The sequence below is a fragment of the Streptomyces sp. NPDC002742 genome (assembly GCF_042888885.1).
Classification (GTDB): Bacteria; Actinomycetota; Actinomycetes; order Streptomycetales; family Streptomycetaceae; genus Streptomyces.
Genome location: NZ_JBIAQF010000013.1, coordinates 196,012 through 278,461, shown reverse-complemented (window position 1 = coordinate 278,461; position 82,450 = coordinate 196,012). Strand labels below are relative to the sequence as shown.

Annotated in this window: 72 protein-coding genes, 1 pseudogene and 1 CRISPR repeat array; of the genes and pseudogenes, 37 read left to right on the top strand and 36 right to left on the bottom strand. The window is 71.1% G+C overall.

Translation table 11 applies throughout. The annotated features are described in order from the left end of the window. Both ACFYW8_RS24895 and ACFYW8_RS24890 read right to left on the bottom strand, forming a co-directional pair. On the bottom strand, positions 1-745 hold a 745-nt coding region (locus tag ACFYW8_RS24895), incomplete at its 3' end, for a maltotransferase domain-containing protein (protein WP_389080064.1). Between the two features lie 100 nt (positions 746-845). Further along, positions 846-1,037: pseudogene (locus ACFYW8_RS24890) on the bottom strand (DUF5133 domain-containing protein); the annotation flags it as partial. Positions 1,038-1,341: 304 nt separating this feature from the next. On the opposite strand from ACFYW8_RS24890, the gene ACFYW8_RS24885 reads away from it, so the two are divergent. Then, entirely contained in the window at positions 1,342-1,857 is a 516-nt protein-coding gene (locus ACFYW8_RS24885; protein WP_389080061.1) for a pep a2, read from the top strand. Between the two features lie 279 nt (positions 1,858-2,136). Here the strand turns inward: ACFYW8_RS24885 and ACFYW8_RS24880 are convergent, their stop codons facing one another. After that, positions 2,137-2,781, bottom strand: a complete 645-nt coding sequence (locus tag ACFYW8_RS24880; RefSeq protein WP_389080058.1) for a VOC family protein — start codon at positions 2,779-2,781, stop codon at positions 2,137-2,139. 284 nt (positions 2,782-3,065) lie between these two features. On the opposite strand from ACFYW8_RS24880, the gene ACFYW8_RS24875 reads away from it, so the two are divergent. Then, positions 3,066-4,463 (top strand): FAD-binding oxidoreductase, encoded by a 1,398-nt coding sequence (locus ACFYW8_RS24875; RefSeq protein ID WP_365882515.1) that lies wholly within the window; start codon positions 3,066-3,068, stop codon positions 4,461-4,463. 18 nt (positions 4,464-4,481) lie between these two features. Here the strand turns inward: ACFYW8_RS24875 and ACFYW8_RS24870 are convergent, their stop codons facing one another. The 3 genes from ACFYW8_RS24870 to ACFYW8_RS24860 all read right to left on the bottom strand — a co-directional run bounded on the left by ACFYW8_RS24870 (position 4,482) and on the right by ACFYW8_RS24860 (position 7,065). Further along, positions 4,482-5,288, bottom strand: coding sequence for an SAM-dependent methyltransferase (locus ACFYW8_RS24870; RefSeq protein ID WP_389080090.1), 807 nt, complete (start codon positions 5,286-5,288; stop codon positions 4,482-4,484). Between the two features lie 670 nt (positions 5,289-5,958). Then, on the bottom strand, positions 5,959-6,195 hold the full coding sequence (locus ACFYW8_RS24865; protein ID WP_389080053.1) for a DUF397 domain-containing protein: 237 nt from the start codon (positions 6,193-6,195) through the stop codon (positions 5,959-5,961). Positions 6,196-6,198: 3 nt separating this feature from the next. Continuing rightward, positions 6,199-7,065, bottom strand: coding sequence for a helix-turn-helix domain-containing protein (locus ACFYW8_RS24860; protein WP_389080050.1), 867 nt, complete (start codon positions 7,063-7,065; stop codon positions 6,199-6,201). Positions 7,066-7,319: 254 nt separating this feature from the next. Here ACFYW8_RS24860 and ACFYW8_RS24855 point away from each other — a divergent pair, with 254 nt between their 5' ends. Beyond that, positions 7,320-8,729, top strand: a complete 1,410-nt coding sequence (locus ACFYW8_RS24855) for a hypothetical protein (protein WP_389080046.1) — start codon at positions 7,320-7,322, stop codon at positions 8,727-8,729. Between the two features lie 73 nt (positions 8,730-8,802). Here the strand turns inward: ACFYW8_RS24855 and ACFYW8_RS24850 are convergent, their stop codons facing one another. Further along, positions 8,803-9,624, bottom strand: coding sequence for an SDR family NAD(P)-dependent oxidoreductase (locus ACFYW8_RS24850; protein WP_389080043.1), 822 nt, complete (start codon positions 9,622-9,624; stop codon positions 8,803-8,805). A 144-nt stretch (positions 9,625-9,768) separates the two neighbouring features. Between ACFYW8_RS24850 and ACFYW8_RS24845 the strand changes: the two genes are divergently transcribed. The 9 genes from ACFYW8_RS24845 to ACFYW8_RS24805 all read left to right on the top strand — a co-directional run bounded on the left by ACFYW8_RS24845 (position 9,769) and on the right by ACFYW8_RS24805 (position 23,503). Continuing rightward, entirely contained in the window at positions 9,769-10,443 is a 675-nt protein-coding gene (locus ACFYW8_RS24845; protein WP_389080040.1) for an ATP-binding protein, read from the top strand. Positions 10,444-11,863: 1,420 nt separating this feature from the next. Next, positions 11,864-13,522 carry a hypothetical protein gene (locus ACFYW8_RS24840; protein ID WP_389080038.1) on the top strand — a complete coding sequence of 553 codons (1,659 nt, stop codon included), beginning with the start codon at positions 11,864-11,866 and terminating at the stop codon, positions 13,520-13,522. Continuing rightward, positions 13,522-15,927 carry an RAMP superfamily CRISPR-associated protein gene (locus tag ACFYW8_RS24835; protein WP_389080035.1) on the top strand — a complete coding sequence of 802 codons (2,406 nt, stop codon included), beginning with the start codon at positions 13,522-13,524 and terminating at the stop codon, positions 15,925-15,927. The genes ACFYW8_RS24840 and ACFYW8_RS24835 overlap by 1 nt, the downstream gene beginning before the upstream one ends. Beyond that, positions 15,924-17,549, top strand: a complete 1,626-nt coding sequence (locus tag ACFYW8_RS24830; RefSeq protein ID WP_389080032.1) for an RAMP superfamily CRISPR-associated protein — start codon at positions 15,924-15,926, stop codon at positions 17,547-17,549. The genes ACFYW8_RS24835 and ACFYW8_RS24830 overlap by 4 nt, the downstream gene beginning before the upstream one ends. Then, positions 17,546-18,163, top strand: a complete 618-nt coding sequence (gene csx19, locus ACFYW8_RS24825; protein ID WP_389080029.1) for a CRISPR-associated protein Csx19 — start codon at positions 17,546-17,548, stop codon at positions 18,161-18,163. Before ACFYW8_RS24830 ends, csx19 begins: the two co-directional genes overlap by 4 nt. Continuing rightward, on the top strand, positions 18,156-20,573 hold the full coding sequence (locus ACFYW8_RS24820) for a TIGR03986 family CRISPR-associated RAMP protein (RefSeq protein ID WP_389080025.1): 2,418 nt from the start codon (positions 18,156-18,158) through the stop codon (positions 20,571-20,573). Before csx19 ends, ACFYW8_RS24820 begins: the two co-directional genes overlap by 8 nt. Beyond that, complete coding sequence (locus ACFYW8_RS24815; RefSeq protein ID WP_389080022.1) at positions 20,570-21,493, top strand: S-4TM family putative pore-forming effector; 924 nt, start codon at positions 20,570-20,572, stop codon at positions 21,491-21,493. Before ACFYW8_RS24820 ends, ACFYW8_RS24815 begins: the two co-directional genes overlap by 4 nt. A gap of 32 nt (positions 21,494-21,525) precedes the next feature. After that, entirely contained in the window at positions 21,526-22,344 is an 819-nt protein-coding gene (gene cas6, locus ACFYW8_RS24810) for a CRISPR system precrRNA processing endoribonuclease RAMP protein Cas6 (protein ID WP_389080019.1), read from the top strand. Between the two features lie 394 nt (positions 22,345-22,738). After that, a complete protein-coding gene (locus tag ACFYW8_RS24805) occupies positions 22,739-23,503 on the top strand; it encodes a reverse transcriptase domain-containing protein (protein WP_389080016.1) in 765 nt (254 codons plus the stop codon). Between the two features lie 11 nt (positions 23,504-23,514). On the opposite strand, the gene ACFYW8_RS24800 is transcribed toward ACFYW8_RS24805, so the two are convergent. The 3 genes from ACFYW8_RS24800 to ACFYW8_RS24790 all read right to left on the bottom strand — a co-directional run bounded on the left by ACFYW8_RS24800 (position 23,515) and on the right by ACFYW8_RS24790 (position 25,577). Beyond that, positions 23,515-23,880, bottom strand: a complete 366-nt coding sequence (locus tag ACFYW8_RS24800; RefSeq protein WP_389080013.1) for a hypothetical protein — start codon at positions 23,878-23,880, stop codon at positions 23,515-23,517. A 253-nt stretch (positions 23,881-24,133) separates the two neighbouring features. Further along, a CRISPR array of direct repeats spans positions 24,134-24,325; the repeat unit is 36 nt; unit sequence ATTTCAGAACAACGCCCGCCCGAAGGGCATAGAAAC. Positions 24,326-24,681: 356 nt separating this feature from the next. Further along, complete coding sequence (locus tag ACFYW8_RS24795) at positions 24,682-25,056, bottom strand: helix-turn-helix domain-containing protein (RefSeq protein ID WP_389080010.1); 375 nt, start codon at positions 25,054-25,056, stop codon at positions 24,682-24,684. Further along, complete coding sequence (locus ACFYW8_RS24790) at positions 25,053-25,577, bottom strand: tyrosine-type recombinase/integrase (protein ID WP_389080007.1); 525 nt, start codon at positions 25,575-25,577, stop codon at positions 25,053-25,055. Before ACFYW8_RS24790 ends, ACFYW8_RS24795 begins: the two co-directional genes overlap by 4 nt. Positions 25,578-25,730: 153 nt before the next feature. On the opposite strand from ACFYW8_RS24790, the gene ACFYW8_RS24785 reads away from it, so the two are divergent. From ACFYW8_RS24785 to ACFYW8_RS24775, 3 genes are all read left to right on the top strand, one after another. Beyond that, the gene (locus ACFYW8_RS24785; protein WP_389080004.1) at positions 25,731-25,856 is read left to right on the top strand and encodes a hypothetical protein; all 126 of its coding nucleotides are present in this window, start codon (positions 25,731-25,733) and stop codon (positions 25,854-25,856) included. A 173-nt stretch (positions 25,857-26,029) separates the two neighbouring features. Continuing rightward, complete coding sequence (locus tag ACFYW8_RS24780; RefSeq protein WP_365882528.1) at positions 26,030-26,551, top strand: hypothetical protein; 522 nt, start codon at positions 26,030-26,032, stop codon at positions 26,549-26,551. Between the two features lie 218 nt (positions 26,552-26,769). Then, complete coding sequence (locus tag ACFYW8_RS24775; RefSeq protein WP_389079999.1) at positions 26,770-27,606, top strand: hypothetical protein; 837 nt, start codon at positions 26,770-26,772, stop codon at positions 27,604-27,606. Between the two features lie 40 nt (positions 27,607-27,646). On the opposite strand, the gene ACFYW8_RS24770 is transcribed toward ACFYW8_RS24775, so the two are convergent. Further along, positions 27,647-28,189, bottom strand: a complete 543-nt coding sequence (locus ACFYW8_RS24770) for a hypothetical protein (protein ID WP_389079996.1) — start codon at positions 28,187-28,189, stop codon at positions 27,647-27,649. A gap of 687 nt (positions 28,190-28,876) precedes the next feature. Here ACFYW8_RS24770 and ACFYW8_RS24765 point away from each other — a divergent pair. Next, entirely contained in the window at positions 28,877-29,527 is a 651-nt protein-coding gene (locus ACFYW8_RS24765) for a DUF4360 domain-containing protein (protein ID WP_389079993.1), read from the top strand. Positions 29,528-29,615: 88 nt separating this feature from the next. Here the strand turns inward: ACFYW8_RS24765 and ACFYW8_RS24760 are convergent, their stop codons facing one another. Continuing rightward, the gene (locus tag ACFYW8_RS24760; RefSeq protein WP_389079990.1) at positions 29,616-29,822 is read right to left on the bottom strand and encodes a hypothetical protein; all 207 of its coding nucleotides are present in this window, start codon (positions 29,820-29,822) and stop codon (positions 29,616-29,618) included. Between the two features lie 198 nt (positions 29,823-30,020). On the opposite strand from ACFYW8_RS24760, the gene ACFYW8_RS24755 reads away from it, so the two are divergent. The 5 genes from ACFYW8_RS24755 to ACFYW8_RS24735 all read left to right on the top strand — a co-directional run bounded on the left by ACFYW8_RS24755 (position 30,021) and on the right by ACFYW8_RS24735 (position 34,594). Next, positions 30,021-30,257 carry a chaplin gene (locus tag ACFYW8_RS24755; protein ID WP_389079987.1) on the top strand — a complete coding sequence of 79 codons (237 nt, stop codon included), beginning with the start codon at positions 30,021-30,023 and terminating at the stop codon, positions 30,255-30,257. Between the two features lie 225 nt (positions 30,258-30,482). Beyond that, positions 30,483-31,364 carry a hypothetical protein gene (locus tag ACFYW8_RS24750; protein WP_389079984.1) on the top strand — a complete coding sequence of 294 codons (882 nt, stop codon included), beginning with the start codon at positions 30,483-30,485 and terminating at the stop codon, positions 31,362-31,364. Positions 31,365-31,491: 127 nt separating this feature from the next. Continuing rightward, entirely contained in the window at positions 31,492-31,743 is a 252-nt protein-coding gene (locus ACFYW8_RS24745; RefSeq protein ID WP_365881623.1) for a hypothetical protein, read from the top strand. Between the two features lie 11 nt (positions 31,744-31,754). Next, a complete protein-coding gene (locus tag ACFYW8_RS24740) occupies positions 31,755-32,951 on the top strand; it encodes an SPFH domain-containing protein (RefSeq protein WP_365881621.1) in 1,197 nt (398 codons plus the stop codon). 176 nt (positions 32,952-33,127) lie between these two features. After that, entirely contained in the window at positions 33,128-34,594 is a 1,467-nt protein-coding gene (locus ACFYW8_RS24735) for an FAD-binding protein (protein WP_389079977.1), read from the top strand. A 43-nt stretch (positions 34,595-34,637) separates the two neighbouring features. Here ACFYW8_RS24735 and ACFYW8_RS24730 read toward each other — a convergent pair whose 3' ends face one another. From ACFYW8_RS24730 to ACFYW8_RS24720, 3 genes are all read right to left on the bottom strand, one after another. Continuing rightward, on the bottom strand, positions 34,638-35,585 hold the full coding sequence (locus ACFYW8_RS24730; RefSeq protein ID WP_389079973.1) for a TauD/TfdA dioxygenase family protein: 948 nt from the start codon (positions 35,583-35,585) through the stop codon (positions 34,638-34,640). Between the two features lie 326 nt (positions 35,586-35,911). After that, on the bottom strand, positions 35,912-36,379 hold the full coding sequence (locus ACFYW8_RS24725) for a peroxiredoxin (protein ID WP_365881615.1): 468 nt from the start codon (positions 36,377-36,379) through the stop codon (positions 35,912-35,914). Next, positions 36,376-36,756, bottom strand: a complete 381-nt coding sequence (locus ACFYW8_RS24720; protein ID WP_365881613.1) for a DoxX family protein — start codon at positions 36,754-36,756, stop codon at positions 36,376-36,378. The genes ACFYW8_RS24725 and ACFYW8_RS24720 overlap by 4 nt, the downstream gene beginning before the upstream one ends. 332 nt (positions 36,757-37,088) lie before the next feature. Between ACFYW8_RS24720 and ACFYW8_RS24715 the strand changes: the two genes are divergently transcribed. After that, on the top strand, positions 37,089-37,262 hold the full coding sequence (locus tag ACFYW8_RS24715; protein ID WP_389079968.1) for a CsbD family protein: 174 nt from the start codon (positions 37,089-37,091) through the stop codon (positions 37,260-37,262). An 81-nt stretch (positions 37,263-37,343) separates the two neighbouring features. After that, positions 37,344-37,799 carry an ATP-binding protein gene (locus ACFYW8_RS24710; RefSeq protein WP_389079965.1) on the top strand — a complete coding sequence of 152 codons (456 nt, stop codon included), beginning with the start codon at positions 37,344-37,346 and terminating at the stop codon, positions 37,797-37,799. Positions 37,800-37,839: 40 nt separating this feature from the next. Here ACFYW8_RS24710 and ACFYW8_RS24705 read toward each other — a convergent pair whose 3' ends face one another. From ACFYW8_RS24705 to ACFYW8_RS24690, 4 genes are all read right to left on the bottom strand, one after another. After that, positions 37,840-38,184: a hypothetical protein gene (locus ACFYW8_RS24705; protein ID WP_365881607.1), complete on the bottom strand. Its 345-nt coding sequence runs from the start codon at positions 38,182-38,184 to the stop codon at positions 37,840-37,842. Between the two features lie 158 nt (positions 38,185-38,342). Continuing rightward, on the bottom strand, positions 38,343-38,648 hold the full coding sequence (locus tag ACFYW8_RS24700) for a hypothetical protein (RefSeq protein ID WP_365881605.1): 306 nt from the start codon (positions 38,646-38,648) through the stop codon (positions 38,343-38,345). 168 nt (positions 38,649-38,816) lie between these two features. Then, positions 38,817-39,251 (bottom strand): ATP-binding protein, encoded by a 435-nt coding sequence (locus ACFYW8_RS24695; RefSeq protein ID WP_365881603.1) that lies wholly within the window; start codon positions 39,249-39,251, stop codon positions 38,817-38,819. 113 nt (positions 39,252-39,364) lie between these two features. Then, positions 39,365-39,631 (bottom strand): WhiB family transcriptional regulator, encoded by a 267-nt coding sequence (locus ACFYW8_RS24690; RefSeq protein WP_365881601.1) that lies wholly within the window; start codon positions 39,629-39,631, stop codon positions 39,365-39,367. 262 nt (positions 39,632-39,893) lie between these two features. Here ACFYW8_RS24690 and ACFYW8_RS24685 point away from each other — a divergent pair, with 262 nt between their 5' ends. Together ACFYW8_RS24685 and ACFYW8_RS24680 are read left to right on the top strand one after the other, a co-directional pair. After that, positions 39,894-40,598, top strand: a complete 705-nt coding sequence (locus ACFYW8_RS24685) for a GAF and ANTAR domain-containing protein (RefSeq protein ID WP_365881599.1) — start codon at positions 39,894-39,896, stop codon at positions 40,596-40,598. 553 nt (positions 40,599-41,151) lie between these two features. Beyond that, on the top strand, positions 41,152-41,562 hold the full coding sequence (locus tag ACFYW8_RS24680; RefSeq protein WP_365881597.1) for an ATP-binding protein: 411 nt from the start codon (positions 41,152-41,154) through the stop codon (positions 41,560-41,562). A gap of 118 nt (positions 41,563-41,680) precedes the next feature. On the opposite strand, the gene ACFYW8_RS24675 is transcribed toward ACFYW8_RS24680, so the two are convergent. The 6 genes from ACFYW8_RS24675 to ACFYW8_RS24650 all read right to left on the bottom strand — a co-directional run bounded on the left by ACFYW8_RS24675 (position 41,681) and on the right by ACFYW8_RS24650 (position 47,637). Beyond that, the gene (locus tag ACFYW8_RS24675) at positions 41,681-43,453 is read right to left on the bottom strand and encodes a PP2C family protein-serine/threonine phosphatase (protein WP_389079956.1); all 1,773 of its coding nucleotides are present in this window, start codon (positions 43,451-43,453) and stop codon (positions 41,681-41,683) included. Beyond that, the gene (locus ACFYW8_RS24670) at positions 43,450-44,523 is read right to left on the bottom strand and encodes a SpoIIE family protein phosphatase (RefSeq protein WP_389079952.1); all 1,074 of its coding nucleotides are present in this window, start codon (positions 44,521-44,523) and stop codon (positions 43,450-43,452) included. The genes ACFYW8_RS24675 and ACFYW8_RS24670 overlap by 4 nt, the downstream gene beginning before the upstream one ends. Beyond that, positions 44,520-44,915, bottom strand: coding sequence for an anti-sigma regulatory factor (locus tag ACFYW8_RS24665; protein WP_365881633.1), 396 nt, complete (start codon positions 44,913-44,915; stop codon positions 44,520-44,522). Before ACFYW8_RS24665 ends, ACFYW8_RS24670 begins: the two co-directional genes overlap by 4 nt. 47 nt (positions 44,916-44,962) lie before the next feature. Next, positions 44,963-45,382, bottom strand: coding sequence for an STAS domain-containing protein (locus tag ACFYW8_RS24660; RefSeq protein ID WP_389079948.1), 420 nt, complete (start codon positions 45,380-45,382; stop codon positions 44,963-44,965). Next, positions 45,379-46,278, bottom strand: coding sequence for an STAS domain-containing protein (locus ACFYW8_RS24655; RefSeq protein ID WP_389079946.1), 900 nt, complete (start codon positions 46,276-46,278; stop codon positions 45,379-45,381). The genes ACFYW8_RS24660 and ACFYW8_RS24655 overlap by 4 nt, the downstream gene beginning before the upstream one ends. A 186-nt stretch (positions 46,279-46,464) precedes the next feature. Continuing rightward, positions 46,465-47,637, bottom strand: coding sequence for a PP2C family protein-serine/threonine phosphatase (locus tag ACFYW8_RS24650; RefSeq protein WP_389079943.1), 1,173 nt, complete (start codon positions 47,635-47,637; stop codon positions 46,465-46,467). Between the two features lie 211 nt (positions 47,638-47,848). Between ACFYW8_RS24650 and ACFYW8_RS24645 the strand changes: the two genes are divergently transcribed. Then, entirely contained in the window at positions 47,849-48,280 is a 432-nt protein-coding gene (locus tag ACFYW8_RS24645) for a MarR family winged helix-turn-helix transcriptional regulator (protein ID WP_389079940.1), read from the top strand. Between the two features lie 93 nt (positions 48,281-48,373). On the opposite strand, the gene ACFYW8_RS24640 is transcribed toward ACFYW8_RS24645, so the two are convergent. Then, a complete protein-coding gene (locus tag ACFYW8_RS24640; protein WP_365881583.1) occupies positions 48,374-48,721 on the bottom strand; it encodes an STAS domain-containing protein in 348 nt (115 codons plus the stop codon). 520 nt (positions 48,722-49,241) lie between these two features. Here ACFYW8_RS24640 and ACFYW8_RS24635 point away from each other — a divergent pair. Then, on the top strand, positions 49,242-49,964 hold the full coding sequence (locus ACFYW8_RS24635; protein WP_389079935.1) for a GNAT family N-acetyltransferase: 723 nt from the start codon (positions 49,242-49,244) through the stop codon (positions 49,962-49,964). Positions 49,965-50,257: 293 nt separating this feature from the next. Continuing rightward, complete coding sequence (locus tag ACFYW8_RS24630) at positions 50,258-51,871, top strand: MFS transporter (RefSeq protein WP_389079932.1); 1,614 nt, start codon at positions 50,258-50,260, stop codon at positions 51,869-51,871. Between the two features lie 201 nt (positions 51,872-52,072). Here the strand turns inward: ACFYW8_RS24630 and ACFYW8_RS24625 are convergent, their stop codons facing one another. Further along, positions 52,073-54,805 (bottom strand): SpoIIE family protein phosphatase, encoded by a 2,733-nt coding sequence (locus ACFYW8_RS24625; RefSeq protein ID WP_389079929.1) that lies wholly within the window; start codon positions 54,803-54,805, stop codon positions 52,073-52,075. A gap of 221 nt (positions 54,806-55,026) precedes the next feature. On the opposite strand from ACFYW8_RS24625, the gene ACFYW8_RS24620 reads away from it, so the two are divergent. Continuing rightward, positions 55,027-55,263: a DUF6296 family protein gene (locus ACFYW8_RS24620; RefSeq protein WP_365881576.1), complete on the top strand. Its 237-nt coding sequence runs from the start codon at positions 55,027-55,029 to the stop codon at positions 55,261-55,263. Here ACFYW8_RS24620 and ACFYW8_RS24615 read toward each other — a convergent pair. Both ACFYW8_RS24615 and ACFYW8_RS24610 read right to left on the bottom strand, forming a co-directional pair. Next, on the bottom strand, positions 55,235-55,783 hold the full coding sequence (locus tag ACFYW8_RS24615; RefSeq protein ID WP_389079924.1) for a GNAT family N-acetyltransferase: 549 nt from the start codon (positions 55,781-55,783) through the stop codon (positions 55,235-55,237). The two genes, ACFYW8_RS24620 and ACFYW8_RS24615, sit on opposite strands and share 29 nt — an antisense overlap. A 62-nt stretch (positions 55,784-55,845) precedes the next feature. Beyond that, positions 55,846-58,128 carry an MMPL family transporter gene (locus ACFYW8_RS24610; RefSeq protein WP_389079921.1) on the bottom strand — a complete coding sequence of 761 codons (2,283 nt, stop codon included), beginning with the start codon at positions 58,126-58,128 and terminating at the stop codon, positions 55,846-55,848. A gap of 225 nt (positions 58,129-58,353) precedes the next feature. Between ACFYW8_RS24610 and ACFYW8_RS24605 the strand changes: the two genes are divergently transcribed. Together ACFYW8_RS24605 and ACFYW8_RS24600 are read left to right on the top strand one after the other, a co-directional pair. After that, entirely contained in the window at positions 58,354-59,205 is an 852-nt protein-coding gene (locus tag ACFYW8_RS24605) for an SMP-30/gluconolactonase/LRE family protein (protein ID WP_389079918.1), read from the top strand. Between the two features lie 436 nt (positions 59,206-59,641). Then, on the top strand, positions 59,642-62,035 hold the full coding sequence (locus tag ACFYW8_RS24600; RefSeq protein WP_389079915.1) for a M4 family metallopeptidase: 2,394 nt from the start codon (positions 59,642-59,644) through the stop codon (positions 62,033-62,035). Between the two features lie 86 nt (positions 62,036-62,121). On the opposite strand, the gene ACFYW8_RS24595 is transcribed toward ACFYW8_RS24600, so the two are convergent. Continuing rightward, positions 62,122-62,742, bottom strand: coding sequence for an L-threonylcarbamoyladenylate synthase (locus tag ACFYW8_RS24595; protein WP_389079912.1), 621 nt, complete (start codon positions 62,740-62,742; stop codon positions 62,122-62,124). A 205-nt stretch (positions 62,743-62,947) separates the two neighbouring features. On the opposite strand from ACFYW8_RS24595, the gene ACFYW8_RS24590 reads away from it, so the two are divergent. Beyond that, complete coding sequence (locus ACFYW8_RS24590; RefSeq protein ID WP_389079909.1) at positions 62,948-64,021, top strand: dihydrodipicolinate reductase; 1,074 nt, start codon at positions 62,948-62,950, stop codon at positions 64,019-64,021. Between the two features lie 9 nt (positions 64,022-64,030). After that, positions 64,031-64,510, top strand: a complete 480-nt coding sequence (locus tag ACFYW8_RS24585) for a carboxymuconolactone decarboxylase family protein (RefSeq protein ID WP_365881629.1) — start codon at positions 64,031-64,033, stop codon at positions 64,508-64,510. Positions 64,511-64,597: 87 nt separating this feature from the next. On the opposite strand, the gene ACFYW8_RS24580 is transcribed toward ACFYW8_RS24585, so the two are convergent. Further along, positions 64,598-66,241: a GMC oxidoreductase gene (locus tag ACFYW8_RS24580; protein ID WP_389079906.1), complete on the bottom strand. Its 1,644-nt coding sequence runs from the start codon at positions 66,239-66,241 to the stop codon at positions 64,598-64,600. A 249-nt stretch (positions 66,242-66,490) separates the two neighbouring features. On the opposite strand from ACFYW8_RS24580, the gene kstD reads away from it, so the two are divergent. After that, positions 66,491-68,302 (top strand): 3-oxosteroid 1-dehydrogenase, encoded by a 1,812-nt coding sequence (gene kstD / locus ACFYW8_RS24575; protein WP_389079903.1) that lies wholly within the window; start codon positions 66,491-66,493, stop codon positions 68,300-68,302. Positions 68,303-68,353: 51 nt separating this feature from the next. On the opposite strand, the gene ACFYW8_RS24570 is transcribed toward kstD, so the two are convergent. Together ACFYW8_RS24570 and ACFYW8_RS24565 are read right to left on the bottom strand one after the other, a co-directional pair. Further along, positions 68,354-69,514, bottom strand: a complete 1,161-nt coding sequence (locus ACFYW8_RS24570) for a PP2C family protein-serine/threonine phosphatase (RefSeq protein WP_389079899.1) — start codon at positions 69,512-69,514, stop codon at positions 68,354-68,356. A 310-nt stretch (positions 69,515-69,824) separates the two neighbouring features. Continuing rightward, positions 69,825-70,694 (bottom strand): ANTAR domain-containing protein, encoded by an 870-nt coding sequence (locus ACFYW8_RS24565; RefSeq protein WP_389079895.1) that lies wholly within the window; start codon positions 70,692-70,694, stop codon positions 69,825-69,827. A gap of 295 nt (positions 70,695-70,989) precedes the next feature. Here ACFYW8_RS24565 and ACFYW8_RS24560 point away from each other — a divergent pair, with 295 nt between their 5' ends. Next, positions 70,990-71,847 carry a DMT family transporter gene (locus ACFYW8_RS24560; RefSeq protein ID WP_389079892.1) on the top strand — a complete coding sequence of 286 codons (858 nt, stop codon included), beginning with the start codon at positions 70,990-70,992 and terminating at the stop codon, positions 71,845-71,847. A 388-nt stretch (positions 71,848-72,235) separates the two neighbouring features. Here ACFYW8_RS24560 and ACFYW8_RS24555 read toward each other — a convergent pair whose 3' ends face one another. From ACFYW8_RS24555 to ACFYW8_RS24545, 3 genes are all read right to left on the bottom strand, one after another. Then, on the bottom strand, positions 72,236-74,563 hold the full coding sequence (locus ACFYW8_RS24555) for a SpoIIE family protein phosphatase (protein ID WP_389080085.1): 2,328 nt from the start codon (positions 74,561-74,563) through the stop codon (positions 72,236-72,238). A gap of 207 nt (positions 74,564-74,770) precedes the next feature. After that, positions 74,771-79,048, bottom strand: coding sequence for a HAMP domain-containing protein (locus ACFYW8_RS24550; RefSeq protein WP_389079889.1), 4,278 nt, complete (start codon positions 79,046-79,048; stop codon positions 74,771-74,773). A gap of 354 nt (positions 79,049-79,402) precedes the next feature. Beyond that, the gene (locus tag ACFYW8_RS24545; protein WP_365881550.1) at positions 79,403-80,284 is read right to left on the bottom strand and encodes an RNA polymerase sigma factor SigF; all 882 of its coding nucleotides are present in this window, start codon (positions 80,282-80,284) and stop codon (positions 79,403-79,405) included. 429 nt (positions 80,285-80,713) lie between these two features. Here ACFYW8_RS24545 and ACFYW8_RS24540 point away from each other — a divergent pair, with 429 nt between their 5' ends. Further along, positions 80,714-81,649, top strand: a complete 936-nt coding sequence (locus ACFYW8_RS24540) for an anti-sigma factor RsbA family regulatory protein (RefSeq protein ID WP_389079885.1) — start codon at positions 80,714-80,716, stop codon at positions 81,647-81,649. Between the two features lie 290 nt (positions 81,650-81,939). Then, positions 81,940-82,299: a DUF5133 domain-containing protein gene (locus ACFYW8_RS24535; protein WP_389079882.1), complete on the top strand. Its 360-nt coding sequence runs from the start codon at positions 81,940-81,942 to the stop codon at positions 82,297-82,299. Positions 82,300-82,450 lie beyond the last annotated feature (151 nt).

Here is an 82,450-nt window from a genome sequence, read left to right as displayed (position 1 = left end):
TCGGGGGGAGGTAGACGACGTCGAAGCCCATCTCCGCGATCGCGGGCAGACGTTCGGCGGCCGTCCGGAACGTCCCGTGCACCGCGGGACCGCTCTGACCGCTGCGACCGCTCTCCGAGCGCGGGAAGAACTCGTACCAGGAACCGAACAGCGCCCGCTCCCGCTCCACCAGCAGCGGCAACGGGAGGGAGCGGGTGAGCCGTTCACGCAGCGGATGCTCCGCCAGAGCGGCTTTCACCGCCGGCGCCAGGGCCGCCGCGAGCCGGTCGGCCGGGGGACGGGCGTCGTCGCGCAGGGCGTCCGAGGCGGCCAGCACGGTGTCCCGGCCGGTTCCCTCGGGAACCCCGGCGGCGGCCCGCTGGTGGAGTGCGGCGCCCTCCTCCAGGACGAGACCGATGTCGGTCCCGGCCGGGATCTTGACCTCGGCGGCGCGCCGCCACCCCGTCACCGGGTCGCTCCACGCCTCCACCAGGTAGGTCCAGTGGCCCATTTCCGACGGCGTGACAAAGGCGCCCCAGCGGTCGCTTCCAGGGGCCAGTTCGCGCATCGGCGTCCACGGGCCGGGGCGGCCGCCCGGATCGCGCAGGACGACATTCGCGCCGACCGCGTCATGGCCCTCGCCGAACACGGTGGCGGTGACCTGGAAGGTCTCGCCGACCACCGCTTTGGCGGGCCGTCTGCCGCATTCGACGACCGGGCGCACATCCGTGATGGGTATGCGGCCGATGTCCCTGTTCGCGTCCATGCGCCTCGCCTCCGCGGTTCTGGGCCCGAATCGTCGTTGCCGCGAAAGGCCCTTTCGGTGCGGTCCTCGGGACCGTCGTTCAGATCCGTGCCGGAACGTCCTGCAGATAGACCTCGGCGGCGTTCGCCGCCTCCCGCGCGCAGCGCTTCCCCATGAGGACGCACAGGGTGTAACCGGTGTTCTCGAAGTTCCCCCGCACCACACGGTCGGCGGGAGTCGCGAGAAGCAGACGTTCCCACGCCCGGTAGCGCTCCAGGTGCCTGGCGACCTCGGCTTTGGCAGGCAGCAGCATCACGCTGGTCACCTTCCCGATCTCTCGACCGCGCACGGCTCGCCTGGCCGGCGAGTGAGGGCCGTACGCGAAGCGGAGCCGCCCTGTCACGGAGCGACACCCTCACTCATGGTGCCCGTACTGCGACCGAGCGTCTTGTTGGTTCTTCAACAATGTTGGGAGTGCTCTCGTGTTGCACGAATGGAGTAGCCCTCTCATCCTGAAGGTCACTCAGGAGCGACAACTGCTCACGCTTCGTACTCGGGGCTCGGTCCCGCAGGGGGCGAGGAAGAGCGAGAGCTTCGCCGGTGAGGAGCCAACGACGATGAAAGCCGCAGTCCCCTGCTACTACCACCTCGACGTGGAGCTCAGCCAGGAAAGGGTCGGACAGGTCAAGCGGATCCTGGCCGCGCACCTCAGGTACTGGAACCTGGAGAATCTCGTCGAGTCGGTCTGCCACTGCGCGGAAGCGCTGCTGCGCACGATCGAGCAGCATGCCGCCGACAAGAACACGACCATCGAGATGTGGTGGAACGGGCAGCACCTCATCGCCGCCGTCTCGGACAGCAGCCAGGACATCCGCCCGCACAAGGCGCCGCAGGGATGTCTCGCCCAGATCGCCGCCCTGAGCGACGGCTGGGGCTGCTGCGCCACGGACGTCGGGGGCAAGATCATCTGGTTCTCGTGGCGGGCGCGCGCCGCCGAACACGCTCCGCTGGACCCGCCCGTGCCGGCGCCCAGTTTGCGCGAGGCGCGCCCGACGCCGCGGTACGCGGTGCTGCCGGACGCCGGGCTCGCCGCCGCCCGCGACGAGTTCGAGTCGGTCGCCGCCCGCGGGTGACCCGTCGGCGGACCCTGCCGAGGTCCTCGTGCGGTGATCACGAACGCACGCCTGGAACGCGCGCCTCTCCCCTCGGGGCGTCACCTGCGACGGCGAAGGAACCGACTTCGCCCGCTTCGCCCAAGTCGCCGAGCGCGTCGATCTCGCACTGATCGACGCGCTCGGCGACGTCCGGACGGTTACGCGCGACCCGGCTCCGAGGACCGGCCGGCGACACGCGGGACGTGCAACCGGCGCGACCGGCCGTCGTGGAACACCCGTCGGCCGAACGGCTGTTGCTCAACTCGTCGTTTCCGAAAGAGGTTCGCGGGTGACGGAAGGCCGCGAGGGCCGGCACGTTACGTGGAACTCGTTTCCGCCGGGGTCGAGGAACTCACCGGATTCCCCGGCGCGATGGGTGACTTCGAGCCGCAGTCGGTTCCGCGCCGTCTTCGGTGCGGCAGGCGGCCCCATCACCAGCGAGACCCTGCCGGTGGGCCTCGGACGCAGCCGGACGCCCCAGTCGGGGGACTCGACCACGTGCCAGTCGGCCTGGGACCGCCAGAAGGCCCCCTGCTCGTGGCGGTCCTCCTCGGCGACGTCCAGGCAGATCGCGACGAGACCGGAATCGGCGAGTACACCGGGGTGTCCGGGACGCAGCACGCAGAACTCGTTGCCCTCCGGATCGGCCAGCACGTCCCACGGGACATCCCCCTGGCCGATGTCGACCCGCGTCGCACCGAGTGAGAGCAGGCGTGCCACCTCGGCCTCCCGGTCCGGCCCTCCGGCCAGGTCGAGGTGGAGCCGGTTCTTGAGTGCTCTCTTCGGCTTCGCGGCCGGCTCGAACCGCAGCCGCAGGCCGCCCGTCAGGCCCCGCGTCGCCTCCAGCCAGAAGCGGTCCATGCGCGTGACATCCAGCGCGTCGATCACGATCCCGGTCAGCATCCCGTTCCCCAATCCCTCGAACCCGTCCGCCCATTGTCGACGCCGCTGTCGGCATCGGTGAGGAACTCGGTGTAAGCACCAGGCGGCCTGTCGCCGTGTGTCATCGGCCGGTCTGGCTCCCGGCCTGGGTGACGTGGGCGTCCCGGACCGCCGCGCTGGGAGGGTGCCACGGATGTAGGCTGGTCATGAATCGGGCCAGAACGGGCACATCGGACCCATCGGCGGGGACCGGCCCAGGGCCCGTGCGCCGGGACCTGGGGCGGTCCCCAGATACGGGGAAGCACATGTCCATCACACCGGTACAAGCGGCGCGCCAGGAACTGTCCGGATTCAAAGGGCAGCTGATCGGCCCGGAGGACCCCGGATACGACGAGGCCCGCGCCGTCTACAACGCGATGATCGACCGGCGGCCCGCCCTGGTGGCGCGCTGCACCGACCCGGACGACGTCGCCCTCGTCATCGGCTTCGCCCGCGAACACGCTCTCCCGCTCGCGGTGCGCGGCGGCGGTCATCACGGGGCCGGCCTGAGCACCTGTGACGACGGCGTGGTCCTCGACCTCTCCCCGCTCAAGGACATCGAGGTCGATCCGGCCGCCCGCACGGTACGCGTCGGCGGCGGCTGTGTCTGGGGTGAGGTCGACCGCGCCACCAACGCGCACGGCCTGGCCACACCGAGCGGCATCATCTCCACCACGGGCGTCGGCGGCATCACCCTCGGCGGCGGCATCGGGCACCTCACCCGCAAGTGCGGGCTGACCATCGACAACCTGCTGGAGGCCGACCTGGTCCTGGCGAACGGTGAGCGTGTACGGGCCAGTGCCGACGAGAACCCCGGTCTCTACTGGGCGATCCGCGGAGGCGGCGGCAACTTCGGCGTCGTCACCTCGTTCCTTTTCCGGCTGCACGAGGTGAGCACGGTCGTCGCCGGGCCCACCTTCTGGCCCGTCGAGCTCGGCGCCGAAGTCCTCGCCGCCTACCGCGACTTCATCCCGAACGCACCCCGTGAACTGGGCGGCTTCTTCCTCTACGGCTCGGTCCCGCCCGGACCGCCGTTCCCGGAGGAGATGCACCTGAAGAAGGTCTGCGGTGTGGTGTGGTGCCGCGTCGGGGACGACGCCGACGCGGCCGCCCGGGACATGGCACCGCTGCTCGACGCCTTGCCCGCACCCCTGCTGCACGGCCCGGCGCCGATGCCGCACCCCGCGATCCAGTCCGCGTTCGACGGTGTCTACCCGCCCGGCGACCAGTGGTACTGGCGAGCGGACTTCGTCGACGAGATCCCCGCCGAGGCCGTCGCCCTGCACGCCAAGTACGGTGCCGAAGCGCCGACATGGAAGTCGACGATGCACCTGTACCCCATCGACGGCGCGGTGCACGACCACGCCCCGGCGGACACCGCCTGGAGCTACCGGAACTCCGGCTGGGCCTCCGTCTTCGTCGGCGTGGACCCCGACCCGGCCAAGGCCGATGCCGTCAAGCAGTGGAGCGTCGACTACTCCGAGGCCCTCCACCCGTTCTCGGCGGGCGGCGCGTACGTCAACATGATGATGGACGAGGGCCAGGAGCGCGTACGGGCCAGCTACCGCGACAACTACGGGCGGCTGGCCGGCGTGAAGGCCGAATTCGACCCGGGCAACCTGTTCCGCCTCAACCAGAACATCGAGCCGGCGACGTCCGACTGACAACCAGGGCGGGTTCGCTCACGGCTTGCGGGCCACGCCGCCGTGGACTTCTGTGGGCTCGGGCGACGTACCGGGCTCCGGACGCCACAGGGTGCAGGACACGATGCCGGGCTCGACCGGTTCGAGGCCCTCGTAGTACGCGCCGATCTGTTCGGGGCTGCGCAGCACGTACGGAACAGCGCCCGTGTCGTCGTACCCCTGCTGGGCCTCCTTGAGCGCCGCGTCGGTGTCCGTGCCGTCGTAGTGCACGAAGCAACTGCCGGAGGGCAGCGCCGCCTGGAGCCGCCGGACGATCGACCTGGCCTCCTCGTAGTCCTGGATGTGTCCGAGGATGCCCATCAGCATCAGGGCCACGGGCCGCGAGAAGTCGAGGATCCGGGACGCCGCCTCGATGATCTTCTCGGGCTCGCGCAGATCCGCGTCGATGTAGTCGGTGACGCCCTCGGGCGTGCTCGTCAGCAGCGCCTGGGCGTGACGCAGCACCAGCGGGTCGTTGTCCACGTAGACGATGCGGGACTCGGGCGCCACCCGCTGGGCGACCTGGTGGGTGTTGTCGTACGTCGGCAACCCGGTGCCGATGTCGAGGAACTGGCGGATGCCGAGCTCCCCGGCCACGAAGGTGACGGTACGGATGAGGTAGTCGCGCGAGACGCGGGCCATGGTCTCGATGTTCGGGGCCACTTCGCGGTACGCGTCGCCGGCCGCCCGGTCCACCTCGTAGTTGTCCTTCCCGCCCATCCAGTAGTTCCAGATGCGAGCTGAGTGCGGCACCGTGGTGTCGATCTTGGAGAGCGCGTCCTGGTCGGAGGCGGGTAAGTCCGTCATGAGAGTTCTCCTGCCGTGCGTCACGCGGTCGGTTCTCCAACCTATCGTCAACATGCTTACGCAAAAGCCGAGTTGATGGATCGAGCGAGTGGGGGCTCGGGCGGGGCGGGCCGGTCCTCCGGTGTCGAGGGTGATAACGGGGACATGCTGGGCCAGGGTGCGCAGCACCCGCTCGTAGGCGCGGGCCGCCTCGGTGTCGTCCGTCTCGCCCGTCATGTGGACGAGCGCGCCGTCGCGTTCGGCCACCGCCTCCGCGAAGTCGAGCGCCTGGATCCAGGTCACCCGGGAGCGCCCGCGGCGCAGCGGTCCGTAGACCAGCTCGTGGACCAGGCCACCGTCGACGGCCAACCGGCCGGGGGTGGACAGGAGTTCGCGGTAGGGCTGGGTGGGGTCCACATGCTGGAGGTGCCCGCGCAAGGGGCGGATCATGAACTGATGGAGGGTCAGCTCGGCGAACAGCGGTTCCCTGTCGAGACCGTCGGGACCCTCGACGACAAGGGTCCGGCACCGCGTGAGGGCCTGGTGGAGGATCATGCCCGTACCCACTCCCTCCGGGACGACCGGCCCGCCCAGTGTGGGGGGACAACCCGCACGGCGGGAGGGCGCGTGCGGGTTGTCCGGTTGTGGGGGCGTGGTTGCGGACTCGCCGGAGGTGCGGCGCGGGTTCCGGTCAGGCGATCAGGAAGTCGGCCTGTCCGGACTTGGCGCCTTCGACGAACGCGGCCATCTCGTCGCGGGAGCAGATCAGCGCGGGTCCCTCGGGGTCCCGTGACTGGCGCAGGGCGACGCTCCCGTCGGGAAGCCGTTTGGCCTCGACGCAGCTTCCGCCGTTGGTGCCGCTCCAGGGCTTGTGCCAGCCCTCGGTTCCCAGCTCGACCGCGGACATGCCGTTGTGCACGGATCCCATGGATCACAACTCCTTACGCAGTTCACCCAGGATGGCCCTGGTCCGGGCGACCGGCTCCGCCTGTACGGACATCCGGTCCAGTACTTCGAGATAGCTGACGACGTCTTCGCGCCGGTCGACGTAGACCGCGCCGACCAGGTTCTCCGTGTAGACGATGTCGGGGAGTTCGGAGAAGCCGAAGCGGAAGTGGTGGAACGGGCCGAACGCGCCGGGATGGGCGCCCACGCCGAAGGGCATGATCTGGATCCGGACCTTCGGCATGTCCAGGACCTCGGTGAGCCGGTCGAACTGGGCCCGCATCACCTCGGGGCCGCCCACCGGCCTGCGCAGCACCGTCTCGTCGAGGATCGCCCAGACGGCCGGGGCCTCCGGCTTGGCGAGCAGGTCCTGACGCTTCATCCGCAGGGCGACGCGACGGGCGATGTCCTCCTCCGGCGCGTTGGGGAAACCGGCGCGCATCAGCGCGGTGGCGTAGCCGCGGGTCTGCAACAGGCCCGGAACGTAGTGGGGTTCGTAGAGACGGATGACGCTGGCTTCGCTCTCCAGGCTCACATACGCCTTGAACCACTCCGGCAGTACGTCGCGGTACTTGTACCACCAGCCCGGCTGGTTGGCCTCTCTGGCCAGGGCGAGGAAGCCGTCGACCTCCGCCGCCGGAACCCCGTAGACGCGGAGCAACTCCCTTACGTACGGGATGCGGAGCCCGACCTCGGCCTTCTCCATCCTGCGGACCGTCAGGGGCGTGACCTCGATGGTACGGGCGGCCTCCTCGAAGGAGACGCCCGCCTGTTCCCGCAGATGCCGCAGCCGCTTCCCGAGAACCATGCGCAGGACGGTCGGCGCGCTGCCGCCGGAGCGGTTCTCGCTCACGTCCTACCTCCCGGAAACGGCCGTCTCGGCGTGCAGTGTGCCACGCGGTCGAAGAGAGTGACAGAGCGATGCGGATCGTTCTGAAATTATCAGAACGCCGGTTGCACAGGCAGTGGGCGGCCCACCATAGTGATCGAGTGACCTGTCGCACATTCGGCGACGATCACGCTCAACTGCGCCCAGCCGTACAGGAATTGAAGTCTCGGCAGGTATCGGCCGGAGCGCAGCCGCACGCGGATGTGAGGCGATACGGGATGGCCACCGTGACCGAGGGACAGGCGAGGAGCGCCGGCAGGGCCGCCGGGGGCAATCGGGTGCTGGGGACCGCGCTCAAGGAAGCCGGCTGCTCCTACGCCTCCCTCGCCCTGCGGGTCAATGAACTGGGACGCCGTCAGGGCACGGACTCCCACTACGACAAGGCGTCGGTCACCCGGTGGCTCCAGGGCCAGCAACCACGCGGCGGCACGCCGGAGTTGATCGCCACCGTGCTGTCCGAGCGACTCGGCCGCGCGGTCGGTCCCGCGGATCTCGGCTTCCACTCCGATCCCCAGCGCCCGGTCGCGAGCAGAGCGCTCGTCTACGGCGAGGACGTGGCGGAGACCCTGTACACACTGGCGGAACTGGGCTCCACCGACATCTCCCGCCGCAGCCTCCTCGGCGCGGTCCCCTTCGTCGCGGCGGCCCTGTCGAATCCCCAACGCGAGTGGCTGCTCTGGCTGTTGGAGCACCGGGACACGGTCTCCCCGACGCTGCCGGTGAGTGACGGACCGGTCGAGCAGGTGCACGCGATGATCGCCGTGTTCGACCAGATGGACAACCACTACGGCGGCGGCGGAGTCCGCACCAGCATCGTGCACTACCTGTCCACCGAGGTCGTCCCCATGCTCCAGCAGCGCGGCACACCGCCCCGGCAGCGCCACCGGCTGTACGCGGCCGCCGCGCGCCTCGCCGCGATGGCCGGCTGGAGCTCGTACGACGCGGGGGAGTACGGCCTCGCCCAGCGCTACATGACACAGGGCCTGCGCCTGTGCGCCGAGGGCCGCGACCGGGTGCTGGGCGGCCAGATACTCGCGGGACTCTCCCACCTCGCCACCAGCCTCGGCCGTCCCGACGAGGGGGTCGCGCTCGCCCGCGCCGGAATCGTCACGGCGCGGGGGGCGGGCAGCCCCCTCGGCCTGATGCGGCTGTACGCCATGTCGGCGCGCGGACATGCCGCGCAGGGGCGTCCGGACGACGCCTCCGAAGCGCTGCGGCTGGCCGAGCGGCAACTGGCGGCGAGCAAGGGGGCCGAGCACGAGTCGCCGTGGGTCCGCTATCTGGACCACCACTACCTCCAGGCCGAGTCCGCCCTGTGCTTCCGCGACCTGGGGCTCGCCCGCCAGGCCGAGCGCACGGCGAGCGAGTCGCTGGGCTCGGGAGCCGACCGGCGCAGGCGCCAGGCCATCAGCCGATCCGTCCTGGCGACCGCGCACCTCCAGCAGGACCGCCTGGACGAGGCGGTCGGCACCGCGACGCTGGCACTCGAAACCCTCAGCGCCGTGCACAGCGAGCGCTCCGTCCAGGCCCTGCGCGACTTCCGCAGGCGCCTCGAACCCCGCCGCGGCGAGCCCGTCGTGCAGGAGTTCGAACGCCGCTCCCGCGGTGTCCTCGGGGCGGCGGCATGAGCGGGGGGCCGCTCACCGAAGGGCCGGGCGCGATGCCATGACCGCGAGCGGCGCCACCGAATCCCCGAGGGGCTCAGTACCCCTCGGGGGAGGGGGCGTTCTGCGCGCGGTCCACCGGGAGGTGCGCGCCGGAGATCCCGCTCGCCCAGTCCGACAGCAGGAACGCCACGACCCGGGCGACCTCCTGCGGCGCCACCGGGGCACCGCCCGGCAGTTCCGCCGCCACGAAACGGGCGAACGCCTCGGGATCCTCCCGGCGCATCCGGTCCCAGCGCCTGCCGGGGATCAGCATCGAACCGGGGGAGACCGCGTTCACCCGGATCCCGTCGGGACCGAGCTCACGGGCCAGCGACGAGGCCAGCTGTATCTGCGCGGACTTCGCGACCGAGTACTGCGCGGGCGGTCCCGGCTTCCAGCCGGAGATCGAGGCAATCACCACGACGGAGCCGCCGCCCGCGGCCCGCAGATGCGGCACCGCGGCCCGTACCAGCCGGGTCGCGTGACCGACGTTCACCGCCCAGGTCGCCGCCCAGTCCTCCGCGTCCGCCTGCTCGAAGCCGCCGCCCCGAGATCCGCCCGTGCAGGCCACCACACCGTCCAGGCCGCCGAAGAGCTCCGCCGTGTCCTCGACGAACCCTTCCAGTTCCCCGGGCGTCGTGACATCGAGCGGCCGGGTGAACACTCCGGGGCCCATCGAAGCGGCGAGCGCCTCCAGACCCCGCGCGGTGCGCGCGCAGGTGGCCACCCGCACGCCCTCCGCGGACAGCAGCCGCACGATCTGCTCGCCCAGTCCTCGTGTACCGCCGGTGACCAGCACCCGTTTGTCACGCAGGCCGGCTCGGCCGGTGTCACCGTCAAGGGACACCGTCGCCCGGCCCCCGCTCCCGTTCCTCACAAGATCGAACATACATCCCACGCCACTACGTCCTTGCAACCGGACAACCCGAATACCCCCTGGTCGCCGAGGCAGCCCGACGTGTTGGCTGCACGGGCAGCCGCCGAGACGGCCTCCCCCCGCGCTGCACCCGAAGGAGGACCGATGACGGCATCCAGGGCGCCGCGCCGCGGGCCGTCGGCCTCACCGGCCCCCGACATCCGGGCTCTGGAGCACGAGACGCGGGTTCCGGAACAGGCTCCGCGCACGGCGGAGGACCACACGGCCCGCTCCCACCCCACCGAGGCGACCGTGGCCCCCGGACCGGCAGCGCCCCCGCCGTCCGGGGCCCAGCCCCTCTCGGAGGACCCCGTGCGCCCCCTGCCCGCCGAGCCCGCGCCGTCCAAGGACACCCCTTCGAGCCCGGTACGAGGCGCACACCTCCTGCGGACCACCGTCCCGGCGCACCCCTCGCGAGTGCCCGGGGTGCGGGCCATGGTCGCCGAGTACCTCACCCGTCTGCGGGTGCCGCCCGAGCGTGCCGAGGACGCGGTGCTCGCGGCCGGCGAACTCTTCACCAACGCCCTCAGACACGGCAGCCCGGACCGCGGCGACACCGTCACCGTCATCGTCGAGTGCGACCCGCGCGAACTGCGCGTGTCCGTCGCCGACCGCTCGTCCGCACTGCCCGCGGCGCGCACGGCGGGCGGAACCGAGGAGTCGGGACGCGGACTGGCGATCGTCGCCGCGCTGGCCGACGACTGGGGCATCGCGCCCGCCGACCCGGGCACCACGGGGAAGAAGGTGTGGTTCTCGATGGTGCTTCAGGGGGCGCCGTGAAGTCGTCCTGCTGGCGGCGAGCAATACTCGATCCCGCCGAATGCGTCGCCTTGGTCGTCGCTCCCCGTGGCTGAAGGCTTGCCGTGATGCTTCGGCCTCCAGCCCTCGTCGTTCTTGGCCGTGCCGGCGGTGTCTGGCAGGCGGCGGAGACTCCACGCTCTGCCCGCTGCCCAGCCTTGTCTGTTCAACGGCCTCGTCGCTGGGCAGCCGCCGCGTCGGAGAACGCGCTGACTTCTGGATCCTCGGGCCGCTACGGTGGAACCGCCTGCGGCACGCCTGCCGGCCGCCGCAAGGTCCTGACCAGCCCGTAACCGCACTTCGCCGAACCACCTCCGGGAGGCCACCTCCTGCGCGAGCCGTTTCCGCAGCTCACACCACCTGGCCCGCACCCATGTGACCCACACCACGACCCGAAACCGGCCCCGCACCGCGATCCTGCGCAACGGACAGAATCACCGCAGGTCAACCAGGGTGAAAACCGGGAAGGATTTCATGACAACGCCCACCCCAAGGGCATGGAAACGAGCTCGATGCGGTCGGTCTGGACGGTGAGATTTCATAACAACGCCCACCCAAGGGCATAGAAACCGCTTCACCAGGCTCCCGGACTCATCGAAGTTGCACCCCGATTTCATAACAACGCCCGCCCCAAGGGCATAGAAACGTAGGGGTCTCATTATAGCCCTTGTAAAATGTGCGAGCATTTCAGGACAATGCCTATCTGAAGGGCATGGAAGCTGACCGCTATCGATGGTATCCCGCTATCGGCGGCAGGGTTTTTATAAAGTCGGATTTCGGCGATGAATTTCTAGGTGCAGGGGGATGCTGAAGAGATCGAGTGGGGCGGTGTGCGGCGCGGCGAGCTGCCGACATGAGTCGGTGATCGAACCTCCCATCCTGCGAAGGAGCTTCATGGCGACCGATTTCAACGTGGGCATGTTCCGCGGTCCGTGGCTGGCACGGTTACGGGGAGCGTCTTCATGGAAGGTCATGTCCCGCGCATAGCAGAGGGAGGCCGGTAGCCCACATCCCCTGTGCTGCTCGCGCTGCTGCCCTCGGGGTTCCGTACAGGCCCATCCACGGCCGGGCGAACGCCAGTGCGGTTGTCTGGCTCGCGGCTGGTGGCCGAAGTGATGTGCCGAGGTGTTCGGGCCGTCTGTGTCGTTGTCCGGCGGTCTCTTCGTGTGTCGGTGAGCTTCTCGGTGTGCGTGGGCGTCTGCGCACGATGGGTCGGGCGGTGAGTTTGGGGTAGGGGTGGGCCGGTTTGGGGATTTTGGGGTGATGGGGAGGAAAGGGGTCGTAGGGTTTCAACCCCGGCGGCTGCCGTGACGGTGCGTGGTTGTTCGGGTGTGTCCGGTTAAGGGCGGCTGTGGGGGCGGCTTCTGCTGGAGGGGGCGGGGTGCCGGTGCGGGTTCGGCTGGTGTCGTTCGAGGCGTGGAACATCACGCGTTTCATGTTCGTGACGGGCAAGCGGCGTGAGATCGCCGGGGCGTCGGAGCTGATCACGTATCTGGACCGGGTGTGGGTGCGTGCGGCGCTGGAGGAGTTGTGCGGGGGGTTCGTCGAGGAGTGGCGGATCGAGGACCGTCCGGTTGAGCTGCTGTCCGCGGGGGCGGGTGCGGTGCGGGTGCTGGTGCGTGAGGGGGAGTTGGCGCGGCGTTTGGTGACGGCGGTGACGTTGTCGGCGTTGCGGCAGGCGCCGGGGCTGGATGTGTACGGGGTGGTGGGTGAGGCGTTCGACTGGGATGCCGATGGTGCGTTGCACGAGGCGTGCGTGCGCGGGGGCGCGGAGTTGGGGCGGGCGCGGATGGAGCGGCCGTCGGTGGATGCCCGGTTTCTGCGGTTGCCGGTGGTGGACGAGTGCGCGTCGACGGGGCTTCCGGCGCAGGCTCTGGTGGAGCAGCCGGGCGGTGGGGAGCGGGGGTTTGAGCCGCGGTCGGCGGAGAGCCGGGCGAAGTGGCTGGCGTACGGCAGGACGGGTGAGGGTGAGGGGCTGAACCGTCTGGCGTCGCTGGCGGGTACCACGCCGGCGCGGCTGGGCGGGGTGGTGGAGCGGCTGAGTGAGCGGGCCGAGTGGGTGGGTGTGGTGTATGTCGACGGCAACGGGCTGGGGCGGGTGTTCCAGGATTTCGCCGCTTGTCTGCCCGGGCCGGGAAACCGCCTGTACGCGGACGCGCTGCGGGCGTTCCAGGTGGGGTTGCAGGCGTGTGCGCAGGAGGCGTTCGCGCAGGCGGTCGGTGAGGTGACGGCCCTGGGGGCGAGCCGGAGCGGCGGGCGTGGCCGGGCGGGCGGGGCCGGAAAGGGGGAGCGGGAGGCGGCGCCGGTGCTGCCGCTGATCCTGGGGGGTGACGATGTGATCGCGGTGTGCGAGGGCGCGTGGGCGCTGCCGTTCGCACGGGCGTATCTGGCGGCGTACGAGCGGCTGACAGGGGCGTGCGAGGCCGTCACGGGGGCGCTGGGGAACCGGGGCGGGGCGGGGTGGGTGGCGGCGTCGGCGGGGGTGGTGATCGTGAAGGCGCACTTTCCGTTCGCCGCGGCGGGGGGCCTGGCCTACGGGCTGTTGCGGGAGGCGAAGCAGGTGAAGCGGGAGGTCCCGGGGATACCGTGCTCGGGGCTGGCGTTCCATGTGCTGTACGACAGTTCGGGGGCGGATCTGGGGAGGATCCGGGCCGGCACGCAGACGGGCGGGCCGGACGGGGAGGAGGGAGGGTGGGCGGCTTTGGTGGCCCAGCCCTATGTGGTGAGCGACGAGGTGCCGGACGATAACGGGTGGGTCAGGGGCCGCAGGTGGACGGACCTGCTGGCGCGGGTTGAGGCCCTGCGGGCCCAGGGTGAGGACGGGGAGCGCCGGCTGCCCATGTCGCAGCTGCACGATCTGCGGGAAGGTTTGTTCGCGGGGCCGGGGGTGGCGGATGCGCGGCTGGCCAATCTGCTGCCGCGGTTCGGGGAGCGGGGGCTGGGCGAGCTGACCGGTGAGGGGTGCAGCCTGTTCTGGGCGGAGCCGTCCGGGCGGCGGGTGACGGGGCTGCTGGACGCGATGGCCGCGGAACCCTTCCTGCCTTCGGGAGGCGGTCGGTGATGGAGCTGACGGTCCGTCTGGTGATGCTCAGCGACTGGCATGTGGGTACGGGTTCAGGCGTGCACGGCATGGTCGACCGTGCCGTGCAGCGGGACCGGTCCGGCCTGCCGTACGTGCCGGCCAAGTCGGTCACCGGGGTGTGGCGGGACGCCTGCGAGATCGCAGCTGCCGCCCTGGACGGCCCGGACCGGGGGGCACAGGACGGTGGGAGCGGGCACGCGGTGGGGTCGTGGCAGGCGTGGGTGGAGTACCTGTTCGGCAGCCAGCCCGCCCTGGAGGAGCGCGGTGTGCTCTCCGCCGGCGGCGGGCGGGGGCCGCGCCCGGCCGCGCTGTTGGTGGGGGCCGCCCACTATCCGCCCGCAGTCGTAGCGGCACTCGGCGAACGGCCGTTGCTGAAGGCGTCGGCGGTCTTCCTCAAGCCAGGAGTGAAGATCGACCCGGCTACCGGTGCGGCGGAGCGGGGGATGCTGCGGTTGGAAGAGATGGGCCGATTGGGCGCGGTGCTGTCCGCGCGGGTGTCGCTGCCGGGCTTCGCCGGGCTGGACGCCGGGCAGCAGACGGCGGTCCGGGCGCTGCTGGCGGCGGGCGCGGGCCTGGTGGAGGGGCTGGGCGGCAAGCGGCGCCGCGGCGCGGGCCGCTGCCGGCTGGAAGCGCCGCACCTGGAGCCCGACTGGGAGTGGCTGAAGAGCGGCCCGCCCGCACCGGCGGTCCCCGGCCGGGCGCAGGATCCTACCCCCGGCCCGCTCCCACCCGCCGAGCCGAGGGCCGCAGGTTCCGGCCACGAGCCCGGCGGTGAACGCGACCGGGAGTGGGAGATCGCCGATCTGCGGCTGGTGCTGGAGCAGCCGGTGGTGGCGCACGAGCGGACCGTGGGCAACGCGGTCCGCAGCCTGGACCACGTGCCCGGCTGGATGCTGCTGCCCGCGGTCCTGGAGCGGATCGGCTCACCCGCGGCCACCGCAGCGGCCCGCGAGGGGCGGCTGGTCGTGACCAACGCGCTGCCCGAGATCGACAGCCGGTGCGGCCGACCCGTCCCGATGGCGCTGCTGCACGCCAAGGACGACCCGTTCGACCAGCGGAACCTGATGGCGGAACAGCCCGGACCCGGCTTCGCCGGCGAGCCGTTCGACGGCGGTCACGTCGGCGCCCACGACCAGGGGGCGGCCACGGCCGTACGGGTGCGAGAGGCTGCGCGCAGCGAGCACACCCACAACACCGTCGACGACCCTGTGCAGCGGCCCACCGAACGGGTCGGCGGGCTGTACACCTACCAGGCCATCGCCGAGGGCACGGTGCTGCGCGCGCAGGTACGCGTCCCGGCCGGTGTCCTGCCGGACGGCTGGACGGGGCGGCTGGCGGGAGGATGGCGGCTTGGGCGGTCCCGCAAGGACGGCTACGGACGGGTGCGGGTGACAGCCACCGAGGCGGCAGCACCCCTGCGGGAGGCGGACCTGGACGGGCCGCTGAGGGTGTGGCTGCTGTCGGACGTACTGGTGTACGACGCCCGGCTGCGCCCGAGCACCGACCCCGCCGACCTGGCCGAGGTTTTGGGCCGGGCCCTGGGCGTGCGGCTCGCACCCTCGGCGCACCCATCTGACGGACGGGCGGCGCAGGCCGCCGGGGTGCGCCGGCACGATCCGTGGCACCGGCGCTGGGGCCTGCCCCGCCACAGTCTGCTGGGCCTGAAAGCGGGCAGCTGCCTGCAGTTCGACGTGACCGCGGGGGACCTCGATCCGCGGGCGGTGGCGCGTGTGGAGATCACCGGGATCGGCTTGCGCCGCGCCGAGGGCTTCGGCCAGGTCCTGATCGGCGACCCGCTGCTGTCCACAGCCCTGTCCGGCGCCGCCGCCGCGCACAACCCCGCCGACGTGCCGGCGCCGTTCGCCGCGCCGCCGTCCGAGGCGTCCGGCGCCGAGGACGGGGAGGACGACACGGACGCGGCAGCGGACCGCGCCGCCGCTGCCGCATCGCTGGAGACGATGGTGAGAGCGGCCTGGCGGCAGGAGATCCACCGCACCAGCGAGGCCCTGGCCGCCGGCCCGGACGGCCGTGACAGGGTCCTGGGCGCGGGACATGACCAGGTGCCGCTCTCGCAGCTCGGCGCCCTGCGCACCCTGCTGCACCAGCTGACCAGCCCGCAAGATCCGCGGGCACAGGCCTGGCTGGACCGGCTGACGACGACCGAGATCAGGCGGCAGGCCTGGCCCGAGGCCGTACGTGACCAGCTGCGACGGCTCCTCACCGGACAGGACACCGTCTGGGGCCTGCTGGATCTGCCGGAAGACACACTGACCACCGGCCCCCTGCCCGCCGCCGACATGCGCAACGAGATGTGGGCGCAGGCGGTGCGTGCCGTGGTTGAGGACTGCCTGACCGCTTACGCCCGCGACCGGGAGACACGATGACGAGCGCGGCACCGGAGCGCCGGGGGCGGGCAGTCGCGCGCAGGCTGCGGGTCCGCGGCTGGCTGCGAACCCTCAGCCCCCTGCACACCGGCGCAGCAGGCCAGGGCCCGGCTGGGCTGCTCACCGTCGCCGTCGATGGTCTGGGCCGCCCCTACGTTCCGGGCACCGGCCTGGCCGGGGCGCTGCGTGCGGTGGCCGCACGCCTGCCCGGCGTGGACGAGGAACACCTGCGGGACCTGTGGGGGTGGATGGAGCCGAAGGGGCAGGAAGGTTCGGTCAGCAGGCTTCTCGTACGCGATGCTCTTCTCGCCGAGGGCACCGGGCTGGACGAGGACGGGATACCTGACCGGACGCTGGAGGCGACCCGGCTGGACAGCCGTCTGTCCGTCGGCATCGACCGGGTCACCGGCGCCGCGGCCCACGGGTTCCTGCACGGCCGGGTCGTCGTGCCCCGCGGCACCTACCTGCGGCTGGAGATGGACCTGGAATCCGCCGCCGACGCCGCTGCAGGGGGGCAGGCCGCAGCGGACGCGGAGCATCTTCGGCTCCTGCTGCGCGCGCTGCGGCACGGGCAGGTCCGGCTGGGCGCCGCCAAGACCCGCGGCCTGGGCCGCGTCGAACTGCTCACCGGACAGACCGTCGTCGACGAGCACGATCTGACCACCCCGGCCGGGCTGGTCGCCGCCCTCGGCCACGGCGGCCCGGTCACCGGCTGGGACCTGGCCGGCGAGGACGGCGCGCTGAGCGGCGGGCCACCGCTGGAGCAGTTCACGGTGCGGGTCGACTGGCATCCCACAGCGCCGCTGATGGTGCGCTCCGCCGTTGACGGCGTCCTGGCCGACGCCATCCCCTACACCAGCGCGACCCGGCCCGGGAAGGTCGCGCTCTGCCTGCCCGGCAGCGCCCTGAAGGGCCGGCTGCGCGCGCAGGCCGAACGCATCGAGCGCACCGTCCGCCAGGTGGACGTCCCCTCGTCCGCCGACGGCGACCCGGTTGAGCGGAGCGCGGCCTTCCGCCGACAGCTCGACGAACTGGCCGCCGTGCGAGCCCTGTTCGGCGCCGCACCCGCCGCACGGAACGCCCAGCACGCCGACCGGCGGGGAGCCGGCGCACTGACCGTGGACGACTGCTTCTCCGACGCAGCCCTGCCCGAGACGCTCTGGCAGGTCCTGTTCGGCGGCCCCGGCGGCGAACAGGAAGCCGACGCTGACACGGCGCTGGAGTCCCTCAGCGACCACGGGTTCGCCAGAGCCGACCATGTGGCCATCGACCGGTGGACCGGCGGCGCCGCCGAAGGACGGCTCTTCAGCGTCCTGGAACCCCACGGCATCACCTGGGAACCCCTCACCCTCACCATCGACCAGGCCCGCCTGGACGCCCACGGCGAGACCGGCGCAGCGGCAACGGCCTTGCTGCTGCTGGTACTGCGCGACCTGACCGCCGGACGGATCCCGCTGGGCTGGGGCACCAACCGGGGCATGGGCAACATCACCGTGGACGCCGTCACCCTGACCCTGCCCGGCCACGACGACCCCGTCGCGCTTCAGGAGTATCTGGCCGGCCCCGAAGCGGCCGACCTGACCGAGCAGTGGTGCCGCTACCTCGACGGGAGCCCCGCATGATTACCGACACCCACGGGACACGGACCTCTGTACAGCTGTACTGCCGGGCTGCCGACGGCATCGGCCTCCACGACGCGCTCGCACGTGCCCCTCTCGCCGGGGCCGTCGCCCTGCTCTCCACACCGGACACGTTCGTCATCGCCACCGTGCGCGACGACGGCCGCTGCGCTACTGCCGACGCCGATGCGCACCTGGGCGAGGTGTTCGAGGCCCGCGTCTTCGTCCCGGACGCCGAACTGCGCTGGACCGCCACCGCTCCAGGATCCGGCCGGGCCGTCCTGCTGGCCGAGAACCCGGCCCTCCTGCCCGCCGATCCCTTCAGCGAGGACGTCGCCGCACTGGAGGCCGTCGACATCATCGAGGCCCGCTACCTGCTGTGGGGCCGCCCCGTGGACCACGATCCGGCCCCGGACGGCTGGACCGCTCTTCACACCCCGCGCATCGGCACGCTGCGCGTCCCGGCGCCGCGCCCCGCGCCGGACGAACGGATGCAGCTCGTCGCCCGCGAGTACGTGGCCACCGAACCCCGGCACGGCAACGCCTACATCTGCGAGGAACGTCTCCTGTACCTGGAAGCGGCCCGCCCCGAACGGAGGGGGAAGCCCCATGGCTGACCGCAGCGGACAACTGCGCTGGGACAGCGCCAAGGCCCAGCTCTTCGTCGACGGGGACGGAGCGAGCCGCCCGTACCGCGTCAAGGACGCGATGCTCGGCCCCGAGCTCGGCCCCCAGGCCAGTGCCCACCTGGACGGCCTGCGCGTCGACTACGACTGGCCCAACGGGCAGCCGAAGAACGTCCGCCCGCACGGTGCTGCCGGCCCCCAACGGCGGCCGAAGCCCGCCGCCCGGCCCCCGGCCGGCTCCGAGGAGTTCGTCAACCCCTACCTGTTCATCCCCGCCCGCCCCCGCACCGGCCGGAACAGTGATCTCGGCGACCGGCGGCCCGGCGGCCACCACCGCATCCGCCCGGACCGCTGGAGCGGCCGCATCGCCGTCACCCTGACCGTGAACACCCCGCTGCTCCTCCTCGACACCGCACGGGCCCAGCACGCCGCGAACGGCCACGCCACCTACCCGGTGCTGATGCGCGACGGTTCTCCGCACCTGCCCGCGACCTCGGTCAAGGGCATGCTCCGCGCCGCCTACGAGGCGGTCACCAATTCCCGTTTCGGGGTCTTTGCCGGGCACGGTGACCGCCTCGGCCATCGCAGGGACGTAGGCACCAGCAAAGGCATGGTGCCCGCCCGGATCAGCGACGACGAGACCGAGGTCGTCCTCCTTCCCGGCGACACCCCGGTCGGGGGACAGTCCGGCAGACAACCGGTGATGCATGCGGCCTGGCTGCCGCAGTACAGGAAGGGACAACCCACACCCCAGCCACGCATCCGCTACTCCGGCCCCGGCGCCCGCGCTGCGGTCCACGGCGATTTCGTGGAAGCCGAAGTCGAGCTGCGCCGGCACCGCAGCAACAACTTCCAGTACTGGCAGGTCCTGCCGGGAACACTCACACCGCTGCCCGCTTCGGCTCCCTGTCGGCCCTCGGCCGCCCCCACCGCCGGGGGCGAGCGCAAGACCATCCGCGGCTGGGTGTTCATCAGCAACCAGAACATGGGCAACAAGCACGACGAGCGGATCTTCTTCACCTGCACCCAGGACCCGGTACCCCACCCGCTGACCCCCGCCCTGGCCACCGAGTGGGAAAACCTCATCCGCGACTACCGGCAGGCCCACCGTCCCCAGGACATCAACGAGCGCCCCGCCGCCCACGGCAACGGCCGCGCCCGTCCGCAGGACTTCCTCGGCCACGAGCCGGGCAAGACAGCCTGGAGCCCGCACCAGTACGACGACGCCTACCTCCGCCTCAAGGCCGGCACACTGTGCTATGCCGCCGTCGAAGGCGGAAAGATCACCGGACTGTATCCGGTGGCGGTCTCCCGCGCCCTGTTCGACAAGCCGCCCAAAGACCTGCTGCACCCCACCCTGGCGCCCGCGTCCACACCGGACGAGCTGTCCCCGGCGGACCGGGTCTTCGGCTGGGTCAACCCAGCCGGTTCCGGCGCCTACCGGGGACAGCTCCGTATCGGCCCGGTCACCTGCGACACGGACCCCTCCGAGGCGATCGAGGAGTTCCCCGGCGACGGCGTCGCGCTGGCAGTCCTCAGCAACCCCAAACCCCAGCAGGGCCGCTTCTACCTCACCCCCGACCAGAACGCCCCCCAGCAGCCCCTGCCCGCCGGCACCCCCAAGGCCAAGTGGTTCACCGGCAAGCAGGGCCCGCGAGGCCGCAAGGCGTACTGGCACCACGCCGCCCTCCCCGACGGCTACTGGGACAACCCCGCCCCCGGCGGACACACCCCGGAATACCGCCGCCCGGACGGCGAAGACAAAAACCCCGTACGCGACGACCAGAACCGCTCCGTCCTCGGCTGGATCCGACCGGGCACCCGCTTCCGCCTCACCCTGGACGTGGACAACCTCACCGACACCGAACTGGGCGCCCTCACCTGGCTGCTGACCCTGCCCGAGCAGCACTTCCACCGCCTCGGCCACGGCAAGCCCCTCGGCTTCGGCAGCGTCCGCCTCGACATCGACCCTGAGCGCACCGACCTGGGCACCGGCGGCCACTGGCGCACGTACTACCGCACCCTCGCCCCGGCGCCGCAACGGGCGGCGGAGCCTCCCGACCCGCTGTGCCGACGCCTCGCTGCCGCCTTCGAGGAACTCGTGCGAGGCCGGCCAGGAGGCCCCTGCCCCGAACTCGACGCCTTCCGCGCAGCGGCCCGCGGCACCCCCGGCTCCGCCGTGCACTACCCGCGCACCACAGCTGACCCGGGCCCCGAGACAAAGTCGTACGAGTGGTTCGTCGAAAACGAACGCGAAAAGGGCGGCCCCCGTCTGAGCCTGCCGTCCTGGCACACCCCTCAACTGCCCATCGACCCCAGCAACCACCCCTCCGGCCGCCAGCCCCACCGCGGCACCGGCCACCGCCCGGCGGGCAAGGGCAAAGGAGGCACAGCGCGATGACCGAACAACCACCCACCCCCGCACCCCGAGCCCCCAACCGCATAGCCGAGCGACAGAACCAGACCCGCGCCCTCGACCTCCTCGACACCTATAGCCGCCGCTACCGCACCGCAGCACGATGGCGCCGTCTGCGGGGCATCGGCACCTACGCCCTCGCCCTGCTGACACCGCTCCTCGTCCTGGCCTGGCCCGGCCAGTCAGCCCTGATCGGATCCCTCGCAGCCGCCTGGCTGGTAATCGGCCGGACCGTGTTCACCTACATCGAACAGTCCTACAGCACCCGCGCCGCCGACATCCAAGAAGCCCTCGACACCGATCTGTTCGGCCTGCCCTGGAACGCAGCCGTCGCCGGCCGCCCGGACCGGGTCCGCGAGGACATCGCCGAAGCCGCCCCCTACCGCCACCGCCCCCAGTACCAGGACTGGTACAACACCGACGACACCACTCCCTGGCCCGCCGACGTCCTCCTGTGCCAACTGCAAAACGTCGCGTGGGGCCGGCGCAACCACCGTGCCTACCTGCCCTGCCTCATCGCCGGCGGCACCGTCCTCGTCCTCTTCGACCTCGCCTGGGCCATAGCACGGAACATGTCCGTCTACGACTTCCTCATCATGCTGTTCCTCCCCACCGCCCCCGCCCTGCTCGACCTCGGCGACCTCATCCTCAGCCACCTCAAGCACAGCGGGGCCAAGGGCCGCATCGAGGACAACATCCGCGAACTCCTCCAACGCCTCACCGACGGCGAAGACCTCGACCCCGACGAATGCCGACGCGTCCAGGACGCCATCTACCAACTGCGCTGCACCGGACCACGCATTCCCGGCTGGTTCTACCGCTACCACCGCACGACCGACCACACAGTCCACGGAGCGTCCATCGACGACCTCCGCCGCCAGACCACCGCCCCCGCTCCCAGCTGACGCCCCACCACCTCGCCCGCAAGGCAGGCCCTATGCCAACCACCTGGACCCTCCGCCTCCACCACCCCAGCCCTTCCCCCTACCCGGTCACTCCCGTCCAACTCAACGGCCTGGCCTGCACACTCACCGAGCACCCCGACTCCGACCACACTGCCCAGACCAAACCCTTCAGCGTCTCCCCCCTCTTCCAGGACAACTCCACAACCGACCACCGCATCCTGCGCATCGGCTGGCTCGACGACGGCAACCCCCTCGATCTCACTCACCTCCCCGGACAACGCATCCGCCTCGGCCACAACATCCTGACCACCACCGACATCCGCCGCGAGCACACCCCCTACGCCTCTCTGCTCAGCCACCCGCCCGCCGCCCGCGCCCGCTTCACTTTCCACTCCGCCACCTACTTCAAGAGCTCCGGCAAGTGGATTCCCGTGCCCGACCCCCAACTCCTCTTCCCCGGCCTGCTCCGCCGCTGGAACACCTACGCTCCCGTCCCCATCTCCCACGAGCAGACCGACGGTCTCCTGCCGTCCATCGCCATCGCCGAACACGACATCCGCACCGTGCCGGTCGCCTTCCCCCACTCCCACCGCACCGGCTTCATAGGCACCGCCACCTTCACCCTCACCGGCTCCGCCCCGATCACCGCAACCCGCGTCTTCCCCGCCCTCTGCCACCTCGCCGCCACCGCCGGCACCGGCGCCCAGACCACCCACGGCCTCGGCCACACCCAAGTCCACCTCCACCCCACCGCACACCCCGTAACCGCCCCCACCGCTGCACGCCCCGAAACTCCAATTCCCGCGCGGCACGTTCCCGCACGTCAACCCCGCCGAAGCAGCGGCATGTGACGCCCGTCACCATCCCGCAGAAGCCGGGCGCACGATCCTGCGCAACGGGCATCATCACCCCAGGTCGGGACCCTCAATTCCAGGGAAGCATTCCCGACCGACGCCCGCCCGAAGGGCATAGAAACGTCCCTGTGCTCACGCCTCAACGCTGAGGCGCACACGAATTCCCGATCGACGCCCGCCCGAAGGGCATAGAAACTTCTCCGTCCCACAGTTGGAAGCTGCTGGATCGTACCCGGATTCCCGACCGACGCCCGCCCGACGGGCATAGAAACTCTGATCCCAGACCTGAGCCCCGACCATTCCCAAACGGCGCCCGCTTATGGGGGCATAGAAATGGGGTAGCTGACGATCTCTATTTTCTGTGGAGTGGACCAGACGAAAGGGAGCGCTGATGGGTGACCTCCTGTACCGCGCTATTTCTGAGGCGTCCCTTCTTGCTGCCTGGCAGGAGGTGCAGGCGAACGATCTGGAGGACGGGAAGGTCAGCGACCAGGTGGCCGCGTACGCGCGAGGCGTCCTTGCACGGCTCACGGACCTCGGGAGGGAGCTGAAGGCCGGGACGTGGCGGCCGAGCCCGGTGTACGCGATGGAGATCGGTAAGCGTTCCGGCGGTACCCGACTGCTCGCGGTGCCCGCTGTGGAGGACCGCATCGTCGAGCGGGCCGTGATGGAGGTGGTCGACGAGTACGTCGACGCCGTGCTGCTGCCGTGGAGTTACGCCTACCGCAAGGGGCTCAGCGTCAAGGACGCTCTGCACGACCTCACGGCCGCCAGGGACGAGGGCGCCAGGTGGGTGGTGCGGGCGGACATCAAAGACTGCTTTGAGCAGATCCCGCGTTGGCCGGCCCTGACCCGGTTGCGGGAGGTCGTCCCCGATCCGGAGATCTGCCAGTTGATCCAGCACCTGGTCAATCGGCGCGGCGTGGGCCCGGCGGCGCGCCGTATCCGTTCCGGGAAGGGCCTGCACCAGGGCAGTTCGCTGTCACCGGTGCTCATCAATCCCTATCTTGATGCTTTCGACCGTGATCTGCTGCGCTCCGGCCACCGGGTCTGCGCTACAGCGACGACTTTGCCATCCCCGTCACCACCCACCACCAGGGCGAACAGGTTCTCGGACTCGTCACCGAAGCCCTGCGCTGCCTCGATCTGGAGCTGAACGAGGATAAGTCACGCATCGAGAGCTTCGACGAGGGCGTGGACTTCCTCGGCAAGACCACTACCGCCCGCTCCGGCCCACGTGCTGAGGAGCGTCCCTCCCCGCTGGAGTCGACCCTCTACGTCACCGAACCGGGTGCCAGCCTGCGCACCAAAGGCCAGCGCCTGCGCGTGGTCCACCGCCGCCCACGGAGCCCGCGTCCAGCTCAGCGTCTTCGAGGTCACCCTGCCCACCAAGAAGGACGTCAGCGCCTGCGCGGCACACTCCGCCGCCGCATGGACCGCGACGAGGATCAGATCCGCCTCTACCCCTGCCGAGCCCGGGTCCTCAACGAACTCGTCATCCTCGGCAACCGCCGCCTCGAAGAACGCGCCCACTACTGGATCCTGTGACCGTTACCGTAGAACCACCCGAAGTAACGCGCCGGACACCACAACGCCCTGACCAGCCCGTAACCACACTTCGCCGAACCGCCTCCGGGAGGCCACTTCCTGCGCGAGCCGTTTCCACAGCCCACAGCACACGACCCGCGCCAATGTGACCCATGCCCCGCCCCGAAACCAGCCCCGCACCGCGATCCTGCGCAACGGACAGCATCACCGCAGGTCAACCAGGGCGGAAACCGGGAAGGATTTCAGAACAACGCCCGCCCGAAGGGCATAGAAACGGTCAGACTGTGCCTCCTTCGAATGTTTCCTGACTACCATTTCAGAACAACGCCCGCCCGAAGGGCATAGAAACGCTTGTGCGGGTCCACCGCCAGCGGATACGCGGTGCTGACGGACGATTTCAGAACAACGCCCGCCCGAAGGGCATAGAAACTGGTCGGGCACGGGCTCTTCGGCCGGTGCGTCAGTAGCCAGCGATAGTCTTCCCGCCGATGAGGGCGAGGACGATTTCATCGTCTGTTGCTGGAGGTGTTATTCGGGGCTGTCGGTGGCGTCTGTTGTGTGGAGGCGGCTGGCGATGTAGCTGGCGCGGTCGCCTCCGTTCCATTGGTGCCAGGCGTGGGCGGTGGCGTCGGCGGTGCCGAGAAGGTCGGTTTTCCAGTGGACGGCTCCGACGAGGGCGAGCCAGGCTCCGTTACGGGCCTTGCTGGCGCTGGGTATGCCGAGCCGCCCAGTCGGTTGTCGACGCCGCAGCTGCCGCAGACACCCTGCTTCACGGCGCGGGGCCCGTCAGTCTTCGGCGTCGAAGAAGTCGGCCGACAGCAGCGGCATGTCCGGGACGACCGGCTGCGGCCCGGACGGCGCCGGCTCCTGCGCTGCGGGCTCGGGCTCGATCTCCACGACCAGGTCCTCGAACCGGCAGGAGAGGATCTTGCAGAGCGCCAGGATCAGCTCGACGGGCATCTTCGGCGGACGCTCGGCCTTCACCAGCCGGTAGATGTTGCTGCGGTCCAGGTCGAACCCGTACTTGCGCAGCTCGGGACCCAGCTTCGTGGTGGTGTACCAGTTCCGGCGCACCGCCATCAGCTCACGCAGCCGCCACTCGTACCGCGGCTGCAGCGCCTCCTTCGGCCCGGGCTGACCGTCGTCCGGGACCGCGTTCACCGCGCCCTCCCCAAGCCGCCGCGGCCGACACCGGTCGTCTGGTCGCTGAAGTCGTCGCCCATCTCCGCCTCCGCCTCGGCCAGCGCGCACGCCCCAGCCGGCGAGGCCTCCTCGGCCGCGTCAAGGTGCTCACGCACCTTGAGGTTCTTGAAGTCGCTGCTGAGCGCGGTATAAATGGCGGTCGTCGCCGCGTGGGAGTGCCCGACCTGGTCGGTGACGAACTGCCCGTCATGTCCCGATTCGATCAGCCTGGTCACGTATGCGTGCCTTAGGTAGTGGGGGCCCAGGCAGTCGGACAGGCCGCCGAGTTCGCGCCAGTGCTGGAAGCGCTGGTTGAACGCCCGCTCGGAGATCATCTCATTGCGCTCGGTGGGGAACATCACCCCGTCGTCCTCCCGCCCGGCGTAGAACAGCGGGCGGATGTTCTCCACGTAGAGCCGGACCGTGCGCACCGCCCACGGCCAGACCGAGATCACCATCCGACGCTTGGGCGGCTGCCCGCCGCTCGCCTTGCCCGCCACACCGCCAGCCCCGCGAAGTCCCCGAACTCCGGCAGCTTCGCCTGGCGCCGCCAGTCGTGCATCTCCAGCCGGGCGCTCTCCCGCCGCCGCAGACCCCAGCCCTATCGTCGTGAACAACGCCAGATCCCGCGCCGCGGCCAGCGCACCCTCGTGGTGCGCCCGTATCCCGTACGCCGGCCGGGGACCGTCGACGAGCGGCGCCGGGATGTCGGCCTCGGTCCGCTCGACGAACAGCTGCGGCGCCTGCGCGAGGGCGCGTGGGGCGCCCGGGAAACGTGATGTGTAGCACGCACGTAAATGCCCCTCACGGGCCTCGTGGAAAGGTTCTGGCTGGGCACGGCTTGATCACCGATCAAGAAAGGGGAAAACGCTGGCCACGGCACGTTCGACGCATTTGACACTTCGTCGAGGGCACAGATAGGAACAACTCTCTGATAGTGGAGAGGTGAACTGTGCGCGAGCCGAACGTGGTCGGGGACTGGCAGGAGTACGACGAGCAGGCCGGCCTGCGTGTTCGCGTCCATGGCGTGGAAAAGGCGGAGCCCCCGAAGGGGCGCGACGACGCCGCCGACGAGCTCACCTACTTCAGATTCCGGGTGACCGTCGAGAACCGTGCCACCGAGCATTTCGGTATCCTCCTCGAAGACGGCCAGATCGATATCCGCGTCGGCGCCGACGGCGAGAGCGCCTTCCTCGACTGGCGGAACTCGCAGTTCATCGAGGGCTTCGACATCTATCCCCTGCGCCGGGCCACCGCGGTCCTCTTCGCCGCCGGCCCCGATACCGTCCTGCACCGGATGGACATCCAGGTCCAGCTGAAGGTCGACGACGAGTGGACCGAGCGCTACCTCTGGGCGGGCGGCATCGAGAACGACACGGCCGTCGACGCGGGCGCGCGTCCTGACGCCGACCCCGCGCGGGACAGCCTCGCCGGTCAGGTGAGCAACTTCCTCAGGCGCGAGGCGGAGTCCTGAGCGCGCCGGCCTGAGCCGCCGGTCCGAGCGCGCCGAGCCGAGCGGGCCCGCGTGAGCGCGTCTTCCTGAGCCCGTGGTCCGAGCGGCGCCGAACAGACGGTCCGTCCCGCCCGCGCGCACCACGACGGCGTCGGAGCCGATCCCGAACCGCACAACCACCCAAAGCGTGCCGGGGCGGGCGAACGCCGGTTTTCGCCGCGGCGGGCTAAGGTCGCCGGGTGAGTCGAACCGAAGCGCGCTCCGAGGGGGCGGGTCCGTTCACGACCCGGCTGACCTGGCGTCTCATGGACGGGCGTACCGCGGTCTGGGAGTCGAGGCTGGCCCGCAAACGCGGCCTGCTCACCGTGCGCGCCCCGGGTGCGGCGGAGGCCCGCTTCAAACGGGCGGACACCGTGTCGATCGGCCGGCTGCGCCGGCTGAACGCCGTCGCCGCGGCCGCGTTCACGCTCGGTGGGTTCCTGTTCGCCCTCGGGGCCGGGGTCGCCCAGTTCGGTTCGAGCGGCGCGACGGGCGCCTGGATCTACTTCGCGGGCGGCCTGTTCTTCAACACCGGGGGCTATGCCTCACTGCTCCAGGCGGTGAACGCTCCCCGTCGGGACAGCGAGTCCGGTTCGCTGGCCGGTCGGCGCTGGAGATGGTGGAGCTACGAGCCCGGCCGGATCGACTGGCTCAGTACCTTCCTGCTGTTCGTGGGAACGCTCGTGTTCGGCGTCAACCTGCTGGACTCGCTGCTGCAGGGGCTCTCGGTCCAGCAGACGGACCGGCTGATCTGGGCCCCCGACATGATCGGGTGCGTCCTCTTCCTGGTCTCCGGCCATCTCGCGCTGGTGGAGGTCTGCCACGGGCGTCCGCGTGTCCTCCCCGGCGAGCTCGGCTGGTGGATCGTCGCGGTCAACCAGGTCGGATCCGTGCTCTTCCTCGTCTCGGCGCTGGCCGCCTTCACCCGCCCGGAGACCGGAAGCCTCGTGAACGTCGACATCGCCAACTGGGGCACCCTCGTGGGAGCGCTGTGCTTCTCGGCCGGAGGCGTGATCCAGTTCTTCGAGCGGCCCTGAGGCATGCCGGGGGACGCGCGGACCCTGGTGCGGCGCTCGCCTAGCGCTCGCCCGCCGGGTTGCCCTCGACCCACTGGATGAGCAGCTGTCGTACGTACGGATTTCCCTCCTGGGCGGCGTGTGCCAGCCGCTCGGCGCTCGCCCGTGCCGCCCGCCAGCCCGCGGGGGTGTCCTCGGCGTGGGCATGGTCCGCGGCGGCCAGCGCGTCGGCCGCGAGGAGGCGCAGTTCCTCGGAGAGGTCGTCGTCCGCGGCGGCCCGGTACGCCTCCAGGCGCAGGGCGGCCAGGTCCGCCGGGGAGGGGGCGGGCTGTGCCGGCGGCTGGGCGTAGCCGCTCACCGCTATGACCACGCAGAAGGTGGCGACGTCCCTTCGGCTCTCCGACTGGCCCTTGGCGATGGCGGGCGCGAGCCAGGCCGGGGCCCGCCAGTGCGAGACCGCCGTGGCGACGGTGAGGGCAACGAGCAGCAGCGCGAAGGGAATCCAGCCACCGAAGAACAAGCCGATCGGCCCGAGTACCAGGAAGCAGACGGCACTGCTCATCCATATCCGACGGCGGCCGAGTCTCAGGTGTCGTGGATCCATGTGCCTCAGTGTCGCAGGGGCGTCCGGGACGCGCTGAGGGGGCGGGCGATTCGCGCGGCCCCGTCGCCTTTCGGCCCGCGTCGGGACACCCGGACATCTGTCTCGGGACGTACGGAAAAGCGGCACGGGCCGCGAAACCGGGCGTCACCGGCCCAACCCCGCCCCACTGTGCCTCTTTTGGCCACACCGCGGGCACCGTGGGCCGGGGGATGCGTGCGCGTGCCATGGGACGGCCGGGCCGGGGGCGCCGCACGGCCCGTCACGCGGCGACGGGCCGGGGGGAAGCCCGGGCGCCCGCACCGCGCCATGGTGGCGGGCACACACGGTGACGGTCGTCGGGGGCCGGAGCGCCCGGGGCCATGGCCGGGGGGTGGCGGGAACCGCGGTGAACGGGCCTCGTGACCGTGGAGGCAGGTGTGAACGGCGCATATCGAATGGCCGGAGATGGCCCTGTCCACCCCGACCAGCCGTACGTACGATTTCGTCACTCCCGGTCTTCACAGCTCCTTCACAGCCGGGAAAGGGCTGCGCATGTGCATTTGTCATGCGCATGCTCAAATGGGTCACGCCTGATCCAACGCACTGGTCCGCGACGGTGCCCCGTTCCCTCGGGGCATCGCACCCCCCATTTCGCGGCGCGCAACTGTGTGCTGCCGCCGGAACACCGACGCAACGGATTGGAGCACCATGGCTGGTGGGCTGCTTCTGGGTGGCGCGATCGCCACCCTGTTCGCCACGGCACTTCCCCTCTCGAGCCCGTCCTCCGGGATCGCCGACCCGCCCCCGGACAAGATCGTCATCGCTGTCGCCACGGTCAACGGCTCCGGCTGTCCCCAGGGAACGGCCGCTGTCGCCGTCTCCCCGGACAACACCGCCTTCACGGTGACCTACAGCGACTACCTCGCCCAGGTCGGCGGCAACGCCGACCCCACCGCGTTCCGCAAGAACTGCCAGCTCAATCTGATCGTCCACGTCCCGCAGGGCTTCACCTACGCCATCGCCAGCGCGGACTACCGCGGCTTCGCCTCGCTCCAGGCGGGCGCCACCAGTACGGAGAAGGCCTCGTACTACTTCCAGGGGTCCTCGAACACGGCCTCCATCACCCACCCCTTCCGCGGCCCGTACGGCGACGACTGGCAGTCCACGGACACCACGGACTGGGCCCAACTGGTCTGGGCCCCCTGCGGTGTTCAGCGCAACTTCAACATCAACACCGAGCTTCGCGTCAACGCGGGCACCTCGGCGCCCGGCAGTTCCAGCTTCATGACCATGGACTCGACGGACGGTGACATCAGCACCGTCTACCACCTGGCCTGGAAGGAGTGCCCCGCCTCCTGATCCGCCGTTCCGCGCGTGGGTCCTCGGCCGGCTCCACCGCATCGGAGCCGGCCGAGCCGGCCCGGGGCGTCGTCCTTCGGGCAGGTCCCTATGGCAGCAACTTGTCGACCGCCGCGGAGCCTTCCTCCTGGAGCTTGCGCTCGGCCCAGGCGAGGTTCTGCGGTGTGACGTCGCGACCCGCGGCGAGTACCAGGTCCTCGGCCGTCACCGGGCCCTCGGTCCCGGTGTGCAGCAGCGAGTCGGGGGTCGCCCTGTCGTCGGAGGGCGTGGACGTGTCGGGCTGGCTGGTTGGCATGGTTTCTCCCTGTTCCACCGGATCTGTTCTCACGCTACGGGTATTCCGTACACCCCGCGCGACGCACCCGGTGTCGCGCCCCGGCCCGCGGCGGTCGCGGCGGGCGAACCCCCGTTCGGCCGCGCCGGAATGTCGGCGACGGTTCGCGGAGGTGATGGTGAAGGGGCTCGCACCTCTGCGAATGAACGGAGCCTTGGAATGCGTATTCGTCTGATGGCCGCTGCCGGACTCGCCGGTGTGGCCCTGCTGGCCACCGCCGGGACCGCCGCCGCCGATGGCCCCGGCCCGGTGGGCGTCGCGGCGAACAGTCCCGGACTCCTGTCCGGCAATGTCGTCCAGATCCCCATCGACGTCGACGCGAACGTCTGCGGCAACACGGTCAACGTCGTGGGCCTGCTGAACCCGGCGATCGGAAACGTCTGCGTGAACGGCTGACATCAGGTCGGCCGGGCGGGCGCTGCCCGGCCGGCGACGCCGGCCCGAGCCCGGCGGCTCACTCACCCTCCTGAGTGAGCCGCCGGGCTCGGGCGCGTTCGGGGCCGGCCGACGGCTCCTGGACGAGGAGTCGATGCCCGGCGTCCATTCATTGGTCTGTACATGACCATCGGGGCGGGCCAGACTGTGCGCCGACCAGTCACCCCCCATCTAGGAGCACCTTTCATGCGCATGCCCGCACGGCAACGTTGTCACGCGGTCCTGGCCGGTCTCGTCACCCTCACCACCGCCGCGGTCCTGTCCGTGGCCACCGGCGCGCCCGCCTCGGCCGCCGACACCTGGAACGAGGTGGGCTCGGACCGCGCCGACCCGCTGACCGAGAGCCAGGGTCTGACCTCCGTCGAGGTCCCGGCCGGCAGCCCCAACCACTACACGGGTATCGGCACGATCCCCACGGGTGTGAGCAGCCGCGGCTGGAACCATGTCGGCGACCCGGACGCCTCTTACAACGGTTACTACGTCGAGCCGTACCAGAGCGATTCCGGCAGCTCGAAGATGTTCCGGGTACAGGCGCCGGGCGGCGCCTGGTCGGAGTACGTCCACGCGCTGAGCGCCGGAGAGGCGCTGAACAACTCCTTCGTCACCATCGCGCCGAGCGGTTCGTGGATGGTGTCCGGCGAGTACGGCACGATGAACCGGCTCCTGGTGTTCCCGACCCCCGGCGTCAACCCGGCGACCTCGCCCTCCGTCAACCTTCCGCAGGCCTCCACCGTCAACCTCGACCACGCCGTACGGGACGTACAGGGCTGCGACTTCGTCACGGCGACCCAGCTGCTGTGCTCGTCCGACGACCCCGCCGGCACGCTCTTCGGCATGACCAAGCCGCTGCTGCAGATCGACCTGTCGGGCGAGCCGAACGGCACGGCCGACGTCTCCGGACACGTCACCGCGCTGCGCCAGCTCCCCCTGCGCAGCTCCTGCTCGGGCACCTTCGAGGTGGAGGGCATCGACTACGACCGCCGCTCCGCCACCCTGCGCGTGATCGTGGTGTCACCGGGCTTCTGCGTGTTGACCGACAGCAAGACCTATCGCTTCACCAGGAGTTGAGCCCACACTGCCTCCAGGGCCGGGCGCGTACCCCCCGAGCGGCTTTTGCCGACGGGGGGCGTACGCGCCCGAAAAGGCCTGGGTCTAAGGTCAGAGGCAGATTCGGAGTGATGGGGGGTGGCCGGCTGTGGTGCAGGACGAAGCCGTGATCGGCTGCACGGGGGAACTGCTCATCGGCACCCGGGGATCCGCCGGTCCCGGCGAGGTCCTGGTGCGAGTGAGAGGCGGATCCGAGACCTTCCATGCCTGGTCCCGGGAGCCCCTGCCGAAGGGGGCGACCGTGCTGGTCATCGAATCCAGGGGATGCCGTGAGGTCGACGTCATCGAATGGGTCGATCCGCTGGACGCGCTGGACGGCGACGCCGTCGGCGCCGATTGAGAAGGAGAAGCATGTTCGGTTATCGCGTACCCGCTCCCGATGAGGCGATGTTGATCTCGGGTGGCAGGCGGGGACTGGGGGGCGCGCCGTTCCGAGTGGTGACGGGGCACGGCAAGTTCGTGCTGCCCGTCTTCCGTAAGACCCGCTTTCTGACACTGTCCATGTGCGAGGCAGAGGTCACCGAGACCTGTGTCACCAAGCAGGGCATCTCGCTGCACGTCCGCGCCGTGATCGCTTTCAAGGTCGGCAACGACACCGAGAGCATCATCAACGCGGGGCAGCGGTTCCTGTCCGACCAGGGTCAGATGTCGATCCTGACGGGCCGGATCTTCGCGGGCCATCTGCGTTCCATCATCGGTTCGATGACGGTCGAGGAGATCGTCACCGAGCGGCAGAAGCTCGCCGCCGAGGTGCTCGACACCTCGAAGCTGGAGATGGCGAAGATCGGCCTGATCGTCGACTCGCTCCAGATCCAGTCGATCGACGACGGCGACACCGGCTACATCGACGCGATGTCCGCGCCGCACAAGGCCGCCATCCAGCGTCAGGCCCAGATCGCCCAGGCGCAGGCCACGCAGGCCTCCGTCGAGGCGCAGCAGGTGGCGGCGCGCAACCAGGCCGAGTACGCCCGGCAGACGGCCATCGTGCAGGCGGAGTACTCGGCCGAGGTGGACCGGGCGCAGGCGCAGGCCGCCCAGGCGGGCCCGCTCGCCCAGGCCCACGCCCAGCAGGAAGTTCTCGCCGCGCAGACCGAACTCGCCCAGCGCGCTGCCCAGTTGCGTCAGCAGCAGCTGGTCGCCGAGATCGTGAGGCCGGCCGAGGCCGAGGCCGAGCGGATCAAGGTGCTCGCCATCGCCGACGCCGAGCGCATGAAGATCCAGGCCGAGGCGGCGGCCTCGCACGACCGGGTCGCGCTCGACCGGATGCTGATCGACCAGCTCCCCCTCATCGTCAAGGAGGCGGCGGGCGGTCTCGCCGGCGCGAACGTCAACGTCCTCAACGGCGCCGACGGCCTCGGCGAGATAGCGGCCGGTCTGGTCGCGCAGGGCCTGACCATCCTCGACTCGGTCCGCCAGAACCTGGGCGGACAGAACTCCGAGAACCGTCCCGCCAAGGCGAACGCCCCGCTCGAACTCCAGGGGTACAGCCGTACGCAGGGCATCGGTGTCGAGGGCGACGAGCCGGAGGGCTCCTCGTCGGCGAGCTGACCCGAGTCCCTGGTTCCACCCGCGTCCGCCGTCCCTCCCGGGGCGGCGGACGCGGCCGTTTCCGACGGCACCGGCGCACCACCACCCGCGTTCGGATCAATGGGCCCGGATGCCCATCAAGTCCCTTACACTCAGCGCCAGTTGATCGTTTGACGCGGCCGCCCCAGGAGGAGCGCATGCCCCGGACACCCTCGCGACGTACCGCACTGCAGGGACTCGCCGCCGCCGGCGCCGCGGTCGTCGGGTTCGATCCCTTCACCCGGAGCTGGGCGGCCACCGCCACCGGCCGGCCGCTCGCCGGCCTCCCGAAGCTGGACGGGAGCGTCCACACCGACGACGCCTCGCTCGCGGCGGACGCCGACGACTTCGGCCACATCGTCCACCGGCGTCCGGTCGCCGTGCTGCGGCCGGGCTCGGTCCACGACATCGTCGCGATGGTCCGCTTCTGCAACGAGCACGGCCTGTCCGTCGCACCGCGCGGTCAGGGCCACGCCACGCAGGGGCAGGCCCAGGTCGACGGCGGTCTGGTCATCGAGACCACACCGCTCGCGACCATCGGACCGGTCGGGCCCGGCAGCGCGACGGTCACCGTCGGTGCGGGCGCCAAGTGGAGCGAGGTCGCCCGGGCCACCCTGGCGCACGGACTCACCCCGCCCACCTTCACCGACTATCTCGAACTCTCCGTCGGCGGCACCCTGTCGGTCGGCGGCATCGGCGGCCAGACCCACCAGCGGGGCGCCCAGGTCGACAACGTGACGGAGCTCCAGGTCGTCACCGGCGCGGGCCATCTGGTCCGCTGCTCCCCGACCCGCCACCGCGACCTGTTCCTCGCGGTGCTCGCCGGACTCGGCCAGTGCGCGGTCATCGTCGGCGCCACCCTGCGCCTGGTCCCCGCGCCCGAGACCGTACGCCACTACCTCCTTCCGTACGACGACCTGCGCACCTTCCTCGACGACCAGCGGCTGCTCGTCGAGGAGGGCCGTTTCGACTACGTCGAGGGCCAGGTGACCGCCGACGGCGCCGGAGCGTTCGACGGCTACGTCCTCGAAGCCGTCGCCTACGGCCCGCCCGCCGGCCCCGCCCCCGACGACACCACGCTGCTGCGCGGACTGCGCCACGACCCCGCGGGCGCGCAGACGAGCGACCTCGGGTACTACGACTTCCTCGACCGGCTCGCGGCCGGAGTCGCCGCGCTCAAGGAAGCGGGTCTGTGGGCCTTCGCCCACCCCTGGCTGAACCTGTTGCTGCCGGGCCGTGAGGCTGCGACGCTGGCCGCGTCCCTGCTGGAGGACCTCACCCCGGCCGACCTCGGTCCGGGCGTCGTCCTTCTGTACCCGGTGCTGCGCGAGAGCCTGCACGCCCCGCTGCTGCGCACCCCCGACGACCCGGTGTCCTATCTGCTGGCCGTCCTGCGCACGACCCCGCCCGACGACACCGCGACCGTCGACCGTCTCCTCGCCGCCAACCGCGCCGCCTACGACACCGTCCACGCGGCGGGCGGCACCCACTACCCGGTCGGCTCGGTCCCGTTCGACGCGGCGGACTGGCGCGAGCACTTCGGCCCCGCCTACCGACGCCTGGCCACCGCCCGGCACACCTATGACCCGCGCGGAATCCTGGTCCCGGGGCAGGGCATCTTCTGACGCCCCGGCTCGAAGAGCCCCGTTCCCGCCGCACGGCCCCCGCTCACCAGCGGCCCGGCTCGCTGCCCACGATCGGCACCGACGGCTGCCCGTCCACCCCCCGAGGGACATCGCCGGCCAGCATCACCCGGTGCATGACCCGGGGGTGGTCGACATGGGCGGTGTCGCTCGGTGCCAGATGGATGGTGGCCCGGTTGTCCCAGAAGGCCACGCTGCCCGGCTCCCAGCGGAAGCGGACCGTGTACTCGGGCCGGGTCGCCTGTTCCAGCAGCATGTCCAGGAGCGCCCGGCTCTCGGGCCGGGACAACTGGAGAATCTGCTCGACGTAGTAGCCGTTGACGAACAGCACCCGCTCGCCCGTCTCCGGGTGCACCCGCACCAGCGGGTGGTCGGTGGCGATCTGACGGTCCAGCAGATGACGGGCGTACGCGTCGTCGCCCGGCCGGGTCTGGTAACCGACCCCCAGCCGGTGCTCGGCGCGCAGACCGTCGGCGAAGGCGCGCACGGGAGCCGAGAGGCCCGCGTAGGCGACGGCCAGGTTCGACCAGGTCGTGTCACCCCCGTACGGTGGCGCGGACTCGGCGCGCAGGATCGTCGCGGCCGGCGGATCGACCCGGGCGCCGTGGTCGCAGTGCCAGCCGCGCAGCAGCGAGTGGCGGCGCCTGCGCAGCCACTCCTCGTGGTCCATGCCGTAACGCCCGCCCAGTTCGAGGCGGTCGGCCGTCGTCTCGACCTCGGGGAAGTCCTTGGGCGACGCGCTGCCCCGGGACGGCAGGAGAACCGGTGTCCCGAACCGGCGCGCGAAGGCGGCGTGCGAGGCGTGGTCGAGTCGCTGGCCGCGGAAGAACACCACCTTCCAGCGCAGCACCGCCGCCCGGATCGCGGCGACGGTCTCGTTCGTCAGCGGCTCCGCCAGGTCGACTCCCGTGATCTCGGCGCCGATGTGTCCGGTCGCCGGCCTCACTTCGAGACGTGTGACCTGGTCCGTCATGGGGCCTCCGAGGATCGTGTTGTCGGCTCGTCGGGTCCAGCATGACCGCCGGCCCACGCACGCGACAGGCCGCCTCGCGGGCAGGGAGCACCGGGCGGGCAGGCGGACGCCGCGCGGGAGGCGCGTGCCACGCACGGGAGGCGCGCCGCGCGCACGGGGTGTGTCCCGTTTCGCGTGTTTGCTGCGCCGCACTCCCTTTTGGCGGACGCGACCGGTGTCGAGAATGAGGCGAAGTGAACGGGGCCCGCCCTCCATCCGCATAGGGGCGGGCCCTGTTTACCTCGACGCGGCCGCCCGCGACCGCGCCCCGGACGCCTCGGTCCCCCTCAGCCCTGGTGCTCGCGCAGTGCGGCGAGAGCGCGGTCGGCGTGGACGCTCATGCGCAGTTCGCTGCGGACCACCTCAAGGACGGTCCGGTCCTGCGCGATGACGAACGTGACCCGCTTCGTGGGGGCCAGCGTGAAGCCGCGCTTCACCCCGAACCGCTCCCGCACGGTGCCGTCGACATCGGACAGCAGCGGGAAACCGAGCGTGTGACGGTCGGCGAACTCCTGCTGCCGGTCGACCGCGTCACCGCTGATCCCGACGGGCCGCGCGCCGGCGGCGGTGAACTCGGTGGCCAGATCGCGGAAGTGGCAGGCCTCGGCGGTGCAGCCGCTGGTGAGGGCGGCGGGATAGAAGAACAGCACCACGGGACCGTCGGCCAGCAGCTCGGACAGACTCCGGTCCGTACCGGTCTCGTCCGGCAGCGTGAAGTCCTCGACCTGGTCGCCCACGTTCAGCTGAGATGTCATGACTGTCCCTTTCCGGACCGAGCGACTCCGCGGGCCCACAGGACGAGCGGCACCTGGAGCGGGAGCCGCGCCAGAGCCGCCGCCTTGAGCGGCGCGGGACGATGACGCCAGTCCACGGCCATCTGGACATTGGCGGGGAAGACACCGACGAAGAAGGCGGCGGTGGCCAGCGCGGCCGCCCGGCGTGTCCGGGGGAGCGCCACTCCGGCCGCCAGAGCGAGCTCGGCGACACCGCTCGCGTACGTCCAGGTCCGCGGTGATCCCGGGAGGGCGCGCGGGATGGTGGCGTCGAACTGCCGTGGTACGGCGAAGTGGGCGACGCCCGCGGTGGCCAAAAGGCCTGCGAGCAGCAAGGGCGATCGTTCGGACCGTGGCACGGTTCCTCCTCCGGGGGCCTGCCGCGGATATTACTGGAGGGTAAGTGCCCGTGGTACGGGTGGGACGCGTCGATCGCGTGCCGTTCCGAGGCCAGGGCGGCGGTGGCCGCCGGGCCGAACGCCCGTACCGGGAGAAGGCCGACGTGTCGGCGCTGTCCGCGCTGTCCCTCGAAGGGCCTCCGGCCCGCGCCCACGAAGCCCGGAGGGCACGGGCGGATTTCGGGCCGCGGCGTGAAGTCCGGGAATGCGCGAACGTCCTGGTTTGGGGATTCGATTCACGGTCAGCCGTAGAACTGAAAAGCAATTGTCGAGCGGCGCGGACGTGACCTGCGATGGCGGGGAACGGGACGGCCCACGCCCGGAGGGAACAGGTGAAGGGCGAGGCCAGGCGGACCGTCCGGCGCGCCGTCGGCAAAGAGCGGACCACAGCCGAGGGCAGGACCGAGGACGACGCCCGGCAGACCGAGCGGGCCGAGGAAAAGGCCAAGGACGTTTGCCGGCACTGATGACGGCCGATTCCGCAGGGCCCGTCGCGAAATCCCGCGACGGGCCCTGCGGAATTCCGGGCCATGGAGGAGGAGAGAGGAATGTGCGGGCAGGACAAGAGGTCCGCCACCGGCACGGTGGCCGTTTCGCCGCAGGTGGTCTCGACGGGGCCCGGAAGTCCCGCCGACGTACGGCAGGCGGTCAGGCGCGCTCTCGCCCGACGGCCGGGCGGTCGCACCCGGGACGATGACGAGGCCGTCGGTGACGCCCTGCTCGTCGCCTCCGAACTGGTCACCAACGCGATGTTGCACGGCGGTGGTGTCACCGCGTTCGAGGTGACACCGACCGAGCGGGAGGTGCACCTGTCGGTGAGCGACAGAAGCGATCAACTGCCCGTGCCTGTGCGGGAGATCGACCGCGTGGGTCGGCTGCGGGCCGGCGGCCATGGGTGGATGATCGTCTGCACCCTGGCGAGCGATGTGGTCATCTCGAACCTGCGGACCGGAGGCAAGCGCATCACGGCCGTCGTGCCGCTCCCGCCCGGCGCGAGCAACTGAACCGCGCCGGGAGGACGACCCTGCTCGTCGGGGCCGGGGCTCACGCCGTCAGGACGTCCCGGGACGCGCCCGGGGCCGTCGTGGCGGCGGCTCGCGCCGCGGCCCGGACCGAATACGTGGTCTTCGCGGGGTCGACCAGCGGGTCACCGAGAACGATCCGGCCCGCCGCGTGCAGGGCGTCGCACTCGCCGGTGGGCAGGGCCACGTAACAACCGCCGCGCCCCGTGGCGGAGTCCAGGGGAAGCCAATAGCCGTACCGGCGGCGGCCGTTCGCGTGCACGGTGAGGCGGACGGGGAACCGCCGCTGTGTGATCAGACGCAGGACTTCGGCACCTTCGGCACCGAGCGGCGTGTGGGTGCGGGGAAGCGGCCGCAGCAGGGTCACCGGCCTCCCCGCGGGGCTCGTGGCACGGAGGTGCGAGGTCGACGTCATGTGCATGCGGCCTTTCGACGGACGGATCGGATCACGCATCGCCGGGGCGGTGACGTTCGGGCTGATGATCATTGTTGCGCAGGGCACTGACATTGGGGGCGGGTTTGTGTTCAGCGGCGTTGCGCGGTTGACCGATCGCGGTGGGTCCGGGCGGCGAGCCGGCCCTGGACGAAGGGATCCGTGGCAGGGTCGTACGCCCCGGCATGGTCGGCCAGGGTGTCCGTGATCCGCTCCCACTCCTCCACCTCCGTCCGCGCGTCGGGCGTCTGCCGGCCGGTGGGTGAAGGGTCCTCGGCGGCCTTCCGGGCGTCGTCGAGGGCCGCCTTCGCCTCGTGATGGTTCATCCCGGTGGCGGCGCGGCACACCCGCTCCCACGCGGCGTGCTCCCGCTCGGACGGTTCGGTCTCGGGACTCAATGCTCCACCTCGATCGTGTGACGGGACCGCTTGCCTCATCGGACCCGGGTGCCCACGGAGGGCTCGACGACACGTGTGCGCGCGGCGGCTGTGTGAGCGGCATCCGCGCGTCGGCGGGTGGGAGCGACGGAGGGCGCCGTCACCAGGGCAGGAACGCGTGGATGTCCTTCACCAGGGCAGGAACGCGTGGATGTCCTTGCCGTCCGGTCGCACGATCACGCTCACCTGGTCGCAGAGCGCGTGGATGAGGTGCCAGCCGATGCCGCCCCCGCCCTGGGAGGGGCGGAAGCGGCGTGGCGCGGGCCGGGTGGTGCTGGTGTCGCGAAGGGTCACGTGCACTCCGTCGAAGGTGGCACGCATCCGCAGCTCGAAGGGGCCGGGCGCGTACTGGACCGTGTTCGCGGCCAGTTCGGTGACCACCAGAAGGATGTCGTCCCAGTGCTCGGCCGCCGAGGGCGGCGACGTTCGCGCGAGGGCGTGCAGATAATCGTCCGCGGCCAGCCGTGCGTCGGTCACGTCGCGCAGCTGCCCGCCGAAAGCGCTGGTGAGGCCCCCGACGTCGTCGTACGACGACTTCTTGTTCCGGCTCGGATCGATTTCCATCGTGCCCTTCGTTCGGATCTCGTGGGCGGAATGTCGAACGCCGTGTCGTGACCCGGTCACCTCGGATCCGTGCCCGGGCCCATGGCGGGGGCCCGGTCCGCCCGCAGAGCCTCCTACGCCGGGGTGTCCTGGGAGCGGGAGCGGCTACGGGAGCGGCGACGCGCCAGAGCTCGTCGCTCCGCCTCACTGGTACCGCCCCAGACACCGACGCCCTGGCCCGTGTCCAGTGCCCAGCGCAGGCACTCGTCACGGACCGGACAGCCCGCGCAGACGGCCTTCGCCTCCTGGATCTGCAGCAAGGCGGGGCCCGTGTTGCCTATGGGGAAGAACAGATCGGGGTCGACGCTGCGGCACGTCGCGGAATCACGCCAGTTGTCCATACGAGCCTCCTGTGATCGAAGTCGACGTTCGTCGGGGTTCGGTTCCCCTCGGGTCACCCTTGATCGCCCGGATGAAACGGGCGAAGCATGCAAAGATCTCGTGGACGCCGGATCGGTCGCACGGGGCGAGCACGCCGTGTGGCGGGAAACGCCTCCGGCCGATGCGCCGGTGTCACCCGATCGGCTCGGTGCAGGCACCGGGGTGGCAAGATGGAATCCCAGGTGAAGGCCGGTTGGGTTTCGACGAATGAGCGGGTGGCCCATGGCGCAGGAGTCCGACGAGGTCTGGGAGAGGTTCGCCGTCGCCTTGGCGGACATGGCACGGGACCTGCTGGCCCAGGACTCGGTGCAGGCCACCTTGGACCGCATCGTGGAGCACGCGACGGTACTGATCAACGGGTGCGACGAGAGCGGCATTCTCACGGTCCGCCGGGGAGAGGTCAGCGCGCTGGCCGCCACCAGCGATGTCGTGCGCATGGCGGACCGGATCCAGCAGGACCTGCGGGAGGGGCCGTGCTTCGACGCGGTGACCGAGCGGCAGCAGCTCTACGCCATCGAGGACCTGCGCCGGCCGCACGAGAAGTGGTCCCGCTTCGCCCCCGAACTCAGGAAGCTGGGCATGGGCAGCATGATGGGCTTCCTGCTGTTCACCGACGACGACGAACTCGGCGCCCTCAACGTGTACTCGCACCGTCCGGGCATGTTCGACGAAACGGCTCAGCGGGCCGGCTGGATCCTGGCCTCGCACGCCGCCGTCGCGCTTTCCTCGGCCCGTACGCACCAGCAGCTCGGCCAGGCTCTGGAGACCCGTCACGAGATCGGTGAGGCGATGGGCATTCTCATGGAGCGCCACGGTCTCAGCGAGGAGGACGCCTTCGGCGTGCTGAAGAAGGCCTCCCAGGACCACAACATCAAACTGCGGGAGATCGCCCGCAAGGTCTGCGAGACCGGCGAGCGCCCCACCTGACCCGCCACGCCCACGAGTGACCCCGCCGCCCACGGGTGAGCCCGGCACGCTCACGAGGTCCGCGGGACCAAGGGGGTGTGCTCGGGGCGAGGCCGCGGCGCACGGGCGTACGGAGTGGGGGCGCGCGGCCGTACGAAGTGATGGGGTGGTGGCCTCATCCGGAACCCGCCCGATACCGGGGCCACCACCCCTCCCGCTCGACCGCGTCGGTCCCGGGGTCGCCCGGCCCCTTCGTCCGCCACGGGAGCGATGCCGCGAGGACGCCCGAGGGGCACTCACGACGCCGACTCTCGTGCCCCCGATCCGCCGCGACAGTCCCCCGGTCCCGGCGAAATTCGGCCCTGAGCCCTCGTCGGGCGGGAGGACCGGCGGCCGCCTGGCGGTGCGGCGGCCGACGGCCCCTGTGACCGGCGTGTGAAGGTCGGCGGACCCGTGACATGGGCTCCGGTGGTCCGGGAACAAGGGCGGACAGCCCGCCCGGTGCTCCCGACGGACACGGAGTGGCGCCGCCGTACGGCGTACGGGTGGGAAGCGCGGCAAGGGAGGTTAAGGGATGACCACCGTCGAACCGCCCTGCGACTTCGGTCCCGTCCCCGGTGCGAGGCTGGAGCGAGATCCGCAGGCGGCCGTGCACGCCCGGCGGATGGTCCGGGCGTTTCTGGGCGGCCTGCCCCGCCCCGTGCCGCGTGAGGCGGCCGAGGCCGTCACCCTCGTGGTCTCGGAGCTGGTGACGAACGTGGTGCGCCACGCCCGCGGTCGGCTGTGCAGCCTGGATCTGCGGGATGTGGGCCACGGGGTGGGCATCTCCGTATCGGACGACGATCCCGAGCCGCCACGCCCGCGGCGGCTCGACCTGACCGGGCAGGGTGGATTCGGCTGGCCGCTGGTGCGCCGGCTGAGCTCCGAACTGACCGTGCTGTCCCGCCCGGACGGCAAGACGGTCCGCGCCGTCGTGAGCTTCTGACGGTTCCTGGGGAACGAGCGGGATGCGCGATCCGGCCGCGACCGCCGGCCGTGACGGAGCGGGCCCGCCCGTGATGGAGTCGGCTCGCCCGTGATGGAGTCGGCCGCCCGCGAAGGGGTCAGCTGTCGGCGCGGTGCGGCCCGCCGATGTGGCAGAGCAGCAGACACACGTCGTCGTCCCGCTGCGAGTCGCGGAGCATCGGCTCCAGGATCCGGTCGGCCGCGCCCTCCAGATCGTGGTCCAGATCGGCCGCGCGCTCACCGGACAGTGCCGCGGCCAGCCGCCGGATGCCCGGGTCGATGCCCTCGGCCCGCCGCTCCACCAGACCGTCCGTGTAGAGGGCGAGCGTGGATCCCGGCGGAAGCGGCGTCGTGTGGTCCTGGATCTCCTGGTGCAGCGGGATGCCCAGCATGGCACCGGGTCTGGCGTCCAGGACGCGCACTTCACCGTCCGCGGTGCGCAGCACGGGTGGCGGATGGCCGGCGGCGGCCCAGGTCACGGTGGTCTCGTCCGGGTGGAAGCGGGCGATGACCGCGGTGGCGTACAGATCGGGCTGGAGATGGTGCAGGAACACGTGCAGGCGGGTGAGGAGCCGGCCCGGTGTGCCGCCGTCGACGGCGTACGCCCGCAGGGCGGTGCGCAGTTGGCTCATCATGACGGCCGCGTGCAGTCCGTGGCCGGTGACGTCCCCCATGACCGCGACCAGACCCCCGTCGGGCTGGCGGAACGCGTCGTACCAGTCCCCGCCGATGTTCAGACCGTGGGTGGCGGGGAGGTAGCGCGCCGCCAGGCTGAGCCCGGGTGTCGTGGGGAGATCCGTGAGCAGGGCGCGTTGCAGGGTCTCGGCGATGTCCCGGTTGTGCTCGAAGCGCTGGGCGTGGTCGATCGCGATGCCGGCCCTGCGGGCGAGCTCCACGAGCATCACGGCGTCGTCCGCGCTCCACGGTTCCCGCGGCGGCGTCAGCGTCACCACACCGAGGGGCGTGTGCCGGCTCGGCAGCGGGACGCACAGCAGCGGCTGCTCCGGGTTCAGCGCGGAGGGAGGCTGGTCGTCGACGCCGGGGAGACCGCTCGGGTGGTCGGCGGCGTACTGCGGGCGGCCGGTGCGGGCGGCGGTGACGGCGGCGGCCGGGTGGGCGGCGCGCCCGCGGGCCCTGGAGTCGTCGGCGAAGAGCCATACGTCGACGTTCCGGGCGTAGTCCGGCACGAGCAGCCGCGGCAGACGGCTGAGGATCTCCTCGTGGTTGAGCGAGGCGGTGAGGGCGGCGCTGGCGTCGGCGAGGAAGGTCAGTCTTCGCCGGGCGCTCTCGGCTTCGGTACGGGCCTTGCGTTCGGCGCCGAACAGTTCGCGCTGGACCCGGTCGGCCGCGTCGAGTTCCGCGTGCAGCGCGAGCACCCCCTGGTTGGTCTGGTGCAGCTCCTCCCGGTGGAAGGCGACCAGTCGCTCCTGTTCGGTGAGCCGGTCGAGCACCCGGGAGGTGTCCTCGTCGGCGCTGAGCAGGGCGTCGGCGAAGGCCGTACGGTCCCGCGGCACCCGGGCCGGACCCGCGCCGTTGCCGTGGCCCGGTTCCGGAACGCCGACGCTCGCCAGCCAACTCGGTCTGCTTCCCGCCTCGTTCGGACAGGCCCCGTTCGGTCCCGCCTCGTCGGCCCCCGCGTCGAGGGTGACCGTGAGCCGGCCGGCGTCCCCCGCTGCCGAGGGCACGGTCGTGCGCAGGGTCAGCCGCCAGTGGCCGCCCTTGACCAGGCACTGCCGCAGCTGTGCGCTCAGCGCGGTGACCAGACGGGTGCGCTCCAGGGTCGAGACGCCGTGCTCCGCGGCGAGCCGGGCGGCGGCGATGCGGGCGCGGGCGGCGTCGTCGACGCTGGTGATCTGCCAGGTATGGGTCATGATCGGTGATCCTGCGGGGTGGGGGTCAGCACGGCCACGGTGGTGTCGTCCCGCACCGGACGGGCGGCACTGCTGGAATCGCGCACGATCACGGCGGCGGTGACCGCGGGGTCCCAGGAGGTCGTCGGGGCGAGGGGCGGCGGAGCCCAGCGGCTGGGCAGTCCGTCGCTGTGGAGCACGAGCAGGCTGTCCGGGGTCCAGGGCAGCCTGCACTGCGGCAGCCGCGCCGGGCGGTGGGCGCCGACGATCCCGGGGTGGGACAGCAGCGGACGCCAGCTGTCGCCCGAACGCAGCCGGGCTCCGATGTTGCCGATTCCGGCGAAGTCGAGGTACCCGGTCGCGAGGTCGAGCCGGGCCACCGCGACAGCGGCTCCCCGGGTGTCGCGCAGTGCCGTGTGCAGCGTTCCGAGCAGTTCCGCCGGCGGCAGATGCGCGAAGTGGTGCAACTGCTCCACGGCCGTGCCGGAAGCCTTCGCGGCGGCCGGGCCGTGGCCGAGGCCGTCCGCCAGCAGCAGCGTGATCCGGTCGCCGGAACGGACACAGGCCCAGGCGTCGCCCGAGTACTCGGCGGCCGCGAGCGGGATGTTGATGCCTCCCGCACGCACCGGCGCTGCCGGCCCGGGGAAGCGGCGTCCGGCCCGGTCCCCGCGGGCCGCGTGGACCCGGGCCAGGGCGACGGTGCCCCGGCCCGGCTCGGTGTGCACCTCGAAATGGTCGGCGATACGGCGGCAGGTGCCGAGTCCCGCGCCGAGCGAGGCGGCCGTCGAGAACCCGTCGCGCAGCGCGGTCGCGAGGTCGGCTATTCCGGGCCCGTGGTCGATCGCCGCTATCTGGAGGGCGGGGCCGCGTCCGGTGCCGGGCTCCGCGAGGTCCGCGTCCACGGTGTCGATCAGTATCTGTCCGCCGCCCCCGTGCTTGAGCAGGTTCGTGGCCAGCTCGGTGGCGACGAGCGCGGCGACGGCCGTACGGTCGCGGTTCAGTCCGGTGTGGTCCGCGGCGGCCTCCGCCGCCACCCGGACGTCCCGGACGCGGGTGGAGTCGTGGACGGGAACGTCCCAGACGCGCGTCATCGGCTCTCCTCACGAGGGCGCGGGGCACCGGCGGTCCAGCAGATCACGGTCACGGCCGTGCCCTCGCCGGGACGGCTGTCGATGGAGAACTCGTGCACCAGGCGCCGGGCTCCGCCCAGCCCGAGGCCCAGACCGCCGCCCGAGGTGTAGCCGTCGCCGAGGGCCCGCTCGATGTCGGGGATGCCGGGGCCCCGGTCGGAGAAGGTCAGGCGCAGCCCCCGCGCGGCCCCCGTCTCCAGGACGGTGGACTCGACCTGGCCTCCTCCGCCGTGCACCAGGGTGTTGCGGGCGAGTTCACTGGCCGCGGTCACCAGCTTGGTCTGGTCCACGAGTCCGAAACCGAGTTCGGCGGCCGCCTGGCGCACATGCTGGCGCACCCACGCGAGATCCATGTCGCTGCGGATCGGCAGGCAGGCGGTGACACGGCCGGAGGTGTCCGTCACGGGCTCTCCTGCCGTGCTGGGCTGTGGTGAAGGGGGGTCGACGCCGGGGAGAGCAGGCGCATGGCCTCCTCGGCGTTGAGCGCGGTGCGCAACCCGGGCAGGGTGAGGCCCAGTTCGACCAGGGTGATGGCGACGGCGGGGCGCATGCCCGCGACCACGGTCTGCGCGGCGAGCAGCTTCGCGTGCGCCGCGACCTCGGCGAACACGCGCCCCAGGAACGAGTCGACGATCTCCACCCCGGAGATGTCGATGACCACACCGGTGACGGAACTGGCCGCGATGGCCTCGCCGATGTTCCGCTGCAGCTGTTCGGCCGCTTCGTCGTACAGGTCGCCGTGCAGCGTGACCAGGAGGACGGTGCCGAGCTTGAGCACGGGCACCTGGGTGCCCGAGGAGCCGGCGATCGGGGCGCTCACAGCGCGCTCGGACCGGAACGGTCCTGGTCGACGATCGTGATGCCCTGCCGGTGCAGGGCGTAGGCGAGGGCGTCGGCGAGGCTGGCACGTGTGACCACCGATCCGAGGTCGATGCCGAGGTGGACGATGGTCTGCGCGATGGCGGGCCGGATGCCCGAGACGACGCACTCCGCTCCCATCAGACGGGCGGCGGCAACGGTCTTCATCAGGTGCTGGGCCACCAGGGAGTCGACGGTCGGCACCCCGGTGATGTCCAGGATGGCGAACCGGGCCTGCTGGGCGACGACGGCGTCGAGCAGACTCTCCATCACCACCTGGCTGCGGGCACTGTCCAGCGTGCCGATCAGCGGGACGGCGACCACACCGGTCCACAGCTTGATCACCGGCGTGGCCACCTCCAGCAACTGCAGGCGCTGCCGGTCGATGAGTTCCTGCCCCGCGCTGAGCGCCGTCTCCAGCACGACCAGGCGCAGCGTTCCCAGCAGCGCGGTGAGCGTGACCGCGCACGCCTCGGCGAGCGCGCGGGGGCTGTCGGTGAGATCGGCGCTCAGCAGCTCGGAGGCCGCGGGCCGCAGCGCCGCCACCTCGTCGGCGATCCGGGCGGAGGTGGCACCCGTGCGCGCGCGGGAGGCCGCCATGCGCCCCAGCTGGTCGCGCACGGTGGCGAACCCGGCGGCCCCGAGATCCTCGACCCGGCCCGCGGCCGCGACCGCGGCCAGCGCCTCCACGACGGCCCGGCCCGCCTCCACCGCCTCGTCCCGGGAGACGGTGAAGACGGTGCGGAACAGCGCCTCGTCGGCCCAGCGCTGGGCGATCTGCTCGCGGCGCCGACGCAGGAAGTCACCGACCTCCTGGGCCGACGACTCCTGCTGTACCGCTGCCTGGTGGTCCGCCACGTGTTCTTCTCCTAGGTCCGTGCGCCGTGCCGACATCAGGGATCCGCCGTCCGGCGCGATCACTTGTCGTACGACAACTGTAGTCATGGTCCGAGCTGGTACGACGCCCGCTCGTGTCACGGGGGACGCGGCGCGGTACCGGCCCGGCCGCCGGGGTCCGCGCGCCACCCGGGGCCGTCGGGTGAACTAGCGCGCGGCCTGCGGCCCGTGCCAGTCGAGACACACCACGAGGGCGTCGTCCTCCGGCCCCGGCCCGCCCCGGTGACCGGTGAGCTCCCTGAGCACGGCGCGGGGTACCTCCGTCGCGGGCAGCAGCCGGGTGGAGGTGATCGCCCTGTTCAGGGCCCTCTCTCCGTACGCCTCCCCGCCGGGCCCGGCGACGGCGTGGACGCCGTCGCTGACGAAGAGAAGCCGGTCGCCGGGCTTCGCGTGGAACTCCTGCGCGAAGTAGTCCGTCTCCTCGAACATGCCGAGGGGCAACTGGGCCTCGAAGTCGACGCGTTCGACCGTCCGCCCGCGCAGCCGCAGCATCCGGGGCGACCCCGCGTCGATGACCCGCATCCGCCCCGTGGACAGTTCGAAGTCGAGCATGAGCACGGACAGGTGGGAGTCACCGCGGTAGTGGGCGTGGATCGCCTGGTCCGCGAGCGCCGCCTGGTCCTCGAGGGAGACGCCGGCACGGCGCGCGTTGCGCAGGGCGTTGATGCCCAGGCCGGTCAGCAGCGAGGCCTCGATACCCTCGCCCATCCCGTTGGTGACGTACAGCAGCAGCCGGTCGGCGTCGGCCGACCAGTCGAAATTGTCGCCGAAGATCGCGTAGGCGGGCTCCAGTTGGGCACCGAGTTCGTACTCGGGCCGGGCACAGGAGCGGCCGGGCAGCAGCTGCCACTGCATCTCCGCGGCCAGCGTCAGCCGGTCGCTGCGGCGCGCCCGGAGGTACAGATCGGTGTCGCGCTCGGCCACGAGCACCTCGTGGCCGAGGATCTCCGCGATGTCGGCGAGCTCGGTGAGCGTCTCGTGGTCGCACGCCGTGGAGGGCAGGGCGACGGACAGGACACCGAGCCGGTCGCCGCGCACCGTCACCGGGAGGTGTGCTCGTACGTCCGCGCCCCCGCGTTCCTCGACGAAGGGCTCCTGGGCCCCGAAAGCCCGGCCCGCGGGGCTGCTGTGGACCAGAAGGGGCTCCAGGGCGTGCGGAAGGTCCGACACGGGCTGGAGCACGGTCAGCCCGTAGTCGGCCATGAGGAGTTCGACGGACTCGGCCGCGTAGTGACCGCGCAGCGCGTCACGGACCGCGTCCGGCAACTGATGGGGGGCCGCGGTGCGCAAGGCCCGCTCCGCGGCCAGGAATCTGTTCACGATGTCGGATACGCCATTCTTCGACTAGTACGATGCCGGGTCCACGCCGGCCGGGTCCGTGCTCCGGGGAGCCGGTCCCTGACACGTGGGCGCCGGTATCGATCGTTCGTTCCTGCCGTCGCGCCGACAGGCTGACAGTGCCCCGGAAGACTGGGAGAGTTAGACGGTGACTTCCTCCGGCCCGCGTCCGCAGCCCGGTGAGGTGGCTCGCGTGACCGCCGAGGCGGCCGAGCTGCTGGAGATCCTCTGGGGGCGTGCCTCGACGGCTCCCGTCTCCCCGTCCCAGCTGCGGGTGCTGTTCGTCCTGGAACACGACGAGGGCATCAACCTGAGGACGCTGGCCGACGCGCTCGGCTCGACGCCTCCCTCGACCAGCAGGCTCTGCGACCGGCTGCAGGCCGTGGGGTTCATCGAGCGGACACCGAGTGCCATCAGCCGCCGCGAGCTGCGGCTGTTCCTGAGCGCCCGGGGCCGTACCTTCCTCACGGAACTGCGCGCACGTCGCGAGCACGCGGTGGAAACGGTCCTCGCGCAGATGCCGCCCGGCGACCGGACGGCACTCGTCGAGGGGCTGGCGGCCTTCTGCGCCGTCGCGGCGGCGCAGGTTCGCGAGGGCGCCACGACGGACGCCCGCTCGGCCTGACCCGGGCCTCGGCCCGGCTCGGGAACCGGCCGCCGACGGTCCGCGCGCCGCGGTCGCCGCGCGGGGGCGGCCCGCCTCACCCGCCGCGCCATCTCAGGCCCTCTCGCCGATGTGGGCGAGCGCGGCGTCGACGTCGTCGAGCGAGGTGATCGTGCGACTGACGCCGGTGAGATCCAGAATCCGCCGGACCACGGGCGCCGGCGACACCAGGCACACGCTTCCTCCGGCGCGTCCGGTCGCGTCCTGCGCCTTGAGGAGGGCGTTCAGGCCGGAGGAGTCCATGAAGGGGACCGCGGACAGGTCGAGCAGCAGATGCCGCCGGCCGCCGCGTATCTGGTCGGCGAGTCGGTCGCGCAGTTCGGGGGCCGTCTCGACGTCCAGTTCCCCCGCGACGGTGACCAGGGCGATGCCCTCACCGTACAAGGTCACGTCAATGGACACAGGAGCTGGTTCGGCCGGCACGGTTACCTCCAAGGGGGTCCTGACCCGTCGGGTTCGAATCCGGCGCTGGGCACGCCGGTGAGCAGCTCATCGGTTACCCACCGAATCGAGGCGCACACCTCGGGTTCCGTCCCCCGCCCGCGACGGCGGCCCGGCCGGTGCATCGGAGTGCCGGGGGCCGCCAACGAGCTCTGCCGGCCGGGAGCTCGATCTCGACGCCGGTCGACCAGCCTGTCCGGGGCGGCTGTCCGAACCGGGAGACGGATCCGGCCGGCCGGCGCGCCGCACGTCTGCTGTCCACACCCGAGGCCGACGCCCGGCCGCTCGACCGGCGGCAGCGGCGCACGGTGCTCGTACGGAGCCAGGTGTCCGTCTCGACGACGCCGACCGCGCTGCCCCGAAGGCCGTCCCGGCTGCTCGACCTGCGTCCCTGGGCGACGGATGCCCGCGTCGGGATGAGTAGACTCCGGCCGACGTCGAACCTGGCCGAATCGGCCGTGGGGTTCTCCAAGGGGGGCACATGGTCTGGTCACGACTGCGTCGCGGGCGGGCGACGCCCAGACTTCCGCTGCCCGGCGTATGCGGGCATCGGCGGCACACCCTGCGCACGGAGCGTCTCCTGCTCTACACGCCGGAGACCACGCAGGACCTGGTGGCCGCCATGGCCGCGGCCTCGGACCCTGAAGCCCAGCGATGGCTGGGGTGGGACGAAGGCGTCGTGGGCGAGCAGGTCCGCGAGGCCATGCTCCAGTTGCATCCCGGTGACCCCGACTCCCGTCTTGCGTCCCCGGTGGCCCGGCGTCTGCTGGCCGGTGCCTTCGAACCTCGTCCGGACCAGGGGGAGATGCTGGTCGCCGTGCGCGTGGACGACGGCAGATACGCCGGGGCCGTGGGTGTGGATGCCGGTACCTCGCAGATCGGCGGATGGCTGGCCCCCCACGCGCGTGGCCACGGGCTCGGAGCGGAGCTGTTCGGAGCCGCCGCGCTCCTCGGCCATGCCCACCTGGGGCTTCGGACGGTGCGGGCAGGACACGAGCCGATGAACATGGCGAGCGCGCGGGCGCTGACGAAGGCCGGCTTCGTCGCGGACGACGGGCCGCCGCGTCACACCCTGCCGAACGGCCGTGAGATCGAAGCCCGCCGGCTGCGGCATACGGCCACGGGGCCGGTCTCCCGCTGCCGCGGCGCCGGGCCGGCAGTACCGGGCGCGCATTCACAGGGTTCGCCCGCCGAGGGGCATTAGGAAGCGACGCGCTTCAGGCCGTCGGTCCGGTCAACCCGCCGAGCCACCAAGCCGACGTCCCGCGCGGCCTGCTGCTCGGCACACCCGCGCACCTGGTCCTCGATCCCGGCGTCCCGCTGGTGGCCGCGGCGCTCGGCAGCCTGTCCGCCGCCTCGCCGCCCGGCCGGCCGAGCAGGTGACCCGCGGGCCCGGCCGGGCCCGTTGATCGATTGGTGAGGCCGTGAAGTCGGGCTTAACGTCGATGGAGTGAACATCCACGTTCACCGCCGACCCGAGATGCAGGGCCATCCCCCATGACGGCCGATCACGTGACATCCTCCGAGTCTGCCGACTCCCCGCAGCGGGGACGGGGCAGCGGTATAGCGCTCCTCGTCATCGCCTCGTGTCAGCTGATGGTGGTCCTCGACATCACCATCGTGAACATCGCGCTGCCGCACATCCAGACCGCGCTCGGCTTCTCGACCGAGAACCTCTCCTGGGTGATCAACGCCTACACGCTGACCTTCGGTGGTCTGCTGCTGCTCGGCGGACGCTCCGGAGACATCCTCGGCAGACGCCGGGTCTTCATGTTCGGCGTGCTGCTCTTCGCCTTCGCGTCACTGCTCGGCGGACTCTCCCAGGAATCCTGGCAGTTGCTCGCCGCCCGCTCGCTGCAGGGCGTCGGCGGGGCCATCGCCTCGCCCACCGCGCTGGCGCTGATCACCACCACCTTCCGTGAAGGGCCCGAGCGCAACAGGGCGTTCGGCGTGTTCGCGGCCGTCTCGGCGGGCGGCAGCGCGATCGGGCTGCTCGCGGGCGGGATCCTCGTCGAGTGGCTCGACTGGCGCTGGGTCTTCTTCGTGAACATCCCCATCGGCCTGCTGATCGTGCTCGCGACCCCCCGCTACATCAAGGAGTCCGAGCGTCACCCGGGCCACTTCGACTTCCTGGGCGCGCTCACCTCCACGCTGGGCATGGTGCTGCTCGTCTACGGCTTCATCCGAGCCTCGGAGAAGGGCTGGAGCAACCCCGTCACCCTCGCGGCCTTCGGGGCGGCCGTGGTGTTCCTGATCGCCTTCATCGCCGTCGAACGCCGGTCGAGACAGCCCATCACACCGCTGTGGATGTTCCGCGACCGCAATCGCTCGGGCGTCTACGCGATGATGCTGAGCCTCTCCGCCGCGATCTTCGGGATGTTCTTCTTCCTGACCCTCTTCGTGCAGAACATCCTGGGCTTCAGCCCGCTCAAGGCCGGCTTCGCCTTCCTGCCGATCAGCGCGATCATCGCGGTCGGCGCGGGAGTCGCCTCGAATCTGCTGCCCAGGTGGGGGCCGAAACCCTTCATGGCCGTGGGCGCGGTCCTGTGCGCCCTCGGCCTCGGCTGGCTGACGCTGACGGACGTCGACAGCACGTATCTCGGCAGCATCCTGGGACCCACCCTGGTCTTCGGCTTCGGCATGGGCCTGCAGTTCGTGTCGCTGACGCTGATGGCCGTGTCCGGAGTCCAGCCCAAGGAGACGGGTGCCGCCTCCGGCATCCTCAACGCCACCCAGCAGGTCGGCGGTTCCCTCGGTCTCTCCGTGCTGGTGACGGTCTTCGGCACGGCGAGCCGCAACGAGGCCACGAGCCAGGTCGCGAACTTCCTGTCGACGGCGACCCCGGCGCAACGGCTGCAGTTCCGCAGGACGGGACAGCTGCCGGCGCCCTGGAGCGAACAGGTGCTGACGTCCGGTGTCTCGGGGGCGTTCGTCGCGGCCGCCGTCTTCGCCGTCTTCGCCGCGCTGGTCGCCCTGTTCGTCATCCAGGTGCGCCCCTCCGACCTGGAGCGGCTCCAGGGGGGCGCCGCCTCCCTCACACCCGCGGACGGGTCCGGCGACGCGGCGGGCGCGTCGGCGCGCGGGGCCGATGGGGGCCCCGGACGCTCGTGAGCGACCGGCCGTCCGCGGTCCGGGCCGGACCCGTCCGGTCCTGAACCCGGCGTCCCGGCCGCACCCGGGCCGCACCGTGCGGCTTGGCTGCTCCGGCGTCTGTCGCACGGAGTCGAGCCCGGTGGCCCGCCCGGCGTTCGCCCGACGCGCTGGTACCCGAGTTGATCCGCCGGTCTCCGGGGAGGGGCCCGAGCGGCCGACTCAGGGCAGCGGTTGTTCCGCCCAGATGACCTTGCCCTCGGCTGTGTAGCGGGTGCCCCAGCGGTCGGTGAGCTGCGCCACCAGGAACAGGCCGCGCCCGCCCTCGTCCGTCGTCGCCGCGTAGCGCAGATGCGGTGAGGTGCTGCTGGCGTCGAAGACCTCGCAGATCAGCGTGCGGTCCAGCAGCACGCGGACCCCGATCGGCCCGTTCCCGTAGCGGATCGCGTTGGTCACCAGCTCACTGAGGATCAGCTCCGTGGTGAACGCCAGCTCGTCGAGCCCCCACCGCGCCAGCTGCCGGCTGACCGAGGCCCGTACCTCACCGACGGCGGCCGGTTCGGACGGTACCTCCCACGAGGCGATCCGGTCGGCGGCGAGGGCGTGTGTGCGGGCCACGATCAGCGCGATGTCATCGCTCGGCCGGGCCGGCAGGAGGGCGTCCAGGACGGCCTGGCAGGTGGCCTCCGGTGAGCGGTCGGCTCCGGCCAGTGCCGTGCGCAGCAGTTCGAGCCCGACGTCGATATCGCGTCCCCGGTCCTCGACCAGGCCGTCCGTGTAAAGCACCAGCCGACTGCCCTCCGCGAGTTCCAGCTCGGCCGTCTCGAACGGCAGACCGCCCAGGCCGAGCGGCGGGCCGGCCGGGACATCGGGGAACTCGACGCCGCCGTCCGGACGGATCACGGCCGGCGGCGGGTGCCCGGCCCGGGCGACGGTGCAGCGCCGGGTCGTCGGGTCGTAGACGGCGTACACGCACGTGGCGCCCGTGACGGCGGCTCTGCCGTCCTCCGTCGTCTCGTCCTGGTCGATACGGCCGACCAGCTCGTCCAGGAGTCCGAGCAGCTCGTCGGGAGGCAGATCGAGCGCGGAGAAATTGTGGACCGCCGTACGCAGCCGCCCCATCGTCGCGGCGGCCAGCAGCCCGTGGCCGACGACATCGCCCACGACGACGGCCACCCGGGCGCCGGGCAACGGCAGTACGTCGAACCAGTCGCCGCCGACCCCCGCCTGTGCCGGCAGATAGCGGTAGGCGAGGTCGAGGGCGCTCTGGTCGGGCAGCGTGCGCGGCAGCAGGCTGCGCTGCAGCGTCACGGCCATCGTGTGCTCGCGGGTGTACCGGCGCGCGTTGTCGATGGAGACCGCCGCACGGGCGACCAGCTCCTCGGCGAGGGCCAGATCCTCCACGTCGAAGGGTTCGGGCTTCTCGGAGCGCCAGAAGTTGACCACGCCCATGACCAGGGGCCCGACGCGCAGCGGGACGGTGATCAGGGAGTGGATTCCGTAGTCGACGACCTGCGCGGTGCGCTGGAGGTCCTGGGCCAGCCAGCCGGGGGCGCCGCCGAGATCGGGTTCGACGACGGCCTCGCCGGTGCGGAGGCTGTGCGCCTGGGGAGTGGAGGGGACGAACCCGATGTGCTCGCCGACCGGATAGAGCGGGGCGTCCTTGCGGATGCCGCCGACGGCGGTGCGGCGCAGGCCCGCGCCCGCGTCCGGCTCCTGTCCGTTCAGCACGGCGTCGGCCAGGTCCACGGTCACGAAGTCGGCGAACCGGGGGACGGCGACCTCCGCCAGCTCTTCGGCCGTCCGGGTGACGTCCAGGCTCGTACCGATGCCCACGCCGGCGTCGTAGAGGAGTTTGAGCCGCTCGCGGGCGGTCTCGGCGCGGCCGGAGAGCGCGCGCAGCTCCGTCGAGTCACGGAGTGTCGCGACGCTGCCTGCCGGGCCGCCCTGCAGATCCGTGGGCCGCTGGTTGATGGCCAGGAGCTGGTCCCCGACCAGGTGCACCTCGTCGGTGGCGACGCGCCCGGAGGCCAGCAGCTCGGCGGTGCCGGCGTCGAGGCCGAGTTTCTGGACGTGCTGTCCCTCGGCGTCCGCGGGGAGGTCGAGCAGGCGGTTCGCCTCGTCGTTGGCCAGGAGAAGCTGCCCCTCACCGCCGACGATGATCACTCCCTCCCGGACGGAGTGCAGCACGGCGTCGTGGTGCTCGTACATCCTGGTCATCTCGTACGGGCCGAGGCCGTGCGTCTGGCGCAGCAGACGCCGGCTCACCAGCGCGGTGCTCGTGGTCGCCAGGGCGAGCGCGACGCCGGCGGCGCCCAGCAGCAGCGGCAGCTGGTGGTCGGCGGCGCCTCCCACGTTCGCCGTTGTGATGCCGGCCGACACCATGCCGACGACCTTGCCGTCGGGTGCCTTGATGGGGACGGTGGCCTGCACGAGCGGTCCGAGCGTCCCGTTGACCTGCTCGGTGATGGAGTGTCCGGCCAGCACGGGTGCGGTGGTTCCGACGAACTTCTTTCCGATCCGGTCGGGCTTCGGATGGGTGTAGCGGATCGCGTCGGTGTTCAGCACGACGATGAAGTCCACCTTCGACGCCTTGCGGGCGGCTTCGGCGCTGGGCTGCAGCAGGGCCGTGGGGTGGGGGGCGCTGAGCGCCGCGCGTGTGCCCGGCGTGTTGGCGAAGGTCTCCGCGACGGCGAGTGAGCGGTTGCGTGCCTCCTGAGTGCTGTCGTGCCGCACCTGGAGAACCAGTGCGACCGCCGCGGCGACCACCAGGAGCAGGACGATCACCACTTGCAGGACGAACACCTGTCCGGCGACACTGCGCCCGCTGAGCGCGGAACGAAGCCCGTTGGACGGGCCGCGCCTGTGCTTGCCTTCGTGTGACCCGTGCTGATGGTGCGCTGTGCTGGGGCGGCGGGTCGACTGAGCCCGGGTTCGACCCAATAGTCCGACCATGTGCTATGTCTACACTGCCGGGCGCCTGGTGGCGAGAGGCGTCACACACGGTGAGCGTTCGCCGCACCGCTCGTGGGGCCGGTCGCCGCGTCGGTCCGGAGCTGACGGCTCTGCCCTCCGCGCCGGTCCGGCGTTGACGGCTCTGCCCTGACGGGTGTTCGGCCGCATGATGGAGACGTATCCTTTCACCCGGATTTGTCGCTTCGGCGCGGGAGGCCCAGATGACGACCGTGGACCGCTACCGGCTGACCTTCACCCATCCCGGACCGGATTCGCGCATGGTGACCGATGAGGTGGTCGTCGAACGGACGACTACCCACGGACCGGGGGGCAACCCGGTGTACAGCGATCCCACCGGCATTCTCCGCGCCGAGATCAGCCCCGCGGGCGAGGTCCGCATGCTCGCCAGCGGCGCCTATCAGTCCCCGATCAACCCGGCCGCCGAACCGATCGCCTGACCCGTTGCGCGGCGCCCGGTCGGAGCTCCGCATCGGCGGTCGGGAGGTCCAGCGCGAAGCGAAGGCCCGGACGGCCGCGCACCTCGATGTCGCCGGTGACGAGGAATCCCGTCCGAGTCAGGACGGTCCGGGACGCGGTGTTGTCGGCGGTCGTCCTGGCCCGCAGGGTGCTCAGCCCGTACTCGGTCGCGGCCAGGGCGCAGAGTTCCCGCACGGCGGTCGTGGCGAGCCCCCGCCCCGCGGCCCGCTCGGCGACGCGGTACCCGAGTTCCGCCGAACCCTGCGCCACGTCGATCAGGTTGAAGCGCCCCAGCACCGCGCCGGCGCTGTCCACCACGAGATGGAAGAGGTCCAGCCCCGCCGCCTGGTCGGCCAGCAGCTCGCGATGGACGGCGTCGAACCGGGCGAAGTAGGCGTCGCCGCGGTCGGGGATCGACGCGGCGAAGTAGGCACGGTTCTCCCGCTCGAACGCGAGCAGCGCGGGCGCGTGGTCGAGACGAAGACGTTCGAGGCGGGGCATCCGGCCATGCCAGGTACTCGGATGGTCCCGGGCACCCGGGTTTCTCCGCCGTGGTGGAGGTGTCACCCGGTGGCCGGAGGGCCTGTGGGATCCGGGGCGGCGGAGGCGGGTTCGCCCTCCGGGTCGATGTGCGGGAGGATCCGGTCCAGCCAGCGCGGTGTCCACCAGGCGTGCGCCCCGAGCAGGGTCATCACGGCCGGCACGAGCAGGAGCCGTACGACGGTCGCGTCGATCAGGACGCTCACGGCGAGTCCGAGCCCCAGCATCTTGACCACGATGTTGTCGCTCACGATGAAGGCCGCGAAGACGCTCACCATGATCAGCGCCGCGCAGGTGATCACCCGGGCGGTGATCTCCAGGGCGTGCGCGACGCTCCCCTTCGCGTCCCCGGTGCGGAGCCAGAACTCGTGGACCCGCGACAGCAGGAAGATCTCGTAGTCCATGCTGAGCCCGAAGATGATCGCGAACATCATCATCGGCACATAGCTCTCGATGGGCACCTTGCCCGACACCCCCAGCGCCGGCCCGCCCCAGCCCCACTGGAAGACGGCGACGACGACACCGTACGAAGCGGCGATGGACAGCACGTTCAGGACCGCCGCCTTCAACGCGACGAGCAGTCCGCGGAAGACGATCAGGATGATGATGAAGGCGAGCGCGACCACCACGAGGATGATGAGGGGCAGCCGGCTCGCGACGATGTTGCGGAAGTCGACCTGGGCGGCCGTGGTCCCCGTGACGTAGCCCTTGGCCTTGGTGCCGGACACGGCCTGCGGCAGGGTGTCGTCGACCAAGCGGTTCGTCAGGTCGGTGGTGTCCTTGTTCTGCGGGGACACCTTGGAGTAGACGGTGCCCACCAGCACGTCTCCGTCCTGGGTGGCCGTCAGCGGGGTGACCGCGGCGGCCCCCGGCACACCGTTGAGCGTCTTCTGCGCCTGTGACGCCAGCGCGGAACGCTGGTCGGACGGAACGTCGGTCTGGTCGACGACCACGGTCAGCGGACCGTTGGAGCCGGGCCCGAAGGCGTCCGACATGATGTCGAAGGCCCGCCGGTCCGTGAACGAGGTGGGATCCGCGCCGTCGCCGATGTGCCCGAGCTGGATGGTGAACAGCGGGATGGCCAGCACCAGCACCGTGAAGAGGCCGCCGGACAGGAACCGCCAGGGATGCCGCTGCACACGCAGGGCGTAGCGGTGCCACGTGCCGTGCGCGGGAGTCCCGGGGTCGGCGTCCGTCTCCGCGACCGGCTTGCGCAGGTGATAGCGGTCGATGTGTGTGCCGACGAGCCCGAGCAGGGCGGGTACGAGGGTCAGCGCGCCGAGGACGGCCGAGACGACCGTCACGGCCGCCGCGAGGCCGAGTTTGCTGATGAAGGAGACACCGGAGACGGACAGCCCGGCCAGGGCGATGATCACCGTGCAGCCGGAGACGAGGACGGCCCGCCCGCTGGTGGTGGTGGCCCGGCCCGCCGCCCGCACCGGACCGGCGCCGTCGATGAGGTTCTGCCGGTGGCGGGTGATCAGGAACAGGGCGTAGTCGATGCCGACGCCGAGCCCGATCATGGTGGCGAGTGTCGGTGACACCGTCGCGAAGGTGAACGCCGCCGCCAGCAGACCGAGGCAGGCCAGGCCGCCCACCACGCTGATCAGCGCGGTCACCAGCGGCAGACCCGCCGCGATGACGCTGCCGAATCCGACGAGCAGGACGACGATCGCCACCGCGAAGCCGATGGCCTCGCTGATCCGGTCGTTCGCGGCGGGTCTGGCCAGTTCGCCCAGCGGGCCGCCGTACTCGACGTCGACGCCGGCCGAACGCAGCGGCTTCACCGCGCTGTCCACACCGTGGAGATAGTCGTCGCCGAGGGTCGAGGGCTGCACATCGAAGCGGACGGTGATGTAGCCCGTCTTCCCGTCGCTGGACAGCGGTCCGACGTTCGGCTGCTGGGACTGCCCCGAGGGCGGCTGCGAGCCCGGCGGCGGCAGCGGATTCTGCGCCGACAGGACGTGCGGCAGCTTCTGCAGATCGCCCACGGTCTGGTTCATCTGGGAACTCAGCGACGTCAGGGGCTTCTGTGTGTCGCGCAGCACGACCTGGCTGCTGTAGCCGCCGGCCGCCGGGTCGTGCTTCTTGAGGACGTCCAGGCCTTCGGTGGACTGCACTCCAGGGAGGGAGAAATTGTCGGAGTACTCTCCGCCGAACGAGCGGTTGAGCACCTGAAGCACGGCGAGCGCGACGAGCCAGGCCACGATGACGATCACGAAATGGCGGGCACACCACTCGCCCAGCCGCTGCAGTCTCCCGGGCTTGGCCGGTCCGCTCTGCGAAGTGGCTTGCGTCGCCGACATGCGCTGCTCCTGCTGGAAGACGACACCTACGACACGGTCATTAGACGACGGGACGATCACCGTGGCCCGGCGAGAACCGGGGCGAGGCCACCCGAACCCGGACGGGTGGGGAACGGCCGCCGGCCTCTTCGCCGTCAGCCGGTCGGGGAAGTGTCGATCCGGCCGGTGCGCGTTCGTTCAGTCAGTGGGACACCGGCGCCGAGCCGGTACGGAACGAAGGCTGTGATGAGGGTGCACGAGGTACGGACGCTTCTCGACGGGCATGGGCTGGTCGAGTCGCCGCGCTGGCACGGGGACCGGCTGTACTTCTCCGACTGGACCGCGGGCGAGGTCATCGCCCTGGATCCGGTGGCCGGTCGTGGTGAGGTGGTCGCACGGGTGGCTTCGCTGCCGCTGTGCACCGACCGCCTCCCCGACGGCCGCATGCTGATCGTCTCCTCCCCGGACGGCCTGCTGCTCCGCCGGGAACCCGACGGCTCCCTGGCCACGTACGCGGACCTGGGCCGGGCCGGCTGGAACGACATCGTGGTCGACGGCCGCGGAAACGCCTACGTCAACCGGGCGGACTTCGATCCGATGACGGGAGAGGCGGCGAAACCGGGCACGGTCTCGCTGGTCACCCCGGACGGCGTGGTCCGCGAGGTGGCCGACGACATCGCGTTCCCCAACGGGATGGCCGTGACGTCCGACGGCTCCACGCTGATCGTCGCCGACTCCTACCGGCATGGCCTCGTCGCCTTCGACATCGGCGCGGACGGCGCTCTGTCGGGCCGACGTGTCTGGGCCGACCTGGGGGAGGGCACCCCGGACGGCATCTGTGCCGACGCTCACGACGCCGTCTGGTACGCCGATGTGCCGGGCCGCTGCTGTGTTCGCGTCGCCGAGGGCGGTGCCGTGCTGGACCGGGTCGACCTCGACCGCGGCGGCTTCGCCTGCGTGCTGGGCGGCGACGACAGGCGGACCCTGTTCATCGTGGCCGCCGCCTGGCGCGGTATGACGGAGTCCGAGATGGTGACACCCGGCTCCGGCCGGGTACTCGCGACGCGGGTCGAGGTGCCGGGAGCGGGCCGGCCCTGACGCGGTTGCCGGGGGTGTCCCGACAGGGACGCCATTGCGGGCAGTTCGGGGAATTCGTGCGCCGGGAGGTGGCGTCGGGCAGCTCGGCCCGGCCCCGTGCCGGGGGAGGAGCGCGCGGCGGTTCGGCGGTCAACTCCCTTACAGCGATGGCGCGTTCGACGGAGGCCGCGAGTCGCTCGTCGGCCTTGTCGCCCGGTGGCGGGTCGCGAGTCGGGGGTTTCGGCGCGCGGGCGTAGGGATAACCCTCGATTGGCATCAAGGGCGTGTCATGCCTAGGTCAAGAGTGCAATCCTTCCCTCAACCTGTAGGGCAGGTGCCCCACGCCTGCCCTCGGTCGCGTTCCCGCACGCCCCTGCTCAGCTCTTCCCGGACAGCACATCCCGTCTGCCCGGTCTGTCACCGGCCGCCGACCGCGGCCGAAGCAGTAGGAGTACGAGTGAGACGTTTCCCCCGTCAGGCGACCGCGGCCGGAGCCCTGGTGGCCACCGCCGCATTCCTGGCCGTCGGTATACAGACGGTTCCGGCAGTCGCCAAGCCCGCCCCCCACACAACCCCCCTGCGCACCGGGGGACTCGAGGCAAAGCTCACCCCGGCCCAGCACGTGGCGCTGCTGACGAAGGCATCGAAGCAGACCACGGCGACCGCCGGCACCCTCGGCCTCGGCTCGAAGGAGAAGCTGGTCGTCAAGGACGTCGTCAAGGACAACGACGGCACCCTGCACACCCGTTACGAGCGCACCTACGCCGGCCTCCCGGTGCTCGGCGGCGACATCGTCGTCCACACCCCGCCCGCCTCGCAGGCCACCGGCACGGTGAGCACGACCTTCAACAACAAGCACGCCATCAAGGTCGCGAGCACCACCGCGACCTTCACCAAGGACGCCGCCGCCGCCAAGGCACTCACGGTGGCCAAGTCGCTCAAGGCGTCGAAGCCTTCGGCCGACAGCGCCCGCAAGGTCATCTGGGCGGGCACCGGAACCCCGAGGCTCGCCTGGGAGACCGTGATCACCGGCCTCCAGGACGACGGCACGCCGAGCAAGCTGCACGTCGTCACCGACGCCACCACCGGCAAGGAACTCACGCGCTACGAGGGCGTCCAGACCGGCACCGGAAACACCCAGTACAGCGGCACGGTCACGCTGAACACCACGCTGTCCGGCTCGACGTACCAGCTGACCGACTCCACCCGCGGCGGCCACAAGACGTACTCGCTGAACAACGCCACCTCCGGCACCGGCACCCTGATGACGGACGCCGACGACGTCTGGGGCACCGGCGCGGGTTCCAACACCCAGACCGCCGGCGCGGACGCGGCCTACGGCGCCCAGATGACCTGGGACTTCTACAAGAACACCTTCGGCCGCAGCGGCATCAAGAACAACGGCGTGGCCGCCTACTCCCGCGTCCACTACAGCACGGCGTACGTCAACGCCTTCTGGGACGACAGCTGCTTCTGCATGACGTACGGCGACGGCACCAGCAGCACTCACGCGCTGACCTCGCTGGACGTCGCGGGCCACGAGATGAGCCACGGTGTCACCTCCAACACCGCGGGCCTGAACTACACCGGTGAGTCCGGCGGCCTGAACGAGGCGACCTCCGACATCTTCGGCACCGGCGTGGAGTTCTACGCCAACAACTCGACCGACGTGGGCGACTACCTCATCGGCGAGAAGATCAACATCAACGGTGACGGCACCCCGTTGCGCTACATGGACAAGCCGAGCAAGGACGGCAGTTCCGCGGACAGCTGGTACTCCGGCGTCGGCAACCTCGACGTCCACTACTCCTCGGGCCCCGCGAACCACATGTTCTACCTGCTCTCCGAGGGCAGCGGCACCAAGACCATCAACGGTGTCACGTACACCAGCTCCACCTCCGACGGCGTGGCCGTCGCGGGCATCGGCCGGGCCGCGGCCCTGCAGATCTGGTACAAGGCGCTGACGACGTACATGACGTCCAGCACCAACTACGCAAGCGCCCGTACCGCCGCGCTGAACGCCGCGACCGCGCTGTACGGCGCGAGCTCCACCCAGTACGCGGGTGTGGCGAACGCCTTCGCCGGCATCGCCGTCGGCAGCCACGTCACCCCGCCGACGAGCGGTGTGACCGTCACCAACCCGGGCAGCCAGTCCTCCACCGTCGGCACGGCGGTGAGCCTGCAGGTCTCGGCCAGCAGCACCAACAGCGGCTCCCTGACCTACGCCGCGTCCGGTCTGCCGACCGGTCTGTCGATCAGCAGCTCGACAGGCGCCGTCACCGGCACGCCGACCACCGCGGGGACGTACAGCACCACGGTCACGGTGACGGACAGCACCGGCGCGACGGGCACCGCGTCCTTCACCTGGACGGTCAGCACCTCGGGCGGCGGCGGCACCTGCACCTCGACCCAGCTGCTCGGCAACCCCGGCTTCGAGTCGGGCAACACCACCTGGACCGCGTCCAGCGGGGTCATCACGACGGACACCGGAGAGGCGGCCCACGGCGGCTCCTACAAGGCGTGGCTGAACGGCTACGGCTCGACCCACACCGACACGCTGTCCCAGTCGGTGGCCGTTCCCAGCGGCTGCAAGGCCACGCTGACCTTCTACGTGCACATCGACACGGCCGAGACGACCACCAGCTCCGCGTACGACAAGCTGACGGTCACCGCAGGTTCGACCACGCTGGCGACGTACTCCAACCTCAACGCGGCCACAGGGTACGTCCAGAAGACCTTCGACCTGTCCTCCTTCGCCGGTTCGACCGTCGCGCTCAAGTTCAGCGGCGTCGAGGACTCCTCGCTCCAGACCAGCTTCGTCGTGGATGACACCGCCCTGACGACCAGCTGACCGGTACCACCCGACACACCTGCCCACAACGGCCGCGACGTGGGTCCCCCGAAAGGGCGACCCACGTCGCGGCGCCGTTTCGGGGCCTACGCGAACCGGGAGGGGTCACCCGCTCCGATGCGTACGAACTCGGGCTCGGCGCCGGAGAAGTCGATGACGGTCGTCGGCTCGGTGCCGCAGTCGCCGGAGTCGATGACGGCGTCCACCACGTGATCGAGCCGGTCCTTGATCTCCCACCCCTGGGTCAGCGGCTTGTCCTCCTCCGGCAGAAGCAGGGTGCTCGACAGGAGCGGCTCGCCGAGTTCGGCGAGGATCGCCTGGGCGACGACATGGTCCGGAATCCTCACCCCGACGGTCTTCTTCTTCGGGTGCAGCAGCCTGCGCGGAGCCTCCTTCGTCGCCGGGAGGATGAACGTGTAACTGCCGGGAGTAGCGGCTTTCACCGTGCGGAAGACCTTGTTGTCGATCCGTACGAAGTGCCCCAGCTGCGCGAAGTCCTCGCACATCAGCGTGAAGTGGTGCCGCTCGTCGAGCTGGCGGATCGAACGGATGCGTTCGATCCCGTCCCGGTTGCCGAGAGCGCAGCCGAGTGCGAAGCAGGAGTCCGTCGGGTAGACGATCAGCCCGCCGCTGCGGACGATCTCCGCCACCTGGCTGATGATGCGCCGCTGCGGGTTCTCCGGGTGAACGTCGAAGTACTTGGCCATGCTTCGAGCTTAGGGGGTGACCCGAGGTCACCCGCCGAACCGCACCCGGTCACCTCCGGACGGGCGGCGCCCCGGCACCCGCGCCTCGCCGTCAACGGCGTCCCGTCGTGCGCCCAGGGGCACCTCGACGGTCGTTTCGCGCCGGGAATCTTTTCCCCGGTCACGGCTCTAGGAACCTCAAGGCCGTCTCGCTACCCTCCGCCGCATGATTTCCACGGTGGTCTGGGGTACCGGCAACGTCGGCCGCGCGGCCATCCGCGCCGTCGAGGCCCATCCGAAGCTGAAACTCGCGGCCGTGCTCGTCCACGACCCCGGCAAGGTCGGCCGCGACGCGGGAGAACTCGCCGGGCTCGACCACGGCCTCGGCGTCGCGGCGAGCGACGACGTCGACGCAGCCCTGGCCGCGGGCCCGGGAGCCGTGGTCTACGCGGCCACCGGCGACATCCGCCCCGACGAGGCCCTCGCCGACATCGCCAGGGCGATCCGGGCCGGTGCGGTGGTCGTCAGCCCCGCCCTGTATCCGCTCTACGACCAGCGCAGCGCCCCGCCGGAGTTCCGGGACCCCGTGCTCGCCGCCATCGCGGACGGCGGTGGCTCGCTGTTCGTCTCCGGAGTCGATCCCGGCTGGGGCAATGACGTCCTGCCCCTGCTGATCAGCGGTCTCGGCACCACGATCGACGCCATCCGCTGCCAGGAGATCTTCGACTACTCGACGTACGAACAAGAAGAATCCGTAAGGTACCTGGTCGGGATGGGGCAGCCGATGGACTACGAGCCGCTGATGCTCGCCCCCTCGATCCCGACCATGGTGTGGGGCGGCCAGATACGGCTCATGGCACGCGCTCTCGGCGTCGAACTCGACGACATCCGCGAGACGATGGAGCGGCGCCCGCTCACGGACACGGTGAGCACCCGCACCATGGGCGAGTTCGCGGCCGGCACCCAGGGCGCCGTGCGCTTCGAGGTGCTGGGGATCGTCGGGGGAGAGCCCCGGATCGTCATCGAGCACGTCACCCGTATCCACGCGTCCTGCGCCCCGGACTGGCCGAAGCCGCCCGACGGGGACGGCGCCCACCGCGTGATCATCGAGGGCCGCCCGCGCATCGAGGTCACCGTCGCGGCCACCGACGAGGGCGAGAACCGGTCGGCCGGCGGGAACGCCACCGCGGTCGGCCGCCTGGTCGGCGCCATCGACTGGCTGGTCGACGCGGAACCAGGCCTCTACGACGCACTCGACGTCCCGCTGCGCCCCGCAGTCGGCCGACTCGGAAGGAAGTGACCCATGACCCTGCACATCGACATTCCCGAGGGACAGGAACCGATCGGATACGTGTGGGGCGAGATGGTGCCCGGCATCGGCATGGCCGCCGCGAACTTCTCCCTGTCCGTGTACGAGCACACGACGCTGGGCCTGCGCGAGTTCGAGGCCGCGCGCCTGCGCATCGCGCAGATCAACGGGTGCCTGTTCTGCCTCGACTGGCGTACGGAGCGGGACGGGCGGAAGGTCGAGGAGGAGTTCGCGGACGCGGTGACCCAGTGGCGTACCACTGACGCCTTCGACGACCGGACACGACTGGCCGCCGAGTACGCCGAGCGGTACGCCCTGGACCACCACGGTCTTGACGAGGAGTTCTGGGCACGGATGACCGCGCTGTACAGCCAGCGGGAGATCGTGGAGCTGACCATGAGCATCGGCTCGTGGCTGGCCTTCGGCAGGCTCAACCATGTGCTGGGCCTGGACGCCGTGTGTGTGCTGCCGACCCATTGAACGGTTCAGGGCCGTTCGGCGCATCCGGCCCACCGGGCGCATCCGGCCCACCGAGCGCATCCGGGCCGCCCGCGCGGCCCGGACACGCTAGAGGTCCACGGCGATGATGTTCTCGATGTTCCGTTCGGCGAGGGCCGTGATCGTGACGAACGGATTGACGCTCGTGTTGCCGGGAATCAGCGCGCCGTCGATGACGTACAGGCCCGAATAGCCTTGCAGGCGGCCGTAGTTGTCGGTGGCCTTGTTGAGCACCGCGCCGCCGAGCGGGTGGTACGTGAGGTGGTCGCCCCAGATCTTGTACACACCGAAGAGATCGGTGCGGTAGATCGTCCCCTCCTTCGAGTTGATCTTGTCGAAGATCGACTTGGCCATGTCGATGGCGGGCTGCTTCCAGGCGGTCTGCCAGTCGAGGTCGACGGTGCCGGTGGCGGCGTTCCAGGAGAACCGGGCGCGGTTCGGGTTCTTCGTGATGGACAGGTAGAACGACGCGTAGGTCTCGATGCCGGTGGGCAGCGGCGCCACCTCGGCGAACGCGCCGCCCGCGGTCCAGTTGTCGATACCGCCGCAGGGGATGCTGGCCTGGAGTGCGCCGGTGGGATCCCACAGGTGGTTGGCCCGGCCGCACATGACGTTGCCGTTGTCGCCCCAGCCCTGGCCGATCTCGCCGTTCAGGCCGGGCAGCGCGCCGGTCGCCTTCAGTTTGACCAGGAGCTTGCTGGTTCCGACACTCCCGGCCGCGAAGAACACCCGGTCCGCGGTCACCGTCTTGGAGGCCGTGGCGTCGCCGTTGGTGTTCAGCTGGTCGATCAGGACGGTGTAGCCGCCGCCGGCCGCGGGTGAGACCGAAGTGACCTTGTGCAGTGGCGAGATGGTGACCCTGCCGGTGGCGGCGGCCTGGGCGAGGTAGGTCTTCTGGAGGGACTTCTTGCCGTAGTTGTTGCCGTAGAGGATCTCCCCGGCGAGCGCCGACTTGGTGGCGGTGCCCGCGGCCTCCTGTTTCATGTAGTCCCAGTCGTACACGTCGGGCACGAAGACGAACGGGAAGCCGGAACGCTGGGCCTGCTTGCGGCCGACGCGTGCGTACTGGTAGCAGTCGGTGGTGTCGAACCACGCCGGGTCGATGAGACCGACGCCGAGCGCGGCGTTGGCGCGCGGATAGTAGGTCGCGTACATCTCGTCGGCGTTCACCGACGGGAGGATCGCACCGAAGTTCTCCCGCTTGGGGGTGACCGCCATGCCTCCGTTGACCAGCGATCCGCCGCCGACCCCGCGGCCCTGGTACACGATGATCTGGCCCATCTCCTCGGCGTCCAGGATCCCGGTGTAGCGGGGGATGTCCTTGTCGATGGGGAAGCCGAGGAAGTTGCTGAGGGGCTGCTTGGTCTTGGTGCGCAGCCAGTACGAACGCTGATCCGGGCTGGTCGTGTTGGCGAAGATCTTGCCGTCCGAGCCCGGCGTGTCCCAGGCCATGCCCATCTCGACCATCTGTACGTCGACACCCGCCTGGGCGAGGCGCAGGGCGGCGACGGAACCTCCGTATCCGGTGCCGATCACGAGGACGGGGACGTGTGCTCCGGAAGGGATCGACGAGGCCGCCGTGGCGATCGTGGCCGGAGCCGCGACCGCGCGGCCGGCGAGGGTCACTGCTCCAAGAATAGAACCTGTTCCAGCAATGAATCGTCGGCGCGAGACACCCCTGGAATCCTCGTTGTGCTGGTTGATGTCACCCATGTGACACTCCTCACTCTCGATGAGTGGGAACAGGTTCTACTGTTACTGGCTTGTTAAGTCACTACATACCGGTTGGTAACTTGTGTCCGATCTTGGGGTGATCGGCGAGGTCTGATCCGCTTGCTATTGACTTCACAAGACCCTCGCGCGACATTCCTGACGCTGCATCAGAACCGCTACGGCGGGGGCCCGTCGGCTCCCCGAGCACGGAACGCCTCACACCCCTTCGCCCTGCTGGAGCGCCCTGCCATGTCCCCGAGCGCGGACCCCGCCAGACGTACCGACTCCTTCTCGGCACCCGGCCCGTCACGGCGCCGGGTGCTCGGCGCGGCCACGGGCGCCTCACTCGCGCTCGCCGCCGGAGCCGCCGGTGGCACCGCGGCCGCCGGTCCCGCCGCGGCGGCCGACCTGCCCCTGCTCGGCACGTACGACGTCGTCGTGGTCGGCTCCGGAGCCGCGGGGATGACCGCGGCGCTGACCGCCGCGAAACACGGACTGAGCTGCGTCGTCCTGGAGAAGGCGCCCACCTTCGGCGGCTCGGCGGCACGCTCCGGCGCGGGCATCTGGATTCCCAACAACCCCGTGATCCTCGCCGCCGGCGTTCCCGACACCCCGGCGAAGGCCGCCGCCTACCTGGCGGCCGTGGTCGGCCCGGATGTCTCCGCCGCCCGTCAACAGGCCTTCCTCGGCAACGGACCGGCCATGATCTCCTTCGTCATGGCCAACAGCCCGCTGCGCTTCCGCTGGATGGAGGGGTACAGCGACTACTACCCGGAGCTCCCCGGGGGCCTCCCGGGCGGCCGCTCGATGGAGCCCGACCAGCTCGACGGCAACATCCTCGGAGCCGAACTCGCCCACCTGAACCCGGCGTACATGGCCGTTCCTCCCGGCATGGTCGTCTTCAGCGCCGACTACAAGTGGCTCACCCTCGCCGCGGTGAGCGCGAAGGGCGCGGCGGTCGCCACCGAATGCCTGGCCCGGGGCACCGACGCGGCGCTGCTCGGCCAGAAGCCGCTGACCATGGGCCAGTCGCTGGCCGCCGGGTTGCGCGCGGGCCTGCTCACCGCCCAGGTCCCGGTGTGGCTGAACACCCCGCTGACCGACCTCTTCGTGGAAAGTGGCGCCGTCACCGGCGCGGTGGTCACCCGGAGCGGCACGTCCGGCCTGGTCAGGGCCCGGCGAGGGGTCGTCGTCGGCTCCGGCGGCTTCGAGCACAACGCGGCCATGCGCGCCGAGTTCCAGCAGCAGCCCATCGGGACCGCCTGGACGGTGGGCGCCAAGGAGAACACCGGCGACGGAATCCAGGCGGGCCGCCGCGCGGGGGCAGCGCTCGACCTGATGGACGACGCGTGGTGGGGCCCGGCCATCCCGCTGCCCGACCAGCCGTACTTCTGCCTCGCCGAACGCACGCTGCCCGGCGGTCTGCTGGTCAACTCCGCCGGAGCGCGCTTCGTCAACGAGGCCGGGCCCTACAGCGACGTCGTGCACACCATGTACGACCGAGACCCGAGCGCTCCGGACATCCCGGCGTGGCTGGTCGTCGACCAGAACTACCGCAACCGCTACCTGTTCAAGGACGTAGCGCCGACCTTCGCGTTCCCCGACTCCTGGTACACCTCGGGCGCCGTCTACAAGGCGTGGACCCTGGACGACCTCGCCGGCCGGATCGGCGTCCCCGCGGCCGCCCTGCGTACCACCGTCAGCCGCTTCAACAGCCTGGCCCTGAGCGGCAGGGACACGGACTTCCACCGTGGCGACAGCGTCTACGACCACTACTACACGGACCCCGCGATCCTCCCCGACTCCTGTCTAGCCCCCCTGTGGCTCCCGCCGTTCCACGCCTTCAGGATCGTCCCGGGCGACCTCGGCACCAAGGGGGGTCTGCGCACCGACGCTCGCGCCCGCGTCCTGCGCCCGGACGGCACGGTGATCCCCGGCCTGTACGCGGCGGGCAACGCCAGCGCGGCCGTCATGGGCCACAGCTACGCGGGAGCGGGCTCGACGATCGGTCCCGCGATGACTTTCGGGTACATCGCGGCACTGGACCTCGCGGCGCCCTGACGCTGACGAGGGGCGGGGGCAGGAACCCGCCCCCGCCCCGGATTCGAGCCGTCAGCGACCGTTGCTGTTGCTGTTGCCGTTGCCGTTGCCGTCACGTTCGTGTTCGCCGTCCTCGTCGCTTCGGAGCCGTGGCGTCAGGACCAGGATGGAGACGTCGTCGCGGATCGAGGGGCAGAAATCGACGAGGTCCCGCCACACGTGGTCGACGAGCGCGTCCGAAGGCTCCTCGGCGAACGCGGCCAGCCGATCCGGCAACGGGTAGAAGGCCCCGGTCTGATCCCTGCTCTCACTCACGCCGTCCGACGCCACGAACAGTCGGTCGCCGGGCTCCAGCTCGACGGTGCGCGCTCGTGGCGGGGACAGCTCGAAGAACCCCAGCCCCAGCGGGGGCCCCGGCTCCGTGTCGAGTTCGAGGGCCTTCGTGCCGCGCAACAGCAGCGGGTAGGGGTGCCCGCAGGAGACCAGCCGCACCGTAGTGGCGTCGGGCGGGAACTCCAGGAGCAGCGCGGTGGCGAACAACTCGGCGTGATCGACTTCGGCGGAGTCCACCACCAGCCTGCGATCGAGCCGTGCGGCCGCCGCCTCCAGATCACGCTGGTCCAGCACCGTTTCCCGGAACGCCCCGAGCAGCGAGGCGACCGTCCCCACGGCCGACAGCCCGTGTCCCTGTACGTCGCCCATCAGGGCCCGGACCCCGAAAGGACCGTCGCGTACGTCGAAGAAGTCGCCACCGACCAGCGTCTCCCGTTGCGCGGCCCGGTACAGCCCCGCGCAGCGGATCGGCCCGACATGGTCCGGCAACGGCGGCAGGACCGCGAGCTGGGCGGCCTCCGCCACCGAACGCACGGTGACCAGATGTGCGTCCCTGCGGCTGCGGACGAGGGCCACGAACACGCTGAGCACGGCGATGAAGCTGATGGTGAGGAGGTCCGCGTTGCCCGGATGGTTGAGCTGCAGGGCGGGGATGGTCAGCAGGAACACGACGATCGCGCCGAAGGCTGCCGTCGCCAGGGGCCCGTAGGAGAGGACGGCCAGGGAGGGGATGGCGCCCAGCAGGAAGCCGATGTCCAGCGCGTGACTGGTGGCGAGCTCACTGACGCAGACTCCTACCAGAAGGACCGGCGGAAGCAGCCGTACCCAGCGCGGAGGGGGCGAGCCGCGCAGCCATCCCCGGCGGTCTTCCCGCTGACCGGGCGCGGCCCTCGTGGCCATGGCACTCCTCCTTCAGCCACCACGCTCCCCCATTCCGTGCCACGGCGCATTCCGATCGGCCGCGCGCGGGGCCCCGTCACCACGGGGATGAGGTGACGGGGCTCCACGGGGCGGATGTCCCGTCGGCGGCGATTCATCCCACCGTCGTCCCGGCCCTGCCGGCGGGCGGGCCGGCACCCGGACCATCCCCGACGGCCGGCACTCCGTTGTCGTCACCGTCGACTGAGACCGAGGTCGACCGACGCCGGTCCGAATCCCGATCGACGGGAGGGACGCGGCGGACGCGGCGGACACGGTGGACCTCGGGTGCTCAGAGCTCCTCGGTCGCCGCCGTGTGCAGATGGGCCAGTGCGTCGAGTACGACGGTGTGCCGGTGCCAGGAGAGCCAGCGGCCGACCATGAGGCCGGTGGCCTCCAGGGCGTGCAGCTGGGCGCGGGTGAACCCGGGCAGCGGACGCTCGTGGTGGGAGGAGGCCATACCGATCGGCACACCGGCCCGGTTGACCAGGGGCACGCTGTGGCAGGCCCGGCTGCCCGCCCGCAGGATGACGCGCCGGGAGCCCTCGTCGAAGACATCGGCGGTCGCCACGTCGCGGACGGTCACCTGGCGGCGGTCCTCGGCGGCCTGGGCGCACGAGGTCGTCGGCGAGTCCACGAACGCGAAGAAGCTCGTGAACTCGCGCTCGAGACCCGAATGCCGCACCATCCGCAGCCGCCCTCCCTCGGCGAGCTGGACGTTGCCCATACCGGTCTGGGTGATGTCCAGGACCCGGTGCAGGGCGGCGCTCAGCACCTCGCCCTGGTGGGTGCGATCGGCTCCGGCGGTCCGCAGGCCGGGCAGCGGGGGAGGGGGCGTCCGGGCGCGTTCCGCGGCGCCGGCCGGTCCCTCGGGACTGTGCGGGGTCCGTACGACCGCGTCCGCCAGCGTGTGCAGCCTGATGTTGAACCGCTGCGACGCCTCGCGCAGCAGGGAGAAGGACACGTCGGGCGCGGGCAGCCGGTAGCGCTCCATCAGCACGCCCTGGGCCAGCGATATCGCCGGATGCGCGTGCAGACGCTCCTGCAGGTCGGCGTTCTGCTCCCGCAGCCGGACGATCTCCTGGCGCAGGCCGGCGGAGTCCGTGCCCGGCTCGGGGACACGCCCGTCGGCGGCGGGCGGGAGCTGTGACTCCTGGGTCATGGTGTAAGGCATCCTCACTGACGGCGTCGGTTTCCACCAGCAGCCCGAATACCCATGGGAAGGCAGGACAGGCCGCCGCCGCACGGCCGGGGCGCGCCGCGGCGCCCCGGACATCACGCGGTGCGTGCCTGCTTCCCAAGCACTGGCGCCGACCATATCCCGGGGAGCCGTCCACTCCGCAAGAGATCCGGCCGAGACCCGGCCCAGCTCTCCACGACGGGCCCGCCCCGGTACCGCGTCGTCCGGTCGGCGAGCCCGGGAGGCCCGGACCGTCGTCCCGGGGCATGGTGGAGGGGTGACAGGGCTGGCGGTGCTGTTCGCGCTCCTCGGCGCCGCCAGCAACGCGATGGGCACGGCGTTCCAGCGCAAGGCGGCCTCCCGCGTCGCCGAAGGCGGCGGACTGCGGCTCATCCTCAGACTGGCCCGGCAGCCCCCGTGGCTCATCGGTATCGCCGGGGTGACCGGGGCCGCGCTCTTCCAGGCCGTGGCGCTGGCGAACGGGCCGCTGTCCCTGGTGCAGCCCCTGTTCATCCTGGAGCTGCCCTTCGCCCTGATGATCGCCGTCCCGTTGCTGCACCGCCGGCTGTCCCGCGCGGGATGGTGGGCCGTCGTCGGCGTGGTGGCCGGCCTCGGTCTCGTGCTCCTCTCGGCCGCTCCCTCCGGAGCACGGTCCGACGCCTCCATGGAACGCTGGATCCCGGCACTGATCCTGTGCCTGGGAAGCGTGGCCGTCGCGGTCGGCGTCGCCCGTCCGGGCCGCCCGCCGCTGTTCCGCGCCGCCGTGCTGGGATCGGCGTCGGCCATCAGCAACGCGCTGACCGCCGCGCTCCTGAAGTCGGCCGTGGGTACGCTCGACGAAGACGGGTTCGTCGCCTTCCTCGGGGTGTGGCAGACCTACGGGTTCGTCGTGACCGGAGTCGTCGCCGTGCTGCTGCTGGAGAACGCCCTGCAGGCGGGCCCCTTGGTCGCCTCGCAGCCCGCGCTGACCATCGGTGACGCGACGCTGAGCCTCCTGCTCGGCGTCACCCTCTTCGACGAGACGATCCGCACCGGCTGGTGGCTGCTGCCCGAGCTGATCGGGGCCGCGGTGGTCCTGTGGGGCGTCCTGCGGCTGACCCGGGTGGTGCCGCACCTCGCTGACATGGCCCATTGACGCATGGCCATTGACGCATGGCCCACGTGGTCTGTCCCGGCGCCGGCGCCGGACCCGCAGCGGGCGTGCCGCACCAGGCAGGGGTTCCCCCGCAACTCGTCCTTGCCTCCCGGCACGCAATTCGTCCTTGCCTCCCGGCAGTCGCTGCCGCATGCCCCGAGTGGGCGTTTCCGAGCCGATTGCTCGGCCATACGAGGGGAATCCCGGCCGGAAACCCGTGTGCATACCTCGCCGGGACCGGGGCAGCAGCATCCTGAGACAGCTCGAGGAAGCCAACCCCCCTGGCGAACCCGAGCTGCACGGCCCCGCAGGCAGTCACTCCCCCCGGCTGCCTGCGGGGCCGCATTAGCGCGTCCCGCGGCCCGGACCCTGTACGTTCCGCCCCGCGCTACTGGACCTGGATGCCCACGATGCAGGTGTCGTCGTCGGTGTCGGACCTGCTGTACGTCAGGAGCCGGTCGAGCTGGTGGTCCAGCGTTCTGGACGTCGTACGAGCCGCGTTGAGCAGTTGGCGCAGCGACACCTCCACCGAGCGGTCGCGCCGCTCGATCAGGCCGTCCGTGTACATCAACAGCGTGTCGTGGACGGCCAGTTGCACCTCGTCCTCCTCGAACGTCGCCTCGGGGACGGCGCCGAGCAGGATGCCCTTGAGGAGTGGAAGCGGGTTGGCGTCCGCGTCCCGGACCAGGACGGGCGGCAGATGACCGGCCCTGGCCCAGCGCAGAACGCGGCGGCGCGGATCGTAGATACCGCAGACCGCGGTGGCCGTGACGCCGCCGGTCAGATGGTGCGCCACGATGTTGAGCCACGACAGCAGCTGACCGGGGCCGGCGCCGGTCACGGCGAGTCCGCGCAGCGCGTTGCGCAGCACCACCATGCTGGTCGCCGCCTCGATCCCGTGACCGGCCACGTCCCCCACACACAGCAGGACGAGGCCGGAGGGCAGCACGACGGCGTCGTACCAGTCGCCTCCGACGAGCTGTTCGGTCTCGGCGGGCCGGTAGCGCACCGCCACGTCGAGACCGGGCGCCCGCAACGGCGCCTGGGCCGGCGGCATGATCGCGTGCTGCAGCTGAAGGGTCAGCCGGTTGCGTTCGTGGGCCTGCTGTTCGGTGTGCGCCAGCTGGTCACGCGTGACGGCCAGGGCGACCTCGGTCCAGTGCTGCGCCGAGATGTCCTGGTAGGCCCCGCGGACCACGAACAGCCGGTCGTCGGCGTCGAGCACCGGCTCGGCGACCATGCGGATGTGCCGGGTGACCCCGTCGGGACGCTGCAGCCGGAACGCGGCCGTGGCCGGCCGACGATGGTGCAGGACCGTGCGCAGGAAGCGGCCGATCGTGACGGCGTCGTCCGGATGGGCGTGCGCGGGCAGCTCCTCCAGCGGCACGGGAGCGCCCGAGGGCGAGCGGCCGTACAGGTCGAAGAGCGTCGCGTTCCAGATGATCTCGCCGGTCAGCAGGTTCTCCTCGAATCCGCCGATCCTGCCGAGCCGCTGGGCGTGCTGGAGCAGACTCGCCAGCCGCGCCGTCTCGTCCTCTATGCGCCAGATGAGCAGCACGGTTCCGCCGTGCCGGCTGACGTTGATGTCGGCCACGGCCGACAGCGGCACCTGGTCGACCAGTGCCGTGAGATCCATCCGCCGCGCCCGGAACGGTTCTCCGGTGGCATAGACGCGCTCGATGCACTGGTAGAGGTCGCTGTCCCCGGCGGCCATCGGATAGGCCTCCAGCAGCAGCGACCCGTGGACGGTGCCGCGCGGTCTGCCGGCCGGATCGAGGAAGCGTCCGTTCACATGACGGATGCGGAAGTCCGCGAGCCGTCCCTGGTCGTCGAGATGGGGCACCAGGACCAGGGCGGGATCGTGCAACCCGTCGACCAGGTCGATCAGTTCGCAGACATCGGTCGTCCCGCGTACGTCGTGGCCGTCGTGGCCGTCGTTCGGCAGTGTGTGGGTCTCCAGCGTGTGCGAGCACAGCTCCGCCAGCGCCTCGATCTGACGGACGACCTGCGGGGGCTGAGGTTCCAGGACGGACGGCCAGGCGATTTCCAGGACGCCGTGGATACGGCCCCCGGAGCCGGCCGGTACCGCGACCCGTCCGCCCTCGGGATGGTCCGTGTGCCCGATGGACGGCAGCCCGGTGTTCGCCAGCGAGTCCGCCCACTGCGCCGTGCGTTCGGACAGGGCGCGGCGGGCCATCGTCGCCACGCCCGGCGGTACGTAACGCCAGCGCCTGGCCTCGGCCGCCGGGAATCCGGCGCTGCCCGCCAGAGAGAGCGAACCGTCGGCGTCCGCCGCCCAGATGGCCACGGCAACGGCCCCGAGCGGGGTCAGCGCGTGCTGGAGCAGGGAATCGGCCACCGCCTGGCTGTCGTCGGCCGCCAGCGCGCCGCTCTCGGCCGCCCGCAGCCGCACCGCGGGGGCGCCTGCCTCCTCCTCGCGGATGCGCTCCGCCGTGACGGCGAGAAAGGTGCTGGTCACCTCCGAAAGCCGGTCGTGCGCCGCCTGGTTGATGATCTCCACCGCGAGCTGGAGCTGCGGCACCTTGGCCTGTTCGGCCAACTCGGCGAGCTGGCGGGCGGCCTGCGCCGGCCCGCAGCCCAGCCGCTCGACCAGGATGCCCTTGGCCAGCTCGATCAGGGCCCGTCCGTCGGCCTCCAGCTGGGCGGCCCGTACCTCGCTGCGCAGCCGTTCGACCGTGGCCGCCAGCCGGCCCACCGGGGACGTCCGCTCCGCGCCCTGGGGATCGTCGGGATGTTCGCCGTCCGCGACGGTGTCCCCGCGATCGGCGACGTTCGCGTCGGTGGTCTCAGGAGTGTTCACGGTGCGGCCGCTCCTCGGCGGGGACCCTGGGGAACGCGGGGGAGGGGCGGCAGCGGCGGGCGTCCAGCCGACCGGCCGTGGTGGCGGGTGCAGAGTGCCATGTCATTCCCCCAGCCAGCGTCGGACGCAGGCGATGAGGTCGTCGGTGTCGACCGGCTTGGTGACATGGTCGCTGGCACCCGAAAGCAGGCTCTTCTCCCGGTCGCCCGGCATGGCCTTCGCCGTCACCGCGATGATCGGCAGCTCGGCGTACCGGGGAATCTTGCGGATCTCGGCGGTCGCGGTGTACCCGTCCATCTCGGGCATCATGACGTCCATCAGGATCAGCGCGACCTCGGGCCGGCTCAGCAGCGTCTCGATGCCCTTCCTGCCGTTCTCCGCGTGCAGCACCTGGAATCCGTGCAGCTCCAGAATCCCGCTGAGCGCGAAGAGATTGCGGGCGTCGTCGTCCACGACGAGGACCGTACGGCCCCGGAACGCGTCGTCGATCGGCTGCGCGGGCCGGCTCCTCGCCTCCTCGGCGCGGACCAGCGGGACCACGTCGCCCGGCTGCTCCGCGGACAGGTGGAGCGCGATGCGCTCGCGCAACTCGTCCAGGCTGGACAGGAATTCCAGGGACCGGGCTCCGGAGCGGGACTGCAGCGCCCGTTCCTGCGCGAGGTCGACACGGCTGCCGTTGTGGACGAGGACGGGAACGGTCGCCAGGGCCGAGTCGCCCTCCACCGCTTCGAGGAACCGGGCCGTTTCCCCTTCCGGCATGCCGAGTTCGAGGACGACACAGTGCCACGGTTCCGCGGCCAGCGCGCTCGCCGCCTCCTGAGCTCCGACAACCGTGATGACGTCGACGCTCTCCCGCGCGTCGCCCTCGTCCCGGCTGCGGGCCACATCCCCGACCGCGCTCTCGGCAACGAGCGTCAGCAGGCCCCGGGGCCGCTCCTCGACGACCAGCAGCCGGCGTCGTCGCTGGCGGGGCAGACCGATCGAACCGGTGACGGTGTGCCGCGACCGGGTGAGCGCCGTGGCATCCTCGTCCGGTGCCGACTCGGACGTGCGGCCGCCCGCGAGCAGTGCCTCGAAGTCGGGCCGGGCGACCGGCAGGAAGAGCGTGAACGTACTGCCCTGTCCCGGGACGCTGTCGACGGTTACGGCTCCGCCGAGCAGGTGGGCGATCTCCCGGGTGATGGACAGCCCCAGGCCGGTGCCGCCGTACTTGCGGCTCGTCGTGCCGTCGGCCTGCTGGAACGCGCCGAAGATCGTCTCCAGCTGCTGCTCGGGGATGCCGATGCCGGTGTCCTTGACCCGGAAGGCCGCCACCGTGCCGCCACGCCGTACGCCCGCGGGGATCTCCTGGTCGGCCGCCGGTTCGATCCGCAGCTCGACGCTTCCCCGCTCGGTGAACTTCACCGCGTTCGACAGCAGGTTGCGCAGCACCTGGCGCAGCCGGGAGTCGTCGGTGAGGAGGTCGACCGGGGCTCCGGGGGCGGTGCTGACCGTGAACTCCAGGCTCTTCTGCGAGGTCATCGGGCGGAAGGTGGCCTCGACGTATTCGAGCAGCTGCCGCAGCGGGACCCGCTCGGGGGTCACGTCCATCTTGCCGGCCTCGACCTTCGACAGGTCGAGGATGTCATTGATCAGCTGGAGCAGGTCGGAGCCCGCGGAGTGGATGATGCCGGCGTACTCGACCTGCTTCGGCGTGAGATTGCGCGAGGGGTTCTGCGCCAGCAGCTGGGCGAGGATGAGCAGGCTGTTGAGCGGGGTCCGCAGTTCGTGGCTCATGTTGGCGAGGAACTCGGACTTGTACTTGGACGCCAGCGACAACTGCTGGGCCCGTGCCTCGAGTTCCTGCCGGGCCTGTTCGATCTGGAGGTTCTTCGCCTCGATGTCGCGGTTCTGGGTCACGAGCAGCGAGGCCTTGTCCTCCAGCTCGGCGTTGGAGCGCTGGAGTTCGTCCTGCTGGACCTGCAACTCCTCGGAGCGCGCCTGGAGTTCGGCGGTCAGTCGCTGCGACTCACCCAGCAGCTCATCGGTGCGGGCGTTCGCCACGATGGTGCTGACGTTGACGCCGATGGTCTCCATCAGCTGTTCCAGGAAGGTCCGGTGCCCCTGCTTGAAGCGGGTGACCGAGGCGAGCTCGATGACACCGAGGACCTGTTCCTCGACGACGATCGGGAGCACCACCAGAGCCGTCGGCGCCGTCTGTCCGAGCCCCGAGGAGATGGTGACGTAGCCCGGCGGCACCTCGTCCACCGTGATGGCGCGGCGGCTGCGCGCGGCCTGTCCGACGAGCGAGCGGCCGAGCTTGATGCGGGTGGGACGCCCGTCCTCGTCGGGATAGCCGTAGGACCCGACCAGCCGCAGCTCCGTACCCTTCGCGGTCTCCTCGGCGAGGTAGAAGGCGCCGTACTGCGCGGCGACCAGCGGGGTGAGCTCGTCCATGATGAGGTCGGCCACCACGTCCAGGTCGCGGTAGCCCTGCATCAGGCCGGAGATCCGGGCCAGGTTCGTCTTGAGCCAGTCCTGCTCCTGGTTGGCGCGCGTGGTCTCCCGCAGCGACTCCACCATGGAGTTGATGTTGTCCTTCAGGTCGGCGACCTCGCCCGAGGCCTCCACGGTGATGGACCGGGTCAGGTCGCCCTCGGCCACTGCACTGGTGACCTCGGCGATGGCGCGGACCTGGCGCGTGAGGTTGCCGGCGAGCTCGTTCACGTTCTCGGTCAGCCGCTTCCAGGTGCCCGAGACGCCCTCCACCTCGGCCTGACCGCCGAGCCTGCCCTCGCTGCCGACCTCGCGGGCCACCCGGGTGACCTCCGCGGCGAAGGCGGAGAGCTGGTCGACCATGGTGTTGATGGTCGTCTTGAGTTCGAGGATCTCGCCGCGGGCGTCGACGTCGATCTTCTTGGACAGGTCGCCCTTCGCCACGGCCGTCGTCACCAGGGCGATGTTGCGCACCTGTCCGGTGAGGTTGTTGGCCATCGAGTTGACGTTGTCGGTGAGGTCCTTCCAGGTGCCCGCCACGTTGGGCACGTGTGCCTGCCCGCCGAGGCGGCCCTCGGTGCCGACCTCGCGGGCGACGCGGGTGACCTCGTCGGCGAACGCGGACAGCGTGTCGACCATCGTGTTGATGACGTCGGCCAGGGCGGCGACCTCGCCCTTCGCCTCCACGGTGATCTTCTGCGACAGGTCGCCGCGGGCCACGGCGGTGGCCACCTGCGCGATGGAGCGGACCTGGCCGGTCAGGTTCGACGCCATGACGTTGACGTTGTCGGTGAGGTCCTTCCACGTGCCGGAGACGCCCCGGACCGTGGCCTGTCCGCCCAGGTTGCCCGCGGTGCCGACCTCGCGGGCGACGCGGGTGACCTCGTCGGCGAACGCCGAGAGCTGTTCGACCATCGTGTTGATGGTCTCCTTCAGCTCCAGGATCTCGCCCCGGGCGTCGACGGTGATCTTCTGCGACAGGTCGCCCTTCGCGACGGCCGTGGCCACCTGCGCGATCGAGCGGACCTGGGCGGTGAGGTTGCCCGCCATGAAGTTGACGGAGTCGGTGAGGTCGCGCCAGGTGCCCTTGACGCCCTTGACGTCGGCCTGGCCGCCGAGGCGTCCGTCGGTGCCGACCTCGCGGGCGACGCGGGTGACCTCGTCGGCGAACGCGGACAGCTGGTCGACCATCGTGTTGATGGTGTTCTTCAGTTCGAGGATCTCGCCGCGGGCGTCCACGGTGATCTTCTGGGAGAGATCGCCCTGGGCCACCGCGGTCGTCACCTGAGCGACGTTGCGGACCTGGGCGGTGAGGTTGCCCGCCATGAAGTTGACGGAGTCGGTGAGGTCGCGCCAGACGCCGCCGACGCCGGGAACCTGGGCCTGGCCGCCGAGGCGTCCGTCGGTGCCGACCTCGCGGGCGACGCGGGTGACCTCGTCGGCGAACGCGGACAGCTGGTCGACCATCGTGTTGACGGTCTCCTTCAGCTGGAGGATCTCGCCGCGGGCGGGCACGTCGATCTTCTGGGAGAGATCGCCCTTGGCGACGGCCGTGGCCACCTGCGCGATGTCGCGGACCTGCGTGGTGAGGTTGCCCGCCATGGCGTTGACCGAGTCGGTGAGGTCGGCCCAGGTACCGGAGACGCCCGGCACCTCCGCCTGGCCGCCGAGGGTCCCCTCCGTGCCCACCTCGCGCGCCACCCGTGTCACCTCGGAGGTGAACACCGACAGCTGGTCGACCATGCCGTTGAACACGGTGGCGATGTCACCCAGCAGGCCACCCGTCTCGTCGGGGAGCCGGGTGCCGAAGTCGCCGTCACGCACGGCGGTGAGGCCGGCCAGCAGTTGGCGCAGTTCCTGCTCGCCCGGCGTCCGTACGGACGTCTCGCTCGCTGCCCTTGTCATGCTCACCCTCGTTCCGCTCCCCTGGAGTCCCGTGTCACGGAACTCGGAACCTTGCCGGGCCCACGGACAGCCCCCCGCTGTCCGTGGAATTCCCGCAGATCACGGGTCGTCCCGTTAAGAAAATACGCCGCAGGCTAACCCAGAAGGCAGGTGGTGAACAAAGTGTGTGGGCGAACTCTTCGGCGGCCCAAAAAACTTGCCGGTGACAGGAATAACCGCGAGTGAAGGGGATACACAGAACCCTTTTGGCCGGGGCCGCCCGGACCGCACACGCGAAGTCCCGCCGACCCGCTTCGGACCGGAGTCCGGGGCGGGGCGACGGGACCGTCGTACGGGCCGTGCCGTGCGGGAGTGTCAGGCGACCGCGGGGTCGAGCAGACCCGTCCGCAGACGCTTGATGATGCGGGTGATCAGCCTGGAGACATGCATCTGCGAGATACCGAGCTCCTCGCCGATCTGCGCCTGGGTGCGCTCCTCGACGAAGCGCAGATGAATGATCCGGCGCTGACGGTCGTCGAGTTCGGCGATCAGCGGGGCCAGGGAGTTGAAGTCCTCGACCAGTTCCAGCGAGGCGTCCTCCTCGCCGATGAAGTCCGCGAGGACGGCCTCGCCGTCCGCGCCGCCGTCGGCCGTGAGAGCGGCGTCGAGGGACGAGGAGTTGTAGCCGTTCGACGCCTTGCGGGCCTCGATGACCTCTTCCTCGGTCAGGCACATCAGCTCGGACAGTTCACGTGTGGTGGGCGTACGGCCGAGGCGGGTGCGCAGTTCCTCCGTCGCCTTGGCGAGCTCCACGCGAGCCTCCTGCAGCCGGCGCGGCACGTGGACGGCCCAGCTCGTGTCGCGGAAGAAGCGCTTGATCTCACCGACGATGTAGGGAACCGCGAAGGAGGTGAACTCGACCTCGCGGGACAGCTCGAAGCGGTCGATCGCCTTGATCAGCCCGATCGTGCCGACCTGGACGATGTCCTCCATCTCACCCTGGCTCCGGCTGCGGAAGCGCGCCGCCGCGTAACGGACGAGGGAGAGATTCATCTCGATGAGGGTGTTGCGCGCGTACTGGTATTCGTGCGTGCCCTCCTCCAGGACGGAGAGCCGGTCGAAGAACTGGCGGGACAGCTCACGTGCGTCCTTCGGGCTGATCTTCAGCGGCTCGTCGATCTGCGGAAGGACGCCCCCCTCGGCCGTCGCTGTCCGGTACGCCGTGTCCGTTGCCTTCGCTGTCGCCACGGCCGCCATGCCGTCCACCCCAAATCGTCCGAAGGAATTGATGCCAGGGCCCGTCTGCCCTGCTTCACACCGCTCATGCCACCCGGTTGCCGAATTCTTCGGAACGCGTACGTCCCGCCTTCCCTCCGGCACCGGGGCAGGTGCACTTCTGCCCGGGAACGCTGTTCGGATGCGGGGTGGCGGCGTCAATTTTCGAACGGGCTTCTGATGGTTCCGCCGGGGTTCCCGGGGCAGGTGAGGACTGCGCGCGGCCGACGTGGTGCCGCCGTCGCGCCCGGGGGCCTGCCTCGGGGCCGCGACGGCCACGTAAAATGGGTTTCGGGGTGAGTCCGTGGGCATGGATCGGCGAGTGGACGGAGCGCAGACGCTCTGTTCGTCGGCGTGCCCCGACCCGGGACCGCTCGCCGGACACGGGTCCCGGGGCGCGGTGGTCGAAGCATGACGACGGCGGCACTTCGCGGCGAGCCCTTCGTCCACCCCGCGCTCCTCTATCGCGGCGACCGTGAGTACGTGGAAGGGACGACGCGCTTCGTGTCGGACGGCGTAGCCGCCGGGGAACCGGTGGCGGTGGCCGTTCCCCCCGCACGGCTGGAACTCATCCGAGGCGCACTGGGACCGCTCGGCGCCGACGTCCGCTGGATCGACATGACACAGGCCGGCCGGAACCCGGGCCGGATCATCCCCTCCGTCCTGCGGGCCTTCGCCGACGCCCATCCCGGCGTCCATGTGCGGATCATCGGTGAACCCATCTGGGACGGCCGTACGGCGGCGGAGTACCCGGCCTGCGTCCAGCACGAAGCCCTGATCAACACGGCGTTCGGCGGACGGGACGTGACGATCCTCTGCCCCTACGACGCACGAGCCCTCTCCCACGACGTGATCGCCGACGCCCACGCCACACACCCCGTCGTGATCAGCGGTGGCCGCCGGCGGGTCAGCCCGTCCTACGACCCCGCCGGGGTGCTGGCGCGCTGCAACCAGGCGCTGCGCCACCCGCCGGGAGCGGCGACGGTCGGCTTCGACGCGCAACTCCTGCCCGCCGCCCGCGACTTCGCGATCAGCGAGGCCCGGGAACGCGGGATGACACGGGCCCGGTCGCAGGATCTGAACCTGGTCGTCGCGGAACTGACGACCAACAGCGTGGTGCACGGGGGCGGTTCGGGGACCCTGAGGATCTGGGCCGAGAGCGAGCAGATCGTGTGCGAGGTGCGGGACGAGGGGCGGCTGAGCGATCCGCTGGCGGGCAGGCATCCCGTGCGCCCCGATCAGATCGGCGGACGGGGCCTGTTCCTCGTGCACTTCGTCTCGGACCTCGTGCGTGTGTACACCGATGACTCCGGCACGACCGTGCGCAGCTACATCGCCCGCACCTGACCAGGTGTACGTCACCGGGTTCGCGTGGTGGCATCCGCGCGCCGGTACAGGTGGGCAGGTGGGTGTGGGGCCCGAACCCGGGCTCCCGGTTCGGGCCCCTGCCTGCGACACGGAACCGCCCGGACCCTCCAGGTGCGCCCGGACGAACCACTGGAACCGTTCGAGCGGAGGCTGCGGCATTCCGCCCCTGAGACGGCGTTGGGCCAAATAGGTCGTCTGGGGCGGCTGTTGCGAATGAACCGTCGTGAACCCGGGCACACGGACGAAAACTCGAGAGAGGAGCCCTCGCCGTGCTCGTGCCCGACCCGAAGGTTGTCCGGAGGCTGCTGACGCGTTACGCGGCCCTGAAGATCGCGTATGCCGAGAAGGAGACGCTGGAGACCGCCCGTCGGCTGGAGGACGTCACGTACACACTCTGTGTGATGACGGGAACGACCAGCGTGCGCGACGCCGTCGTCGTCGCCGACGGCATGCTCGTGGCCGGGGGGAACCGGCCGGACGCGCGGCCGGGCGGGCTGCTGGGGAACCGGACGTCACCGGACGTCTCGACGGACGGCATGCCCTCGGTCGCCTCGCCGCTGACGCAGCCGCACCCCGAGGTGCGGGCTCTGAACGGCCGGGGCGTCGGCACGTCCGGTCCCCTCTTCTGACCGCCGGGGCGTGTTCATGCGGTGGGGGGGGCCCCCCGCGGGGGGGGCCCCCCCCCCCCGGCGCGCCACCCCCCCCCCCCGGGCCCGAACCCACCCGGCCCCCCCCCCAGGGGGCCCCGAAGAGGAGGGGCGCGAAACAAAAGGGGGTTGG

What these genes read in the sequence shown, in the direction of transcription:
- ACFYW8_RS24765 (WP_389079993.1), top strand. Translation starts at nt 28,877, where the DNA reads ATGGCTGGTGGGCTGCTTCTGGGTGGCGCGATCGCCACCCTGTTCGCC.
- ACFYW8_RS24695 (WP_365881603.1), bottom strand. Translation starts at nt 39,251, where the DNA reads ATGGAAATCGATCCGAGCCGGAACAAGAAGTCGTCGTACGACGACGTC.
- ACFYW8_RS24760 (WP_389079990.1), bottom strand. Translation starts at nt 29,822, where the DNA reads ATGCCAACCAGCCAGCCCGACACGTCCACGCCCTCCGACGACAGGGCG.
- ACFYW8_RS24610 (WP_389079921.1), bottom strand. Translation starts at nt 58,128, where the DNA reads ATGTCGGCGACGCAAGCCACTTCGCAGAGCGGACCGGCCAAGCCCGGG.
- ACFYW8_RS24805 (WP_389080016.1), top strand. Translation starts at nt 22,739, where the DNA reads ATGGGTGACCTCCTGTACCGCGCTATTTCTGAGGCGTCCCTTCTTGCT.
- ACFYW8_RS24690 (WP_365881601.1), bottom strand. Translation starts at nt 39,631, where the DNA reads ATGGACAACTGGCGTGATTCCGCGACGTGCCGCAGCGTCGACCCCGAT.
- ACFYW8_RS24605 (WP_389079918.1), top strand. Translation starts at nt 58,354, where the DNA reads ATGAGGGTGCACGAGGTACGGACGCTTCTCGACGGGCATGGGCTGGTC.
- ACFYW8_RS24615 (WP_389079924.1), bottom strand. Translation starts at nt 55,783, where the DNA reads ATGCCCCGCCTCGAACGTCTTCGTCTCGACCACGCGCCCGCGCTGCTC.
- ACFYW8_RS24680 (WP_365881597.1), top strand. Translation starts at nt 41,152, where the DNA reads ATGACCACCGTCGAACCGCCCTGCGACTTCGGTCCCGTCCCCGGTGCG.
- ACFYW8_RS24590 (WP_389079909.1), top strand. Translation starts at nt 62,948, where the DNA reads ATGATTTCCACGGTGGTCTGGGGTACCGGCAACGTCGGCCGCGCGGCC.
- ACFYW8_RS24740 (WP_365881621.1), top strand. Translation starts at nt 31,755, where the DNA reads ATGTTCGGTTATCGCGTACCCGCTCCCGATGAGGCGATGTTGATCTCG.
- ACFYW8_RS24750 (WP_389079984.1), top strand. Translation starts at nt 30,483, where the DNA reads ATGCGCATGCCCGCACGGCAACGTTGTCACGCGGTCCTGGCCGGTCTC.
- ACFYW8_RS24565 (WP_389079895.1), bottom strand. Translation starts at nt 70,694, where the DNA reads ATGACCCAGGAGTCACAGCTCCCGCCCGCCGCCGACGGGCGTGTCCCC.
- kstD (WP_389079903.1), top strand. Translation starts at nt 66,491, where the DNA reads ATGTCCCCGAGCGCGGACCCCGCCAGACGTACCGACTCCTTCTCGGCA.
- ACFYW8_RS24570 (WP_389079899.1), bottom strand. Translation starts at nt 69,514, where the DNA reads ATGGCCACGAGGGCCGCGCCCGGTCAGCGGGAAGACCGCCGGGGATGG.
- ACFYW8_RS24770 (WP_389079996.1), bottom strand. Translation starts at nt 28,189, where the DNA reads ATGGATCCACGACACCTGAGACTCGGCCGCCGTCGGATATGGATGAGC.
- ACFYW8_RS24675 (WP_389079956.1), bottom strand. Translation starts at nt 43,453, where the DNA reads ATGACCCATACCTGGCAGATCACCAGCGTCGACGACGCCGCCCGCGCC.
- csx19 (WP_389080029.1), top strand. Translation starts at nt 17,546, where the DNA reads ATGATTACCGACACCCACGGGACACGGACCTCTGTACAGCTGTACTGC.
- ACFYW8_RS24670 (WP_389079952.1), bottom strand. Translation starts at nt 44,523, where the DNA reads ATGACGCGCGTCTGGGACGTTCCCGTCCACGACTCCACCCGCGTCCGG.
- ACFYW8_RS24595 (WP_389079912.1), bottom strand. Translation starts at nt 62,742, where the DNA reads ATGGCCAAGTACTTCGACGTTCACCCGGAGAACCCGCAGCGGCGCATC.
- ACFYW8_RS24830 (WP_389080032.1), top strand. Translation starts at nt 15,924, where the DNA reads ATGACGAGCGCGGCACCGGAGCGCCGGGGGCGGGCAGTCGCGCGCAGG.
- ACFYW8_RS24625 (WP_389079929.1), bottom strand. Translation starts at nt 54,805, where the DNA reads ATGGTCGGACTATTGGGTCGAACCCGGGCTCAGTCGACCCGCCGCCCC.
- ACFYW8_RS24685 (WP_365881599.1), top strand. Translation starts at nt 39,894, where the DNA reads ATGGCGCAGGAGTCCGACGAGGTCTGGGAGAGGTTCGCCGTCGCCTTG.
- ACFYW8_RS24540 (WP_389079885.1), top strand. Translation starts at nt 80,714, where the DNA reads ATGACGACGGCGGCACTTCGCGGCGAGCCCTTCGTCCACCCCGCGCTC.
- ACFYW8_RS24550 (WP_389079889.1), bottom strand. Translation starts at nt 79,048, where the DNA reads ATGACAAGGGCAGCGAGCGAGACGTCCGTACGGACGCCGGGCGAGCAG.
- ACFYW8_RS24845 (WP_389080040.1), top strand. Translation starts at nt 9,769, where the DNA reads ATGACGGCATCCAGGGCGCCGCGCCGCGGGCCGTCGGCCTCACCGGCC.
- ACFYW8_RS24620 (WP_365881576.1), top strand. Translation starts at nt 55,027, where the DNA reads ATGACGACCGTGGACCGCTACCGGCTGACCTTCACCCATCCCGGACCG.
- ACFYW8_RS24710 (WP_389079965.1), top strand. Translation starts at nt 37,344, where the DNA reads ATGTGCGGGCAGGACAAGAGGTCCGCCACCGGCACGGTGGCCGTTTCG.
- ACFYW8_RS24630 (WP_389079932.1), top strand. Translation starts at nt 50,258, where the DNA reads ATGACGGCCGATCACGTGACATCCTCCGAGTCTGCCGACTCCCCGCAG.
- ACFYW8_RS24735 (WP_389079977.1), top strand. Translation starts at nt 33,128, where the DNA reads ATGCCCCGGACACCCTCGCGACGTACCGCACTGCAGGGACTCGCCGCC.
- ACFYW8_RS24820 (WP_389080025.1), top strand. Translation starts at nt 18,156, where the DNA reads ATGGCTGACCGCAGCGGACAACTGCGCTGGGACAGCGCCAAGGCCCAG.
- ACFYW8_RS24870 (WP_389080090.1), bottom strand. Translation starts at nt 5,288, where the DNA reads ATGACGGACTTACCCGCCTCCGACCAGGACGCGCTCTCCAAGATCGAC.
- ACFYW8_RS24635 (WP_389079935.1), top strand. Translation starts at nt 49,242, where the DNA reads ATGGTCTGGTCACGACTGCGTCGCGGGCGGGCGACGCCCAGACTTCCG.
- cas6 (WP_389080019.1), top strand. Translation starts at nt 21,526, where the DNA reads ATGCCAACCACCTGGACCCTCCGCCTCCACCACCCCAGCCCTTCCCCC.
- ACFYW8_RS24855 (WP_389080046.1), top strand. Translation starts at nt 7,320, where the DNA reads ATGGCCACCGTGACCGAGGGACAGGCGAGGAGCGCCGGCAGGGCCGCC.
- ACFYW8_RS24715 (WP_389079968.1), top strand. Translation starts at nt 37,089, where the DNA reads ATGGCGGGGAACGGGACGGCCCACGCCCGGAGGGAACAGGTGAAGGGC.
- ACFYW8_RS24725 (WP_365881615.1), bottom strand. Translation starts at nt 36,379, where the DNA reads ATGACATCTCAGCTGAACGTGGGCGACCAGGTCGAGGACTTCACGCTG.
- ACFYW8_RS24580 (WP_389079906.1), bottom strand. Translation starts at nt 66,241, where the DNA reads ATGGGTGACATCAACCAGCACAACGAGGATTCCAGGGGTGTCTCGCGC.
- ACFYW8_RS24815 (WP_389080022.1), top strand. Translation starts at nt 20,570, where the DNA reads ATGACCGAACAACCACCCACCCCCGCACCCCGAGCCCCCAACCGCATA.
- ACFYW8_RS24755 (WP_389079987.1), top strand. Translation starts at nt 30,021, where the DNA reads ATGCGTATTCGTCTGATGGCCGCTGCCGGACTCGCCGGTGTGGCCCTG.
- ACFYW8_RS24545 (WP_365881550.1), bottom strand. Translation starts at nt 80,284, where the DNA reads ATGGCGGCCGTGGCGACAGCGAAGGCAACGGACACGGCGTACCGGACA.
- ACFYW8_RS24835 (WP_389080035.1), top strand. Translation starts at nt 13,522, where the DNA reads ATGGAGCTGACGGTCCGTCTGGTGATGCTCAGCGACTGGCATGTGGGT.
- ACFYW8_RS24665 (WP_365881633.1), bottom strand. Translation starts at nt 44,915, where the DNA reads ATGGATCTCGCGTGGGTGCGCCAGCATGTGCGCCAGGCGGCCGCCGAA.
- ACFYW8_RS24865 (WP_389080053.1), bottom strand. Translation starts at nt 6,195, where the DNA reads ATGGGATCCGTGCACAACGGCATGTCCGCGGTCGAGCTGGGAACCGAG.
- ACFYW8_RS24880 (WP_389080058.1), bottom strand. Translation starts at nt 2,781, where the DNA reads ATGCTGACCGGGATCGTGATCGACGCGCTGGATGTCACGCGCATGGAC.
- ACFYW8_RS24875 (WP_365882515.1), top strand. Translation starts at nt 3,066, where the DNA reads ATGTCCATCACACCGGTACAAGCGGCGCGCCAGGAACTGTCCGGATTC.
- ACFYW8_RS24885 (WP_389080061.1), top strand. Translation starts at nt 1,342, where the DNA reads ATGAAAGCCGCAGTCCCCTGCTACTACCACCTCGACGTGGAGCTCAGC.
- ACFYW8_RS24730 (WP_389079973.1), bottom strand. Translation starts at nt 35,585, where the DNA reads ATGACGGACCAGGTCACACGTCTCGAAGTGAGGCCGGCGACCGGACAC.